This window comes from Erwinia magellanica (assembly GCF_039023495.1).
GTDB lineage: Bacteria > Pseudomonadota > Gammaproteobacteria > Enterobacterales > Enterobacteriaceae > Erwinia.
Genome location: NZ_JBCHVC010000001.1, coordinates 1 through 115,343, shown reverse-complemented (window position 1 = coordinate 115,343; position 115,343 = coordinate 1). Strand labels below are relative to the sequence as shown.

Here is a 115,343-nt window from a genome sequence, read left to right as displayed (position 1 = left end):
CGTGTTGCGTCAGGTTATGCCGCTGGGCGAACCGCCGGGAGAGCAGAGCCAGGCGGGACGGGGCGATCAACGCTACTTTCGCATTGAGGTCAGCTATGCAACACCGCATCAGGTGGGAAATATTGTGCTGCTGATCCCGGAAGATCAGGCGCCTCCGGCGCTGATTGAACTATGGCAGGATGGACAATAAGTGGTCATAAAAAAGCCTCTTCGTTATGAAGAGGCTTTTTTTTCAGCGTTTGCTTTTACGCGCTTACTTGTCCAGTGCGTAGGCGATCACATAATCACCGCGATCTGGCGACTGACGCGCGCCGCCAGCAGAGATCAGGATGTACTGCTTACCTGTTTTCGGCGACTTGTAGCTGACGGGTCCGCCCTGGCTGCCGACCGGCAGACGGGCTTTCCATACCTCTTTACCGGTTGCGGTATCGAAAGCACGCAGATAGTAGTCCTGCGTACCCGCGATAAACACCAGCCCACCCTGCGTTGCCAGTGAACCACCCAGTGATGGCATGCCAACTGGCATCTGCGCGTGCATCTTAATACCAAACGGACCGGTATCCTGCACGGTGCCCAGCGGAACCTGCCACACCAGCTTCTGCGTTTTCAGGTTAATTGCTGAAAGCGTGCCAAATGGCGGTTTCTGGCAGGGAATGCCCAGCGGGGACATAAAGCGGTTCTTGTTCACAGCATAAGGCGTGCCTTTCAACGGCACAGCGCCCATACCGGTGTTGATTGCTTCACCACCATTGCTGCCACGATCGATAGCATCCGTGTTAGCCGGGATCATCTGTACCCAGAGGCCCAGACGCATGTCGTTCACAAAGATCAGATCGTTGTTAGGGTCAGTAGAGAGGCTGCCCCAGTTCATTCCACCCAGTGAACCAGGGAAGCTCAGCGACTTATCTGTGCCCGGCACGGTGTAGAGTCCGTCATAGCGCATTGATTTGAACGCGATGCGACACACCAGCTGATCAAACGGCGTGGCGCCCCACATGTCAGACTCTTTCAGCGTTTCCGCACCAATCTGCGGCATGCCCACGGATTTAGGCTGAGTAGCAGGATACTCTTCACCGGGGATAGTCCCTTTTTTAACCGGAACTTCTTTGACTTCCGTCAGCGGCTTGCCGGTCATACGATCCAGTACATAGATCTGACCCGCTTTGGTGCCAAAGACCACGGCAGGTTTGGTGCCGCCATCTTTTTGTGGGAAATCGATCAGGCTTGGCTGCATGGGGATATCAAAGTCCCACAGATCGTTATGAACGGTCTGATAAACCCATTTCTCTTTACCTGTTGTGGCATCAAGCGCCAGGATAGAAGCACCATATTTGTGATCAAGCGGTGTCCGGTTAGCTCCCCACAGGTCTACTGATGAGCTACCCATTGGCATGAATACCGTGTTCATCGCCGGGTCATAGGACATAGGCGCCCAGGAGTTCGGCGTACTGCGGGTGTAATGCTCACCTGCTTTCAACTTGTAGTTGGGGTCTTCATTACCGGCATCGAATGCCCAGCGCACTTCGCCGGTGATGACATCAAAACCACGCAGCACGCCGCCCGGCATATCAGTCTGAACGTTATCTGCAACACGGCCCCCTACCACAACGGTAGTTCCCGCTAAGGTTGGCGCAGAGGTCAGCTGATATTTAGGATCCTGAGCATCGCCCAGACCCGCTTTCAGATCGACCACGCCTTTGTTGCCAAAGCTCTGGCACAGTTCGCCATTGTCTGCGTTAACGGCTATCAGACGCGCATCAATAGTATTCATCAACAGGCGACGCTGACAGGTATCACCGGCGGGCAGTGACACTGCGGTCACTGGCGTTGAATCAGGTGCGGTAGGCTGCGTCAGCGGTTTAGTTGCGTCGAAATAAGCCAGTCCCCGGCAGCGGTTCCACACTTCCGCCTGGGCATTTATTTCACGCTTCCAGATTTCTTTACCGGTATCGGCATTGACCGCTATGACATTGTTATGCGGTGTACAGAGGTAAAGCACATCTCCGATTTGCAACGGCGTCTGCTGATCTTCAGCCCCATTGCCGGTAGGGCTGTCCGGGATATCGCCAGTATGGAAAGTCCAGGCTACTTTCAGATCTTTCACGTTGTCGCGGGTAATTTGATCCAGGGCGACAAAGCGGCTGCCGCCAGGAGTATTACCGTAGTTGTCCCAGTTTTTCTGCTCAGAGGCTTTATCAACCGGCTTCAGCGGCAGCTCCTCGCCGTTTGCCACTACCGGATGCGGCTGGAACATGCCCACCAGGGTAGCGACCATGCCCACAGCTAATGCGGCAGAGAGTGCCCAGGCAGGTTTAGCCGCAGAGGGCTTGCCTTCGCGCTTACGCAGCGCAGGCAGCGTGATCAGTGCCAGCAGCAGCAGGCCGGCAAGCGTCATCAGACGCGATACCAGCGGCCAGAAATCCACGCCAACCTCCTGCACCGCCCAGATCGCCGAGCCAATAAACACCAGGGCAAAAATCAGGACGGCTGAGGATTTACGGCGGAAGAACTGAATAGCGGAAAGCACGGTAAAGAGACCGGCAATAACGAAATACCAGCTACCGCCCAGTGAAACCAGTTTTCCACCAGCAATCACAAAGAAAAGGCCGGTTGCCAGTAAGATTAACCCCAGCACGACGCACCAGAGGCTCAACCCTTTCGAGGGTCGGGCATTCATTTGAGACATGGTAAAAATACTCCTGACTGAATAGGGCTTCAGCACAATCTTCACTCTGGTTCTCTATCGCTTTTGCCAGGGTTGGCCGGAAACGGAGGGAGAGGAAAATTATCTTTAGACACTAAATTCATTAACAATTCGCTACGGGCTAGCCCCGTCTACTGTCCGCCAAAGCCACGGCTGCCGCGCCATACGGCGGTTTAACAGCTCTGGTTAACCAAAAAATTGTACCACGTGGTTCATAATTAAATAAACAGAAAGTTAACAACACTTATTTTTTCGCCCTGTTTGCAAAAAACGTTCAGCGCTATAAAAACGATAAGAAATTATTACTTAAGAAAATTATTTATTTTTATTAATAGAGGAAAAGCAATAACGGCTAAGAGTGCAGGGTTTTATTTACAGTAAAAGAGCGGACTTTCCAGTAGAAATAAGACAATTAAACAGGAGGTAACTTAATAAGAATAGTGCCGGGCAGCTAAAAAGAAAGAGACGATGGAAGATTAATTGCAGGCGAGAAAATATCAGCACTCATAACGTTTCAGATAAGGGCACAAATTCTATTCGTTTTTTTGAAATCAGGCCATGACCCGCAGGACAAAAATAGTCCACGGCTCCGCAGGCTTTGAGGATCTGAACCGGCTGCCTGCAATCGGGACATATGGCCTGCTTCGCAAAATCGTGATTGCACTCTGCACAATGGAAATGCGTGGCCATCGACGTCAGGGGCTGGTGACACAAGGGACAGGGTTGGCTCATTTTATTCTCCAGGGTTGAAATCCTGAAACAAAGGGGGCCTTCAGGCCCCCTTACGGATTAACGTTTGTTTTTCTTTAAATGACTCATCAAACGCTTACGTTTGCGCTGCTGGTTTGGTGTCAGCAGGTTACGCTTTCCTTCATAAGGGTTATCCCCTTCTTTGAACTGGATGCGGATTGGCGTTCCCATTACTTCCAGCGAGCGGCGGAAGTAGTTCATCAGGTAGCGCTTGTAGGAATCCGCCAGATCTTTCACCTGGTTACCATGAATAACCACTATCGGTGGGTTATAGCCACCCGCGTGAGCATATTTCAGCTTCACGCGGCGGCCACGCACCAGCGGTGGCTGGTGATCATCGGCTGCCATGTTCATGATACGGGTCAGCAGAGAGGTGCTGACGCGGCGCGTTGAACAGTCATAGGCTTCCGTGACTGACTCAAACAGGTTGCCCACGCCGCTGCCATGCAGGGCAGAGATAAAGTGAATACGGGCAAAGTCGATAAAGCCCAGACGGAAGTCCAGCGTCTCTTTCACTTCGTCACGCACTTCCTGTGACAGGCCATCCCATTTGTTGACCACGATCACCAGCGAACGTCCGCTGTTAAGGATAAAACCAAGCAGGGAGAGATCCTGATCGGAAATCCCTTCATGGGCATCGATAACCAGCATCACCACATTTGCGTCTTCAATCGCCTGCAATGTCTTGATAACGGAGAATTTTTCTACCGTTTCCGTGATTTTGCCGCGCTTACGCACGCCAGCAGTATCGATAAGGATGTATTCGCGACCATCGCGCTCCATCGGGATATAGATACTGTCACGCGTGGTGCCGGGCATGTCATACACCACCACCCGCTCTTCACCAAGAATTCGGTTGGTCAGCGTTGATTTACCCACATTTGGACGGCCTACAATCGCCAGCTTGATCGGCAGATCCAGCGGGTTAAAATCATCTTCCGCTTCGGCGGCTTCCTGCTCACCCTTCTCTGCGGCTTCCAGATCGGCCCAGTAAGCGGCGTTCTCTTCTTCTTCCGTCAGCGGCGCGGCTTCAACAACCTTATCCATATAGGGAAGCAGCACCGTTTCCAGCAGGCTGGTTACGCCACGGCCGTGAGAGGCCGCGATGGCGTGGATATCGCCTAACCCTAATGAATAGAAATCGGCAACGGCAGAGTCAGGATCCATGCCATCGGTTTTATTGGCGACAAGGAAGGTGGGTTTCTGACGCGAACGCAGGTGCTGTGCAATTGCTTTATCGGCTGGCATCAGGCCCGCACGGGCATCAACCATAAACAGCACCACGTCAGCTTCTTCAATCGCTAACAGAGACTGCTCGGCCATGCGCGTTTCCACGCCCTCTTCGTTACCATCGATACCACCGGTATCGATGCAGATAAACTCCTGCCCTTCCACTTCAGCACGACCATACTTACGGTCGCGCGTTAGTCCGGGAAAATCCGCCACCAGCGCATCTCGCGTGTGCGTTAAACGGTTAAACAGGGTGGATTTTCCCACATTGGGACGCCCGACCAGCGCGACCACAGGTACCATATTGAAGCCTCATTACAAAATTAAGCGCCTGATGTGCACAGGCAAAAACGCGATGCACACACTGGCTGAAGGCGTAAGAATACCACGCCCGGAGAAAAACGAAACGGCCCCTGACGAATCAGGAGCCGTTGCAGATAAGTTCAGACTGGAAAAAGTTAGCGTGTGAACGCGTAAACTTCGCCGCCTTTAGCCTGAATTAACAACTTATCGCTGGCCACAACAGGCTCAGTCTGGAAGCCGGAGCTGTCCACTTCCTGCTGGGCAACAAAGCGTCCGTCGTCTGTGTTGAGCCAGTGCAGATAACCTTCGCCATCGCCCACGACCAGGTAGCCATTATAGAGCACTGGTGAAGTCAGATTGCGATGCAGCAGATCGCTCTGACGCCACACTGTTACGCCGCCCTCGGTGCTCAGCGCGATCACACGGTCATCCTGATCGATCAGGTAGATACGACCACCGTCAACAATCATGTCATGGACGGAGCCGATTTCACGCTTCCACATGATCTGACCTGAACGCAGATCCATCGCCGTCAGGTTGCCGTTATAGGCCAGAGCGTAGACCACCCCGTTGACCACAACTGGCGTGGTATCCACATCGGACAGGCGATCGATTTCTGTTGCGCCGCTTGGCTGAGAAATACGCTGCTGCCAGATAATCTGACCCTGATTCATCATTACCGCGCTTACGCGTCCGTTGTCACCACCCACAATAGCCGCGCCGAAAGCAGCGGTAGGGGCAGATTCACCACGCAGAGAGAGCGCCGGCACATCCAGGTTAACGGACCACTTCACTGCACCGCTGGTTTGATCCAGCCCCTGTAGCATGCCGTTGCTGGTATGAACCAGCACCAGGCCGTCGCTGACCACCGGACGGGAAAGTACTTCTCCGGCCGCTTTGGTCTGCCAGGCAATGGAACCGTCGCTGCTGTTCAGCGCATAAACCTGCGCACGTTCGCTGCCCAGGTAAACATGCCCACCATCAACGGTTACGCCGCCAGAAATCAACGCCGGACGGTTGCTGGAGAAGAAGCCGGTTTTTTCGGAAAGATCGACTTTCCACTGCTCTTTACCGTCGCCCGCGTCGAGTGCTTTCACGATACCATGGCGATCGGCCGCATAGACGGTATTCTCTGCCCAGGCCGGATGCAGGTTGGAGTAGTAATCACCTACGCCATCCCCTACTGAAGTGCTCCAGACTTTTTCCGGGGTAAACTGATTTTCAACTTTAGGTAACGGCGACATTTTGACCACGTCTTCTTCACCGCTGAACCATGAACATCCGCTGAGTAGTGTGACTGAAATCAGTCCCGGCAGAAGTATCTTACGCAATTCCATGAAATCCCTCTTGAGCCTGTTGAGGCAAATTTATACCGCGGGGGTGCTTAACCGGGTAAATTATTCATTTTCATCTGTAGCATCTCTTTCAGCGCCGGAGACGCGTCAGAGGCAATGCCTTTACTCCAGGCATCACGCGCGCCTTTGGCATCACCCTTGCTGAGCAGGGCTTCACCGCGTACGTCGGCTACGATCGCCGTCCAGCCGTCACCTTTGATCTGGTCGAGCGTTTTTACCGCGTCATCCGGTTTTTTCTGCTCAAGCTGAATACGCGCCAGACGCAGATTTAATACCGCCTGGAGATTCGCGTCCTGAGTAGCTTTCAGACCGCTTTGCAGCTGGCTGGCGGCTTTATCCAGCTGGTTGCCATCAACATAGCGTTTAGCCAGATCCAGAGAGGCAAGCGCACCGTAAGTATTGCTGTTTTCGCTGGCAAATTTGGCGGCGGCATCCAGCGTTTCAGGCTTGCTGGTATCAAGTGCGCTGGAGATCTGCTGATAGGTCGCAGAGGCCTGACGGCTGCTGCCATCTTCATGGCTGCTCCAATAGCGCCAGCCAGCCAGAGCACCAATGCCGATAATCACGCCTATAACCAATGCTTTACCGTTTTGGGCAAAAAAGCCGCGTAACGCATCTACCTGTTCGTTTTCATTGCTATAAACTTCCACGCAAACCTTCTCCTTTAAAACGCGACTGGCCTACTTCAGCATTGCTGCAAGCGTTGCGGCAGCATCACGCTGTGCCAGCGTTTGTTGCTCGCCATTACGTAAATCTTTAATCGTCACTTCGCCTTTAGCCACTTCATCTTCACCCAGCATCAGGGCCACACGGGCGCCCCATTTATCTGCACGGGCAAACTGCTTCTTGAAGTTGCCGCCGCCAAAGTTGCTCATCAGCTTCAGTGACGGATCCGCATCACGAATTTGCTCAGCCAGCAGCATGGCGGCAGACTGCACGCCCTGCCCTGAAGCGATAACATAGACATCGACAATGCGCGTCGGTTCAAATTCCGGATTAACGGCCTGAACCAGCAGCACCAGGCGTTCAAGCCCCATCGCAAAACCAACCGCTGGCGTGGCACGCCCGCCAAGCTGTTCTACCAGACCGTCATAACGCCCACCGCCACATACGGTTCCCTGGGAACCCAGACTGGAGGTGACCCATTCAAAGACAGTGCGGTTGTAGTAGTCCAGGCCGCGCACCAGACGCTGATTTACGGTGTAGGCAATTCCTGCCGCATCCAGCAGCTGGCAAAGGCCAGCAAAGTGTTCACGCGACTCCTCATCCAGGTAATCGCTCAATTCAGGCGCTGAGTTAAGCAGCGTCTGAATATCGGGATTTTTACTGTCGAGTACCCGCAGTGGATTGGTGTACATGCGCCGTTTGCAGTCTTCATCCAGCACATCCTGATGCTGCTCCAGGAAGGCGATCAACGCTTCACGGTATGCTGCACGTGCTTCCAGCGATCCAATAGAGTTCAGTTCCAGATTAACGTGCTCTGCGATGCCCAACGCTTTCCACCAGCGAGCCGTCATCATGATCAGCTCTGCATCAACGTCCGGCCCCTCCAGGCCAAAGACCTCCACGCCCATCTGGTGGAACTGGCGATAGCGCCCTTTTTGTGGACGCTCATAGCGGAACATGGGGCCAACATACCAGAGACGCTGTTCCTGATTGTACAGCAGACCGTGTTCGATACCCGCACGCACGCAGCCTGCGGTGCCTTCCGGACGCAGCGTCAGGCTTTCACCGTTGCGGTCCTCAAAGGTATACATCTCTTTCTCAACCACGTCGGTGACTTCACCGATAGCGCGTTTGAATAACGGGGTCTGCTCTACAATCGGCAGGCGGATTTCGCTGTAACCGTAGCCAGCCAGCACCTGCTTGAGGATCTGCTCAATGCGTTGCCATACAACGGTTTCCGCAGGAAGGTAATCATTCATGCCGCGGATAGCCTGGATATTTTTAGCCACTTTATTCTCTTCTTAACTCAGGGGCGGAATAAGTGAGGAAGCGGGCAACATAATTCCGTCGCCCTGCTTGCTACATCCGCCCAAAATAGCGATTTATTTTTCTAAATGCTGGATAGCAATGCGGCGGCTTTCGTCCATCATCGCCGCTTTCGCACGGATTCGGGCCTCCAGCTGGTCGATCATGTCGTCGTTATCCAGACGTTCACGCAGACGAACACCATCTTCATAGAATCCACTTTTCTTGTTGCTGCCGGTAACACCCAGCGTGGAAACCAGCGCTTCGCCCGGCCCGTTCACCACGCAGCCAATGATGGAGATATCCATTGGCGTAACAATGTCTTCGAGCCGCTGCTCAAGCGCATTCACCGTACCAATGACGTCAAACTCCTGGCGCGAACAGGTTGGGCAGGCAATAAAGTTGATACCGCGTGAACGGATACGCAGCGATTTCAGAATATCGAAACCAACCTTAACCTCTTCCACCGGATCTGCCGCCAGCGAGATGCGCAGCGTGTCGCCGATCCCTTCAGAAAGCAGCAGTCCCAGGCCGATCGCGGATTTTACCGATCCCGCACGTGCGCCACCGGCTTCGGTGATGCCCAGGTGCAGAGGCTGATCGATCTCTTTAGCCAGCAGACGATAGGACTCTACGGCAAGGAAAACGTCGGAGGCTTTAACGCTGACCTTAAACTGATCGAAGTTAAGACGATCGAGATGATCGACATGACGCATCGCGGATTCAAGCAGAGCCTGAGGCGTAGGTTCGCCAAATTTTTCCTGCAAATCTTTTTCCAGCGATCCGGCATTTACGCCGATACGGATAGGAATGTTGTAATGCCTTGCGCAATCCACCACCTGGCGGATACGCTCTTCATTGCCGATGTTGCCGGGGTTGATGCGCAGGCAGTCAACGCCATATTCGGCCACTTTCAGGGCAATGCGGTAGTCAAAATGGATATCGGCCACCAGCGGGACGTTAACCTGCTGTTTAATGAGACGAAAAGCCTCTGCGGCGTCCATAGTAGGAACGGACACGCGAACGATATCGACACCGACACGCTCAAGCGCTTTGATTTGATTAACCGTCGCCGCAACATCAGTAGTGCGCGTGTTGGTCATTGACTGAACGGCGATCGGGGCTCCGTCGCCTACCGGCACCTTACCGACGTAAATACGGGTAGATTTGCGACGGGTAATGGGGGCCTGGTTATGCATATTCTCTCTCCACAATTCTTCGCGACCAGAAAGAGGCGTTATTGCGCACCGACTGACAGGCGAGCTACCTGATTAGTCCGGATGAAACGACTCAGATCAACCGGCTGTCCCTGATACTCGATATGGACAGCACCCGGAGCACCAATTTTCAGGCGATAAGGGGCGGTACCAGCCAGGCTGAGTTTACCACCACTACGCTGCATTCCGCTGAACAGTTTTTTGCCGGTGGCATCACTGACTTCCAGCCAGCAATCTTTATCAAAGTTCATCACCAGCGCGTTAGCATCGGCTGCGGGCGCACTTACGCCTGCTGACCCGGTTGGCATCTGGCTGTTAGCCATATTGTCTACCGGCGCCTGAGAAGGCGAAACGGCAACGGGCTGATTGTTAGTTGCAGCGTTACTGGCTGGAGCCTGAGACGCAGCTGGTGCAGATGCGGATGGAGCCGCAGTTTCAACAGGCGTCTGGGCTGAGGTATCAGCAGGCGCGCTTTGTGCGGCCGTGTTGCTGGCCGACATAGCGTCGTTGCTGCTGCTGTTATCACCCAGCGGGATCGACTGGCTGTTATCGCCGCTGCCTGTTGAATTTTGATCGGCCATGGAGACCAGATCGTCCTGCGCGGCCTTGTGATTCTGCCACCACCAGGCGCCGGTCAACCCAACCACCACAAACAGAACCAGCCAGGTGAAAATCATCAGCCAGCCATCGCGCTTTTTACGGCGTTTGCCCAGCGAAAAGCTCTGCATCGGCGCCACTTTTGCGGCACGAACAGGGGCCTGCTTCTCCATCATCGGCAGCAGTTCCTCTTCAGGAACATGAACCAGACGGGCATAAGAACGGATATAACCCCGCAGGAAAGTCGATGCCAGATCGGCTGGTGACTTGTCCTCTTCAATATCGCGGACGGTGGAAAGTTTCAGGCAGAGGCGTTCAGCAACGTTCTGCTGTGTCAGTCCCATTTGCTCACGGGCACCGCGCAGGCGCTCGCCTGTTGAATTTACTGCTGATTTATCTTGAGTGGCTTCAGTATTCATTAGCTAAATAGTGCAGGTGCTGTATCGATTGTGGAAAATTTCGCGCCAGTTGCTCTCCCGCAAGCTTTACGCCTTCAGGGTGCTGCGCCAGCGCGGCGAAGCGAATCTCTAACCACAAACTTTCTGCCGAAGCAGCAAAGTTGTGTTGATAAGTATCTAGCAGAAGACGCGCTACCTCCTGCTCATGCTTTCCAAATCGCCTTTCGGCTTCTGCCAGCAGTGCTCTGCCCCTGGCCTCAGCGTGTTGTGTCGCTTCGACCAGCGCGGCCCGTGCCTTATCCTGTTCTCCGGCCAGCAGATAACAGTATCCGGCATTTTCCCTTGCGTCGGCGCGAGCGCCGATTTCAGGCAATTCAGCTGCTTTGCTGAACTGCTGCTGAGCCGCATCATACTGCCCTAAAAGACAGAGAAACGCACCGTAATTATTGAATACATCACGGTTTTGTCCCGCCAGCCGCAGTGCTTTTTGATAACGGCCGCCAGCTTCAGTCCAGTCTCCTGAACGCTGGTAATAACGAGCCATCGCCAGCTGTACCCGATAATCTTTTGGTGCCAGCTCCTCCGCCTGCTGCAAATTACGCCGGGCGGCGGGCAGGTTATCAAGTAACAGATAATCAAGCCCCAGCTGAAGCCGGGTCTGAACCCGTGCATTACGTTGCGGCACAGCCACGCAGCCTGCCAGCAGCAGCACGGCCAGCCAGCATGGGAATCCTTTACCCATATTACCTCCTGATAAGTACTCAGCGTTATGGTACGCCTTTCACATCAGGGCTGACAGCGCCAGTGATAGCAGAAGCTCAGGTTTCAGAGCGCTTTCACAGAAATGGCTTCACCCGCCATTTTTTTGCGCAGCGTACGCTTGGTACGGTCAATCACCTCGCCGGCAAGCTGTCCGCAGGCGGCATCAATGTCGTCACCACGCGTCTTACGCACAATAGTGGTAAAACCGTAATCCATCAACACTTTAGAAAAGCGATCGATGCGGCTGTTGGAACTGCGGCCATAAGGTGCGCCCGGGAAGGGGTTCCAGGGGATCAGGTTGATTTTACATGGCGTGTTTTTCAGCAGCGCGGCCAACTCATGGGCGTTATCCGTGCTGTCGTTAACGTGATCGAGCATGACATACTCAATCGTTACGCGGCCCTGATTAGCATTAGATTTGGCAATATAACGACTCACTGCGCCTAAGAAGGTCTCAATATTATATTTCTTATTGATCGGCACAATTTCGTCACGAATGGCGTCATTGGGCGCATGCAGGGAGATAGCCAGCGCGACATCAATCATATCACCGAGTTTATCCAGCGCAGGCACCACGCCTGAAGTGGAAAGCGTCACGCGTCGTTTTGATAAACCAAAGCCGAAATCATCCAGCATGATTTCCATCGCGGGCACTACGTTATTCAGGTTAAGCAGCGGTTCACCCATACCCATCATGACCACATTGGTAATGGGACGCTGGCCGGTGATTTTAGAGGCACCAATGATTTTAGCCGCCCGCCAGACCTGTCCGATAATTTCGGAAACACGCAGGTTACGGTTAAAGCCCTGCTGTGCGGTGGAGCAGAACTTGCACTCCAGTGCGCAGCCTACCTGGGAGGAAACGCACAGGGTGGCACGATCTTTTTCGGGAATATAGACCGTTTCAACCTGCTGCCCGCCTACGGTGATTGCCCATTTGATGGTGCCATCGGCAGAACGCTGCTCTTCTGCAACTTCAGGAGCGCGGATTTCGGCCAGCTCTTTCAGCTTGCCACGGAAAACTTTGTTGATGTCCGTCATTTCATCAAAATCATCACAGCAGTAATGATAGATCCACTTCATCACCTGATCGGCACGGAACGGCTTCTCGCCCAGACTGGCGAAAAACTCGCGCATTTGCTGGCGGTTCAGATCGAGCAGGTTGATTTTTTCTTTTTTTGGCGTGGCAACAACAACGGATGCGGACGACGGGCTAACAATAGATTCAGACATAATTTTCTCTGGCCTCGTTATTACACGTTATGGCTCTGGGGAATGGGAAGTAGATAAAACGCCCCTGCTGAGCAAGCTCAGGTCAGGGGCGCATTATCATACAAGCGTGTGGCTACAGGTTAAAGTGCGTCACGGAAATAAATTGTAAACGCCCTGCGCTTCACGTCAGGTAATTATTCTCTTAGCGAGTGCGTGGGCACACTTCGCCTTCGCCGAAGAAATAGGCGATTTCGCGCGCAGCAGACTCAGCAGAGTCAGAACCGTGGGTTGCGTTTTCAGTGAAGCTGTCTGCGTAATCTGCACGCAGAGTGCCTGCCAGAGCGTTAGCCGGGTTAGTGGCGCCCATCAGGTCACGGTGACGCTGAACAGCGTTTTCGCCTTCCAGCACAGAGACCACAACCGGGCCAGAAGTCATGAACTCTACCAGACCGTCGAAGAACGGCTTGCCCTGGTGTTCAGCGTAGAAACCTTCAGCCTGCTCTTTGCTCAGGTGCAGCATTTTGCTGCCGACAATTTTGAAGCCAGCGCTTTCAAAACGGTTGAAGATGGCACCAATAACGTTTTTTGCCACCGCGTTCGGTTTTACGATAGAAAAAGTACGTTCGATAGTCATATGGACCCCTGTTTGATGTCGAGTTTGACCGGTGAAAAGGCTCTCCGGCCTGGAAAATGGCGCCGATTATAGGGGGCATCGCCGCCCTTGCCTACCGGATATTCAACAATTTAGTAAAAAACGCGATCTTAAAATCCACAACTTTGCAGTGGTTTAGTAAATTCTTACCTGTTACTGCAACCCGCCACTGGATTCAGGCTGAAAGATTACCTGGCTTGCTGCCCTGCGGATAGCCCGCCTGGTGATCTTTCAGAACTGTGCCGTAATATTATGCTGTTTTGCGGTGGATTTGCGCTGATATTTGCGTAGTGCCTTCAACTTCTTAAGGAATAACAACCGGCCACTCCGGAACCCCTTGTGATGGCGCATAAGATGGTTAACACTGACGGTCATCTCTTACATTCCTTAAAGCGAGGCCGTCATGTCATCCTCCTTCTTTGTCACCGTCGGGTGGCTTGCTGAACACCTTACTGACCCGGATCTGCAAATTTTAGATGCGCGCATGCTGCCGCCGGGACAGGAAAGCGTGAGAAATATTCAGGCTGAGTATCTGGCTAAGCATCTGCCGGGCGCGCCGTTCTTTGATATTGAAGCGCTGTCGGATCACACCAGCCTTTATCCTCATATGTTACCCAGGGCCGAATCCTTTGCCGTAGCGATGCGGGAGCTTGGCGTAAGCAGCGACAAACACCTTGTGGTTTACGATGAAGGAAATCTCTTCTCGGCCCCCCGAGCCTGGTGGATGCTGCGCGAGTTTGGCGTGGCTAAGGTTTCGATTCTGGCGGGCGGCCTTAAAGGTTGGGAAGAAGCGGGACTTACGCTGGATAGCGGTGCTGTTGAGCTTCCGGAAGGGGAATTTGAAGCCCGCTTTGACCAGAAGGTGGTGAAGCGGCTGACGGACGTACTGTTGATCAGCCATGAGGGCGGTGCGCAGATTGTGGATGCCAGAGCGGCAAACCGCTTCCGGGGTGAAGTGGATGAGCCTCGTCCGGGTCTGCATCGTGGCCGCATTCCAGGGAGTCTTAACGTCCCGTGGAATTCGCTGGTAGAAAACGGAGAGCTTAAGCCGGCCTCCGCTCTCAGAGAGATTTTCAGCCAGCAAGGCGTTGACCTGACGCAGCCGATTGTCACCAGTTGCGGTTCAGGCGTCACGGCTGTGGTGGTGATCCTGGCGCTGAATTCCCTGGGCGTTGAAAACGTCAAGCTCTATGACGGCTCCTGGGGTGAATGGGGAAGCCGTGATGACCTGCCCATCGCCACTGGCTGAGCAGGCAGCAAAGAAAAAGGCGTCTCCTTGCAGGATACGCCTTGCTAAGTACGGCTGCGATTCGCCTTTCCCGGATTAACGCTACTCCCGGCCAGCTCACTTTCTACTGGCCGCCACTGAATTACTCAGTTAGTCAGTTACTCAGTTACTCAGTTACTCAGTTAGTCAGTTACTCAGTTACTCAGTTACTCAGTTACTCAGTTACTCAGCTACTCAGCTACTCAGCTACTCAGCTACTCAGCTATTCAGCTACTCAGCTACTCAGCTACTCAGCTATTCAGCTATTCAGCTACTCAGCTACTCAGCTACTCAGCTACTCAGCTACTCAGGCAGAGAGTGTGCCAGCACTGATGGGCTATGAAGGGATATTTTTTACCTTGAATTCCCGCAGAAAACTTCCCCATTTACGCTCATAAAACGGCGTAATGTGTGCGGTAAAAAAGTGGCTGATGCCTTTCTCATTCTCTACCACTTCGCAAATATCAACCGGCTCATCTTCTAACAAAGTATCTGTTGCCACGCTGCCTGCCGCCTGAATAATCGTCTCTATATTACTCTCGGCTTCAATGCCTATCAGCAGGTTCGGCTTCTCTTCAGAAGACTCTTTAATATGGGCAACATAGGCTCTGCGTACCTGCTTGTATTTGGCAAACAGCTGGGTCAGGGAGTCGATCATCTGTGCTGGCGGTTCAGCAATTTCTGACAACAGCAGTGAGGTTCCGCCCTCCAGCACAGTTTGCTGGCTCAGGGCATTAGCGCCCTCCCCTAACAGACTGGTGATTTCCCGCGGAGAGAACTCTTTGCCAGCGGGCAGTTTCGGGTTGAGAAACAACGTCTCTCCCATCGTCATTTCAAACAGCGTGCGCACCGGCATCACCAGAAACGGCTGTTCCTCTGTCACCGCCTGTTCCAGCGCCTCTACAGAGGTGAAAAAGGGAATGATGCTGGTGCCGTCATCTTTTTCCCAGTGCTGGAGGTCAACCGGAGTCTCTGCTGTCACCTGCGCCTGGTCCGGGCTTTCACCCGGCACCCAGACGCTGGCATCCATAAGCAGAGTGAAAAACTCAGGCCGGTGGGCGGGTTCGGTTGCCGCCAGTTTAAGCACCTCTTCAAGGCGCTGATTGGATCCGTTCATTTATTCGTTCCGCTTATCACGCGGGCGGGAATGCCCCGCCTCTGAAGGCAGCTCAGCGCTGCCTCAAATTGTTTGCTGCCATTCTGAGAGCAGCCAGAAGCTGCTCGTCTCTTCTCTGCCGCTTAAAGCCGCCAGGGCGGCCTCTATTTCAGCAGCAGATCCGCCACGGTACGCACGCCCAGCCCCGTTGCACCAGCAGACCACTGGTCAACGGCGCCTTTACGGTAGGTTGCGGAACAGTCGATATGCAGCCAGCCTTTCTGATAATTTTTCACAAAATGTGACAAAAACGCTGCCGCTGAGCTGGCACCAGCCGTGTGGGCAGGTGCAGCGATATTATTCAGATCGGCAAAGTTAGAAGGCAGATAGCTGCGATGGAACTCCGCCAGCGGCAGGCGCCAGAATGGCTCATTTTCACTCTCGGCACTGCTCAGCAACGACCGGGCAAGCTCATCATCAAAGCTGAACAGGGCGTGATAGTCATTGCCCAGCGCGGTTTTAGCCGCACCGGTCAGGGTGGCAGCATCAATCAGCAGTTCAGGATTTTGTTCACTGGCATCAATCAGGCCATCGGCCAGCACCAGTCGCCCTTCTGCATCGGTGTTCATCACTTCAACGGTTTTGCCATTGCGATAGTCGATGATATCTCCCAGGCGGAACGCATTGCCGCTGACCATGTTGTCGGCACAGCAAAGGTATAGCTTGACCCGTTTGGTTAAACCACGGTTGATAGCTAACGCCAGCGAGCCTGCCAGTGTAGCTGCGCCACCCATGTCAGACTTCATGGAATCCATGGAGCCGCTGGGCTTCAGGCTGTAGCCGCCGGTATCAAAAGTAATGCCCTTACCTACCAAACAGGCAAAAACAGGCGCATTTTCATCCCCTGTAGGGTTGAAATCGAGCGCCAGCAGCGCCGGGCTACGGGTTGATCCCCGGCCTACCGTGTGCAGTCCCATATAGCCTTGTTGACGCAGGTCATCCCCTTTGGTGATGCGATAGCTCACCGCCTCACCACCCGCTTCACTCAGCAAATCTACGGCTCGCTGCGCCAGCTGCGAAGGGCTGAGATCTTCCGCTGGCAGATTGATGGTATCGCGCACCCAGTTGATGATTTTCATCCGGCGATCAAATTCCGCGCGATCGCTCTCATTCAGTGCGGCCCACTCAACGGTACGCTCTCCTTTCGGGCTGCGATAGCCCTGCCAGAAGGCCCAGCTTTTCTCTAAATCCCACTCGCCTTCGAGCGCAACGTGACGAATGCCCTGGGCATCAATTTTGCGTGCTGCACGCTGAATGGTAATGAGGGGATCGCTGCCGGTGAGATGAATAGTCATCCCGCTGTCGTTACTGGTCAGGGTCGCTTTTTCGCCCCAGCGTGCGTCTGCCGCTGCCGTTGACAGTGTTATTTTCATTGGTGTGGTTGTCATCGCATGGCTCCTTACAGGGTTCAATGATTTTCCGTCCTTAAAACGGTCGGACACTACAATAAACCTTTATTGGCTTTCGTCTAACTCAGACTTTGAGAAAACATGGAAAAACGGGCTGAATCAACATTCAGCCCGTTGGGGTTCTTTTACAAAGTATTAAAATCAGCCGTGAACAGCAAGATTATGGCTGTCTCGTCCGGAGGATTTGAACGCCAGCCACTCGGGGGAAAGCGCCCGCAGGCGGCCTGTCGACTTCTGCACCAGCTGAATGGCGTAGTCGATCTCCTCCTCCGTGGTGAATCGTCCCAGGGAGAAACGCAGCGAGCTGTGTGCCAGTTCGTCGTTGATACCCAAAGCGCGTAACACGTAAGAAGGCTCCAGACTGGCTGAAGTACAGGCAGATCCTGAAGAGAGCGCCAGATCCTTAAGGGCCATGATCAGCGATTCGCCGTCCACAAAACTAAAGCTGACGTTGAGGATATTTGGCGCGCCAGCAGCCAGATCGCCATTGAGACTGACTTCTTCTATAGCTGAGAGACCCTGCCAGAGTTTGAGGCGAAGTTCACCCAGACGGGCCATTTCACTCTGCATCTCTTCTTTCGCAATACGAAACGCTTCGCCCATCCCCACAATCTGATGCACAGGCAGCGTACCGGATCGCATTCCGCGCTCATGTCCGCCACCGTGGATCTGCGCTTCCAGCCGGATACGTGGTTTACGCCGCACGTATAATCCGCCGATCCCTTTTGGGCCATAGAGCTTGTGCGCGGAGAAAGAGAGGAGATCGACCGGGATCGTGCTGACATCCAGCGGCAACTTACCAACGCTTTGGGTAGCATCAGAGTGAAAAAGGATCCCCCGCGACTGGCAAAGCTCAGCGATTCTGGCCAGATTCTGCACCACACCGGTTTCATTATTCACCTGCATAACAGAGACCAGAATGGTTTCTTCGCGCATCGCGGCCTGGAGCTTTTGCAGATCGATCACGCCGTTGCTTTCCGGCGCAAGATAAGTTACTTCAAACCCTTCGCGTTCAAGTTGAATGCAGGTGTCCAGCACCGCTTTATGCTCGGTCTGGCTGGTGATGATGTGGTTGCCCTTCTCACGCAGGCTGTGCGCTACCCCTTTGATAGCGAGGTTATCCGATTCGGTTGCGCCAGAGGTAAAGACAATTTCACGTGGATCGGCACCAATCAGATCGGCGACCTGATTACGGGCCACATCCACCGCCTCTTCAGCCTGCCAGCCAAAACGGTGAGAACGGGAAGCGGGATTTCCGAAGGTGCCGTCCAGGGTCAGGCACGCCATCATTTTGGTGGCAACACGAGGATCGACAGGGGTTGTGGCGGCATAATCGAAGTAAATCGGTACTTTCATTGCGCTTGAACTCCATACATCAGGGCAAAATGTAAGTCATTCACTGCGTACCGATGATAAAGTTATTCCGCCGCCACGGGCGGTGACTGTCGCCTGAGCCAGCAGGCTACAGGTGACAGGTTCGCCTCAGGCGACAATCAGGCACGCAGATTGACGTTAATGGTTTCATGCACGCGGCCAGTAGAGACGCGCGCTTTTTCAGTGTTGTTCTGACGATCGGCCACATCCAGAATATCCTGGTTGTTGACCAGCTCGGCAAGGGTGATGTTGTTAAGGAAATCGCTAATGCGCTCGCTCAGGTCACGCCAGAGCACATGAGTCAGGCAACGTTCGCCGCCCTGACATCCCTCTTTACCCTGACATTTGGTCGCATCAACGGATTCATCAACGGCAGTGATCACCGCGCCGACAGCAATGGCATCCGATGCTTTACCCAACAGGTAACCACCGCCCGGACCACGAACGCTGGCCACCAGACCGTTTTTACGCAAACGAGAGAAGAGCTGCTCCAGATAAGAGAGGGAGATACCCTGACGCTCTGAAATATCAGCTAATGGCACTGGCCCCTGGTGAGAGTGCAGCGCAACATCAAGCATAGCAGTAACGGCATAACGGCCTTTGGATGTCAGTCTCATGGCGTAAACGACCTCAGTTGTACCCTGGTGGGGTGTTAACAAAATATGGAGGCAAGTCTGACATTCCCGAGTAAATTGGTCAAGTATTTAACCTAGTAAAACACTCAAGTATTTAACCAAGTGTTTTACTCAACTATTCACTCACTTTTCACTGACTATTGAAGACGTTACTTGTTGCTGCCAGGCTTTTCCAGAGAAGAAAGCATGCCCCGCAGGATATTCAGTTCATCCCGCTCCGGGCGCGCCCTGGTATAAAGACGGCGCATTTTGCTCATCACCTGGCCCGGACTGCCTTCACGAATAAAGCCGCTGTTCACCATCATTTTTTCCATGTGCTGATAGAAGCGTTCCAGATCGTCCACCAGCGGATAGGGTGACTCTTCATACTCGGGCTGCGCGGTTTCCTGCGATTGCAGAAATGCCATCCGCACCTCATAGGCGATGATCTGCACAGCCATCGCCAGATTCAGCGAGCTGTATTCCGGGTTAGCAGCAATAGCTACATGATAATGGCACTTTTGCAGCTCTTCGTTGGTCAGGCCAACACGCTCGCGGCCAAACACCAGCGCAACTGGCGCCTGCTGCCCTTCCTCTACGCTCTTGATACCGCATTCACGCGGGTCGAGCATGGGCCAGGGCAGCGAACGGGAGCGGGCACTGGTTCCCACCACCAGACTACAGCCGCTCAGGGCTTCGTCGAGCGTGTCCACGATATGCGCTTCGCCAATCACATCGCTGGCGCCAGCAGCCAGCGCTATTGCCTGAGAGTCAGGCTTCACAAGAGGGTTAACCAGATAAAGGTTGGTCAGGCCCATGGTTTTCATCGCGCGTGCGACGGAGCCCATGTTGCCGGTGTGAGAAGTTTCCACCAGCACAATACGAATGTTCTGCAGCATAGGAATTCATGTCTGTGAGATAATTTGAGGATGCTATCATATTTTCAGGACATTTTACGATCTCCCTGCTATAATCCGCGCCGTTTTCCCGTTCTTTAACATCCAGTGAGAGATAACGATGCATCCAATGCTCAACATTGCCGTGCGCGCTGCGCGCAAGGCCGGAAATTTAATTACCAAGAATTATGAAACCCCGGACGCTGTCGAAGCGAGCCAGAAAGGCACCAACGACTTCGTTACCAATGTTGACCGCGACGCCGAACGCCAGATTATTGAGGTGATTCGCAAGTCCTATCCGAAACACACCATTATTACTGAAGAGAGTGGTGAGTTAGCCGGTGAAGACCCGGATGTACAATGGGTTATCGATCCACTGGATGGCACCACCAACTTCATCAAACGTCTTCCTCACTTCTCCGTCTCCATCGCCGTGCGCATTAAAGGCCGCACTGAAGTCGCCGTGGTTTACGATCCAATGCGCAATGAGCTGTTCAGCGCGGTTCGTGGCCAGGGCACGCAGCTTAACGGTTATCGCCTGCGCGGCAGCACCGCACGCGATCTGGACGGCACCATTCTGGCGACCGGCTTCCCGTTCAAACTGAAGCAGCACGCCACACCTTACATCAACATCGTAGGTAAGCTGTTTACGCAATGTGCAGATTTCCGCCGTACCGGTTCAGCTGCGCTGGATCTGGCTTACGTAGCTGCGGGCCGCGTTGATGGCTATTTTGAAATTGGCCTGAAGCCGTGGGATTTTGCTGCTGGCGAACTGCTGGTTCGTGAAGCTGGCGGTCTGGTGACGGACTTTGTTGGTGCCCACGGTTACCTGACCTCTGGCAACATCGTTGCCGGTAACCCACGCGTGGTGAAAGCGATGCTGGCTTCCATGCGTGAAGAGTTGAGCGAAGCGCTGAAGCGCTAAACCTCCCCTGCGGCCGAAGCGATTCGGCGTGCGCAGCAGAGTCTGCGCACAGGAGAGGGGCTGTTGTCTGCTGGGCGAAGCGATTCGTCCGTTGCTCTCCATATGGCCGCACTATTTTACCGGGAGCGGTGTTGTTCGCTCCGGTTACTCCCTCCCTGTTACTGCCCTGCCTTTCTGCTACCTCTGTTTCCCATAAAATTTATTATAAGAACATCGGTCTGATACCGCCGGAGATCGCCGGTTGCGCACTCAGCCATAGCATCATGCCAGTCGCCACCAGCATTACGCCTCCAGCCAGAGATAATCCTGACCAGCCCACTTTTTGCCAGCCCGCAGGCGGCGTCCCCCGGCTCAGCTTCAGCGCCAGCGCTCTGGAAACCTGAACCAACAGCGCCATAGCCGATACGGTCAGCGCCGTACCTGTAGCCATCGCCAGCGCCGACAGAATGCCCCAGCCGTAGACGCCAATCACCTTTGAAAACAGCAGCATCATGATCGCGCCTGAACAGGGGCGAAGCCCCATCGACAGCACCACCATGGCTTTGGTTTTTGCCGTAACCGCTTTATCCAGCGTCTGACTGTCGGGCACATGCTGATGCCCACAGCCACAGCTTTCGCTGTGCTGATGGGTCGGCATGATGCGCTGGAACCTGACTGGCGGTGAGGGGCGCAGCGCCTGCCAGATAGTGCGCAAGGCGCGCCAGCAGAGCCACAAACCCAGCCCCACCACCAGCAAATAGCTCGCCTTTTCCAGCCAGAAACTGCTGAGATGCAGCTGACGTGATGAAAGCCCCAGCACAACCAGCATCAGGGTGACCAGTAGAATAGCCACCAGCCCCTGAACCAGCGCGGCCGCAAGGGTCAGTTGCAGGCTGGTTTTTACTTTTGTCGGATGCGTGGCCAGAAAGGTCGCTATCACTACTTTCCCATGCCCTGGCCCCAGCGCGTGCAATATGCCGTAGAGCAGGCTGAAGCCCAGCAGCGTCAGCCCCGCCTGCTGTGGCTGGCTGGCGACCTGCTGAAGCAGGGCCGTCATTTGCTGATGCAGCGTTTTCTGCCACAGCACGCTTTGCAACAGGATCTGCGGCCAGTGCTGCCAGACGGCAAACCCCGCCGCACTAAACGCCAGCACCATTACAAACAGCGGCCAGGCCTGTAGCCAGCTTCGTCTGGCGAGAGAGGGAGAAAAGTTTACCGACATGTCAGGGTTACCGTCTGCGCGAACTGCCTTCCCAGATCCATATCCTCTGGCGGCGCGTCAGCTTTATCTAACGAGAGCGCATACGCCTGCATGGAGGAATCGGGCTTCGGCGTTTTTAAAGTGAACTGGCAGCGGTTAGCCAGTTCAGGCGGCATATGCAAAGATTTTTCAGAGTCGTAATACATATCAACAAAGTAGGTTGGGTCAAAAGTCGAAAACGTATAGCGCTTTCCCATCAGAGGCTGCGGCTCGGCCAGCGGCAGGATAAAGTCCAGCACCGCCTGATGCCCCTGACGGGAAAGGTGATATTCCGGCGGCAAATTATCAAATTTTACCGGTTTCCCCTGGTGCCAGAACTCGCTGAAGTAATGCTGCCCCAGCACGTTGGCCATCACTTCCGCAGCCAGCTTTTTCCATATCACGGAATCAGGCTTTGCCTGACCAGCGTCGTAAAGCAGATCGGCAGAGGTTATCTCATCCATCACCCAGTGCATTTTCAGGCCAGTGAGGCGATCTTCCTTATGCACCAGCGTCACTTGCATATCAATAAAGCTGTGCGGATGGCCCCAGGCGAAGGGCATCAGCCCCAGTGACAACAGCGCTGCCGCCAGCTTAACTGAAAGGTTATAACGTAACAATTTAACGTCCTTCTCCTGATAAGGCAAAAATTCTGTGATCTGGCTGGAAAGCTATAAAAAAAACTGGCTGCTTTTCTCTGACAGCCGGTCAGGCAGGCTATGCTAAGCGATGTCACTTTTTACTGGGATCGCAGATGATGAGCTTACCCTCACCCGAGCCTTCTGCCCTTTCCAGTCCGCAACGTCATTGCCATTTGCTTTTACTGCTTTATCTCCCTGAGCTCACCGTCACCCTGGAGTCAATCTCAGAGATTAATCGGGTCGATCGGTCAGTCACCCGGCAAGATATAGCGGAGGTGGAAGCAGAAATCCAGCGCTATCACCGGCTTGCCCTGCAACAGGAAGCTGGAGGAGCCTACCGGATAAGCGGTGCGGAACTGGATCAGCGGCTGTGTCTGTTTCACTGGCTGCGCCGGGCGCTGCGGCTTGCCCCTGAATTTGTGCAGTCACATTTTGCCCCGCAGGTAAAGCTTCAGCTCAGAAAGAAACAGATAGAGAAAGTGCTTTACGACGAGCATAACCTGCTGGCGCTGGTGCAACACTGCTCGCAGCGGCTTTCACGCAAATTTACCGAACGGGATTGCTATTTCCTGCAACTTTTTATGCAACATTCGCTCTGCCGTCAGACCAGCACCACATTCAGTGAAGCTCAGCTTGCGTGGCTCTCCGCCCGCCTTGAGCATCAGGTTGCCGAAGAAGTTGTGCACCACTGGCAAAAGCGCGGTAAAACGCCTCCGCACAGCAGCGAGACTGGCCTGTTAGCCTTGCTGTTCAGCCAGATGCATGTACCCAGCGCCAGCGAGGCCCATCATGAGTATGAGCAGCAGCTGTTAGAAGCTGTCCGCCAGATGATTGAACGTTTTCAGGCTCTTTCCGGCATGCGCTTCAGCGACGATCGGGGACTGAGCGATCAGCTTTATACCCATCTTTCTCAGGCGCTGGAACGGGCGCTGTTTGGTGTGGGGATCGATCAAAGCCTGACTGAAGAAGTTACCCGCCTCTATCCCCGGCTGTTGCGAACAACCCAGGCTGCGGTAGCAGGGTTTGAACAACAGTACGCGCTCACTTTCTCTCAGGAGGAGATGGGGCTAATCGCCATTATTTTTGGCGCCTGGCTGATGCAGGAGAGCGCTTTGCAGGAGAAGCAGGTGCTGCTGTTAACCGGCAAAGACCCTGAGCTGGAGCGGGAAGTGGAACAGCAGCTCCGGGAGCTGACGTTGCTGCCGCTGAACATCAAATATCTGGACGTGACGGAATTTCAGCGCAACAGTGCGCCAAAAGGAACGGCACTGGTGATCACCCCTTATGCCACGCCTCTGCCGCTGTATTCCCCGCCGTTGATCCATGCAGAACTTCCGCTACAGGCACATCAGCAGCAGCGCATCCGGCTGCTGCTGGAGTCCTGACAGGATCAGGCCGCTTTGGGCCGCATAAACAGGGCTGGCACCACTATCAGTGCCATCACCCAAAATACGTTCCCTTGCAGATGCTGGAACAGCACGCCAACGACCATGGTCATCACCGCTATTCCGCCCCCCATCGCCAGCGCGGAGTAAACTGCCTGCAAGCGGATCACTTCGCCGCCTTCACGGGCTGCGATAAAGCGCATGGCCGCCAGATGACAAACGGTGAAGCTGCCGCAGTGCAGGATTTGCGCCACAATCAGCCAGGGTAAGGCGGTGGTAGAAGCCATCAGGCTCCAGCGCACCAGGGCGCACACGCCTGAAAGCAGCAGCAGATCCCGCGCGCCCCAGCGGCGGAAAAGGCGGTTACTGGAGGCGAATACCACGATTTCCGCCACCACGCCCAGTGACCAGAGATAACCGACCACGCTGGCCGAATAGCCCGCCTCCTGCCAGTAGATAGCACTGAAGCCATAGTAGGCCGCATGCGCGCCCTGCATCAGCGTCACGCAGAGCAGGAACCGCCAGACCGCGTTCTCTTGCAGCATTCGTCGCCACTCTCTCCAGCCCGCCCGCTCAACTTGTTTGACACCCCCCAGCGGCATCACCGAAGGCCGTAACAGCATGCCGCCCGTCATGGCGACGATGCCGGCACAGAGCATCACCAGAATAGCCTGCGTGGAGAAAGCGCTGACCAGGACGCCCGTTAACGCCGAGCTGATAACAAAGGCCAGCGACCCCCACAGCCGCACCGGCCCGTAGGGCATTCCTATCTGTTTTTGCCAGGTGGCGGCCAGCGCATCGCTCAGGGGAACCAGAGGAGAGAAGAAGAGGTTAAAGCCGACCATCACCAGCAGCAGCCAGATCCAGAAAGCGCTTATCCAGAAGCTGAGCGCAAAAAACAGCGTCAGCATCGCCAGCAGGCGCAGCGCGGTGATCAGTTGGGCAGGATGGGTAACGCGGGAGGCAATCAACAGGCTGCCAAGGAAACGGGCAATCATGCCACAGCCCAGCAGCAGGCCAATCTTTTCCGGCTCAAGGCCGCTGCCTTTCAGCCAGACGCCCCAGAAAGGGAGCCAGACGCCGTAAGCAAAAAAATAGGTAAAGTAGCCCAGACCGAGCCAGTATGCTGAACGAATCGCCATGTTCCCTCCGGTTTTGAGCGCTACTTTCTCAGAGGTCAGGCTTAAGATCAATTAACGGGGCCAGAGGCCCCGTTAATGTCGCTTACAACTGCCGGAACATTACGCGTTGTTATGCGTAGACCGGGAAGCGCGCACAGATTTCCAGAACCTGCTTCTTAACCCGTTCCTGGGTGCCTTCATCGCCGATATTGTCAAGAATGTCGCTGATCCAGCCAGCTAATTCACGGACTTCTGCTTCCTTGAAGCCACGACGGGTCACGGCAGGCGAACCAATACGGATACCTGAAGTCACAAACGGGCTTTTGGGATCGTTTGGCACACTGTTTTTGTTCACGGTAATGTTAGCGCGACCCAGAGCGGCATCCGCTTCTTTACCGGTCAGGTTTTTATCAACCAGATCCAGCAGGAAAAGGTGGTTATGGGTGCCGCCAGAAACCACGTTGTAGCCGCGCTCCAGGAACACTTCCACCATCGCTTTAGCGTTTTTCGCCACCTGCTGCTGATAAACCTTGAACTCAGGCTCCATCGCTTCTTTCAGCGCTACCGCTTTACCGGCAATCACATGCATCAGCGGGCCGCCCTGGCCGCCGGGGAACACGGCAGAGTTCAGCTTTTTATAGAGATCTTCATCACCGCCTTTTGCCAGGATCAGGCCGCCACGCGGACCCGCCAGGGTTTTATGGGTAGTGGTGGTCACGATATGGGCATGAGGAACCGGGTTTGGATAGACGTCAGCGGCGATAAGGCCAGCCACGTGCGCCATATCCACAAACAGCCAGGCCCCGATGCTGTCTGCAATTTCGCGCATTTTTGCCCAGTCACAGATGCCGGAGTAGGCGGAGAAACCACCAATAATCATTTTAGGCTTGTGTTTCTGAGCCTGTGCAGCGAGATCTTCGTAATCGATTTTGCCGGTTTCGTCGATGCCGTAAGGCACCACGTTATAGAGCTTACCGGAGAGGTTTACCGGAGAGCCGTGGGTCAGGTGACCGCCATGTGCCAGGTTCATCCCCAGAATGGTGTCGCCCGGCTGTAGCAGCGCGGTGTAAACAGCGAAGTTAGCCTGAGAGCCGGAGTGCGGCTGAACGTTAGCGTAATCAGCGCCAAACAGCTCTTTTGCACGGTCAATCGCCAGTTGCTCAACGATATCGACATATTCACAGCCGCCGTAGTAGCGCTTGCCCGGATAGCCTTCGGCATATTTGTTGGTCAGCTGAGAACCCTGCGCCTGCATGACACGTGGACTGGTGTAGTTTTCTGAAGCAATCAGTTCAATGTGCTCTTCCTGACGCACTTTTTCCTGCTCCATTGCCTGCCATAACTCGGCATCATAGTCGGCAATATTCATATCACGCTTTAGCATCCGCATCTCCTGACTGGCTAACCAAATATTCGGTATTGAACGGCCCGTGTGGGCGAAGGCCATCAGTGTAAACTGTTTTACCTGCTGAAGGGTAGCCACAAAGCGTGTTTTATACGCAAACGATTGGCCTGCCGTCTGGCAAGGGTTTTATACGGTTTTTGCAACCCTTTACAGCGGGAATTTTCATCATCTCCAACCTGTGGATTTTTCATCTTTGCGGCACCGATCGCAGCGTTAAATCTCCCTGCTAACTAAAGGTGCATTTACAATGCATGTTAAAGAGCTATAAGATGTATTTAAAATGCAACTTTATAAACCCCGCAGGGAGTCACCTATGTTAGACGCTAAAACTATCGCCATCGTTAAATCCACTATTCCGGCGCTGCTGGCCACAGGTCCCAGCCTGACTGCCCATTTTTACGATCGCATGTTCAGCCATAACCCGGAGCTGAAAGATATTTTTAATATGAGCAACCAGCGTAACGGCAACCAGCGTGAAGCGCTGTTTAATGCCATCTGCGCCTATGCCAGCAATATTGAAAATCTTGCGGTTCTGTTACCGGCAGTAGAGAAAATAGCGCAAAAGCACACCAGCTTTGCCATTCAGCCCGATCAGTATCAGATAGTGGGCAGGCATCTGCTGGCCACGCTGGATGAGATGTTAAGCCCAGGGGAAGAGGTGCTGAACGCCTGGGGCGAGGCGTATGGCGTGCTGGCAAATGTGTTTATCCAGCGCGAAGCGCAGCTTTATCAGCAAGCGGAGAACCAAACAGGGGGTTGGCGGACACCACGGACGTTTCGCATCAGCGAAATCACTGTGGAGAGTGAAGTCATCAAAAGCTTTATTCTCAGCCCGGCAGATGGCAAGCCGGTAGCGGATTATCAGCCAGGGCAGTATCTCGGCGTCTGGCTGCGTAACAAAACGTTCGCTAATCAGGAGATCCGCCAGTACTCCCTGACCCGCGCGCCGAATGGTCGTGACTATCGTATTGCCGTACGTCATGAGCCGGGTGGTACCGTTTCTGGCTGGCTGCATCAGCATGCCCGGCTGGGTGATGAGCTTCAGCTGGCGGTGCCGGCAGGAGATTTCTTTATGGATATCGCTCCAGAGACGCCGGTTACGCTGATTTCCGCTGGCGTTGGCCAGACGCCGATGCTGGCAATGCTGGATGTGCTCGCCTCCCGCCAGCACCCTTCCCGCGTGCAGTGGTTCCATGCGGCCGACAACGGCAAGCGGCACGCATTCCGGGAGGAAGTAGCCAGCACGGCGCAGCGGCTACCGCAGTTTTCGCAGCATATCTGGTATCGCGCGCCCCTTGAGCAGGATAGCGGCAGGTATGACAGTGAAGGCATTATGGATTTACTGCCGATAGAGAGCCAGCTGAGCGATACGGCCTGTCACTACTATCTCTGCGGGCCAGTGGTCTTTATGCAGCATATTGCGCAGCAGCTGACTACGCTGGGCACAGACTCTTCCCGCATCCACTATGAAGTTTTTGGCCCCCACAAAGTTCTGTAAAGCCCAAAAACGACATCGCCGCCCTGAAAAGGACGGCGATGGCTGGCATTAAGCAGAAGAGGCGAAGATCAGATTGCCTCTTCGTCTTCCTCACCGGTACGAATACGCACCACGCGCGCCACATCAAAGACGAAGATTTTACCGTCGCCGATTTTACCGGTCTGCGCGGTTCTCATAATGGCTTCCACGCAGGTATCCACGATATCGTCAGCAATCACCAGCTCAATCTTCACCTTCGGCAGAAAATCGACCATATACTCAGCGCCGCGATAGAGTTCGGTATGGCCCTTCTGACGGCCAAAACCTTTCACTTCGGTCACGGTCATTCCGGTGATCCCAACTTCAGCCAGCGCTTCACGCACGTCGTCGAGTTTGAATGGTTTGATAATCGCATCAATTTTTTTCATGGCAGACCCTTTTCATTCTCTCCGCGGCCGGAGAGTAATCTAATCAGTATACGTTCAGCGGACAGCTACCGCTGCGCGGTCTGTCTCTTTTTCAGCGTGTTAAGCTAACATATCTCAGCCGTGATGCGGCACAGAAAAAACTACTCTTTGAAATCAGAGGCATCCAGCTCGTGTCGCGACAGCAGCTTATAGAATTCCGTGCGGTTACGTCCGGCAAGGCGTGCGGCATGCGTTACGTTGCCTTTGGTCATCTGTAGCAGCTTTCTTAAATAATTGAGTTCGAACTGATTTCTGGCCTCGGCAAAGGTCGGCAACGCGGTACTTTCCCCCACCAGCGCCTGCTCTACCAGCGCTTCGCCAATTACCGGGGCTGAGGTCAGCGCAACGCACTGTTCAATCACGTTAACCAGCTGACGAACGTTACCCGGCCAGCTGGCAGCCACCAGCCGCTTCATGGCGTCGGTGGAAAAACTGCGCACAAAAGGTTTATGCCGTTCTGCCGCCTGCTTCAGCAGATGATTTGCCAGCAGAGGAATATCCTCTGCCCGCTCATGCAATGCCGGAATTTTCAGATTCACAACGTTGAGGCGGTAAAAGAGATCTTCGCGGAACTCTTTTTTCTCCATCGCTTTTGGCAGATCGCGATGCGTGGCTGACAGTATACGCACGTTGATATCCTGATCGTGGTTGCTGCCCAGCGGCCTCACTTTGCGCTCCTGAAGCACCCGCAACAGTTTTACCTGCAACGCCTGTGGCATATCGCCGATTTCGTCAAGAAACAGAGTGCCCCCTTCCGCCGCCTGGAACAGTCCTTCACGGCTGCTCACCGCGCCGGTGAAGGCACCTTTGGCATGGCCGAAAAGTTCTGACTCAAGCAGCTGCTCCGGCAACGCCCCACAGTTAATGGCGATAAAGGCGTGGCCAGCGCGCGGGCTGGCGGCGTGAATAGCCTGCGCGAGAATTTCCTTGCCGGTGCCGCTCTGCCCGTTGATCAGGACGCTGACATCCGACTGCGCCACCATTCTTGCCTGTTCCAGTAAACGCAGCATTACCGGACTGCGGGTGACAATATTCTCCCGCCAGGCATCATCGCTGGCCGGCGCGCGGTGCGCCAGCGCCTGATCGATAGCGCTGTAGAGCGCATCGCGGTCAACAGGTTTGGTCAGGAAGCTGAAAACGCCCTGCTGGGTAGCGGATACCGCTTCCGGAATGGAGCCGTGTGCGGTGAGAATAATCACCGGCATACCGGGCTGCTGTTTCTGCACTTCACCGAAGAGAGCCAGGCCGTTCATCTCATCCATGCGCAGATCGCTTATCACCAGATCGATTTTTTCACGCTGCAACAGACGCAGCGCTTCAGGCCCGCTGGCTGCCGTCTGTACCGTGAAGCCTTCACTGGTCAGGCGCATACCCAGCAGTTTCAACAGGCTGGGATCGTCGTCTACCAGCAGTAAATTGGCTGATTTTTTGATCATGGCTGGGCCGCATCCTCTGAGGTTGATACCGGGGGCGTGGTTTCTGTTCCGTCGCTTTTCTCTGTATGGCTGTTATCAGAGCTATCGGGTGAGCGTCTGGAAGAGAGCTGTCGTTCGATATCGGTTAAGGATTCCAGCTTACGCCGGGTCACATTGAGTTCAGCATTCAGTTGGACCTGCTGCCGCCGCAGAGCGTCCAGCTCTGCATCACTGGTTTGTTGCAGATGATGATACCGGGTTCGCTCTTCGGAAAGTTGCAGCAGCCCCATCTGGTCTTCACGCCAGAGCTGGATCAGCGGTCTGACGGAGGAAGGAAAACTGGCGCTAAACTCATCCAGACGCAGCATAAATTGTCTTCTTTCCACCGGCGTAACGTTGCCATTGGCTAATAGCACCCCCTGCTTAAAGGCACTTTGCCAGTTGTTGGCGGGCCAGCGGCGGGCTTCTGCACGCGCTTCTGTTGGGGAAAGGCGCACGGCGCAGTCCATGCTCCGCAGCCAGTAAAGCGAGTTGGAGATCGCTCTGCTTGTGTCGATCTCCCAGATACGTTCACAATCAACCAGCTGGAAATCGACAATTTTGATTTCTGGCTCCGCCAGCGGTTTTCCGTTAACGGTCAGGGCCGATTCGGGAGGTTTGCTGCTACAGGCTGCCAGCAACAGCGCCAGCAAAGTAACGGCTGCGGAAAAAGCGCGCTTTCTCATTATTATGCATTCCCGACAATGGCGTTGAGTTCAATACGAAAACAGACATCAGCCTGGTCAGTCGTTATCAGCTGTAAATCGCCCTGCAAACGATGAATACAGTCTCTGGCGATACTGAGGCCCAGCCCACTGCCCTTCACCGCCCCTTTGCGCTGCTGATTCCCCTGGAAAAAAGGCTCAAAAATCATTTTCTTTTCACTTTCCGGGATCGGGCTGCCGGTATTTGCGACTTCAATCAATACCTTCCGGCCCTGCTGCTGAGTGCGGATCCAGATAGTACCGGAATCCCCGCCGTAGTGTATCGCATTCGAATAAAGATTATCGATGGCGCGGGTCAGCAGCGTGGCGTCAGCCCGGCAGGCCGTTACCGGCAGGGTAACCTCGGTTTGCATCATTTTGGCCCTGGCCGTCAGGCTGTGTGAGCTGACGATGCTGCTGATAAGTGGCTCCAGCTGTACCTCGCCCATCGCCACGGGCGCTTCAGAAAGTTTGCGGTTGTAGTCCAGCAGCTGTTCAATCAGCCGTTGCAGATGGCGGCTGCTCTGATCCAGAATGGTGACCACCTCCAGCTGATCGGGCGTCAGGGCGCCGACCACCTCATCCGCCAGCAGCGCTGTGCCTTCACGCATACTGGCGAGCGGCGTTTTCAGTTCATGAGAGATGTGCCGCAAAAATTCATGCCGCTGCGACTCCAGCCAGGCCAGCCGTTCACTGAGCCAGAGGATGCGCTGTCCCAGCGAACGCAGTTCGCGCGGGCCTTTAGAGGCAAGATTATGACTGAGCGGCCTGCCCTCACCCAGACGGTTGATCATCCTCTCTACGGCTTTGACCGGGCCAATGATCATGCGGGTGAACAGCAGTACCAGCCCCAGGCTGAGCAGAAACAGGATCAGCGCCTGCCAGCCAAAATACTGGCCGCGTTCAGCAATTTCCCGTTGCAGCTGCAAACCACGAGAGAACACCACTTCGCGCGTTGACTGAACCAGTTGAGCATTCGCTTCAGAGAAGGTTTCCAGAGCGGTAGCAGAAGCTTTAACCGGATTACTGTTATCGCAGCTAATTTTACCCAACAGGTTCAGCGAGCGATGCAGGGTATCGGAAATCCGGCTGTCGGGCAGGACCGATGCCTGCGCATCCAGCATCTGAGCATATTTTGTGCGTTGGGTTTGATAGAGGTTGGCGAGCATTGGATCGTCCAGCACGCAATATTGCCGGTAGCTGCGCTCCAGCTCCAGCGCTGTTCTCGCCATCGCCTCGCTGCGGCGGACGTCAGTCAGGGTGGTGCGATTGGTATCCGCCGCCCTTTCACTCAGCGCCGAAAGGCTTTCCCAGGCCTGCCAGGCCAGTACCAGCAGGGGCAGCAAAACCAGCAGAAACGCCATCAGTACCAGCTGACGCAGGGAACGGGGGAACAAACGCCATTTTTTCACAGGAGTCTCTCAGTTAACGCACTAAGGCGAAGTTACTCTGTATTCTCTTTTCCGTAGAATACTTTGCCCAATTTTATCAGAGGTCTGCCCATGGTTTTACGATGCTTGTTGCTGTCACGCAGTGAATAAACGCATCCGCAATACTCCTGCTGATAAAACTGTTCACGCTTACTGATCTCAATCATACGTGATGCGCCGCCCTGCTTGCGCCAGTTGTAATCCCAGTAAACCATACCCGGATAGTGGCTGGCAGCCCGCGCGCCACAATCGTTGATTTGCTGCATATCTTTCCAGCGGGAGATCCCCAGAGAGCTGCTGATCACGCTGAAGCCATTCTCTGCCGCATAGAGTGCGGTGCGTTCAAAGCGCATATCGAAACACATCGTGCAACGTATCCCACGCTCCGGCTCCCACTCCATCCCTTTCGCCCTGGCGAACCAGTTGTCCGTATCATAATCCGCATCAATAAAAGGGATCCCCTGCTTGTCAGCAAAGCGGATGTTCTCCTCTTTGCGGATGAGATACTCCTTGTGAGGATGAATATTCGGATTGTAGAAAAAAATGGTGTAATCGATACCTGAAGCCTGGATAGCCTCCATGACTTCACCGGAACAGGGAGCACAGCAGGAATGGAGCAAAAGCTTATCGGCCCCCTGCGGTAGTTCAAGCTTTGCGCGTTTAAATGCAGGATTTGTCATAGAAATACGTTTATATAGGGCGAAGTTTTTTAGTGTAGCACCGATTAATTAGTGCTCCAAAAGAGAAGGTGGCGGGGAATTGTTCCACTCTGGACGGGCAAGCGCTGCCTGAAGCCGTATCAGGTGGGGAGTGGAAGAGGCAAACAAAAACGGCAGATTCAGAGAATCTGCCGTTCGGGCTGTGAGGATAGTCATCATCACAGAAAATAGGTGGTGCCTAACTCAACGTTGCGTCCGAAGTTTGATAACGTCACAAAGTGAACGATTATCGGTCTGGTGGACGGCAGGCACCGTATTGTGCGTCATTCTGGATGTTATGAAGCGCTTGACCGCTTTCGCAGGGCTGTCGTAACCAGGTGAATGAGCCACTGCACAGATAATAGCAACAAGCGTGCCAACTTAGTATTTTATTTTTAAGTTGTTGATAATTAATCTGAATTTATTACCATAACTTGGATAGTCTGAGAAGCCGGACCTGTTGGTCAAAAGAAACTGTCGCCAATCAGAAACACGCTTAAGACTATTCGCAGACACCCAATAAAAACAACAGGTTATATGTCTCCTTTTGGAGACAGACACTTACCCCCTCTGTCGCAATAAAGCAACACCGGCGGCACAAAGCATAAGGGCAACCAGATGGTTGCCCTTGAGAGGATTTAGCCGAGTTGCTTACGCGCATTGCGGAAAATGCGCATCCATGGGCTGTCTTCGCCCCACTCTTCCGGATGCCATGAGTTGCTCACAGTACGGAATACGCGCTCCGGGTGCGGCATCATGATAGTGACGCGGCCGCTTTCGTTGGTGACCGCCGTGATCCCGTTAGGTGATCCGTTAGGGTTCGCCGGGTACTGCTGAGTCACCTTGCCGAGGTTATCCACAAAGCGCAACGCCACCAGGCCTTTATGCTCCAGGGAAGCCAGGTGCGCCCCATCACGCACTTCCACAAAGCCTTCGCCATGAGAGACGGCGATTGGCATACGCGAGCCTGCCATGCCGTCCAGCATCAGGGAGGGACTGGCGGCCACTTCGACCAGGCTGAAACGTGCTTCAAAGCGCTCGGACTGGTTGCGCACAAAGCGCGGCCAGGCTTCGCTGCCCGGAATAAGTTCGCGCAGGTTAGACATCATCTGGCAGCCATTACAGACGCCCAGCGCCAGCGTTTGCGGGCGATGGAAGAAGGTTTCAAACTCATCACGCACGCGGGAGTTGAAGAGAATAGACTTCGCCCAGCCTTCGCCTGCGCCCAGTACGTCCCCGTAGGAGAAGCCGCCACAGGCTACCAGCGTCTGGAACTCTTCCAGTCCACGGCGTCCCGCCAGCAGGTCGCTCATATGCACGTCCACCGCATCGTAGCCAGCGCGATGGAAAGCGGCGGCCATTTCAATGTGGGAGTTAACGCCCTGCTCGCGCAGAACAGCCACTTTCGGACGCACGCCGGTAGCGATATAAGGCGCGGCGACGTCCTCTTCCGGTCTGAAGGTCAGCGCAACGTTGAGGCCCGGATCGAGATCGTTCTTTTTGGCGTCATGTTCCTGATCGGCACACGCCGGGTTGTCGCGCAGACGCTGCATCTGCCAGGTGGTTTCAGCCCACCAGGTACGCAGCGTCGTGCGGCTTTCACTGTAGAGAGCAGACTCACCAGAAGTAATGACGAAGCGGTCGCCAGGCAGGGCTTTGCCCAGCAAGTGCACGCAGTCGCCCAGGCCATGTTCGGCAAATACCTGCTCAACCTGAGCACGCTCGGCAGCAGCAACCTGGATCACGGCTCCCAACTCTTCGTTGAACAGCGCAGCCAGCGCATCGCTGCCCAGAGAAGCGATATCCACCTCAATGCCGCAGTGCCCGGTAAAGGCCATCTCGGCCAGCGTAACCAGCAGGCCGCCGTCGGAACGGTCGTGATAAGCCAGCAGTTTGCCAGCAGCCACCAGCGCCTGCATGGCGTTAAAGAAGCCAGCCAGCTGCTCTGCATCGCGGACGTCGGCAGGCTTATCCCCCAGCTGACGATAAACCTGAGAGAGCGCGGTTGCGCCCAGCGCATTCCTGCCCTGCCCAAGATCGATCAGCAACAGGGCATTCTCCTGCTGCGGCTGAAGCTGAGGCGTTACGGTACGGCGAACATCTTCCACACGGGCGAAGGCGGTGATCACCAGCGACAGGGGAGAAGTCATCTCACGCTGTTCAGTGCCGTGCTGCCAGCGGGTTTTCATCGACATGGAGTCTTTGCCCACCGGGATAGTGATGCCCAGCGCCGGACAAAGTTCTTCACCCACGGCCTTCACCGCTTCATAGAGTCCGGCATCCTCACCTGGGTGGCCAGCTGCCGCCATCCAGTTTGCCGAAAGCTTGATGCGCTTAAGCGAACCAATCTGCGTGGCGGCAATGTTAGTCAGCGCCTCGCCTACGGCCAGACGGCCTGAAGCAGCGAAGTCCAGCAGCGCAACAGGCGCGCGCTCGCCCAGCGCCATCGCTTCACCGTAGTAGCTGTCCAGGCTGGCGGTGGTCACCGCGCAGTTGGCCACCGGGATCTGCCATGGCCCTACCATCTGGTCACGGGCAACCATGCCGGTAACGGAACGGTCGCCAATGGTGATGAGGAATGTTTTTTCAGCAACCGCAGGCAAGTGCAGCACGCGCTTCACCGCATCGGCGACAGTGATCCCTTCGCGTGCCAGCGGCTGCCCCTGCACCTTCAGCGTGCTGACGTCGCGAGTCATTTTCGGGGTTTTCCCCAGCAGGACATCCAGCGGCATATCAATAGGTTTGTTATCGAAATGGCTGTCGGAGAGCGACAGATGCAGCTCTTCCGTGGCTTCTCCGATCACCGCATAAGGTGCGCGCTCACGTTTGCAGAGGGCATCAAACAGTGCAAGCTTCTCGGGTGCCACCGCCATCACGTAACGTTCCTGAGACTCGTTACACCAGACTTCCAGCGGGCTCATGCCTGGCTCATCATTCAGAATATCGCGCAGATTGAAGCGGCCACCGCGTTCGCCATCACTCACCAGCTCCGGCATGGCGTTGGAAAGCCCGCCTGCACCAACGTCATGGATAAAGAGGATCGGGTTGTCCTGACCCAGCTCCCAGCAGCGGTCAATCACTTCCTGGCAGCGGCGTTCCATCTCCGGGTTGTCGCGCTGTACGGAGGCAAAATCGAGATCGGCATCAGACTGGCCAGAAGCCATAGAGGAGGCCGCTCCGCCGCCCAGGCCGATATTCATCGCCGGGCCACCCAGGACAATAAGTTTGGCCCCCACGGTGATTTCGCCTTTCTGCACGTGGTCAGCACGGATGTTGCCAATGCCGCCCGCCAGCATAATGGGCTTGTGGTAGCCGCGCAGCTCAACACCGTTGTGGCTGTTCACCTGCTCTTCATAGGTACGGAAATAGCCGTTCAGGGCCGGACGGCCAAATTCGTTGTTGAACGCCGCGCCGCCCAGCGGGCCTTCGGTCATGATATCCAGCGCCGTAACAATGCGCTCTGGTTTACCGAAATCTTCTTCCCACGGCTGTTCAAAGCCCGGAATACGCAGGTTAGAGACCGAGAAGCCCACCAGGCCCGCTTTAGGTTTAGCGCCACGGCCCGTTGCGCCTTCGTCACGGATCTCCCCGCCGGAACCGGTTGCGGCTCCCGGCCAGGGTGAAATGGCCGTCGGGTGGTTATGCGTTTCCACCTTCATCAGGATATGCGTCTCTTCCTGGTGGAAATCGTACTGGCCCCGTTCTGCATCCGCATAGAAGCGCCCCACCTGCGAGCCTTCCATCACCGCTGCGTTGTCTTTATAAGCAGAGAGCACGTGATCGGGGGTTTTCTCGAAGGTGTTTTTGATCATTTTGAACAGCGATTTAGGCTGTTGCTCGCCATCAATAATCCAGTCGGCGTTAAAAATTTTGTGACGGCAGTGCTCGGAGTTTGCCTGGGCAAACATGTAAAGCTCAATATCGTTCGGGTTGCGCCCAAGTTTCTCAAAAGCGGCCAGCAGATAGTCGATTTCATCGTCGGCCAGCGCCAGGCCCAGTTTACGGTTGGCCTTGTCCAGCGCCTCGCGCCCTTCACCCAGTACATCGACGCTTTGCAGCGGCGAAGGCTGGTGATGAGCAAACAGCTGCTCTGCCTGACTCAGTTCACTGAGCACCACTTCCATCATTCTGTCATGCAGCAGAGAAGCCAGCTGGCCCCACTGGGCTTCACTCAACTGAGGAGCCTGCACATAGAACGCCAGACCGCGCTCCAGACGAAGTACCTGAGGCAGATCGCAGTTGTGGGCAATATCCGTCGCTTTAGAAGACCACGGAGAAATGGTGCCAGGACGCGGTGTAACCAGAATCAGACGGCCTTCCGGCGTATGTTCGGCGAGAGAGGGGCCATATTTCAGCAGGCGCTGTAAACGGGCTTTTTCATCAGCGGACAGCGGCGCGCTGACATCGGCAAAATGGACGTACTCGGCGTAAATGTCACTCACCGGCAGGTGAGCATCCTGAAAGCGGGCCAGCAGTTTAGTAATACGAAATGCCGACAGAGCGGGCGAACCACGCAGAATTTCCATCATCAAAATCTCTCGTCAGAGCGTCGGGCGACGCTACTTTTGGCGCAACAGGGAAAGCGGGCGCTATTATAGAGAATCCGCACCCGTTACGAAACCGTTTGCGTGGAATTTCTCGCACCAGGGAATTGGCTGAATTTCACACAATATCGGATGAATTCAGTTGCAGAGGTGCACCGAGTTGCGCAAAATGCCCCACGCTCAGGATCCATTATAGAGATCAAATACTGCCGTTACAGACAGAACCTGAGAGCGACCGAGAGATAACTATTTGAAACGCCTAAAATTTAATTATCTGTTTATCGGGCTGGTCACCCTGTTGCTTGCGCTGGCATTATGGCCATCAATCCCCTGGTATGGGGGGCAACAGGACCAGACAGAACAGATAAAATCACGGGGAGTGCTGCGTGTCAGCACCTTAAATAACCCGCTGACTTACTACACCGTCAATAAAGCCCCGGCCGGAATGGATTACGAGCTGGCGAAACGCTTCGCCGATTATCTGGGTGTAAAGCTGCAAATCACCGTCCGGCAAAACCTCAGCGAACTGTTTGACGATCTTGAAGATGATAAAGCGGACATTCTGGCGGCGGGACTGATTTATAACAACGATCGCTTGTCTCACTTCCGCACAGGCCCGACTTACTATTCCGTTTCCCAGCAGCTGGTTTACCGGATGGGCAAGCCACGGCCAAAGAACCTCGGTGACATCCATGGCCGGCTGACGGTTGCCTCTGACTCTGCCTATCTTTCCACGCTTCGCGGCATCAAGCAGAACCAGTATCCGGATCTCGACTGGGCTATCTCTACCGATCAGAGTCCCAGCGCCCTGCTGGAAGCTGTGGCGGATGGCAAGCTCGATTACACCGTTGGCGATTCTGTGTCGATTGCTCTGTTGCAGCGCATTCATCCTCAGCTGGCAGTGGCTTTTGATATCACGGATGAAGAGCCGATTACCTGGTATATGCAGCGCGACCGGGATGACAGCCTGAATGCCGCCCTGCTGGACTACTTCAACCAGATGGGCGAAGAAGGCGCGATGGCCAGGCTGGATGAGAAGTATCTCGGCCATGTGGGTACGTTTGATTATGTTGATACGCGGACTTTCCTGCGGGCCATTGATGGCACGCTGCCCGATATTCGTCCGCTGTTTGAAAAATACGCTACCGACATCGACTGGCGTCTGCTGGCCGCCATCTCCTATCAGGAGTCTCACTGGAATCCTCAGGCCACCTCTCCTACCGGCGTACGCGGCATGATGATGCTGACCCGCAACACGGCTGAAAGCCTGGATGTCAGCGACAGAACCGACCCGGAACAGAGTATTCGGGGCGGCAGCGAATACCTGATGCGCATGATGGAAAAAGTGCCGCAAACCATTCCGGAAGATGAGCGGATCTGGTTTGCCCTTGCCGCTTACAATATGGGTTACGCCCATATGCTTGATGTGCGAAAGCTGACGGAAAAACAAAAAGGCAATCCGGACAGTTGGGCTGATGTTAAGCTGCGGCTACCGATGCTGAGCCAGAAGCGCTATTACAGCCAGACTAATTACGGCTATGCGCGAGGCCAGGAAGCCTACAATTATGTGGAAAATATTCGTCTCTATCAGATGAGCCTGGTCGGCTATTTGCAGGATCAGGAGCGCAAGCTGGCACAACGGGCGGCGTATGAAGCGGAAATGGGCGATGGCTATCCGGTTGTGGAGCCGAAGATAGCCCTCAATTAACCGGGCGGCGATCTGCCTGAGCTTAAAGGGCTGCTTACAGGCCGCTCATTGACGGCAGCGGTTTGTAAGCCTCGCTACTTTCTCTCTGAGAGCAGCAGTTGTTTATAAATACCTGTAAGGGCAAACCAGCCTGGGACAGCTGTTTACAAACCTTTGCTGCGGGGAATGGCCGGAAGACGGCTTTCACCGCTGGCGCTACAGCCCGCCATCCACCGGCGCCTGCCGCTGTTTTCGCAGCGCCTTCTTCTCTGCGCGACGATGGCGGAAGAAATCGCTCAGCATACCCGCACACTCTTCTGCCAGAACACCCTGTTCGATTTTTATCTGATGATTCATGCCCGGATGGCCCAGCACATCTATCAGCGACCCAGCCGCCCCGGTCTTTTCATCACGCGCGCCAAACACCAGACGGCCAATCCGGCTGTGGATCATCGCCCCGGCACACATCACGCAAGGCTCCAGCGTCACGTATAAGGTCGTATCCAGCAGACGATAGTTTTGCAGCACTTTCCCCCCCTGCCGTAACGCCATAATTTCTGCATGGGCGGTAGGATCGTGATGACCAATAGGCCGGTTCCAGCCCTCGCCTATCACTCTGTTGCCCTGAACCAGCACGGCCCCGACGGGGACTTCCCCCTCTTCCCAGGCACGACGCGCAAGCTGCAACGCATGATGCATCCAGACTTCATCACTTACTCTTTCGCTCACCTGAGTCTCCTGCCAAAAATCGCGGCACAGTATACCCTGTTACTCAAGCTGTTGCAGTTCACCCTGCGGCGTGACGCGCCAGCGATGCTGACAGAAAAACAGCAGCGGGTTGTCCTGCTTGCTGTCGCTGTAGCCGCTGTAGAGCTGTAACGGCGTACCGATTTGCTCTTCCAGCCTTGCCACTTTCTCATGCCCCAGGCAGCGCATGGAGAGAACACGCCCACCAAAGCCACGGCTCATCTGGCTGGCGATCAGTTTTACCTTGGGCAAAAAAGCGGAGTCGAAATAGACCTGCTGCACCAGCGGCTGCGGTGAGCCGGTAATCAGCCAGACGTCGGCATCGGAACTGTTGAGATATTCCGTCAGACGCTGTTGCACCACCGGAAATGCCGTGACCCGTTGACGGAACCACAGCGCAAAGGCATTCTCACGCGCCGTCAGGCTCTTTTCGCTGTGCCCAAAAGTGATTGACCACAAAAGCAGGCTCATCGGCCAGCGAGCCGCACGCCCTTTAATCAGCAGTCCGGCGCCAATAACGGGCAGCAACGGCACCACCAGCAGCAGGTTGAGCGGCTGGCGCCAAAGCAGATAGCGCATAAAGGTGCCGAACATATCCTGTTGATGCAGCGTGCCATCTAAATCAAAAAATACTACGCGTCGTTCCTGACCGGTTATCAAACATGACTCCTCAGGGTGGTTGATCCCCTTAATCGGCTTTTAAAAACTACAGGCGAAATGCTCTCGGCCCGGAAGATGATTACCTTAGCAGAGATATGATTGAGCAGCAGCGGTTACCTGCCCAGTTCGCCTGCTTATCGGGTAAGTGTAGACAAGCGGGATAAGGATCCGCAGCACTAAACAGAGAGTTAAGCTAATTTTAATCATGGCATGCGATACAACGGACGATAAACTGACAGTCAGGTCTCCAGCAAGCTATGATCAGACCCGATCAATCAGGCTGATAAATCAGAGGAATAACGATGAGTTCACTGCTGCGCATTCGCCAGCTCTATCCGGGACTGGCGATGAATGAACGCCGACTGGCCGATTATCTTCTTTCACAGCCCGATCACGCCCGTCACCTCAGTTCACAAAAGCTGGCTGAGGAGTCTGGTGTCAGCCAGTCAAGCGTAGTGAAATTTGCCCAAAAGCTCGGCTACAAAGGCTTTCCCGCCTTAAAGCTGGCGCTGAGTGAGTCGCTGGCAGATAAAGATGCCATCACCGTTCATAACCTGATCCTGAGCGACGATCCGCTCAAGATGGTGGGGGAAAAGTTGCTGACCGAGAAGCAGTCCGCTATCCGCGCCACGCTGGATATCAACAGTGAAGAGATGCTGGTGGAGACGCTGCGCCTGCTCCGTTCAGCAAACCGCATCGTGCTGGTGGGCATCGGCGCTTCGGGACTGGTGGCGAAAGATTTCTCCTGGAAGCTGATGAAAATAGGCATCAATGCGGTGGCCGAGCAGGATATGCATGCCCTGCTGGCCAGCGTGCAGGCGCTGAATCCGGGCGACCTGCTACTGGCTATCTCCTATACCGGCGAACGCCGGGAGATAAACCTGGCTGCACAGGAAGCGCAACGCGCCGGAGCTAACGTACTGGCTTTCACCGGCTTTACGCCCAATACCCTACAGCAGTGCGCCACCCATTGCCTCTACACGGTGGCAGAAGAGCAGATGACCCGCAGCGCCGCCATCTCCTCTACCACCGCGCAGCTGACGCTGACCGACCTGCTGTTTATGGCGCTTATCCAACGCGATCCCGAACGCGCTTCCAGCCATATCCGGCACAGCGAAGCGCTGGTTAAAAAGCTGGTCTGACGGAGTGAGGCGCGTATAATACCCGCGCACTTTATCCTGATACTGATTGAGAGAGTTATGGCGCTGCTTATCACTAAGAAATGCATCAATTGCGATATGTGTGAGCCTGAGTGTCCCAATCAGGCTATCTCAATGGGTGAGGCGATTTATGAGATTGATGCCAGCCGGTGCACTGAATGCGTGGGTCATTACGATACCCCCACCTGCCAGCAGGTTTGCCCTATTGTGAACACGATTGTGACCGATCCGGCTCACCGTGAAAGTAACGATGCACTGTGGGAGAAGTTCGTGATTTTGCATCACGGGGCATAATGGGGAACAGCCGGGCGGCGCGGGGCCACCCGGCGAGACGAACAGCGCTCGCTACCGCTTCAGACAAACAGGCCACTTATGCTGAAAAATACAAGAGTCTTCTGTCATGGATCCCCGGACGGTAATCGGGTTCTGCTCAGCTTTCAATAATCACCGTGGCGCAGGCGTAATGACGCTCATCCGCCAGCGTGACGTGAACGTGAACCACGCCCAGTTTTTTCGCCACTTCCTCTGCCTGCATGAAAAACCGTAATCCGGGCTTGCCCAGCGCATCGTTGTAGACTTCAAACTGATTAAACGCCAGACCACCGCGAATACCGGTGCCAAAGGCTTTTGCCGCCGCTTCCTTCACGGCAAAACGCTTGGCGAGAAAACGCACCGGTTGCTGGTGAGCCTGATACTGCGCCCACTCATTTTCGCTGAGCACACGTTTTGCCAGCCTGTCGCCGGAGCGGGAGATCACCCCTTCGATGCGGGAAATTTCCACAATATCGGTGCCAAGCCCCAGAATAGCCATTAGCGGCGCGCTTCCCGCATCAGCGCCTTCATCTCTTTAACGGCATCCGCCAGACCACTCATTACCGCCCGGCCAATAATGGCATGGCCGATGTTCAGCTCGTGCATCTGTGGCAGCGCCGCAATCGGCTGCACGTTATGGTAGGTCAGGCCATGTCCGGCATTGACCTTCAATCCTTTGCCAGCGGCATAGGCAGCCGCATCCCTGATGCGCGCAAACTCTGCCTGACGCTCCCGCCCTTCTTCCGCTTCAGCATAGGCACCGGTGTGAATTTCAATATAAGGCGCGCCGGAAGCCATTGCCGCATCAATCTGACGATGGTCAGCATCAATAAACAGGGAAACCTGAATGCCAGCCTCAGCCAGACGCGTGACCGCATAGGTGACTTTCTCCAGCTGGCCGGCAACATCCAGCCCACCTTCAGTGGTCACCTCTTCACGTTTCTCGGGAACCAGACAGCAGAAGTGCGGCTTGATCTCGCAGGCAATATCGACCATTTCATCGGTCACGGCCATTTCAAGATTCATGCGGGTCTGGATAGTCTGACGCAGAATGCGCACATCGCGGTCGGTGATATGGCGACGATCTTCGCGCAAATGCACGGTAATACCATCGGCACCCGCCTGCTCTGCAACAAAGGCCGCCTGTACCGGGTCGGGATAGTTGGTACCCCGCGCGTTACGCACGGTCGCCACGTGATCGATATTGACGCCTAACAACAGTTCAGCCATGACAATCCTCGGAAATTTGCAAACAGTGAACACAGTGTACAACGTCCAGGACGCTGACCGGAATGCCCTACTCTTCCCCGGACTGCACGCCTGCACGTTTTTTCGGCACAAACTGACGGAACAGCTCCTGGCTCTTGAGCGGTTTTCCGCCAAGATAGGGCTTAAGGGCGATGCGGGTAAAGCGCTTCGCTGCGCGCAACGTATCGCTGTCGGGGAAGCTTCGCTCTTCTAATGCCCGCATATGGCGGCCGGTAAAAGTATTGTTACTCTTCACCAGGCTGGCGATAAATCCTTTCTCTTCCCGATAGGTATAGGTCATCTCATCAGAGACTTCTTCTCCGCTGCCCGCACAGTGCAGAAAATCCACGCCGTATCCCAGATGACCCAGCATTGCCAGCTCAAAGCGCCTGAGCGCCGGTTCCGGCGAGGCGGTGACGGCAGCCAGCTCCTGCAAGCAGTAGAGATAATCGAAGAAGAGGTCGGTGAAGGCGGTTTCCTGCTCCAGCACACGTGACAGCAGTTCGTTCACGTAGAGGCCGCAGTAGAGGGTAATACCAGAGAGAGGAAGTGCCAGCGAGATGGGTTCAGCGCCACGGAGCGTTTTGACTTCGCCCCGCCCGCCCCAGCGTACCAGCAGCGGCGTAAAGGGCTGTAGCGCACCTTTCAGGCTGGAGCGCTTGCCCCGGGCGCCTTTTGCCAGCACCCGGATACGACCATAATTCTCAGAAAAAATATCGAGCAGCAGGCTGGACTCGCTGTAAGGGCGTCCATGCAGGACGAATGCGCGCTGCCAGCCTTCCATCAGGATCAGAGGTCGTCGGTATAGCCCAGGCTTCGCAGAGCACGCTCATCATCTGCCCAGCCAGACTTCACTTTAACCCACAGTTCAAGATGCACTTTCATCTCGAACATCTCTTCCATATCTTTACGGGCTTCAATACCGATAGTTTTGATCTTGGCGCCTTTGTTGCCAATAACCATTTTTTTCTGGCCTTCACGCTCAACCAGAATCAGGCCATGAATGTCATAACCGCCGCGCGCGTTAGTCACAAACTGTTCAATCTCCACCGTAACGGAGTAAGGCAGCTCCGCGCCCAGGAAACGCATCAGCTTTTCGCGGATGATCTCCGACGCCATAAAGCGCTGTGAGCGATCGGTAATGTGATCTTCCGGGAAGTGATGCACTGCTTCCGGCAGACGCTTACGCACGATGCTGGCGATGGTATCCACATTTTTGCCGCTTTCAGCGGAGATCGGCACCACATCCATAAAGTCCATCTGCTGGCTGAGGAACTGCATATGCGGCAGCAAAATGCTTTTGTCGGTGATGTTGTCGACCTTGTTGATCGCCAGCAGAACCGGCACTTTATTATCTTTCAGCTTGTTGACCACCATTTCGTCATCGGCGGTCCAGCGGGTACCTTCAACCACAAAAATCACCAGCTCAACATCGCCGATAGAGCTGCTGGCTGCACGGTTCATCAGGCGGTTAATCGCCCTTTTTTCTTCCATGTGCAGACCGGGGGTATCCACGTAAATTGCCTGATAAGGCCCTTCAGTATGGATGCCCATAATACGGTGACGTGTGGTTTGTGGCTTACGTGAGGTAATAGAGATCTTCTGGCCCAGGAGCTGGTTCAGTAAGGTCGATTTCCCGACGTTTGGGCGGCCTACAATAGCAATGAAGCCGCAATGGGGGGTTTGTTCGCTCATTCAAGTCCTAGCTTAATCAGCGCCTGTTCGGCGGCTGCCTGCTCAGCTTTACGACGGCTGGAGCCGGTTCCTACAACCGGGTCCGCCATGCCGCTTACCTGGCAGTGAATAGTAAATTCCTGGTCATGCGCTTCGCCACGCACCTGCACCACCAGATAGGAGGGCAGCGGCAGATGGCGACCCTGCAAATACTCCTGCAGACGCGTTTTTGGATCTTTCTGTTTGTCGCCGGGGCTAATCTGCTCCAGTCGGCTGGCGTACCAGTCGAGGATCAGTTTTTCTACCGTCTGAATATCGCTATCCAGGAAGACGCCGCCAATCAGCGCTTCTACAGTATCGGCGAGGATAGATTCACGGCGGAAACCGCCGCTTTTCAGCTCACCAGGCCCAAGACGCAGGCATTCGCCCAGGTCGAACTCACGGGCCATTTCAGCCAGCGTATTGCCTCGCACCAGCGTGGCACGCATGCGGCTCATATCCCCTTCATCAACACGAGGAAAACGGTGATAGAGCGCGTTAGCAATGACGTAGCTGAGGATCGAGTCGCCCAGAAATTCCAGTCTTTCGTTATGTTTACTGCTGGCGCTACGGTGAGTAAGCGCCTGCTGCAACAGTTCCTGATGGGTAAAAGTGTAGCCCAACTTTCGCTGAAGCCTGTTTATTACGATGGGGTTCATGTGTTACCAATATCTGAATGCGTCAAGTGTTCTGCACACGGAACAGGGCTGGCCAGGCCAACACGAAACTGTTTCGTGTGCAGTGGCTGCCCCGCAGGACAACCACCCATTTTACTGCCGGTACCCAGAGGTACCCTTAGTGAATACCACCAATGCGGCTAAGACGAACGCCGGTTGGCCACTGCCCTTCCTGCTTATCAAAGCTCATCCAGATGGCTGTGGCTTTACCTACCAGGTTTCTCTCTGGCACAAAGCCCCAGTAACGACTGTCTGCGCTGTTGTCGCGGTTGTCGCCCATCATGAAGTACATGCCTTCTGGTACTACCCAGCTTGACTGAGGCTGACCAGGCTGCTGGTAATAAGAGCTTGCCTGACTTTGCGCCTGCGTCACCAGCAGAATACGGTGAGTCACCTCACCCAGCGTTTCGTTGCGGGTAGCCAGACGCAGCCCTCCGCGCATTGAATCGCCCTGCGGCATCTCATAGAACCCGTTGCCCACTTCGTTACCATCAAACCCGCTGAAGGTCTGAATGAAGTCGCTTGGCTGCACGTCGGAATAGGTTACCGGCACCGCTTTATCACAATTCTGCTCTGCACAGGCCGGATTGATGGTCACGGTTTTGCTTTGCGGATCGTAACTCACATGGTCACCCGGCAGGCCTACAACCCGCTTGATGTAGTCCAGGCTCGGATCTTTAGGATATTTAAAAACAGCAATATCGCCACGTGCAGGATGCCCGGTTGGGATCAGCGTCGTCTGAGTGATGGGGTCTTTGATTCCATAGGCAAATTTCTCTACCAGAATGAAATCCCCGATCAGCAGCGTCGGCATCATCGATCCAGAAGGGATCTGGAAAGGCTCATAGATAAATGAACGCACCACAAAGACCAGCAGCAGAACGGGGAAAACTGACGCTGCCGTCTCCACCCAGCCTGGCTGTTTGGCGGCTTTATTCTGTTCCCCGGCGCTGCCCGCGGCTGCTGCGGCGGCGGCCTGTTTAGCTTTACGGGCCGGAGCCCACTTAAATTTATCAAAGCACCAGATAATGCCGGTGATCAGGGTCGCTATCGCCAAAATCAGGGCGAACATATTAGCCATTCCAGTTCCCTCGTAGCCCTGGGGCTTTATTTACTGTCTTTACCGACATGGAGAATGGCAAGGAACGCTTCCTGCGGGAGTTCAACGTTACCCACCTGCTTCATACGTTTCTTACCGTCTTTCTGCTTCTGCAACAGTTTTTTCTTACGGCTGACGTCACCGCCGTAGCATTTCGCCAGCACGTTTTTACGCAGCTGTTTCACGGTAGAACGGGCGATAATGTGGTTACCAATGGCGGCCTGAATCGCAATGTCGAACTGCTGACGCGGGATCAGATCTTTCATCTTCTCTACCAGGTCACGGCCACGATACTGCGCATTGTCATGGTGGGTAATCAGCGCCAGCGCATCAACGCGCTCGCCGTTGATTAACACGTCCACACGCACCATGTTGGAAGCCTGGAAGCGTTTGAAGTTGTAATCCAGCGAGGCGTAACCGCGCGACGTGGATTTCAACCGGTCAAAGAAGTCCAGTACCACTTCAGCCATGGGAATTTCGTAGGTCAGAGCAACCTGGTTGCCGTGATAGACCATGTTGGTCTGCACGCCACGCTTCTCGATACACAAGGTGATGACGTTACCCAGGAACTCCTGCGGCATCAGCATGTGACATTCGGCAATTGGCTCACGCAGCTCTTCAATATTATTCAGCGGTGGAAGCTTGCCCGGGCTGTCTACATAGACGGTTTCACCGTCGGTAGTCGCCACTTCATAGACAACCGTCGGTGCAGTGGTGATCAGGTCCAGATCGTATTCACGCTCCAGACGCTCCTGAATGATCTCCATGTGCAGCAGGCCCAGGAAGCCACAACGGAAGCCGAAGCCCAGCGCCGTGGAGCTTTCTGGCTCATAGAACAGGGAGGCGTCGTTCAGGCTCAGCTTGCCCAGCGCATCGCGGAAGGCTTCATAGTCGTCAGAGCTGATAGGGAACAAACCGGCATAAACCTGTGGCTTCACTTTCTTGAAGCCAGGCAGCGCTTTAGAGGCAGGATTACGCGACAGCGTCAGAGTATCCCCTACCGGCGCGCCCAGAATGTCTTTAATTGCGCAGACCAGCCAGCCTACTTCACCGCAGTTCAGCGCATCACGATCGACGCGTTTCGGCGTAAAGATGCCCAGACGGTCGGCGTTATACACCTGGCCGGTGCTCATGACTTTGACCTTGTCGCCTTTACGCAGCGTACCGTTCTTAACACGGATCAGCGAGACAACGCCCAGGTAGTTATCAAACCAGGAGTCGATAATCAATGCTTGCAGAGGGCCTTCCGGGTCGCCTTGCGGCGGCGGAATATCACGGACAAGGCGTTCAAGCACGTCCGGTACGCCCACGCCCGTTTTGGCAGAGCAGCGCACGGCATCCGTGGCATCAATCCCGACGATATCTTCAATTTCCTGCGCCACACGATCCGGATCGGCCGCTGGCAGATCGATCTTGTTCAGTACCGGTACAACTTCCAGATCCATTTCCATCGCGGTATAGCAGTTTGCCAGCGTCTGGGCTTCAACGCCCTGCCCGGCATCCACAACCAGCAACGCACCTTCACAAGCCGCCAGCGAGCGGGAGACTTCATAGGAGAAGTCAACATGGCCTGGGGTATCGATAAAATTGAGCTGGTAAGTTTCACCGTCCGGCGCGTGGTAAGCGAGGGTGACGCTCTGCGCCTTAATGGTAATGCCACGCTCACGTTCCAGATCCATCGAGTCCAGAACCTGCGCAGCCATTTCACGTTCGGTCAGGCCACCGCAAATTTGAATCAAACGGTCTGAGAGCGTAGATTTACCGTGGTCGATATGCGCGATGACAGAAAAGTTTCTTATATGCTTCATTTATATGAATATTTTCGCTTAAACGTTCGGTTTAATTCTCGCGGTGGACACAGCTATCAACACAGAGTGCAATGTACCCGCCATCAATGAGCACGCATCTTACACTGTTAGCCCCCTGCACGAAAGAATTCACATACATAGCAGGGCATCAAATTCGTAACTATGCCTGTTAATTTACCTGGAGATTGTCTCTGTTCTCTGCCCGCAACCACCACGCAAGAGAGTTACTGCGCGCAACGCTGCAAAGCGCGCCTGGCGTGTTGAAAAGGGATTCAGAGAGAGATAACTGCCGCTGAGGCGGCAGTAAAAGGGATTCAGCGGTCTGTTTCAACGCGCAGCGCGTCCGGGGGCAAAGCAACACTCAGGATGACAGGCTGGAAAGAGGCAGATTTCCCCAGATAAGAGGACAAACCTTTCGCCACGATGAAACCGCCAACGCCCCCTAATAAGGCGCCAGCAACAGAGGCCATGTCGCTGTGGAACAGTGCCTGAAACAGGCCGGCAAGCAGGAACAGCCCCACCAGCGGCGTCATATAAACCAGCAACGCTGAACTGAGCAGGCTTTTTTCCGCTATCCCCAGTTCAATACGCTGACCAGCGGCAAGCGGCTCCGCGCTGGCGACTTTCATCACGTGCGCATTCTTGGGTCCCAGCTTATTCAGCATATGGCTGCCACACCCTTTTCGGGCTGAACAGCTGCTGCATGAGGTTTTCATTTCCGAGTGCAGCGTAGCCACGCCGTTCTGCCACGAGACAACCGTAGCCCATTCTCTCATCATGGTGTCGATCCTAAAGTGACCGCATCTGCGATACGTTTAGCGGTTGAGGGTGGCAGTTCGCCGACCACCGTTATTTCCGCATTATTACGTATTTCAGTCTGCACCGTACGACGTCCGGTGCGCATTAGCTGAGAGGCGCTGTTTTTATCTGCCGCGCTGACGTTGATTGAGAAACTGAACAGGCCATCAGAATAGAGCCGTGACTCGACGGGTTTATTTAACGACGGGATCTGACGGCGGCTCTGCGTCACCTCTTTCATCCCCATCGGCACCCAGCCAGCTTTCCAGTTAAGGGTCGCTTTCCCACTGGCAGGCACGGAAAGAGAGGGAGGAAGCGTCGCCTTTTCCAGACCCTGCATCATACTGCGCACGCCTTCATCCACGGCAAAGCTGATAACCCGATACTGCTCCAGCGTTTCACCGTCGCGATCCAGTAAGTCTACCCGCAGAGGCAATTTAGTTTCGCTATCCAGCCAGACAATATAGCTGTAGCGCGTTCCGTCTCGCGCCACGATACGGATCACTTCGCACATCTGGTCTGCAATGCGGGCGCGCCCTACCGGCACAAAATCGTAGTTTTCCGCCAGTTTGCGGAAGTCGGCATACACCAGCGAAGGAAGAGAGTCGACAATATGGTCGCCAGCCAGAGTAAAAGGCTCAAGACCCGGTTCGAAGTAGCTGATTTCGCCGCCACGCTGGATGATCTCACGGCGCGGGCCATCCATCTGCAACAGCTGAGCAAACACTTTGTTGTTCAGAACGGCATGACGATAGCGCAGGGATTCGATTCCCAGCCTTGAGACATTGATATAGGCGAATTCATAACTGAGAGACTGGCTGGCCTGCTCCATCTGTTGCAAGAGCGCCCCAGGGGTAGTTGCTTCCGCTGGGGCGACACTGGAGTACATCAGGCTGCCAGCCATTAGGCTGACGGCACACCAAAGTTGCTTCATTACTGCTGCTGAATTCCTAACGACTGGTTACCCGGAACCTGAACGGCAGCCTGCTGAGCGGGCGCCTGTTCAAACTGGAGCTGGTTAGAGTGCAGGCGGCGCTGCAATTCATAATCCTGCAACATAGCGTTGACCCGACGGCGCGAATCCTGCACCTGCTGCGAAGCGCTGCTGTTGGTATTGGTGTTGGCGCTCTCCGAAGGCACCCCCAGGCTGACAGGAGAAGCCTGACCCATCATCGGCAGCGTATTGAACACTGGCGAATCGGACTCACTCTGACCTGGTTGTGGTTGGTTATAGTGCTGGACGCCAACAATGACCGCCAGAGAAACACAGGCGGCGACACCGATCTGAGTGAGTTGCGCAGCCCACGGACGGGCTTTATGCCAGAACGGCATAGACGCATAACGCTCTGGTTTCGGTTGCGCTTCAGGGATCAGCGTCGTGGTTTTGTTGACCGGCTCAAGTTCGATGGCGGCGGCAACGCGTGCAGCAATATCGAAATGCATAACCTGACCAACATCTCCACGCAGGGTATCGCGGATCAGGTGATAGCTTTCCCAGTTTTTCTGCAGCATCGCGTCTTTAGACAATGCGGATAAAACTTCATTATCTAAAGTCTCGCCATCCATTAAAGCGGAAAGTTGTTCTTTCTGCATGCCTCAGTACCCTTCCTGTTTACGCTATAACTAGCGTTGGATAAGCGGTTGAATTTTATTGTCAATAGCTTCTCGTGCACGGAAAATACGGGAACGTACTGTACCTACCGGACACTCCATGATGACCGCTATCTCTTCATAGCTCAGGCCATCCAACTCCCTGAGCGTGATCGCCATACGGAGATCTTCAGGCAGCGTCTCAATGGTGCGAAAAACTATTTGTTTCAATTCTTCAGACAACATTAAGTTCTCTGGGTTCGATATTTCTTTCAGTGCACCCGCACTTTCAAAGTTTTCAGCATCGATCGCATCCACATCGCTGGCCGGTGGACGGCGTCCCTGAGCAACCAAATAATTTTTAGCCGTGTTGACGGCTATCCTGTAGAGCCAGGTATAAAAGGCGCTGTCGCCGCGGAAAGATTCCAGCGCACGATACGCTTTTATAAATGATTCCTGCACTACATCAGGTACATCTCCTGAGGGCACATAGCGGGAAACCAGACTCGCCACCTTATGCTGGTAGCGCACCACCAGTAGGTTAAATGACTTCTGATCCCCTTTCTGTACTCGCTCAACGAGAACCTGGTCCGTTAGCTGCTCGCTCATCCGAGGTAATGTCTCCCCAAAGCTTTTTCCACGCGTTTATGAACTACCCGCAATAACTTCAATTCGAGCAAGCATGCGCTTTGAGTGGTCATCATGAGTAAAGTTCCGTTGCGCCGTTATATTTGTGATGTTTTATCGGGACGGACAACCAGCGATCATTTTTATGATTTCTGACTGGTTAAAGCAGCCACTGCTTCCTTTGCTCTTCAGCCTGTTGGCTTAAGAACCCCGTTTACGCCGCAGAGTAACGCAAGAAGGCCGGTTTTTCACCTTTAAATCACGGTAATTCAATCCTGTTCGCATTATTTAATCAGGGTCGTGTGAAGAGATCGGAATTGCCTCAGGCAGGCAACAGCAAATTCAGTTTCAGGTCACCCTCTGTTTGTTGACAACGGAAAAGGCTTCATCTCTTTTGCAGCTGAGTGTATGCTCAGCAAACAACCTGTTTAGTAAATTAAACATCATGCCCCTTTCTTCTGATTACAGCTGTGACGTTCTTATCATCGGCAGCGGTGCCGCCGGGTTAACCCTTGCCCTGCGGCTGGCTGAGAAACACCAGGTGACGGTTTTGAGCAAAGGCCCGGTAAGCGAAGGGTCTACCCTCTATGCTCAGGGCGGGATTGCTGCCGTTTTTGATGAAACAGACAGCATTGAGTCGCACGTTGAAGATACCCTGATTGCTGGCGGCGGCCTGTGTGACCGGGAGGCGGTTTCCTTTATCGCCAGCAATGCGCGTCATTGTGTGCAATGGCTGATTGATAACGGCATGTTGTTTGATAGGGAAAACCCTGAAGCGATTGACGGCCGCTATCATCTCACCCGCGAAGGAGGCCACAGCCACCGGCGGATCCTGCACAGCGCTGACGCCACAGGACGGGCGGTTGAAACCACGCTGGTCAGCCAGGCATTAAGCCATCCCAACATTCAGATCATTGAGCGCAGCAATGCGGTCGATTTGATCGTTTCCGATAAGATCGGCTTGCCCGGCGAACGCCGCGTGGTCGGTGCCTATATCTGGAACCGTAAACGGGAGAAAGTTGAAACCTGCCGCGCCCGCTCTGTGGTGCTGGCGACTGGCGGTGCGGCTAAGGTTTATCAATACACCACCAATCCGGATGTCGCTTCCGGCGATGGCATAGCGATGGCATGGCGCGCAGGGTGTCGGGTAGCCAATCTGGAATTCAATCAGTTCCATCCCACCTGCCTGTTCCATCCTGAAGCGAGGAACTTCCTGTTAACGGAAGCGCTGCGTGGCGAAGGTGCCCTGCTCAGGCGGCCAGATGGCAGTCGCTTTATGCCAGATTTCGATCCACGGGCAGAACTGGCTCCGCGTGATATCGTCGCCCGCGCCATCGACCATGAGATGAAGCGGCTGGGCGCGGACTGCATGTATCTGGATATCAGCCATAAGCCGGCTGAATTTATTCAGGCTCACTTCCCGATGATCGATGAAAAATTACGCACGCTGGACTTCGATCTGACCAAAGAGCCAATCCCGATTGTGCCTGCCGCCCACTATACCTGCGGCGGTGTGGTGGTTGATCGGCAGGGTCGCACCGACATCGCGGGGCTGTATGCTATCGGAGAAGTCAGCTATACCGGTCTGCATGGCGCAAATCGCCTGGCTTCTAACTCTCTGTTGGAGTGCCTGGTGTATGGCTGGTCAGCAGCAGAAGATATTCATCGCCATCTGCAACAGGCGATCATGCCGGAGCAGTTACCAGAATGGGATGAGAGTCGCGTAGATGATTCCGATGAGCGAGTGGTGATCCAGCATAACTGGCACGAGCTGCGCCTGCTGATGTGGGATTATGTGGGTATTGTGCGTACTAACAAGCGTCTGGAGCGGGCGCTGCGGCGTATCACTATGCTTCAGCAGGAGATTGACGATTATTACGCTAACTTCCGCATCTCCAATAATTTGCTGGAATTACGCAATCTGGTGCAGGTTGCAGAGCTGATTGTTCGCTGCGCGATGGCGAGAAAAGAGAGTCGCGGGCTGCATTTCACCCTCGACTATCCCGACATGTTGCCGGAAGCAAAACCGACTCTGCTCTGCCCGGACTAACGGAACAGATAAAAATCACGGGTCAGGCTGCAATGCGCTTCAGAGTAGTTGTGGTCAGGCCCACGTATCGTCATGCGATCGGTAAACAGCTCCCCTGGCGCAGGTGAAAGAGCCAGCAACACGCGGTTGGGCGGGCGCATCTCAGTATCGGAGATATCCGTGCGGCAATGAAGATGCCAGCCCCGCTGCTCTGCCAGTTCCACCAGCTTATCCCCCGCTGCCGCTGGCAGCACCACGCAGAAAAAACCTTCTTCGGTAATCAAGGCTTCGGCACAGGTCAGCAATACTTCATGTGTTAAATCCGTGGTATAACGGGCGGAAGCACGTTCAGGGCTGGCACAGTCGACGCCGGGGGTAAAATAGGGTGGATTACTGACAATCAGGGAATAACGCTGCTCTGTGGTTTTCGACCAGTGCAGAATATCATCCTGCCAGATATGAATGCGTTCAGCCCAGGGGGAAGCGGCCGCATTTTCGCGCGCCTGGTTTGCAGCCTGCTCATCCAGCTCAACGGCATCGACCTGCACCTCCTGTCCGGTGCGCTGCGCCAGCATCAGGGCTATTAAGCCGCTGCCGGTGCCAATATCCAGCACCCGCTGTGCACCTGCTACCGGCGCCCAGGCACCCAGCAGAACGCCATCCGTTCCCACCTTCATCGCACAACGATCGTGGGCAACAAAAAATTGCTTGAAGGTAAACCCGTTGGCACGCAGAACCGCTTTCTGTTGAGACATTTGACTGACCTGAAGTGGAAACGGCGCTAGCATAGGACAATAAACAGGTAAGGAAAAGTCATTAAGACCACACAAACAGATGAAGATCGTGTTCAATCTGTCTATAATCAGCGCCCCAAACTGAGGTAGACCATGACTGTAACCACTTTTTCCGAACTCGAACTTGATGAAAGCCTGCTGAAAGCTTTGCAGGAAAAGGGCTATACGCGCCCTACGGCTATCCAGGCCGCTGCGATCCCGCCTGCACTGGAGGGTCGTGACGTTCTGGGTTCGGCACCAACCGGTACAGGCAAAACGGCGGCTTATCTGCTGCCCGTGCTTCAGCATCTGCTCGATTTCCCGCGTAAAAAATCAGGCCCGCCCCGCATTCTGATTGTCACCCCGACCCGTGAACTGGCGATGCAGGTTGCTGACCAGGCGCGTGAGCTGGCGAAATATACCCATCTGGATATCGCGACGATAACCGGTGGTGTGGCGTACATGAACCACGCGGAAGTGTTCAGCGAAAATCAGGACATAGTCGTTGCGACTACGGGCCGTCTGCTGCAATACATCAAAGAAGAGAACTTTGACTGCCGCGCGGTAGAGACGTTAATCCTCGATGAAGCGGACCGTATGCTGGACATGGGTTTCGCACAGGATATCGAAACCATCGCAGCCGAGACGCGCTGGCGTAACCAGACGTTGCTGTTCTCTGCCACGCTGGAAGGCGATGCGATTAAAGATTTCTCCGAGCGTCTGCTGAATGAGCCAGAAGAGATTGAAGCGGACCCGGCCCGTCGTGAACGCAAAAAGATTCAGCAGTGGTACTACCGTGCTGATGATATCAAGCATAAAACGGCGCTGCTTATTCATATGCTGAAGCAGCCAGAGGTGACCCGTTCCGTGGTGTTTGTGCGTAAACGTGAGCGAGTGCACGAGCTGTGCGGCTGGCTGCGTGAAGCGGGCATCAACACCAGCTATCTGGAAGGCGAACTGGAGCAGTTCAAGCGTAACGAAGCGATCAAACGCGTTGTTGATGGCCGTGTGAACGTGCTGGTTGCGACCGATGTGGCCGCCCGTGGCATCGACATCGAAGATGTCAGCCACGTATTTAACTTTGATATGCCGCGTACCTCAGACACCTACCTGCACCGTATTGGCCGTACCGGCCGCGCTGGTAAAAAAGGTATCGCCATTTCTCTGGTAGAAGCGCATGACAACGTATTGCTGGGTAAAGTTACCCGCTATATTAAAGAGCCGCTGAAATCACGCACCATTGATGAGCTGCGCCCTACCACGCGCCCGCCAAGCGAAAAGCTGAACGGAAAGCCTTCTAAAAAGGTGTTGGCGAAGCGCCAGGAGAAGAAAGAGAGCGAGCAGAAAGAGAGCAAGCCGCGCGCGAAGGAGCGTCATCGCGATACCAAAAATATTGGTAAGCGCCGCAAGCCGGTGGCAGCGAAAACGGACAGTGCTGAATAAACACACCGCGCTACAAAAAACCGCCTCAAGGAGGCGGTTTTTTTATGGTCTGAATCGGGGGAAACGCGCGGTTGCTCTGCTACTTCCGCCGGAACCCCTTTTTTTAGCCGATCAGGTCATCAGGACAATGATGAAGCGAGCTATTTAAGCTTTATTTTCATCAACCTGACAGGGGCAGGCAGATGGTGTTGTTTTCACCACCCGCTCCCCTTTCGCCTCTGTGACGCGCCTTTTAACGGCTTTAATTAAAGGCTTTCAGTAAAGGTGCGGGCAATGACGTCGCGCTGCTGCTCTGGCGTCAATGAATTGAAACGCACCGCGTAACCAGAAACGCGGATAGTCAGCTGCGGATACTTTTCCGGGTGCTCTACAGCATCCTGTAACGTTTCACGACGCAGTACGTTAACGTTAAGATGCTGGCCGCCTTCCACGCGCACTTCTGGTTTAACTTCCAAGGGAATTTCACGATATTCGATCTTACCCAGCTCACTGACTGGCACGATCTGATCTTCGCTGTAGCCTGCTTTAGCGCATAAGCAGCGGGCTTCCGCTTTTTCATCATCTAACAGCCAGAATGAGTTCAGCAATGCGTGATTGGATGCTTGGGTAATCTGAATTCCGATAATCATAATTATTGCCTCCAGGCAGTAACGGCTGACCAAAGCCAGCGGGTAAGAAAGGGGGTGCGCCTGACCTATCCGATCTGTATAGCAGCACCGTTATGCGGCTTCTTTGACCAAAATCAATATTTCACTGCCCCCTGTACGGCTACTAAAATCAACTAATTGATTTAGCTTAGTTTTAGGCGATCTACGCTTTCATATTTATTTGTAAATTTTCAACAATATTTTAAGTTTTCCCCGCTGCGGATCCACGTTAAGCTAATCAGCAATCTATTAAGGAGGCGACCATGGCCAAGACACTGACCTGGCACGACGTGCTGGCAGAGGAAAAAGAGAAACCCTATTTCATTGAAACGCTGGCTAAAGTAGCTCAGGCACGCGCATCAGGGAAAACGGTCTATCCCCCTCAAAAGGATGTATTCAATGCATTTCGCCTGACGGAACTGGGCGACGTCAAGGTGGTGATTTTGGGGCAGGACCCTTATCACGGTCCTCATCAGGCGCATGGTCTGGCCTTTTCCGTATTGCCCGGCGTAGCGGTACCGCCTTCGCTGGTCAATATGTATAAAGAGCTGGTAACGGATATTCCCGGCTTTCAGCGCCCAACGCATGGTTTCCTGGAGAGCTGGGCCCGTCAGGGAGTAATGCTGCTGAATACGGTATTAACCGTTGAAGCGGGCAAAGCGCATTCTCATGCCCAATTTGGTTGGGAAACCTTTACCGACACGGTGATCTCGGCCATTAATGAACATCGCGAGGGCGTGGTATTTTTGCTGTGGGGTTCTCACGCACAGAAGAAAGGCAGCATTATTGACCGCCAGCGCCATCATGTTTTGCAGGCGCCTCATCCCTCTCCTCTCTCCGCTCACCGCGGATTTTTTGGTAGCGCCCACTTCTCGCAGGCCAATGAATGGCTTGTGAAGCAGGGAGAGAAGCCGATTGACTGGCAGCCGGTTCTGCCGGAATAACGCCATAAAAAAAAGCACCCGAGGGTGCTTTTTTCATTATTGCAGCCGATCAGGCTTTGGCTTTAGCCACGGCAACCATTGCCGGACGAAGCAGACGACCATTGAGCGTGTAGCCACGCTGCATGATCATCAGAACGTGGTTTGGAGCCACATCCTCAGATTCCATCATAGACATTGCCTGATGCAGTTCCGGGTTGAAAGGCACGTTCACATCGCCAATCACTTCCACACCGAATTTACGCACTGCGTCCAGCAAAGATTTCAGGGTTAACTCGATCCCTTCCACCATTGAGGTAAGCTCCGGGTTGGCTTTATCAGCCACTTCCAGCGCACGTTCCAGGCTGTCGATCACTGGAAGCAGCTCGTTGGCGAATTTTTCCAGTGCAAATTTATGCGCTTTTTCCACGTCCAGTTCGGCGCGACGACGGATGTTTTCAATCTCCGCCTGAGCACGGATTTGCGCTTCACGCACGCCACCCTGAGACTGCGCCAGCTGCACTTCCAGCTCGGCAATGCGGTCATCGCGAGGATCTACCGCTTCAGCTGCCTCTGCGTCCTGGGTTTGCGCCTGCTCCATCTCAATCTCGTCTGAGACTTGCTCGTTTGGGGTGTTCTGTTCTTTACTACTCATGAATTTCTCCGCGTTTTTGCACATTCATCTCGCTGGTTCGCTTATTATGGGGATCAGAACTGCGGTTTCAAGGGAACCGATCACATTGTCTGAGGTAGTTTACCTCATGAGGAACGCCAGCATCATGAACAAACATTTCAATTGCATCGGGATTGTGGGGCATCCGCGTCATCCGACAGCGCTGACGACGCACGAGATGCTTTACCGCTGGCTGACGACAAAAGGCTATGAGGTCATCATTGAGCAACAGATCGCCCGCGAGCTGAATCTGAACGATGTGGAAACCGGAACCCTGGCGGAAATTGGTCAGCGGGCTGACCTGGCGGTAGTGGTTGGCGGAGACGGCAATATGCTGGGCGCGGCACGCGTGCTTGCCCGTTACGACATCAAAGTAATCGGGATAAACCGCGGTAATCTCGGCTTCCTGACCGATCTGGACCCCGATAATGCCCAGCAGCAGTTAGCTGATGTGCTGGAAGGAAAATATATTACAGAGAGCCGCTTTTTGCTGGAAGCGCAGGTCTGCCGCCAGGGGCGCGAACCGCGGATTGGCACAGCTATTAACGAAGTCGTTCTGCATCCCGGCAAAGTTGCCCATATGATTGAGTTTGAGGTCTATATTGATGAGACTTTCGCTTTCTCGCAGCGCTCTGATGGCCTGATTATCTCTACGCCAACCGGTTCAACAGCCTATTCCCTCTCCGCTGGCGGCCCTATTTTAACGCCCTCGCTGGATGCCATAGCTATTGTTCCCATGTTCCCACATACGCTCTCGGCCCGCCCGTTAGTGATTAACAGCAGCAGCACTATTCGCCTGCGCTTTTCCCATATGCGCAGCGACCTGGAGGTGAGCTGTGACAGTCAGATCGCTCTGCCTATTCAGGAAGGTGAAGACGTATTAATCCGGCGTAATGAAGATCATCTCAATTTAATCCATCCCCAAAATTACAATTATTTTAATACTTTAAGCTCAAAGTTAGCCTGGTCGAAAAAATTGTTTTAAAAAGCGGTGCCAGCTACTTTACTGGTTATAATTCCAGTATATACTGTATGAAAAACCATATCTGTGTTTTCATACAGGAACGCCAATTATGCTCGCACAACTGACCATCAGTAACTTTGCGATTGTTCGTGAACTTGAAATCGATTTTCAGCGTGGCATGACCGCAATCACCGGCGAAACCGGTGCCGGTAAATCCATTGCTATTGATGCGCTCGGCTTATGCCTTGGCGGTCGTGCGGAAGCAGATATGGTGCGTCAGGGTGCAGCCCGCGCGGATATTTGCGCCCGTTTTTCCCTTAAAGATACCCCTTCTGCCTTTGAGTGGCTGGTAGAGAATCAGCTGGACGAAGGGAGTGAGTGCCTGCTGCGCCGCGTCATCAGCAGCGACGGACGTTCCCGTGGTTTTATTAACGGCACTGCCGTTCCCCTTTCGCAACTGCGCGATCTCGGCCAGCGTCTTATCCAGATCCATGGTCAGCATGCGCACCAGCTTCTGCTTAAGCCTGAGCATCAGAAAACACTGCTCGACGGCTATGCCGGTGAAACCGAGTTGATGCAGAAAATGGCAGAGAGCTACCGTCAATGGCATCAAAGCTGCCGCATACTGGCTCAGCATCAGCAGGCTTCTCAGGAGCGTGAGGCGCGTCGTGAGCTGCTGCAATATCAGCTGAAAGAACTCAATGAATTTGCCCCGGTAGCAGGTGAATATGAAGCCATCGACGAAGAGTACAAACGTCTGGCTAACAGCGGCCAGCTGCTTTCCACCAGCCAGCAGGCACTGATGCTGCTGGCTGACGGTGAAGAGAAGACCCTGCTGAATCAGCTCTATACCGCGCAACAGTTGCTGAACGAATTGCTCTCTATGGATGACAAGCTGAGCGGCGTATCCACCATGCTGGATGAAGCCTCAATTCAGATCAGTGAAGCGAGTGACGAGCTGCGTCACTACTGTGAACGTCTGGATCTTGACCCTAACCGGTTGTACGAGCTGGAGCAGCGCCTTTCGCGTCAGATTGCGCTCGCCCGCAAGCATCATATCTCACCGGAGGAGCTGCCGCTCTTCCACCAGCAGCTGCTGGAAGAGCAAAGCCTGCTGGATCAGCAGGAGAGCGATCAGGAAGAGCTTTCTCAGACCGTGGCGCACCACCATCGTACCGCTATGATCTGTGCAGAGCAGCTGCATCAGCGCCGGGTTCATTTTGCTGAAGAGCTGAGCCGGTTAATTGGGGAGAGTATGCATACGCTCTCCATGCCGCACGGGCGACTGGGCATAGAAGTGCAGTTCAATGCCGATCATCTTACCGCTGAAGGCGCAGACCGTATTGATTTCCGCGTTACCACTAACCCAGGCCAGCCGCTGCAACCGCTCTCTAAAGTGGCATCTGGTGGTGAGCTTTCGCGTATTGCTCTGGCCATTCAGGTGATTACCGCCCGTAAGATGGATACACCAGCGCTGATTTTTGATGAAGTGGATGTAGGGATCAGCGGACCAACAGCGGCAGTGGTAGGCAAGATGTTGCGTCAGTTAGGGGAGTCCACGCAGGTGATGTGTGTCACCCATCTGCCGCAGGTAGCCGGCTGTGGCCACCAACATTTTTATGTCAGCAAAGAGACCGATGGCGAGATGACAGAAACCCATATGCAGCCGCTGGACAAACGCGCCCGTTTGCAGGAACTCGCCCGTCTGCTTGGCGGTAGCGAGGTTACCCGCAACACGCTGGCAAACGCAAAGGAGCTTTTAGCAGCCTGATTGCCGCACTTTTTTGGCCTGCTGTGGTCATATCCTTGCTTCGTAGAGGTTTCAAACTGCGGAAAGGTTTATTATCATCGTCTTCTTACGCTGTCATCGTAGCGAGTGTTCGATGCAGCCAGATTGTTGGCCCGAAAAGGAATAAAGATACTTATGCGCTGTAAAACGCTGACTGCTGCGGCGGTGGTTCTTCTGATGATGACCGCTGGATGTTCCACTCTGGAGCGAGTGGTTTACCGGCCAGACATCAACCAGGGCAACTACCTGGTTGCGAATGATGTTTCTAAAATTCATACCGGCATGACGCAACAGCAGGTGGCATACACCCTGGGCACGCCGATGATGCGCGATCCGTTTGGTAGCAACGTCTGGTATTACGTTTTCCGCCAGGAGCCAGGCCATGAGCCGGTGACCCAGCAGACGCTGACGCTGACCTTTGACGGCAAGGGTACGCTGACTAACATTGATAACAAACCAACGCTGACCGGCAAGAAATAGCGGTTTACCCGGTTTGATGATGAAATGGTAAGGCGCTGAGGCGCCTTATTTTTTTGCTGCGCGTTCGGCACGCAGGCGGCGAAGCTCTTTTGGGTCAGCCAGCAGCGGCCGGTAAATTTCAATCCGGTCACCACTCTGCACTTCATCCCCCAGCTTTACCGGACGACTGAATATCCCAACCTTGTTTTTAGCGAGATCGATATCGCTACGGAGTTCAAGTAATCCTGAAGCCTTAATCGCCTCTTCAACGGTAGAGCCTTCCTCTACATTTACCGTGTAGAGATACTGTTTTTCAGGCAGTGCATAAACCACTTCAACAGCGATATCAGGCACTGTAGACCTCTTTCGCGCGTTTGGTAAACGCCTGCACCATGCTGCTTGCCAGCTCTTTAAAGATGCGTCCGAACGCCATCTCAACCAGCATATTGGTAAACTCGAACTCCAGGTTCAGCTCTACTTTGCAGGCATCTTCGCTCAATGGCGTGAATTGCCAGCCACCCGTCAGCTTACGAAACGGCCCATCGACCAGCTGCATATGAATGCTCTGGTTATCGGTCAGCGTGTTGCGCGTAACGAAAGTTTTGCTGATCCCGGCTTTTGAAACATCAACCGATGCCGTCATCTGTTGCTCTGTGGCATCCAGAACACGGCTACCGGTACACCCTGGGAGAAACTCCGGATAGGCATCGACATCGTTTACCAACCGGAACATTTGCTCAGCGCTATAGGGCACCAGCGCAGAACGACTAATCTGAGACATAACGTTTCCTGTTAATCTTCAATTTACCAATAATACCATCGGCGCCAGGTAAACAAAAATCCTCAGCCGCCAGCGTTCTGCTAAAATAGCGCTTTTCCCCGTCTCGTTTGTTACAGGGGATGCCTTCAATCACTGCTTCATGTAAACTAAGTGGCACTATGACTAAGAAAAAAGCACATAAACCCGGTTCCGCTACCATTGCCATGAACAAACGGGCTCGCCATGAATACTTCGTTGAAGAAGAGTTCGAAGCGGGACTGTCGCTCCAGGGATGGGAAGTCAAATCACTCCGCGCCGGCAAGGCCAACATCAGCGAAAGCTATATTATGCTGCGTGATGGCGAAGCTTTCCTGTTCGGAGCTACCTTCCAGCCGCTGATTGGCGCCTCTTCCCATGTGGTCTGCGACCCTACCCGCACCCGCAAGCTGTTGCTGAAGGAGCGTGAGCTGGCCTCGCTGTTTGGCAAAGCTAACCGCGACGGTTACACCATTGTTCCCCTGTCGATGTACTGGAAAAATGCCTGGGCTAAGCTGAAAATCGGCGTGGCTAAAGGTAAGAAAGAGCACGACAAGCGCGATAACATCAAAGATCGCGAGTGGCAGACAGACAAAGCACGTATTATGAAACATGCCAATCGCTAAGCCTTTGGCGTAGACGACAATTTCTGTTATACTGCTTCACAGTACCTGGGGCTGATTCTGGATTCGACAGGATTTGCGAAGCCCAAGGAGCATGCCGAGGGGCGGTTTGCCTCGTTAAAAGCCGCAAAAAAATAGTTGCAAACGACGAAAACTACGCACTAGCAGCTTAATAACCTGCTCAGAGCCCTCTCTCCCTAGCCTCCGCTCTTAGGACGGGGATCAAGAGAGGTCAAACACAAAAGAGATCGTGTGGATGTCCTGCCTGGGGCTGAAGCATTAAATCCAATCAGGCTAGTTTGTCAGTAGCGTGTCCGTTCGCAGCTGACCGGCGAATGTAAAGACTGGACTAAGCATGTAGTGCCGACGGTGTAGTAATTCTGGACGCGGGTTCAACTCCCGCCAGCTCCACCACATTATGTACCGGATACGTCCGGGTAAGTCCTGAAAGCCCGCTTGGAACCAGCCTCGCGGGCTTTTTTACGTCTGTAGTAGTCCGTAGAGATCCAGCCAAATCCGATGACTATTGGTACATGTTTAGGTACACGGTAAGATATGAGCCACTAACGTGTACCAATTATGGATTGAAATCAGTTATGGCGCGGATAACACGCCCACTCACCAATAATGAAATTTTTAAAGCTAAGCCACGTGATAAAGACTTCACATTGCATGATGGTGAAGGCTTGTTCTTGCTTGTTAAAACCTCAGGTAAGAAGCTCTGGCGCTTCCGATACCAACGTCCTGTCAGTAGCAGCCGAACTAATCTCAGCCTCGGCTCATACCCTGCCCTACGCTAGCAGCAGCGCGCCAACTCCGCGATCAGCATCTAACCTTACTCGCGCAGGATATCGATCCTCAGCAACTGCAAGAACAAGCATCAGAGCAGCGCCAAATTGAGCTAGATAGCATTTTCTCCACAGTAGCTGCCAACTGGTTTCAGATTAAAAACAGAAGCGTCACGGAGGATTATGCGAAAGATATTTGGCGTTCCTTGGATAAAGACGTGTTTCCGGCAATTGGCAACATGCCTGTTCAGGAGATTAAAGCGAGGACGATTGTTGAAGCATTGGAACCAATCAAAGCGCGTGGTGCGCTAGAGACGGTTCGCCGATTAGTACAGCGTGTTAACGAAATAATGATTTATGCTGTTAATACAGGCCTAATTAATGCCAACCCTGCTTCAGGTGTAGGAATGGCCTTTGAGAAACCCAAAAAGCAAAACATGCCCACGCTGCGGCCTGAGGAGTTGCCAAAGTTGATGCGCTCTTTGGCGATGTCAAATCTTTCTGTACCGACTCGCTGCCTGATTGAATGGCAGCTCCTGACGCTCATTCGCCCTTCAGAGGCTTCTGGTGCACGATGGGCCGAGATCGATCTCGATGCAAAGCTCTGGACCATTCCTGCAGAAAGGATGAAGGCCAAACGAGAGCATATTGTTCCATTATCAACTCAGGCAATAGGTATTCTTGAGATAATGAAGCCTATAAGTGCCCACAGAGAGTATGTTTTCCCAAGCAGAAATGATCCAAAGCAACCTATGAACAGCCAAACTGCAAATGCTGCTTTAAAAAGGATTGGGTACGGTGGTAAGTTAGTTGCCCATGGTTTACGTTCTATAGCCAGCACTTGCATGAACGAAGCTGAGTTTAATCCAGACGTAATTGAAGCAGCTCTGGCTCACATAGAAGCCAACGAAGTGCGGAGAGCATACAATCGCTCAACCTATCTTGAGCACAGGATTCAACTAATGGAATGGTGGGGTTCAGAATGTTTAAAGTTTAAGTTTACGTAATTAATTATTATTTAGTTAAAAAAATATTTTCATCAATTGATTAGTATACTAGGAGTGAATATGGATTTTACTTTCTTTAAGCCTGCTCTTAAATATAATGCCTCACTCACGATTTTATCGGTAGTCATTTTATATCTTTTGAAACCATTGTTTGAAAATATTGAGTTCATTTCTAAAAATCCAATTGTCACATTAGTTTTTTTTCTAATAGCAATTAATGCATTAGTTCTTGCTTTGTTCTACACTAGTAAACAAAAAAATGCTCAACCCACTCCTGCACCAGCGGTTATTCAGGATAATGAGATCATTGGAAACAAAGCTAAAAATATAAATATTACATCAGATGGTAATGTAATAGGTAACAAAGTTAATAACAATGAAGCAGACGGTGATTTCAACGTTGGACAAGGCTTTAAGAATGGAGAAAAATAACCAAACTCAAATCAGTGGGAATGAAATAAAAGACAATAGTGCTGGTAGAGATTTCAATATTGGAACAAACATAAGTTTCAATGAAATTAAAACTAAAAGCAATGCTCTTAACAATCTCCTGATCAGATCAAGGCAGTTATGTGAAACAGATCAAGAATATTGTTACATGCTTGAAGAACTAGAAGGATACCTTAACCCTAGACCTGGTAGAAAAATCATAGGGCTAGAAGGTAAATTGAAAGAAGGTAATAGGCTTGATTTACTTGAAGATGCAACATACCTTGAAAATAAATTTGCTCGAAGAGTTACAAGACATCAGTTTTCTATTTCGGAAGAAGTAATCTATTACCATTGTCTGAGTAAAATCAACTCATCTTTTTCACATAATGTAAAACCACTGTTTAAAAACACAGTAAGTGCTGCTATAATAGATAGAGTCATTTATGACAAAATAGTTGAACCGCTTTATGAGGAAGTGTGTGAGGTTAGTACAGCTATTTCAATTGAGTTAATTAGAGGAATGATTTTCTTTTTAACTGGTAAATGTCACTTACGGTGGGTTGGCTAATGATAATCTATCATCCATTCAAAGATGCAAATCATTGTTCATATAGAATAATTAGTTTGCTATATAAAAATAAAAATAAAATAAACGATGACGTTATTAAATTCATGGATTTCTACTACTTATTCCCGCAACAACTTAAAAATATTCTAGGGTGGCCGAGATCCAACTCTAAAACAGCAAAAAAAATAAAACTCATTGAAACCTCTTATGAATTTATTGAGAATCCTCGGCGTGTTTTCTTTGAATTAAATGTAATTAGAAAAAACACCCTAGCACACTTATTCTCTAAGGGGATTATATCATTTTCAGAAGATTTTTTAATCCTGCATGAAAATAAAATACCCCAATCGCTCATTAATACTTTAAAAAACGACACTTTTCGAACCAGTTTTGAATTCTCGGTAATAAGTGATGAGTTATCGAAATTACCAGTTAAAGGAAAAAATGGTCTTAAGGCAAAAACTAATTTAATGGAATATCGCTATGATGAATAATTATTCATATCTAAGAATCAATAGATTGGTAATTACTAAAGGCGGACAACCGCTTTACGACGAACTTTTTCATGATGGAGTTAACATCATTAGAGGTGAGCATTCCGTTGGTAAATCAACCATTCTTGATATGATTTTCTACATCTTAGGTGGAGAGTTAAAAAAAGATGATTGGAAATATCCTGCTGATGAATGCTCGAATGTAAACGCTGAGATTACCATTAACGGAAGAATTTTCACTCTAACTAGGCCTATTGATGCTTCAGGCGGTGTTCCCCATATAAAAATATATGATGGTAAATATCAGGATGCGATGAAGGATGCTGACGGCTGGTGTGATTATGGCTCACGGCGGACTAGCGATAAGTTGAGCTTTTCAGAAATGATGTTCGAACTTTTTAACTGGGGGCAATATAAGTCTGATGATTATCAAAATTTAACAATGCATCAAATCATGAGGCTTATCTACCTTAGTCAATCGTCTGACTCTAACAGAATTTTCCGTAAGGAATCTAGCAGATCTGATAACGAAAATACTAGAACCGCAATCGCAGAATTTCTCTTTGGCTTAGATGATTTAGAAACACATTCTTATCGGCAAAATTTATTGAAATTCGAACGAGATTATGAAAATAGCGGTGCTGAGTTGAGAGCTTACTTTGACCTATTGGGTAATGATGCGGACCTCACTGTTGATAAAATAAATGAAGCGCTTCAAGAAAAAAACATTGAACTAAAGGAAATCGAAAGTAAGAAATCTGAACTACTAGAATCAACTGACCTGCCGGATAATAGTGAAAAATACAACCTCACTATAGAGCGGAATACCACAATAGAAAGAATTCAGTACTTAACAAATAAAATATCCATAACTAACAATGAGTTAGGTTCTACAAAAATTGAAATACAAGATTGCATTTTATTTGGGAAGAGCTTAACTCATAGAATGAAATCGTTAAACGAATCGAAGGATACCTACAAAGAACTTGGTAAAGTCTCTTTCGAATTTTGTCCATGCTGTTTGACTCCAGTAACTGAGAACCCTGAAATTAACTCAGGGTGTGCTCTGTGCAAATCAACAGAAGAAACAACCTCCCTTGAAGATAAGTATATTGAGTCATTAAATGAACTTCAATATCAATTACGTCAGAATAGCAAAATCATAATTTCACTCGCAGAAAAATCCGAATATCTCGAAGATTTTCTTCTGGAGATGAAAAAAGAATTACAATTACTTGAAAATCGCTTATTTGAAATAAGTTTAGTATCAAATTCTCGTGAGCTAGCTATAACATCTATAATTGAAGAAAGAACTAAAAAACTTATCGAGATAAGTTCATTGCAGGATAAGATAGATCCCGCATCTAAGGTTGACGATTTGAAGAAAAAGCGCGAACACCTTATATCTCAGATAGCAAACTGTCGAACAAATATAGAAATGCTCGAAGCAAAAAATGCAAAAAGAAGAGAGTATGTTTATGCAGGTCTTTCTGCACTATCTACTCAAATCCTAGAAGGGGACTCTGGTAATGAAGAAAAATTCAAAACTGCCACCCACCTTTCATCTGAAATAGATTTTGCCAAAGATCGCTGGTTACTTAATGAACGAGTGAATTATTCTGACAGTTCAAACGTTGTGAAAAAGTCTGCCTTACATCTAGCATTCTTGCTATTTTCCATCCAAGACAAATTTTGCAGATACCCACGTTTTTCCATTATGGACTTTGAGTGCGGGGATATAAATGAAGGGCGTAGCCATAACTTACAGAAGCTAATAACTTCAAGCCTTGAGGGGATGAGTGGCTATCAACTTATTATGACAACATCCAAGATAGAACCGTCTCTTAATAATGAAATATATGGTGTAGGTCGTTATTACGATAAAAATGACTATATAATTAAAAGCTGACATTATTTTCTAACAACGCCCTGTACCGTCTAGAGCAGCAGGGCGTTACTTCAACGCTAATCATTCGCTGAAAAACTTTTAGCAAATCTCCAGCCATTTTTTTTATTCTACGCATGGAGCTTCAACCAAATAAATTAATATTTTAAAGCTAGCGCGCAATGTTTCCCCCGCCTCGCCTGCCCGATTTGTATGTCGGTTTTAATGCAGTTGCATTGCGAGGTAACTGCTGCCACAGACCCGAATAATACGTCAGGGGAATAGCAGCTTTAGAAGTGACGCAATTAACGCTGGAATGACTCGTTTCCGTCACAGCGGGTGGCGTTTTCTAACCCCTCTACTGGCCCTTTCAGAAGCCCGCCACGCTCCCGAACATAGCCGCACTGACCACCGATACTCCCGAGAATACGTGCAGCGCAGCAACGCGTTCAGGCCGCGAAATTAAACAGAATTAAATAAGTACTTTACCGCTAGCGCGCAATGCTACCCCCGCCTCGCCTGCCCGCTTTGTGCATCGTTTTTTATGCAGCTGCATGAACCATGTAAAGCCGGGCCGGGCGTGGGCTGAGATGATGTCTGTAGCCCCGCATTCTGCATGCAAATCCATGCACCTTATGCATGCATCGCTGTTTACAAACCGGCTGGCCAGAAAAGGGCGTTGAAAGGACATAATGCGGACACAAAAAAGCCGCTGTTTTCAGCGGCCGTGGTGGTTAATGCAGGGTGCGGAAGGATGAACCGTAGCGCCCGATAGTCTGGCGTTCTTTCACCGGCTCCGGAGTTACTGCGGGGGCCGGTTCGGGCTGCGGCGGCGAGGTGATCACCTTCGTGATGCTTTCGCTGGTTTTAAATGAGCACGAGCAGTCGAGATTAGTGCACTGGTGATAGCGTTCCTTAACCTGTTCGGACATATAGCGGCTTGATTTGGCATGCGCCGGGCTTTTGCAGTACGGACAGTGCATCATTTGGCATTGCCCTCTTTCAGGCGTTCGCGTTTTTCCTTCAGCGTTTCCATCAGTTTTTGCCTGCCCATGGGACTCTGATACAGCTTCATATCGACGCCGGTCAGGGCCGGACGCCACAGGCCGATATTTTCCAGCACCGGCGCTTCCGTCAGCACCTTCTCAGGCAGTGCCGCCGCCGCACGGGTCAGCGCATTACCAATCAGCTCCGACACAACCTGCATATCGCTGCGCGTGTCGTCGTCACGGGGATTGACCTTCTCACGCTGAAGGCGCAGGCGGATGGCCCACAGCAGCGACGGGCTGACGTTGCGCAGCGCCGACTGCCATGTTGCATCGGCAAACTCATTAAAGGCTGCCCGGTGTGAATTGATGTACGACAGGCCGGTATGACAACCGTCAATCATCGCAAACTGCTTATCAATCTCCAGCTCTTCAATCAGCCCGGTAAACTCGTCGGCCAGTTCACGGCTGGCAATGCGCTGGCTGTGTTCCGCCTTCAGCTCGTCGGTCAGGTTGCCGCGCAGGGTGCGAAAGCGCATGCGCCAGTTCGTTTCGGCTTCCTTTCCTGCCTCAATGGCCGCTTCACGCTCTTTGGTACAGCGGGTAATGTCGGCGCAGATGGCATTGTACTCTTTCATCTTCTCAAGGTGTGCGCTTCGGGCCTGCTCAACGGCTGCCAGGGTGCCGCTCTTTTCCGGGGTGCTCATAGCTTTTCTCTCTCTGTAAAGGTTGTCGCTATTCTGTCGTTCACCACCGGACAAATCATTTCATTGCTGCCTGCCTGTCGCTCAGCAAACACGGCTGTATTCTGACCGCACCCCCCTGTTGAGCTTTTAGTTTTATATAAAACTGTTCACTACTCTTCACCCTTGAAAAAAAGATAATAAATACAGTAAGTAAAGGGGTGAACACTTGATAAAGAACTGTTCACCGGGTATTCACCACTGTTCACCCGCTTTTAGAACAGCCTTTTTCTGGCAAGCCTTCCTGAATGTTATTTCCGGTTAATTATTCAGTATTAATAGCTATAGCTTTTCGATATTAACATTTTGTTACTCTGCTCACCTATATTCACCTATATTGCCCTATATTCAACACAAGCTCATTTTTCATACTATTTTTACCAACCTCTCAGCGGACAGGGGCTTGTTTACACGGGCAAAAATATTCTCAAAATAGGGGGTTACCAGCACAACACGACCGGAACCGGCCAGCGCCGCCCGGATATAAAACGAGGTAACACCATGCTCTCTACCGCTTCACCATCCGCCCCGGCCACGCCGACCGTTAACGACCTTCAGTACCCTCGCGACCGCTTTATGCGCCTGCCGGAGGTTATCAACACCTGCGGCCTGTCCCGCTCGACCATTTACGACTTAATCTGCCGCGAGCAGTTTCCGTCACAGATTTCGCTCGGCGGCAAGAACGTCGCCTGGCTGGCGTCGGAGATTGACGACTGGATGCAGGCCCGCATCGCGCAGCGCGCCGGAGGTGCGGCATGATTAAGCTTAACTTTGGCACCCGCAGCTATCCGCTGAGCCGGGAAGAGGCCGTGTACGTGGCTGAAAGCCTTCTCTCCGCCATCAGCGGCAAATCTGCCACACTGCCCGCGTTCAGCAGTAGTCGCCACGGCCATATTTCCGTGCTCACCGAAAAACCGAAGCCCGCAAAGGGAAGCAAGGGCGGGCAAAGCGGGAACTTCCGATCAAATCCGCCGCAATCCGATCACGTCCTGACCGATTGCTGAGGAAAAAGGCCCGATGTGTGAAAAAAGGCTTTTTTCTGGCGAGCCACCGGTATACAGTTTCTCCGCTGCCGCAAAATCGGCAGCCGGGCGTGGAAACCCGAGCAAAACAAAGGCGACACGACACGCGCCATGCGTGTTTTTTTACGTCGTAGCCTCAGTGCGCCAATTTTTAGCGCAGCGGTTCTTGTGCCGTTGTGCCTTTAAGATAATGGTGGCTCAGGCGGGGCAGCCTCCGGGCTGGCCGGTTTCCTTTGTTGCCGGTATTTCCACCCCCGTCTGGGCTACCACCCATAAGCGTGGAAACTTCGGTGGTAGCTGTAACCAGCTAACAAAGGAGTCTGCCACTATGGCCGCAACCCTCATTTCTGCACGCATGCAGTTCACCTTTCTTTTTGCCGCCGTGCGCCGCGCCGATACCGCTGCCCGTCCCTGCATGCTGCACACCACCGCCGAAACTGAATCCGCCGCCCGCCGACTGCTGGCCCGCGATTACGTGCTGTCCTTTGCCGGTCGCCTGCCGCTCTGTGAGGTGGCCGCATGAATGCCCTGTCCGCCCGACTCAATAACCACGCAAGCTATCCCATTCCGCACGCCGATTTCCTGCGCCTTCAGCATGCCCACAACGTCGGCGTGACCGTGCTCGATATGCTGAACGTTATTGAATGCTCCGGTAACCGCCACAGCGGCCCGGATGGCGATGCGCTGGCGTCCGTGGTGGCGCTGCTCACCGACCAGCTGGGCAAAGTGGTCAGCACCTGTGAATCCGTCATGCTCACCGATATGGAGGTCTCCCGTGACAACTAACTATTCCTGTAATCAGTCCTGCCTGCCCGTTGAGGTGCGCACCGCCGTTTACCGCCGCGCCGTTGCTCAGGGCTATCTTTCCGCCTGTGAGCACTACGGCCTTGACGTGTCCGCCTCGCTGGACGAGGTGCAGATGACCATTGCGCTGGAGCTGGAAGGCTATTACGTACGGAAATACGGCCCGGAAAACGGCATGGACATGGCCTGTACCATGCTCAGCGAAATGGTGCAGCCCGACGTGCTGGTCGCCGCGTCGCGACTGACGCGCATGGGTGAAACCATGATGGATGAACTGCTGTGTGGCCGCCTGGCCGCCTCAAAAGCCACGCTGCATTAAGGAGGCCGCATGAAACATATCGTCACCGACACCGTGAGCGCCGCCGCCGGTCACTGGCCTCAGCTATTGCCCGAGCTGGGCATCAGCATTAACGCCGCCGGTCAGCACTCGCCGTGCCCCGTCTGCGGCGGCAAAGACCGCTTCCGCTTTGACAATCAGGCCGGGCGCGGCACGTGGGTCTGCAACCAGTGCGGCGCGGGCGACGGGCTGGCGCTGGTTGAAAAGGCGCTGGACGTGAATACAAAGGAGGCCGCATGCCGGGTGGCCGGGCTGATTGGTACGCTGCCGGTTAAGCAGGTTCAGACGTCCACAGATAAAACCGACGAGGAAAAGGCGCGGGTGCGTATTAATGCCGCGAAGGAAGCCGGACGACTGGTCAGCACCGCGCAGACGGCCACCGGTAACGCCTACCTGACCGGCAAGGGGCTGGCTGACGTCAGCACCCTGACGCTGACCACGACCAGACGTATCAGCGACACCACCTACCAGCCCGGCGACCTGCTTGTACCGCTGACGGACTTTTCCGGCGACACGGTTAACGCCCAGCTGATTAACGCTGACGGCACCAAACGCACGCTGGCGGGCGGTCAGGTGAAAGAGGCTTTCCACCGCCTGGGCGAACCCCGCGACACGCTCTGGCTGACCGAAGGTTACGCCACCGGCCTGACCGTACACCGTCTTACCGGACAGGCAGTTTACGTTGCCTTAAGTGCCAACAACCTGCCCGCGCTGGCGGAGCGCCTGCACGCGGAATACCCGGAGGCGCTCGTAATGATTGCTGCCGACAATGACGAGAACGGCACCGGCCAGCTGCGCGCCGAAGCGGCGGCGAAGCGCTGCAACGGTAAACCGGCTCTGCCGCCCGTCACAGGCGACTGGAACGACGTCTTTCAGGCAGAGGGCGAAATGACCACTCAGGCGATGCTGACCGCGCTCACGCAGCCGAAAGCGCTCAGCCCGTTTGAGTCGGTCAGCGAGGCCGACCTGAAGGCCATGAGCGCCAGCCAGAAGGCGGAGCTGCTGGCCGCGCACTATCTCAATACGCTGGCCGTGCCGGTTGTGGGTGAAGACCTGTGCCGCTATGAGGGCGGTGCGTGGCAGGTGCTGCCGTACCGGGTACTGAGTCGCGAGATTGCCGCGCTGTTTCAGAAGGTGCGCGCGCCATTTTCCGCCACCGGTATCGGCGGCATCGTGGACACGCTCAAGCTCATGGTGCCGCAGATGGGCGCACCGGCCCGGCGGCTGATTGGTTTCCGTAACGGCATGTTTGACACCGCGACCGGCACCTTTGGCCCGCATAAAAAAGAGCACTGGCTCAGAACCATCAACAGCGTCGACTACACCACGCCGAAAGCGGGTGAGAATCTGGCCGACGATGCCCCGCACTTCTGGCAGTGGTTAACGCGGGCAGCCGGACACAATCACGATAAGCAGGAGCGCATCCTCGCGGCGTTATTTATGGTGCTGGCAAACCGCTATGACTGGCAGATGTTCCTCGAAGTGACCGGTCCAGGCGGAAGCGGGAAAAGCGTATTAGCCTCGATAGCCACGCTGCTTGCTGGCCGGGATAACACCACGTCCGCTACCATTGATACATTGGAATCATCGCGTGAACGTGCAAGCGTGGTGGGATTTTCGCTGATTATTCTGCCCGATCAGGAGAAATGGAGCGGCGACGGCGCGGGCATCAAGGCGATTACCGGCGGCGATGCGGTAGCCATCGATCCCAAATATCGCGACGCCTATTCAACCCATATTCCGGCAGTGATTCTGGCGGTGAACAATAACCCAATGCGTTTCAGCGATCGCAGCGGCGGCGTATCGCGTCGCCGGGTAATCCTGACGTTCCCGGAAGTGATACCGGCGAAAGAGCGCGACCCGCAGCTGTTGGATAAAATCAGCGCCGAGCTGGTCGTGATTGTGCGTCATCTGATGCAGCGCTTCGTGTCGCCTGATGAAGCCCGCGAGCTGTTACAGGCGCAGCAGTCATCCGGCGAAGCGCTGGAGATAAAGCGACAGGCCGATCCGCTGGTCGATTTCTGTGGCTACCTAATGCCGTTGAGCACGCCGAACGGGCTGTTTATAGGTAACGCCAATATTCGCCCGATAAACCCAAAGCGCTATCTCTATCATGCGTATCTGTCATTTATGGAATCGCGTGGACATCAGCACCCGCTCAGCCTGACAGCCTTCGGCCAAGCGGTGCCACAGACGCTGAAAGAGTATGAGCGCGTGTTGCTCAAGCGACGAACGAATAACGGCATACAAACCAACCTGACGTTACATGAGGACAGCGAGGCAGATTGGCTACCGGCATGTAGCGTCTGATAACATCTTTTCACAGAAACCGGCTTAGGCCGGTTTTTTTAATATGCGATGCAATTATTAATACCTGTTAAAGTCAGTTATGAATAGATAGCTAATAATTATATTTAAGGTAAAAAAAACGCAAGCACACTCACTTTCACCCCCCAAGAAGGCATTTAAAATGCAAAAAAACAACAATTAAAAATTAACATAGTCAATTAACCCCCAGCCTAGATAAAAGGTAATTTTCAATTAGACCACAATATGCTTTCAGTTGTCCTTGCGAATTAACAGTCATTAATTCACCTAACAATCGCCTTAATTCAGCTTTAGTACGGCGCTTTCCTGTTTTACACGAAAGCTTAGTTCGCAAAAAATCAAAAACTAGCGATCTATTTTGTACAAGCCGCGCATTATTAAGATTTAATATCGCATCGATCTGTCTTGAAAACTCATCATCTGTTGAGTGTATTTTACCCTGCCCACCATATATGATAATTTCATTAATTCTGTCTTGTGGTCGGCTAGGATTATATTTAAGAGTTTGACTTCCTTTTCGACTGTCACAGGTCTGATTAACAAACTTCTCTCCCTCTCCTCCCTTGCAACAGCCTAAGAGATTAGAATAATCAAGCTGAAGCGCTGAGTTGCCAGCCTGACATGCCCAATGTTCTACTTTCATATCATCAAAGGTTATTCTCGTCATACAGTAAGCGCAAAGGTGCCCTTGTTCTTTCAACAAAGATAATCTGACCGAATTCTTTACTGGCGTAAAATTCTGCCCATCATATTTTCCACCAGCAGCGCGATAATTGGTTAGTAAACGAGGTTCAGCCTCTTTTTCTATCCCTCTCATTTCTCATCCCACCCTTGAATATCAATGTCAAGTTTAGCACTAATAAGCTCAGGAATTTCCCCATTAAGTTCTATTTCCATTTTAGAAATACTCGATTTTGCCTCTTCAATTTTTCCGTCAGATATGAGCATAAAAATTCGATCAATTTTTTCCTGAACTTCGGGTGAGCGATCTAAGTTTGGACTATCAGTTTTCATGATCTCATTGAGAACCTGATTTGATGTCAAACCATATGACTGCTTTGGAGAAGAACAGGTAAATTTATTATTATCATCTTTACCGAGCATAAATATTTGGTCATGCGCCACCTCACTGATAATTTGAGGTGAGTGGGTAGAGACTATAAACTGGCAGTTAGGAAAAACAGCATTGAGTTTTTTCAAAACACTCCGTTGCCATTCTGGATGAAGGTGTAAATCAACTTCATCAATCAGAATAATCCCGGCTGTAAGTAGAGGGCTTTGGGATAATGGATTTAGAACCATCATTCGCCTACAAATATCAAGAACAAGTGCGAGCAATGACTTTTCGCCCTGGGAAAGTTGAAGAACATTAATTTTTCTATTATTCTTTTCAACTGAAATATGAAGCGAAGGCTTTAGTTCAACTTTCAGGTTTTTGAAATCTTCCATAAACAATGACACAGTATTATTTATTATTTCTAGCGCTTTTCTTGCTCCACTACTTTCTTCTTTACTCTGACCAGACTTGATGTTATTAATTAATTCATTTAGGGAATTACGAGAGTCTTCGTCTGATAAAGCTAACTTTTCCAATGTAGCAAGCACCGAAGGGGAAACTTGAGCATTATTTACATTGTCGTGCTTAACTAAATCATCAAGGCGTTTATACCAACGAAAAAATCCTTTAAAATCAGCTTTACCTGCAAGAGAACCAGTATATCCATCAAAACGATTATAAACATCTGTAGAAGATATTTCATCAAATTCAACCACATCTCTTGAATTTATATCTGTGGCTCGCATCACACCATAATATGCTAAAATTGGAAGTTCGAAACGCTCATCTTTTTCGCAAGCTAATTTGTATAAGTGTCCCAATCGAGTGAAATCAGCATAAAAACTTTTTTTATTAACAATACTTCCATCTTCCACTTCGCACAATTCGAGACTGGAGATATAATCTTTTTTAAGTTTAACATTTGCTATAACTGAGCTATAGCCATCATCATTCCCAATGGTAATATCCACCTTATCAATATCTCTTCCCCTCCCGCCTTTATGAACAATGCGTTGTATAAGCCAACCAAGACTGAGTGAGATAGCATCTAATACAGTGGTTTTACCCGCCCCGTTATTTCCCACCAATACTTGAATTTTATTTTTCTCAAGATTTAGGTTAAGGCGATCTACAATTCTGAAATTAAGGATGGATAATTGAGATAGTTTTAAACTCTGTTGGCGAAACTGTTTTAAAGCCAATTCAAGATGTTCATTTGCTTTATCCAAATCCTGCTTTAAAAACTTCCCGCTACTATAGTTTAAATACAACTCATAAGAAGCATTAATATCTCCCTTTCGAGATTTTATAGCAAGCTTATTGAATTTTTTATTTTCTATAGGTTCCATCTTTCTTCCTTAGTTTGAGTAGTTCTAAGACCGTCTCTTGAGAATATTTCTTGGACATTCGGAGTCTGAACTCAGGTTCAATATAAATAGCAAATGATAACAAACCTTGAAGATAATAAGTCATCTCAGGTTCAAGTAAGCCTAATGTATACTTATGAATTAGAGATGAAATAAATCTTTTGCGCTCGCGGCCTACTGACAATGTGCCTTGTGTAGTTAGTGTTATTCCAGTTATATGCCGATTGTGGGCTCGAGAAGTGTAGATAGTTTTACGTTCGTTTAAAGTTATTCTATTAGCATAGTGTTTATTTAGAAATGTTCTCACTTCATCGGGTAATGTGAATAAAGCATTTTTATGGCGAGTTGAAAATGTGAGATCATCGGCATAACGTGAGTACACTATCTCACGTTGCTCACAAAGACTGCTAAATGTCTCATCAAAGAGATACATAATTATGTTTGATATGAGCGGTGAGCTAGGAGCCCCAACACTCAAAGAAAGCCTACCGGACTGACTTTTAGCTTTATTCCAAAACAAACCTTTTGTGAGTAATCTTTTCTCAGCGACAGATAAATTGTACCCACTCCATTTACATGCCATAAAAAGCAAATCGGGGGTAATGCTGTTAAAGAAATCTGAGAAATCTAATTTGAGAATATAAGGGTTATCAGAATGCATTTCCGCATTATGTTTAATTCCATAACCTTTTTTATAGGCTAAAGCACTTTCATGAATTAGAAAATGGGCTTCTAAAACCTTAATTAGCTCATGTTGAAAAGTCTTAAGCTCACTTGATGGATGCGCAATAATTCTCTCTCCACCATTACGCTTAGGGATGCTGTAAACCTTATAACGGTTAGGCGCGTTGTATAGGAAGCTATCGATTTGCCTGCGATTACGTGGCTGAATTTCGGTCAGTTTCGCATAGAGGTTAAGGCGCACCCTAAATCCTTTGATAGTTATAGACAGATAAAATTGTGGCAAACTGAGTGATCAGTTTGCCACTGCCCTTTACTAAAGGATGCGGTAGTTGTTCTCCGCAGCCGCGAACACTTGGAGCGGCTGCGGAGAACAACTACCGCAACCACGATACTTTACAATAAGTTAGAGTCTGGCTAATCGCCCGACTAGACGTAAACGCCTGAACGCTAAAGGACCCTTAGAGTTTACTTTATTGGATACTTCACATCAATGCCCATACCATTTTGCATCTCTGTCAACGAAGCGAATTTACTGGTCTTTACCACTTGTGAATAGATAGCGTGTAATTCCTAGAGCTCCCTCGTTTGGCGCAGAGCGGATTATTACCAGCATAAAGTCACCTCATGCCTGCTGGCTTCGATCGTTTTTGCCATCTCAGCACTAGTGATCACCCTTAGTGAATACTAGTGCACAACTCACCTCAAACCATTCACCACCTAACTAAATGAATTTACTAAAAAAATTCAAAGGTGAACAGTGTGAACACTTTTCCCATAAATCATTTTATTTTGGATTTAGCGTTGGGCATTCGTTATCCTTGCCATATCGTTACGGGATGTGAGATCCAATAATTGTTACACGTTTAGGTACACGCATTAAAGTTGAATTTGAGAAAAATGCTTAATTTCAAAAGCTTGCGAAACTTGTTCAGATTCCGCCAGCCCACCAAATTCTTGGTCGATTGGTTACCAGACCCATTCGATGAAGTCCTGAAAGCCCACACGGTGAAAGCCTTGTGGGCTTTTTTGTGTCTGTGATCTTCCGGAACCAAGCAGCCAAAGCTGGTGATTATGGTATTCGGCAAAATGTATTCTGAGTATGTATTCCAATTCACACAAGATAGGCTGATGGCATGGACGAGCCGCCCTGCCCTCCTCATCAACACTGAAATCCTACGCTAAAAACCATTGATAAAGATTTGACGCTGCATGATGGCGACGGACTTTTTATGGTGGTGAAAACTACCGGAAAGAAGCTCTGGCGCTTTCGCTATCAGCGGCCAGCGACAAAGCAGCGCACTAAGAATGGCTAGCTGCTTCCCCTACCAGTCACTGGCTTTCTGCCCGACCAGCAAAAATGGAGCGGCGACGGCGCGGGCATTAAGGCTATAACCGGCGGCGACGCCGTGGCGATTGACCCGAAGTACCGTGACGCCTACTCAACCCATATCCCGGCGGTAATACTGGCGGTAAACAATAACCCGATGCGCTTCAACGACCGCTGCGGCGGCGTTTCCCGTCGCCGGGTAATCCTGCCCTTCCCGGAAATCGTCGCGGCCAGTGAACGCGACCCGCAGCTGAAAGAGAAAATTCAGGGAGAACTGGCCGTTATCGTGCGCCAGCTGATGCAGCGGTTCTGTCAGCCACAGGATGCCCGTGCCTTGTTTCAGTCACAGCAGAATTCCGGTGAAGCGATGCGCATCAAGCGCGACTCGGATCTGATGGTGGACTTCTGTGGCTACCTGTTCACCACTCCGGAGCCAAACGCGCTCTATATGGGGAACGCCAGCATCCGGCCCGCACCGCGCCGTTATCTCTATCATACGTACCTGTGCTACATGGAGGCCAACAACTACAAGAACCCGCTGAGCATGAAAATATTTGGTCTGGCACTTGAAGGGACTTTTCGGGAGTCCGGGCTGAACGACCTGAAGCGGCGAACCAAGCTGGGATTCAGATCAGCCTAAATCTGACGAAGGAAAACAACCCTGACTGGCTGTCAATGTGAGATGATCCGGCAGCCATCTGAACCATACGGAACCGACGAAATCCGGTATTTTTACGCTCATTATAGACCCATGGTGAAGAGTCCAACCTATTCTACACTCATGCTTAACCACCTAATAACTTGAAATTAAAGATATTAAATGAAAGAAGTAGAGTCTGAAGAATTTTTCATAAGATCTTCTTTTTAGGGGCAACTCTCTTTTTGCTCACTCAACTTTTTTGAAGTACTATCTTCCGCGTCATCTAACGCCTCCATGCTGCTGAAGGGCAAGCTGCAAAGTGCTCGCCCGCCTTATTCTTCCGAAATTGCTGATTAATATTGGGAGTATTTTTTCCGTAAATGCCAAAAGAGGCCGTAGCACACCTCACGATATGTTTATCTGTAAGCTGCATATCAACCCAGACTAATAATTTACTCCTTGCTGCCGATACCTTTATTTCTTAATCAATATATGAAGGATTATATATGTACTTCGTACGCTCTTTAATGCGCCCACTTTTTTGCCTGTCTCTCTTGCCGTTTTCTTTCGTTCAGGCTGCTGATCATCCTGCATTGACAGGTGGTGCCACTAACCCCTTATCTGTAAGCAGAATCCACGATCGTGTGAATTTCATGGTGTCGTTAAACTTCAATAACGGGAAAACAGCTCAACAATGGCGGTCTGTTGATTGTAAACAGGGCAAGGCACAGCTTCTGTACAAGGATTTATTGAATGAGGAAGGCTTTACCACAGCTCGCTTTTATGGCAATAGCTACCTCCGTTATGCACCTGCACAAGATGATAAGCAGATGACGAAAGAGGATATCCGTACGGTTTGCCAGCTACCAATAAAAGATGCACGGTGGGAAAGGTTATCAGCCATATCTGAATTCGGCATTACGGATCTGGTCGATGTTAATAGCATTCAGCGCATTGGCGACATTTTATCGGTACGTATGGGATATGACTTTGCAGATATCATCTGGGAACCGCCTTACGACGCGCCGCTTGAATTGAAAATTGAGCACTACTTATACAACTGTAAAACCCATCAGGGTGAGGCTGCCGCTGTAATGAACTTTGACAGCGAGGGTCGCGTTACCGACTCACTTATTACTGCTGATATTGTTCGTCGCAAGAGTAGCTTCAAAATTAACACCCAAATGGCACAACGCTTCGAGCAGTTCTGCCAGTTACCAGCAGGCAAAACGTTTACAGCACAAGGGCACTTTGTACCCGCCGTGAATAAACCAGCATCAACATTGATGGGGCCATCGATGCCCGATCTGAGTAATAATAATCCGCAGTGGCTGAATAAATTCCCTCTTAATGCTGCAATTGAGCGCCAGGCGCAGTCATTGATTAAACCCTGGGCGCTTCCGCGCTTTAAACAGGTTCGCTATACCGAAGTAAGCGCGCTTGGTAAGGTCAACGTGCAGTTGGATGCACAACCAAATGGTTATGTACGCAAGCTCGAAGATTATGGTATCTGGACGGTACAACGTTTGACGCTGGCTAATCAGCTACAGCTTAAGTTCACCATGTCCATCAGCAGTGGCTCTTCATTGCTCAACAAGTTGCAGACGGATCTGCGTTTTCCGTTAGTGACAGGTCAACGTTATGAGGCGCAATGGGATTCTATAGATTCCGATAAGAAAGTTACTGCCTCAACAATACGCTGTAACGTAACGGCAAAGGGAGACGCAAATAGCATTGCTCCTGAGTTTAGTGGCAAATATCTATTAGTTGAGTGCAAGGAAACTCCTGAAGGGCAAGTGGGTAGCAGTAACAAACTAGCCTGGCTGCAAGATCTCAATGTCTTCGTGCCGGTAGCTATGCAGGTAGGTGATAAACCAGAAAGCCTGGTGAAACTGGAAAATGTCAGTGTGATCCGTTAATCCGCATACAGGCACACCGCTTTATACTGTGTGCCTGTCATGACCTCATACCCGATGACCAAATGACAAAATTAGTCATGTCATTATGAGCTGAGCAATTACGAAATTCTGCTTATAGCTCGTAGCGGACTATGATCAGATCACATTTTCAATTTTTTGACCGTACTTTTCGACAACCTTACCGGAATTCAGTTATGCAGAGTGGTACTGTACATCTTATCACTGAATGCAGTTTCCTTATTTAGTTCGCCTAAACCCCGTATCCTTTTCCGATCCATCTGGCGTTAAGCAAGTTTGGGGCTAAAAACATATAAAACGATAGAGGCAAAACCAGTTCCTCATCTACCTGAAAAGCGCCTTAATGAACGCGATTGGTATACGTTAAGGTATACCAATAAAAGTTGAATTCACTTCAATTATTTAAAAAGAATGAATTATAGTAATAATTCAAATTCCACCAACAGATGATGGTCACCATACCCCTTCAACGAAGTCGTGAAAGCCCAATGGTAAAAGCCTTGCAGGCTTTTTATGTCTGTATCAATCTGGCTTATCCCATATAAATCTGGCGATTGCACACTCACAAAAAAACGCATCCTGAGCGCCCCCCCTAACTGTAAAGCCATGCTATTACGCTAAGCCGTTTGCCCATCCTGACACTCCACACTTAAATCCATTAATAATGATTTGATGTCAGACGATGGAGGGAGTTTGCCCTGAAAGGATCTCTACGCGGGCGACAAATGGTCGAGAATAAACGGTACCTTGATAAATTGTTCACGTGGGCAGAAAGTAAATCAGACTATCTTAATCACGGAGCGACCGCGCTCCAGGCTCGAAAAATTGATATGACCCATCACCTCGTGCTTTCGACTGGTACATCGCTTTATCAGCATTATCAAATAACATTTTGGCCGATGTCATTCCGAATCGCGCGAGACTGATGCCAATGGACGCCCTGATCCTTAATTCCCTGTCATTAATAGTAAAGGGCTTTTTCAGGCTATCAATAAGGCGCTGGGCGATGGCAGACGCCGCCTCGCGATGGCTGCATTTTGCGGCAACCACAAATTCATCTCCACCCAGGCGTGCTACCGATTCGCCAGGTCGCATGCAGCGCTGTAGGCGTTTGCTTACATGCTGTAGCAAAAGATCCCCTGCCGCGTGCCCCATTGAATCATTGATCGCCTTGAACCCATTCAGATCGATAAACAGGACGGTCGTGTAGGCAAGATCTTCATCCTGCGCGAGCATGCAGCCAATCTGTTCGTTGATCCATGCCCGATTAGGCAATCCGGTCAAGGTGTCGTGGGTTGCCAGTTTTTCAAGCTGCCGGATCTTTTCCTTGTCACGGGTAATGTCTCGCGAAATTAACACTGCTCCGATGTTGTTGCCCGTGGAAGGATCGCGGACGCCGCAGGCCCTGGTACCAAGCATAATGTAATGGCCGTCGCGATGTTGCTTCCGCACCTCAACAACCTCTGGCTGTACGCCACCATTAAAAAGATTTACAAGTGCATCCGTGGCCAATGCGCGGTCGTCATGATGCAGGAAATCTACCACAGGCTGGCCTATCACCTCATCGGCTGCCCAGCCTATCATCTTGCTATAAGATGGCGAGATCGAAACATACCTGCCGTCTGCATCACAATGAGCGATCAGGTCAGTGCTGTTTTCAATCAACAGACGATATTCCGCCGCCGTGCGCAGTGCCTCCTCAAGGGCTTTACGCTGCCCGGTGATATCAAGAATGAAGCCGCTGTACCGCAAAAGAGAAGGATCAGGTGGAGAGTCCGGCAGACCTGAAACAAGCACACGCCGCGTCGTTCCGTCCAGACAATGGATCGGCACTTCAATGTGAAAAGGTGTCACAAATTCCAGTGCCGCAGTAAGTTGCAGCGCAATCTTCGCATCGTCATCCGCCTGTGCAAGCCTTAGCCATTCACTCAGCGTGACGCCTTTCAGTGCAGGTATCAGACCAGCAGGGCTTTCCTGGCTGGCAATGCAGATGCCCTGGGCGTCAGTAAACCAAACGGCGGAAAGTGTTGATTCAGTTACAGTGTTCATGGTGGTCGGATCCGTTGTTTGCTGACGCTACTGAACAAGCTCAATACGAGGCGTTACAGACCCCATGACCGCCGTCATTACCGCCCACAAACCTGAGGAGCGGTAAGAGGTTCTCAGTTACGCGAGTGTCAGTCATGAACGGTGACTGACATTGCGCCATGTTCAGCCGCCGTTTTTACGGTGCCATTTTTGCCCGCGAAAACGAGCGAAATATGAGCAATACTGGGATTCAAGATTAGCAGTATTTGCCTGACTTTATCGGCTGATTAGCCCACAATCTTTAATGAAACCTGCCAACACAGAGGCTATTTTAATTTGTCTTTGCCGCGCGATTACCCGCTGTTGATATCCTCGGGGATTCGCTTATTGAAGAAGATGCCCTCTGGCGATCCCCTATCCAAAGCTGGTATCACTCTTCACAGTCTGTACGAGGCCCGGAACATCAGAGGGCTGATTTTCCTGTCACTGCTCCCTCTCATATTTTACGGGCGAAATACCGGTATAGCGGCTAAACGCAACGCTGAAGGCACTGGCGGAGCCATAGCCAACGCGCTCAGCCACTTCGGCCACCGCCATACTTTTGCTGAGTAAAAGATTTTTGGCCAACGCCATCCGCCAGGTTAGCAGATAAGCCATCGGCGCTACGCCAACAGTTTCCCGAAAGCGCACAAAGAATGCGGAACGCGAAAGAGCAGCGGCTTTCGCCAGTTCAACCACTGTCCAGTTATGTGCTGGTCTGGCGTGAATGGCACGGATCGCCGCCGCCAGCCGTTCATCGGCCAATCCCCCCATCACGCCAGGGCATGTATTGCAGATCGTGACCGAGCGAAACGCTTCGATGAATAACAGTTCCAGCAATCGCTCTATTACTAAGTGGCGTGCCGGACGCTGAGCACGACATTCATCCATCACCAGTTGCACCAACATCGACAGACGCAATTCACCTCGTACATGAATAAACTGCGGCAGTAACGAGACTATTAATCCGGCATCGGGCGCGCCGAACTGGCAATAGCCAATCAAAGTTTGCACCTCGGCGGGTTGTTCAGGATCGCCTATCCAGAATTCACCAGGCGCGAGCATTTGCGGAGTAGTTTTCGGCATATCTGTTGCCTGAGGTGCAACGCTGGCCAGGTAAAACTCCCACGCCGCAGGGATAAGCACAAAGTCGCCCTGCTCCAGCGTAATCGCCGGGTGCCCTTTAATCTTCAGTTGACTCGCCCCTTCCAGAACCAGGCAGTAGAACGGCTGGCCGGTTTCACCGCGATCCACGCGCCAGCGGCCATTAGCACATACGCGCTTTGTGAAGCCTGCTTGCGGTTGCAGCAAGGACATTATTTCAGCCAGGGGATCGATCATCTGGACTCCTGCTAATGAATGCTGGACTGAGCATGACAGTCAGTCCGGAAGAATCACTATATAGTGTTCACTTACTTCACTACAAGGCAGGAGCGAGATATGAAAACGATTCTTATCACCGGTTGTTCTACAGGCTTTGGTCATGAAACCGCGCTGTACTTTCTTGAGCGTGGCTGGAAAGTCATTGCTACCATGCGCCATCCAGTTGCCGAACTGTTCCCAGATTCAGACAATCTGCGTCTGCTGCCGCTGGATGTCACTGATCCCGACAGCATCAGGCAGGCTGTCGCTGAAGCAGGTGAGATTGATGTGCTGGTGAATAACGCCGGAATTGGTGTGCTGGCGACGCTGGAAGGTACGTCTATGTCGACGGTACGGGACGTGTTTGAAACTAACACGCTGGGCACTATCGCACTGACGCAGGCTGTACTGCCGCAGTTCCGCGCGAAACAAAGCGGCACGATAATCAATATCACTTCCACGGTGACGCTAAAATCTCTGCCATTGCTGGCTGTATACACGGCAAGTAAGGCGGCGGTTAATGCTTTTACGGAATCGCTGGCGCTGGAGTTAGAGCCGTTTAACATCAACGTGCGCCTGGTTCTGCCAGGGCTGGCCCCGACGACGGATTTCGGCAAAAACGCCCTGCCGCGCATGGAAAACACCCAGCTTGAGCCTTATCAGCCGCTGTTGGATAAAGTATTTACCAACATGCAGCAGCCGCAACCCACCACCAAAGCCATTGATGTGGCGGAAGCAATATGGCGTGCCGCCACCGATGCCAGTGCGCCAATGCGCATCCCTGCGGGAGAAGATGCGGTGGCGTTAGCGAGCGAAGACTAATAACGCTGAAGACTAATAACGCTGAAGCCCGGCGGCTGCCCTGGCACATATCAGCGGCACTTTGCCTGAGAGCCGTTTCATCAGGGTGCCCGTGTTAATAATGCTGATATCTGTCACCTCCTGCGCCCGTTACTGATATGAAGCAAACCCACCCCAGGCGGCATTAGAGATACCAGGCCCTTCAACGAAATCCTGACAGCCCACAAGGTGAAAGCCTTGTGGGCTTTTCTGTGTCTGGTATCCTCTATCTCACTCCCTCCGGCTATGTTATTGATACGAAAAAAGGATGAAATAAGGTATAAAGCCGTATGAAAATCCCAAACAGAATCCAACCTCTGGTCGATGATGGCTTAGTCGACGATGTGCTTCAACGGCTGAAAAGCGGTAAAGAAGCAGATGTTTACACCGTTTTATGCGGTGACAAGATCCAGTGTGCCAAAGTGTACAAAGATGCCGCTCAACGCAGCTTCAAGCAGGCCGTGCAGTACCAGGAAGGCCGCAAAGTCCGTAATTCCCGTAATACCCGTGCCATGCAAAAAGGGTCGAAATTCGGTCGCAAGCAGCAGGAAGAGTCCTGGCATAATGCTGAGGTGGACGCTCTGTTCCGTCTGGCTAATGCCGGGGTGCGCGTGCCACAACCTTACATCTGCATAGATGGTGTGTTGCTGATGGAGCTGGTCACCGATGCAGAGGGTGCCGTTGCCCCACGCCTCAGTGATGTAAGCCTTTCGGAAAAAGAAGCGCTTACCGATTTCAATACCATGATCCGCAACATCGTGCGCATGCTCTGCGCCGGGATTGTGCATGGTGATTTGTCGGAGTTTAACGTGTTGCTGGATGCGGAAGGGCCGGTCATTATCGACCTTCCCCAGGCAGTAGACGCCGCTGCAAACAATCATGCCGAATCGATGTTTGAGCGTGATGTAAATAATATCACCGCTTACTACGGGCAGTTCGCCCCGCAACTATTGAAAACGCGTTATGCAAAGGAAATCTGGCTGCTGTACGAAGACGGCAAACTCACGCCAGAAACGCCGCTGACAGGACTCTTTGTCGAAGAAGAGCATGAAGTGGATATGGACTCGCTGATGGATGAAATCATCACGGCTGAAGATGAGTATTATGAACGTCAGCGCGCAAACAGAGAGCGTGATGAGGAGTAAGGCTGGCGTGCCTTTTTTCAGCTTCTTCTCTGTTATGAAGCGGGAAGGTAATTGCCCGGTTTGACGCAGGCTGAACCTGTTCTTTCAACGAGCTGCTAAAATTGTTTTTTCAGCTGAAGGAGCCTGTATGAAAATTTTTCCACTACTTATCGTCACAATGGCCGTAACAGCCTGCTCGTCCAGGCAACCCGCTAAGCCTGAAACGGGTATGGCCAATCCCGCTTCCGTCTACTGTGAGAAACAGGGTGGCAAACTGGACAGCGTTCAAACTAAAGTGGGCACCAGCAGTTACTGTACGCTGCCGAATGGCGAGCGGATAGAAGAATGGGCGTTGTACCGCAAAGCAGTTAAGTAACCTCTCCCGGCAGTCCTCTCTGCCGGGCAGGCAATCACTTTCTTTTAATGCCCTTCTGCCTGCCCAGAGCGTAGTAATTCCCTCTTCTGAATGTCGTTTCCAGCCGTTAATTCATAAGATTTACTTATTTCTGAACAACCTTAAATTATCCTCTCTGCCCGCAGAATTTTACTCTCCTGGCTCCTGCCGCCTCCATTTATCACAAGCAAACGTTTTCCTGGCAGTGAAAAGCCCTGCGGCTCTCCTTTGGCTCTCTCCTGCCGTGCGGCTAAATATTTTGTGATTCATATCACACTTTAATTAAAGTGAAATGAAACAAGGTTTGACAAGTGTGAGCTAACTCTATTTCCTTAAGCGCGGATAGCGGCACACTGCCGCAGCATTCGGCGTGGGTGTTTTATGCTGTGTAAACAGTCACCCTTCTCTCTCCTGTTGACGACTTAACAAGACCATCGCAGTGGTTGCAGAAAATGGTCATTAAGCATGTGGTAATATAATGAAATATAAAATTCTGATGGCTGGCGCCCTGGCTGCGCTTTCTTATAGTGCCTCTTCAACTGCCGCGACCGCATCGCCGGAATACGTTTCCGACTGGTGGCATCAGAGCGTCAACGTGGTGGGAAGCTACCACACCCGTTTCGGACCGCAGTTCAATAACGACGTTTACCTGGAATATGAAGCTTTTGCCAAAAAGGACTGGTTCGACTTCTATGGCTACATAGATGCCACCAACTTTTTCGGCGTGGGCAACTCTAATGCTAACGGTATTTTCGACCACGGCTCCCCGCTGTTTATGGAGATTGAACCGCGCTTCTCCATTGATAAGTTGACGAATACCGACCTGAGCTTCGGGCCGTTCAAAGAGTGGTATTTCGCTAACAACTATATCTATGATATGGGCCGTAACAGCGATAACCGCCAGAACACCTGGTATATGGGCCTGGGCACGGATATCGATACTCATTCCGATATCGGCCTTTCGCTGAACGTTTATGCCAAGTACCAGTGGGAAAACTACGGTGCAGCGAACGAGAACAGCTGGGACGGCTACCGCTTTAAGGTGAAATATTTCGTTCCCATCACCCAGCTCTGGGGCGGTAACCTGGGCTATGTCGGCTTCACCAACTTCGACTGGGGTTCCGACCTGCGTGATGAAGGCGGATCTTCCCGTACCAGCAACTCTATTGCTTCCAGCCATATTCTCTCGCTGGGTTACGATCACTGGCACTACTCGCTGGTGGCTCGTTACTTCCACAACGGTGGACAGTGGGCGGATGGCCAGGAGCTGAACTTCGGCAAGGGACAGTTTGAAGTGAAATCTACCGGCTGGGGTTACTACCTGGTGGTGGGATACAACTTCTGACAGGTTAAAGGCTTTATCAACGCCAGCGGCTTTTACGCGCTGGCGTTGTGCTTTCTCCCTTTCCATCGTGCCATTCCCTCTCCTGCAAAGTATAATTCCCATGGCAATCCTGCCCTGCCAAAGGAATTTTTATGTCTGCAATGCCAGCCGGTGACGGCCTGAAGCTTCGTCCACTTGAACGCGAAGATTTACGTTTTGTCCACCAGCTTGATAATAATGCCAGCGTGATGCGCTACTGGTTTGAAGAACCCTATGAAGCCTTTGTCGAGCTTTCAGACCTGTATGACAAGCATATTCACGATCAGAGCGAACGCCGGTTTGTGGTGGAACATGAGGGAGCCAATGCGGGTCTGGTGGAACTGGTTGAGATCAACCATATTCACCGGCGTGCGGAATTTCAGATTATCATCGCCCCCAGCCATCAGGGTAAAGGGCTGGCAAGCAAGGCGGCGAAGCTGGCGATGGAATATGGCTTCTCGGTGCTCAATCTCTACAAGCTCTATCTGATTGTCGATAAAGAAAATGCGAAGGCGATCCACATTTACACCAAGCTGGGATTCGACATTGAAGGGGAGCTGATCCACGAGTTCTTTATCAATGGCGAATACCGCAACACCATCCGCATGTGTATTTTCCAGCATCAATATCTGGCTATGAACAAGCCGGCCCATACGATGGTGAAACCTACCGCACAATAGTTTGTGGTAATCATGCCAGGCCGCCAGAAGCAAAAGAATGAATGCAGAAGGCGAACTCGTGATGAGAGAACCACAGCCGTCCTGTAGAGGGAAAGCAGCTGTAGTCTGGTGAAGGGAAAACAGAGCAGCCGATTAGGGTTCAAAGCTACAGCGGAGAAACATCCTCTTTCTCCGCTTTAAGTGACGCGGATGCCATGCCCCGCTTTGCCTCAGGCTGACCTTCCAGCATCTTCTGAATGCATTTGCCCCTCCAGGCCATCATGAACAGTCTTTTAGCCTGTCTGTTCTGGAGCGAAGCGCCTCGCTTCCCTGCCTGAAGTCTGCCTCTGCAACAGCGTCGTGGTCGCCCTTCTTTATTGAAACCTGCTTCTTCCGCCAGCAGGATTAACCGCGCGCGCCGACCGGGTTCATAATAGTCTGCACTTTTTCCGGATGGATGTTGTACATGCCGCCGTTAAACGGATCGACAATCAGCCAGCCGGGAATTCCCCCAAGCGGAATATTGCCGAGGATATACCAGAGGTTGGCTCTCTCTTCCAGCGGAATGGTCTGGGGCACATAACCTGCGCGTTCCAGCTGCAATGTGTACTTCTTTTTACCCAAATAAGTACCGTCAGACTTCAGCAACGAAACCGTTTTTGGCGTAAAACCTTCCGCCACGGCTCGTCCCGTCTCATCCTGAACCACAAACCGCACGCCCTGAGGCCAGGTCTGAATCGAGATATCCTGCGACTGATCGCCCACGATTGTCGCGCAACCACTCAATAACCACGCTGAAGCCAGCGCCAGTAACAGCTTTTTCATTAGCCTTCCTGCTTCATCAAATATTCAGAATAGTCTAAGCGGAGTGTGACGGGTTTTCATCTGTTACGCCCGAAAAATACGGGCGTAATAAGACAAATTGTCAGCAGGTTATTGTGAATGGCAGCGTTGCGCGATGGCAGCTATATCCGCAGGCGTTGTCCGGCAGCAGCCGCCTATCAGTTTTGCACCGGCAGCCTGCCAGTCAGCGAGATTATCGCTCAGCTTGCAGGTGGAGGCGTCGCTATGCCAGCTCTTGCTGGCCGCATCATACTGCTCACCGGAATTAGGATAAACCACCAGCGGTTTAGCGGTCAGCCGCGAAAGCGTTTGCAGAGAAGCAGTGACCTGGTCCAGCGCGATGCAGTTCAACCCCAGCGCCACTGCCTGTGGGCAACTCTCCAGCAGGGCGACGACCTCTTTTAAAGGGGTGCCGTCGCTGAGGTGTTCACTGTCACGCAGCGTGAAAGAGAACCAGGCTGGCGTTTCAGGGAATTCAGCCAGCAGGGTCACCAGCGCCTGAATCTCCTGGAAAGAAGGCAGCGTCTCGCAGGCAAGGATATCCGCTCCGGCGTCAATAAGAGTGCGAACGCGTGGGCGGTGGAAATCGATCATCTCCGCCTGCGGTAACGAGTAGTCGCCGCGGTATTCAGACCCGTCGGCAAGGAAGGCGCCATAAGGCCCCACCGAGCCTGCAACCAGCAGATTGCCTGCCTGCGGGGCAACAGAGAGATAGTCACGCCTTGCACGGCTTGCCAGCTCTACGCTTTTGGCAATCAGCGCCAGCGACTCTGCTTCTGTCAGCCCACGTTTTGCAAAGCCCTGCGGCGTAGCCTGATAGCTGGCGGTGATAGCTACCTGCGCCCCGGCGTTGTAGTAGTCATAGTGCACCTGATAAATAAGATCAGGGTTCTCAATCAGCACTTTTGCCGACCAGAGCGAATCGGTCAGATCGCAGCCGCGCGCTTCCAGTTCGGTTGCCATGGCGCCATCCAGGACCAGACCCGCAGCCACCAGCTGCTTTACGGTGTGATTATTCAGGGGCATGTTCGCTCTCCTTTGTCAGCTCACGTTTTTTCACGCTCTGAGTCAGATAATAGGCCGCGTAGCATAAGGCTACAAAAGGCAGGCCGCAGTATAAAGCAATGCGCTGCTCTGCATCGAAAGCCAGGCCGACGCAGGCCAACAGGCAGAGCAGGAAGCCCAGTACCGGCGTTACCGGATACCAGGGAGCGCGATATTTCAGGTCGGACAGTGCTCTTCCCGCCTTGAGATGAGCACGACGGAAAAAGAAGTGGGAAGCACAGATGCTCAGCCAGACCGCCACTACCGCAAAACCGGAGATGGCCGAGAGCGCCACAAAAACGGTATCAGGCGCGATCACGCTGGAAAACAGCGCCAGCAGGCCGCCCAGCATACTCACTGAAATAGCCATTAGCGGGATGCCGCGCGGCGTTAATCTGGCAAAGCAACGGGGCAGAGTCTGCTCATTGGCCAACGACCAGAGCATTCTTCCGGAGGCATAGAGGCCGGAATTGGCCGCTGAAAGGATCGCCGTAAGGATCACGAAATTGAAAATATCCGCAGCGTAAGGAATGCCGAGCTTCTCAAAAACCAGCACAAACGGGCTTTTGACGATCCCGGCCTGATCCATCGGGATCAGGCAGGCCAGGATCAGCACGGTGCCAATAAAGAAGATGATCAGCCGGGCAACGGTGGTGCGGATTGCCAGCGGCAGAACTTTATGGGGATTTTCTGTTTCCCCCGCTGCGATGCCAATCAGCTCGGTGCCGGAAAAGGCAAAGTTGACCGCAACCATGGTCATCAGGATCGGCAGACCACCATGCGGTAACCAGCCGGAGGCGGTCAGATTATGGAAGAATGGCGCGCTGCTGCCATCTTTCAGAGGAATAAATCCGAAGACCGCGCCGCCGCCCAGGATAATGAAGGCCAGGATGGTGACCACTTTGATCACCGAAAACCAGAACTCCCCCTCCGCAAAGAAGCGCGATGACACCACGTTCAGCATAAAGATCAGCGCGCAGAACAGCAGGCACCAGAGCCAGACAGGTGAGTGCGGGAACCAGTACTGCATACAAAATCCTGCCGCCGTCAGGCTGGAGCCAAGCGCCACGGTCCAGGTCAGCCAGTAAAGCCAGGCCACGGTATAACCGGTAGCCGGACTGAGATAGCGTGCAGCATAGACGTGGAAAGCACCCGTTTCAGGCATGGCGACCGAGAGTTCGCCCAGGCTTAGCATCACCAGATAAACCACCAGCGCGCCAATCAGATAGGCCAGCAGCGTCCCCGCTGCACCGGTGGTAGAGATGATATAGCCGGTATTGAAAAACAGGCCGGTGCCAATCACCCCACCTAATGAAAGCATCACCAGATGGCGGGCCTTCATGCTGCGCTTAAACTGCTGCTTTGTATCGGAGGTATCTTGCTGCATCGCTGATTTATCCGTATAGACGTCTAAACTTCCACATGGGGTCAGCGTTATACCGATTCTGCGGGACGAAAGCAACGGTACTCTGTGTGGGGAGAAGGCGTGGAGATGCGTTTTTTCAGCGCGGCCTGCGCTGAAAATTCACAAAAGAGGCGGGATCAGTCAAACATATGCTCAATATAACGCTCAAGCGCGACGCGGGAACTAAAGCCATGGGGAATGCCATAGTGATCCTGACTCTCCCCTGCCAGGTACATCGGGAACTCTACATAATGCTCGCAGGTTTTCATATCAGACGCCGGATGCGCGTAACTGTGGCTTTTCTCTTTCAGCGTGGGATGGATAATTAGTGCCGTGCGTCCCATTCGCGCTTCGCGGTTAACGTAAACATAGTTCTCGCCGCGGCGGTAGCCATAGGCCTTAGGCGTGACCGCATCCATCTCAAATCCTGCTCTCTCCAGTACGCGAGCGACCTCATCAGGGCGTAAATACATGCTAATTCCTCTAAAACGTGACAACCCTGCAACCTTACAACAGCGTGAATGCAGAGCGCTTTCGGATTAATCCATAAACGTCCCGCTTTCCGGTCCGGGTCACTTAAAAGTTCACAGATAGTCTATAGTAAATAGTACGTTTCATTTCTTAGGGAGAGAAAAATGTTTAACAGAACCAAAAAAAATGACGATATCGACATTAACCAGGATGTCTCTCAGTTGGCCGATACCTTAGACGATCTGCTGAAATCTTACGGTAGCAAAACCAAAGATGAAGTGGACGGTGCACGTTCCCGTGCCGAGGCCATGCTTAAAGAAACGCGCGCAAAACTTAATGGTGGTCAGAGTCGTGTTACCCAGGTTGCTAAAGATGCTGGCGACCAGGTAGACACCTTTGTCCGGGACAATCCATGGCATGGCGTAGGTATTGGTGCCGCCGTGGGTATTGTAATAGGTGCGTTAATCGCCACGACCACCGCCTCCCGTCGCTGATTTACCCCAGTCGTCCGTATAATCCCCATGCCTTAAGGTGTGGGGATTTTTTTTGCCTGCGTAAATTTCGGCTATCCCCCGCCCGACAAGGTCTTCCCTGCGCCTTCACCTCCGGAAACGAAAAATCCTCTCTTTTGTGTGGTTGCATTATCAAACCACAATATCTAGTATTTAACCCAACAGCATAACCACTACATATAGTTTTCGGTCGGCACTATCCCTCAGCAAAAAGCGTGCCAGATAAGGCTAAAAACGGCCATAAAGAGGAATACGAATCATGCGCATTATTATTTACACTAAAAACAACTGTGTCCAGTGCAATGCGACAAAGAATGCGATGGATAAGCAAGGTCTGGCGTATCAGCTGATTAACCTGGACCAGCAGCCGGGTGAAACAGAGAAGCTGAAATCTCTGGGCTACCGCCAGCTGCCGGTGGTGATGGCAGCGGAAGATCACTGGAGCGGCTTCCGCCCCGATAAAATTTCTGCGCTGCGCCAGCTTGCCGCAGCAGAGAGCTGAGCCGATGTCCACACTGGTCTATTTTTCCAGCCAGTCTGAAAACACGCATCGCTTTGTCAGCCGTACCGGCCTGCCCGCCCGTCGCATCCCCCTTGACAGGGGGCAGCGTTTGCAACTGGCTGAGCCTTATATCCTGGTGGTGCCAAGCTACGGCGGCGGTAGCAGTCGGGGCGCGGTGCCTGGGCAGGTGATTCAGTTTTTAAATGATGTCAGTAATCGCCAGCTTATCCGGGGCGTGATTGCCGCCGGAAACCGCAATTTTGGCGAAGCTTACTGTCTGGCTGGCAGCATCATCGCGCAAAAATGCCAGGTGCCCTGCCTCTACCGCTTTGAGCTGCTGGGCACCGCCGACGACATCCGTAACGTCTACCAGGGAGTAACCCAATTTTGGCAGCAACAGACAGCACGCTTATAACCCCCAATCCAGCTGCGCTGGATTATCACTCGCTGAACGCGATGCTCAATTTGTATGATGCCGACGGCAACATTCAGTTTGAGAAAGATAAAGAGGCGATACGCCACTATTTTCTTCAGCATGTGCTGCCCAATACCGTGCAGTTCGACTCCGTAAGCGAGCGCCTGCAATACCTGGTATCGGAAGGCTATTACGAAGCAGAGGTGCTCAACGCCTGGCCGTTTGAATTTGTGAACACGCTTTTTGAACAGGCTTACCAACACCGCTTTCGCTTTAAAACCTTTCTGGGGGCGTGGAAGTTTTATACCAGCTATACCCTGAAGACCTTTGATGGCAAACGCTATCTGGAGGGCTTTACCGAGCGGGTCTGCATGGTGGCGCTGACGCTGGCAAAAGGGGATCAGTCGCTGGCGGTCGCCCTGATGGAAGAGATGCTGGCGGGTCGTTTCCAGCCCGCAACACCTACTTTCCTGAACTGTGGAAAACAGCAGCGCGGCGAGCTTGTCTCCTGCTTCCTGCTGAGAATTGAAGACAATATGGAGTCAATTGGCCGTTCGGTGAACTCGGCTCTTCAGCTTTCCAAACGCGGCGGCGGCGTGGCTTTTCTGCTCTCTAACCTGCGTGAAGCGGGTGCGCCCATCAAGCGTATTGAAAATCAGTCATCGGGCGTGATCCCGGTAATGAAAATGCTGGAGGATGCGTTCTCCTATGCCAATCAGCTGGGGGCGCGCCAGGGTGCCGGAGCGGTCTATCTGCATGCGCATCACCCCGATATTCTCCGCTTTCTGGACACCAAGCGTGAAAACGCCGATGAAAAGATCCGCATCAAAACGCTCTCATTAGGCGTGGTGATCCCGGACGTGACCTTTGAGCTGGCCAAACACAATCAGCCTATGGCGCTGTTTTCGCCCTATGACGTTGAACGACTCTATGGCCTGCCCTTTGCCGATATCAGCATCAGCGAAAAATATCAGGAGATGCTGGCAGATGAACGCATCGCCCGCACCTTTATCAATCCACGCGAGTTTTTCCAGACGCTGGCGGAAATCCAGTTTGAATCAGGTTATCCCTACATCATGTTTGAAGACACGGTGAATCGTGCAAACCCGATTCAGGGCCGGATCAACATGAGTAACCTCTGCTCAGAGATCCTACAGGTAAATTCCCCTACCGAATATAATGACGACCTGAGCTACCGCCGCATCGGCAAGGATATCTCCTGCAATCTCGGCTCGCTGAATATTGCGCACACTATGGACTCGCCTGATTTTTCCCGCACGGTAGAAGTGGCAGTACGTGGTCTGACAGCGGTTTCCGATCAAAGCCATATCCATTCGGTGCCCTCCATTGAGTGGGGAAATGCGCAGTCACATGCGATAGGCCTGGGGCAGATGAACCTGCATGGCTATCTGGCGCGTGAGGGAATTCAGTATGGCTCTGAGGCGGCACTGGATTTCACGAATCTCTATTTCTACGCCGTTACTTATCATGCGCTGCGCACTTCCAACCTGATTGCCAGGGAGCGTGGCGAGCGCTTTGCCGGATTTGAAAACTCACGCTATGCCAGCGGCAGCTATTTTGCACAATATATTGAGCAGCGCTGGGAACCCCGCACGCCAGAAGCCGCAGCGCTGTTTGCACGAGCCGGAATTAGGCTGCCGGACCAGCAGGCCTGGCTGCAACTGCGTGACGCGGTGATGAAGTATGGGATTTATAACCAGAACCTACAGGCCATCCCGCCAACAGGCTCTATCTCCTATATCAATCACGCGACTTCCAGCATCCACCCTATCGTCTCACCTGTTGAGATCCGCAAAGAGGGCAAAACGGGCCGCGTCTATTACCCTGCGCCGTTTATGACTAACGACAATAAGGCGTTCTACCGGGATGCCTATGAAATCGGGCCGGAGGCAATTATCGACACCTATGCTGAGGCCACCCGCCATGTCGATCAGGGATTATCGCTCACGCTGTTCTTCCGTGATACCGCCACCACGCGGGATATTAATAAGGCGCAAATCTACGCCTGGAAGAAAGGCATCAAAACGCTTTACTACATTCGCCTGCGCCAGATGGCGCTGACGGGGACTGAAGTTGAAGGCTGCGTTTCCTGCTCGCTGTAACACTACCAGGGGCGAGCTGCGCCCCGAAAGAGAAAATATGAAATTAAAACGTGTGCACGCCATTAACTGGAACCAGATTGAGGATGATAAAGATCTGGAAGTCTGGAACCGCCTTACCGCTAATTTCTGGCTGCCGGAAAAAGTCCCGCTCTCTAATGACATTCCTGCCTGGAACGGCCTGAGTGCTGAAGAGCAGCAGTTGACGATCCGGGTATTCACCGGCCTGACGCTGCTGGACACTATTCAGAACAGCGTGGGTGCGCCCGCGCTGATGGCGGATGCAGTAACGCCGCACGAAGAAGCCGTGATGTCCAATATCAGCTTTATGGAAGCCGTTCACGCGCGCTCCTACAGCTCGATTTTTTCTACGCTGTGCCACACCAGCGATGTGGATGCCGCCTATCTCTGGAGTGAGGAGAACCAGCCGCTTCAGCGCAAAGCGGAGATCGTCCTTAAGCACTACCATCATGACGATCCGCTGAAGAAAAAAATCGCCAGCGTGTTTCTGGAATCTTTCCTGTTCTATTCCGGCTTTTACCTGCCGATGTACTGGTCCAGCCGCGGCAAGCTAACCAATACCGCTGATCTGATCCGTCTGATTATCAAAGATGAAGCGGTTCACGGCTACTATATTGGCTATAAGTTCCAGAAATCGCTGGAAAAACAGAGTGCAGCGCGTAAAGCAGAACTCCAGCAGTTTGCGGTTGATTTACTGCTGGAACTCTATGAAAACGAACTGGACTACACCGAGGCGCTCTATGAGGGCGTAGGCTGGAGTGAAGAGGTGAAAAAATTCCTCCATTACAATGCCAATAAGGCATTAATGAATCTCGGCTATGAAGCCCTGTTCCCGGCTGAAATGATCGATGTTAACCCCGCTATACTTGCCGCTCTTTCGCCTAATGCGGATGAAAACCATGATTTCTTCTCAGGTTCAGGATCGTCCTATGTCATGGGAAAAGCGGTCGAAACCCAGGATGAAGACTGGAACTTTTAGCCCCTGCTGAGTGGCTGCTGACCACAGCCACTTTTTTCTTCTGCCCGCTGCCATTAATTTATTATTAATCAGTCGTTCAACAAAAAAAGTGGCAATCTGATTACGGGTAAAGGCACGCTATTTGACGCTCAATCACCCTCTTTCAGCGCAATATATGGCGTCTGGCAGGCGCACAGAGGGCGAAATATTTACTTTTTTTTCACCCGCCTCAATTCCCCGCAATCCCTTACCCCTACTGGAAATTTTAGAGATGACGGTCTACTTGTTATTTCCTGTTGCGCCCGCTCAGGGTTGTCTCAGGGTGCCAGATGTGCGAGGGTATAGGCCGCTAATATTCCACCAGGGCAAATAAGAAATATAAGAAAATTAACTGCAAACAAGGAATTTAAATATTGCATGGCAATTAAACTTGAAGTTAAAAATTTATATAAAGTATTTGGGGAAAATCCCGATCGCGCTTTTAAGCTGATCGAGAAAGGGATAAGTAAAGAGGCATTACTCGAGAAAACAGGGCTTTCTCTTGGTGTGAAAGATGCCAGTCTGGCCATTGAAGAAGGCGAGATATTTGTGATCATGGGGCTATCCGGTTCAGGGAAATCCACTATGGTTCGCCTTCTCAATCGTCTGATAGAACCTACCAGAGGTCAGGTCATTATTGACGGTGTCGATATTGCAAAAATATCTGACAGTGAGCTTCGTGAAGTGCGCAGAAATAAGATCAGCATGGTATTCCAGTCCTTTGCCTTAATGCCGCATATGACCGTATTAAATAATGCCGCTTTCGGGATGGAATTAGCGGGTATTCCGCTACAGGAGCGTCAGGAAAAAGCGCTGGATGCCCTGCGTCAGGTTGGCCTGGATAATTATGCCCATGCTTATCCGGATGAATTATCTGGCGGCATGCGTCAGCGCGTTGGCTTAGCCCGTGCGCTGGCGATAAATCCGGATATATTATTGATGGATGAAGCTTTCTCAGCACTTGATCCTTTAATCCGCACCGAAATGCAGGATGAACTGGTTAAGCTGCAATCTCGCCACCAGCGCACTATCGTCTTTATTTCCCACGATCTGGATGAGGCGATGCGTATTGGCGATCGGATTGCCATTATGCAGGGCGGTGAAGTGGTGCAGGTGGGTACACCTGATGAAATCCTGAATAACCCGGCCAATGATTATGTGCGCACCTTCTTCCGCGGCGTGGATATCAGCCACGTCTTCAGCGCAAAAGATATTGCCCGTCGTAGCGCTGGCTCGCTGATGCGCAAAACGCCAGGTTTTGGCCCCCGTTCCGCCCTGAAATTATTGCAGGATGATGACCGCGAGTATGGCTATATCCTGGAAAAACAGCGTTTTGTCGGCATTGTTTCCACAGATTCACTGAAAGCCGCGCTGATTTCAGGTGAAGGCCTTGATGGCGCTATCCTTCCCGCGCCCGTAGCGATGCCCGGCGATACCTCGCTGAACGATCTGCTCTCTCACGTGGCGCAGGCGCCCTGTGCCGTTCCCATCGTGGGTGAAGAGAATCAGTACATCGGGATTATCTCTAAAGGCACGTTACTACAGGCATTAGACCGCGAGGGAGGCCAGCAATGAGTGAACAAACTACCGCAACCGATCCATGGGCGTCCGCCAGCCAGCCTGCTGCCGCACCGGCTACCGATGCCGCTCAGGCTGCTGCGCCAGCAACTGGCAGCACTCCGTCTGCGGCAGGCAGCAGCGATCCCTGGTCTACGGCCGCGCCCACCGATGGCGGCGCCTCTTCCCTACCGGCTGATGCTGCGCCATCCGGCGGCGATGCCTGGGGTGGCGCTTCTGGGGGTCATGATGCGGCCGCTGCCAGCGGCAGCGACTGGTTAAACAGCGCACCGACACCGCAGGTTGAACACTTCACTATTCTTGATCCTTTTCACAAAACCCTGATCCCGCTGGACAGCTGGGTGACGACGGGCATCGACTGGGTGGTCACCCATTTTCGTCCGCTGTTTCAGGGCATTCGTGTTCCGGTCGACTACATTCTCAGCGCTTTCCAGCAGCTGCTGTTAGGTATGCCCGCACCGGTGGCGATTATCGTTTTTGCGCTGATCGCCTGGCAGATGTCCAGCCTCGGCATGGGCATCGCCACGCTGGTGTCGCTGATTGCTATTGGCGCAATTGGTGCCTGGTCGCAGGCGATGGTAACGCTGGCGCTGGTTCTGACCGCGCTGCTGTTCTGCATTATTATCGGCTTGCCGCTGGGGATCTGGCTGGCGAGATCTGAGCGGGCAGCAAAGATTATACGCCCGCTACTGGATGCGATGCAGACTACCCCAGCCTTCGTCTACCTGGTGCCGATCGTTATGCTGTTCGGCATTGGTAACGTGCCGGGGGTGGTGGTCACCATCATCTTTGCCCTGCCGCCCATTGTTCGTCTGACCATTCTGGGCATCAAGCAGGTTCCGGCCGATTTGATTGAGGCCAGCGAGTCTTTCGGAGCCAGTCCGCGTCAGATGCTCTTTAAAGTTCAGCTACCGCTGGCGATGCCAACCATTATGGCCGGCGTCAACCAGACGCTGATGCTGGCGCTGTCGATGGTGGTGATTGCTTCGATGATCGCCGTAGGCGGTCTCGGTCAGATGGTGCTGCGCGGGATTGGCCGTCTGGATATGGGGCTGGCTACCGTAGGCGGCGTCGGCATTGTTATCCTGGCCATTATTCTTGACCGCCTGACACAATCCCTTGGCCGTGACAGCCGAAGCCGTGGGCCACGCCGCTGGTACGCTACGGGGCCGCTGGGTCTGTTTACCCGTCCGTTTATTAAGTAAGACCTTTCTGTAGCGAATGGCCTGTCATGCAGGCTGTTCGCTGCCTACGCCAAGAATCACTTAAAATAAGGATACCCCATGCGTAAAGCATTATTAGCCGCCGCATTGACGACTCTGGTTGCCACTCAGGTTTCCGCCGCTGACCTGCCCGGTAAAGGCATTACCGTTAAGCCATTGCAAAGCACCATTTCGGAAGAGACCTTCCAGACCCTGCTGGTCAGCCGTGGCCTGGAGAAGCTGGGTTATACCGTTGAAGAGCCGGGTGAAGTGGATTACAACGTTGCCTATACCTCGGTTGCTTCCGGTGATGCCACCTTTATTGCCACCAACTGGCAACCGCTGCACGATGATATGTATGAAGCCGCTGGTGGTGACAAGAAGTTCTACCGTCAAGGCACCTACGTTCAGGGCGCAGCCCAGGGTTATCTGATCGACAAAAAAACCGCTGAAAAATACCATATTACCCGCATCGATCAGTTGAAAGATCCCAAGATTGCCAAACTCTTTGACACTAATAATGACGGCAAGGCCGATCTGACCGGCTGTACGCCGGGCTGGGGCTGCGAAGCGGTCATCAACCACCAGATCAAAGCTTTTGATTTGAGCAATGCCGTTGAGCACAATCAGGGGAACTACGCCGCCCTGATCGCCGATACCATTACCCGCTTTAAACAAGGTAAGCCGATCCTCTATTACACCTGGACACCTTACTGGGTCAGCGACGTGTTAGTGCCCGGTCGCGATACCGTCTGGTTGCAGGTGCCGTTCTCCTCAATGCCTGGCGAACAAAAAGATATTGATACCAAACTGCCAAACGGTGCGAACTATGGTTTCCCGGTAAACACCATGCATATCGTGGCGAACAAGGCCTGGGCTGAGAAAAATCCTGCTGCGGCAAAACTCTTCTCCGAAATGAAGCTGCCTATTGCTGATATCAATGCGCAAAACTCACGCATGCATCAGGGCCAGTCTTCCGAAGCGGATATCAACGCCCATGTTGATGGCTGGATCAAAGCCCACCAGGCGCAGTTTGACGGCTGGATCAAAGCTGCCACAGCTGCAACTAAGTAAGCCTGAGTGGTGTTGATGCTCACCGCTGTTTAAGCGGTAAGAGTAATTGCATAAGAGGGGACGCTGGCGTCCCCTTTTTTTATTCAGCACATTGTCTGCAATTAACCTGTGAGCAAAATAGTCATTTCAGTTACTATTACGTTAAAATTATTACTACTTTACTGAGCGCTATGAAATCCCCGCAAGCCAGTCTTACCCCTTCCCTTGTTCTTCTGATGTCCGTGGCAACGGGCTTATCTGTGGCCTGCAACTATTATGTACAGCCTTTGCTGGCAACGGTTGCCCACACTTTTCATCTCTCCGTTAACCAGGCTGGCTTTATTGTCACTACCGCTCAGCTGGGCTATGCCGCCGGACTGCTGCTGCTGGTGCCGCTGGGCGATATGCTGGAACGGCGTGGACTGATTGTCGGCATGAGCCTGCTGGCTGCCGGGGGAATGGTGATAACCGCCCTCTCCCCCACGCTACCCATCATGCTGCTGGGCACGGTTCTGACCGGGCTTTTTTCGGTGGTGGCGCAAATCCTGGTGCCTTTAGCCGCCACGCTGGCAGCGCCGGAGAAGAGAGGGAAGGTTGTGGGCACGGTGATGAGCGGCCTGCTGTTGGGGATCCTGCTGGCGCGAACCGTTGCTGGCGGGCTTGCACAAATAGGGGGATGGCGCACCGTCTACTGGGTGGCCAGCGCACTGATGGTCCTGATGGCGCTGGCGCTGTGGCGCGTTCTGCCGCGCTACCAGCAATCCGTCTCCCTCAGTTATGGTCAGCTGCTGAAGTCGATATTCAGTCTCTATGCCACAACGCCCCTTTTACGCACCCGCGCAATAGTCGGCTGCCTTGCCTTTGCCAACTTCAGCGTACTCTGGACCTCTATGGCATTTTTGCTCGCCTCTCCACCTTATGGCTTTTCAGAAGGGATGATTGGCTTACTGGGCCTGGTGGGTGCCGCTGGGGCGCTTGCGGCGCGCCAGGCCGGATCGCTGGCCGATAAAGGTAAGGCCCGCCTCACCACGACCGCTGGTTTACTGATTCTGCTGTTTTCATGGGCCATTACCGCCTTGGGGGATCATTCACTGGTCGCATTAATCATTGGTATCATCCTGCTGGATCTGGCTGTCCAGGGCGTTCATATTACAAATCAGAGCGTTATCTATCGCCAGATGCCGGAAGCGCGTAATCGCCTTACCGCAGGTTATATGACCAGCTACTTTATCGGCGGCGCAATAGGCTCACTGGTTTCCGCCACGGCCTATCAACATGCAGGCTGGCTGGGCGTTTGCGCAGCCGGGGCACTGTTAACCATACTTAATCTGTTGTGCTGGTGGCGAGGCTCACATAATGAGCTGGCTACTCCTTAGCCTGCAAATAGTAAATAGCGTAAATTTCCCGCTTACTGCCCTGTTAAGCGGTTACACACTCTGGTATGGTTAGCTTGCACTTATTCAGATCGGTTATTTTTTCGTATGAAACTATTAAGTCACAGGCAGGAAGACGTTCAGAATGGCTGAGTACATTGATGAACGGGGCAACAGTGATAAAGGTCAGATCTTTGTGGTGAAAAGCCAGACAGGTTTTCTGCCTGTCAGCCCTGTTTCCCACCTGATGAAGACCCTCTCTGGTTTAACTTCGCCGGGCTTGAGTTATCTTAGTACCACTGTCCGCCGTTTGTCACGCCTCTCACCGGCTCTGCTCTGTTTTCCCACTCTGTCGCTTCTTCAGCGGAGCGCGCTGTGTGCTTTTCAGCATGGGCTGGTGACGTATGCAAACTTGTTACAGGATGTGCCGGAAAGCGGCGTGAAAGCTCTCTTTCACGGCTGGTTTTTCCACGGACATCCCACTATAAACACGCCGTCTTTTTGCAGAGTGACAGTGCATGGGAAGTAAGCCTGACGAGTCAGCCTTCTCACTGAAGATCAAAAACAGCAGGAAACAGCGACAGAAGGGTTCAGCGCGCCTTTGGCCCTCCCGCAGGGATTTTGGCCTGTCCGTTATGACCCTTTATCACACCAGCAGTCTCCTTTCAGGCACTGCTGAGCGCCCTGGGTTATGGAGTGACCTGGAAATTACTGATGGTGCCCGTCGGCTTGCGAGTAGGCCCTGCCGCCGGGAATGTGTTACTGATCCTTCACCATCGTTACGATACCAGTTGCAACTTATGAGGTTCCCAGATGGAAAGTTCGTTTACCCCCATTGAACAGATGCTAAATTTCCGTGCTAATCGTCAGAAAGATTTCCCTTTACAGGAAATTATGCTGACCCGTCTCTGTATGCATATGCAGAGCAAACTGCTGGAAAACCGCAACAAGATGCTCAAGGCTCAGGGGATTAACGAGACGTTGTTTATGGCTCTAATTACCCTGGATGCCCAGGAAGATCACAGCATTCAGCCCTCCGAACTCAGCGCAGCGCTGGGTTCTTCCCGGACTAACGCCACCCGTATTGCGGATGAGCTGGAAAAACGCGGCTGGATTGAGCGCCGCGAGAGCGACAACGACCGTCGTTGTCTGCACCTGCACCTGACTGAAAAAGGCCATGAGTTCCTGCGTCAGCTGCTGCCTCCTCAGCACAAATCGTTGCAGTTGTTGTGGTCTTCGCTGAATGCTTCCGAAAAATCACAGCTGGAAGGCATTACCCGCAAATTACTGAACCGCCTCGATCAAATGGATGAAGAGGAAGTGGTCACGACCCTTTCCCGGTAACCTTTTCGGCAATAGCATATTGTGCGACGACCCGCCTGCCAGTAACCGCTATGTTAAACCGCGAATTTTTGACTTATGCCAGCGCTAACGCGCTGGCATTTTAGAATCCGGGAATGACCAGAGTTATTACCCGATGGCATGGATAAGTGGAGAAGAAAATGAGTGCAAACGCGGAGAACGTCAGCCCGCAACCGCCAGCCAATAAAAAGAAAAAACGTAAAATAGCGTTAATTTTTCTGGCTGCGCTGTTCATTCTTATCGGGGTGGCGTATCTGGTCTACTGGTTTATGGTGCTGCGCCATTACCAGGAAACCGATGATGCTTATGTGGCAGGTAACCAGGCGCAGGTCATGGCGCAGGTTGCTGGCAGCGTAAATAAGGTGTGGTTCGATAATACCGATTACGTCAAAAAAGGGGATGTGCTGGTTTCCCTGGATAAAACGGATGCGGAGCAGGCCTTTGAAAAAGCGCAGACGGCGCTGGCCACTACCGTGCGCCAGACGCATCAGCTGATCATCAATGGTCGTCAGTATCAGGCCAGTATCGATCTGCAAAAAACCGCTCTTGAGCAGGCGCAGTCAGATCTTAAGCGCCGTGAGCCGTTAGGCGCCGCCAATCTGATAGGCCGTGAAGACTTGCAGCATGCGCGTGATGCCGTGGCCACCGCTAAAGCGCAGCTTGATGTTGCTATGCAGCAGTTCAATGCTAACCAGGCGATGGTTCTCAACACTTCGCTGGAAAATCAGCCTGCGGTTAAACAGAGCGCGGCAGAGTTACGTGATGCCTGGCTGGCGTTACAGCGCACCGACGTAGTCAGCCCGATTGATGGCTATGTCTCCCGCCGCAGCGTGCAGGTTGGCTCGCAAATTACCTCTACCACGCCACTGCTGGCCGTTGTCCCGGCCCACAATCTGTGGGTGGATGCCAACTTCAAAGAGACCCAGCTGGCAGGCGTCCGCATCGGGCAGCCAGCCACCGTGGTCAGCGATATTTATGGCGACGATGTGGTCTACCACGGCAAAGTGGTTGGCCTGGATATGGGAACAGGCAGCGCCTTCTCACTGCTGCCAGCGCAGAACGCCACGGGCAACTGGATTAAAGTTGTCCAGCGCCTGCCGGTTCGTATTGAGCTGGATGCTGAAGAAGTGGCTAAACATCCGTTGCGTATCGGGCTGTCGACGCTGGTGAACATCGATACCGCCAGTACCGAAGGTGGAGTGCTGGCCACCAGCGTGCGTTCCGCGCCGGCCTATGAAACCAACGCGCTGGCACTGGATTTAGCACCAGCTAATCAGATGATTGCCGATATCATCCGCGCCAATGCAGGCTGAAAAAGCGGGAGGCAGTTGTGGCACAAAAACCGCTTGAGGGAACTCAGCTTGTTCTGATGACCATCGCGCTGTCGCTGGCCACGTTTATGCAGGTGCTGGACTCCACCATCGCTAACGTGGCTATTCCGACTATCGCCGGGAACCTGGGGGCATCAAACTCGCAGGGGACCTGGGTCATTACTTCGTTTGGGGTGGCTAACGCCATTTCGATCCCAATTACCGGCTGGCTGGCGAAACGTGTAGGTGAAGTAAAGCTGTTCCTGTGGTCAACGGCAGCCTTTGCCGTGGCCTCCTGGCTGTGCGGCATGTCCGACAGCCTGACGATGCTGATCTTCTTCCGTGTGGTTCAGGGGGTGGTGGCAGGCCCGCTGATCCCGCTCTCACAGAGTTTACTGCTCAACAATTACCCCCCAGCCAAGCGAAGTATCGCCCTGTCGTTATGGGCGATGACGGTGATCGTTGCGCCTATCTGCGGCCCGATTCTGGGCGGCTGGATCAGCGATAACTATCACTGGGGTTGGATCTTCTTTATCAACGTGCCAATAGGCGTTGTGGTGGTGATGCTGACGCTGCAAACCCTGCGAAACCGGGAGACGGCAACGGTAGTCCGGCCTATTGATACTGTGGGGCTGGTTCTGCTGGTGGTAGGTATTGGTTCGTTGCAGATCATGCTGGACCGGGGTAAAGAGCTGGACTGGTTCAGCTCGCCAGAAATAGTGGTATTGACGGTGCTGGCGGTCATCGCGCTCCTTGTGCTGTTGGTGTGGGAGCTGACGGACGATCATCCAATAGTGGATCTCTCGCTGTTCAAATCGCGTAACTTCACTATTGGCTGCGTGTCGATAAGCCTCGCCTATATGCTCTACTTCGGCTCAATAGTGCTGCTACCGCAACTGTTGCAGGAGGTCTATGGCTACACGGCAACCTGGGCGGGTCTGGCATCGGCCCCGGTGGGAATAATACCGGTGATCCTGTCGCCCATTATTGGCCGGTTCGCGCATAAACTGGATATGCGAAAGCTGGTCACCTTCAGCTTCATTATGTATGCCGTGTGCTTCTACTGGCGAGCCTATACGTTTGAGCCGGGGATGAACTTTGGTGCCTCTGCGTGGCCGCAGTTTATTCAGGGTTTTGCCGTGGCCTGCTTCTTTATGCCGCTGACCACTATCACCCTGTCCGGGCTGCCGCCTGAACGGATGGCGGCGGCTTCCAGTCTCTCCAACTTTACGCGAACGCTGGCGGGTTCTATCGGGACATCGATAACCACCACGCTCTGGACGAACAGAGAATCGATGCACCACAGCTATCTCAGCGAGTCTGTAAACCCTTACAACGTTAACTCGCAGGAGATGTACAGCAAGCTGGAACAGCTCGGTATGACGCACGACCAGGCTTCCGCCTGGATAGCGCAGCAGATTACTAACCAGGGTCTGATTATCTCCGCAAACGAGATTTTCTGGGTCTCTGCGGGCATATTCCTGGTGCTGCTGGTGGTGATCTGGTTTGCCCGTCCACCGTTCAGTTCTGGCGGCGGCGGCGGCGGAGCGCACTGATAGTCAGCCAAAAAAAACGGGCCTTGCGAGGCCCGTTTTTCATATCAGCAACAGCTTAAGCGTTCTGACGCCACCATTCTGCAAGCAGAATGCCGGTAGCCACAGAAACGTTCAGACTTTCCACGTTGCCTGTTCCACCGATGGAGACGCTCAGATCGCCCTGTTGCCAGGTACTGTCTGACAAACCATCGCTTTCCTGGCCCAGCACCAGCACCATCTTAGCGGGCAATGTTGCCTGCGCTAGCGGCGTGCCTTTGTGGCTGGAAGTGGTGACAATGGTGTAGCCCGCTTTACGGAAAGCGTTCAGACCCGCCACAAAGCTTTCGCCACTGATCGCCTGAACATGCTCGGCCCCGCCTTCTGCCGTGCGCACTGCTGCACCGGACTCCAGTAAGGAAGCATCATCCACCAGCACACCTTTCGCGCCGAAGTGCGCACAGCTGCGCATCATGCCGCCCAGGTTGTGCGGATTGCCAATTTGCTCCAGCGCCAATACGCAATCTTTCTCGCCCGCGTTTGCCAGCCACTCACTCACTGGCATACCAGAGCGTTTCTTGATCAGGAAGCAGACGCCACCGTGGTGCTCCGTGCCGGACGCTTTAGCCAGTTCGGCTTCATCCACCACATGATACGCTTTACGGTTAGCCGCCATCCATTTCAGCGCCTCGCGGAAACGTGGGGTCACTTCCTGGACAAACCAGGCACGCACGATGCAGTCCGGGCGGCTCTGGAACAGCGCCTGGCAGGCGTTTTCGCCATACACGCGCGTCTCTTCCTGACGCTGACGACGGATCTGCTCCGGGTCAACATAGCTCTTCCCGCTGATGCCACCGTGATCCGGTTTATTGTCATCGGGCGCTGACGGCGCGCGTGAAACCGTGCGCCATGGTGATTCACCCGGTGCTACGTCGCGATCGCGCCCGCCACGCGGCTTGCTTTCTGTATTGCGTGAAGGACGACGACTGTCATCCTGACGAGGTCCACCTTTACCGGTACGGGGATTAGCCCCGCCTTTGTTACTCTCGTCTTCACTGCGGACATACATCACTTTGACTTTACCGCTTTTACCTTTAAATTCGTCGTTCATTTTCCCTCCACCTGGCTGAGCGCGAAGCGCGCAGAGTACCTGATGTGACGCCGCTTAGCTATTAACTTCCACTAAAAGCGTCTGTTGTGCAGCATCCGGGCAGGATGTCCCGGTTGGCAAGGCTGTCAGTCACCGCCTATTATACCCATCGAACAAATCTCTTTGTTGCCAGCAAGCCGGACACGCATAATTATCAGCTATGACTCAGGAATGCGGTAAGTGAATGCTTACCCTTAATCATCACCGAGGTGAATCAATGAATACGGTTTGTAGTTCATGCCAGGCGACGAATCGCGTTCCGCCAGAGCGCGTGGCTGAAGGCGCAAAATGCGGACGCTGCGGCACTCCTCTTTTTGCCGGCGAAGTGATCAATGCCACCACGGCAACCCTGGATAAATATTTGCAGGACGACCTGCCCGTGGTTGTCGACTTCTGGGCGCCCTGGTGTGGGCCTTGCGTTAACTTCGCACCGGTTTATAAAAATGTGGCGGAAGAGCGCAGCGGCAAGATCCGCTTTTTAAAAGTGAACACCGAAGCGGAGCCGGAGCTTAGCGCCCGTTTTCGCATCCGCAGCATTCCTACAATTATGGTCTTTAAACAGGGCCAGATGGTAGATATGCTTAACGGCGCGATGCCGAAAGCCCCGTTTGAGTCGTGGCTTGACGAAAATCTCTGATTCGTTGCTAAGTGGTCAGGCCTGCCTGACCACTACTGCTCCCGCCCCGTTTCCGCTAGAATAGCGTTTTCCCTGAATTCGCTCCCATGACTGATAACGCTGTCCTGCGCCTGCGCGCTGAACGTCTTGCCCGCGCCACCCGTCCTTTTCTTGCCCGCGGCAACCGCACCGTTCGCTGCCAGCGCTGCCTGCTTCCGCAACGAAATTGCCTGTGCGCCACGCTGCAACCTCAACAGGCCCGCAGCCGTTTCTGCCTGGTGATGTTTGATACCGAGCCGATGAAGCCCAGTAATACGGGACGGCTGATTGCAGATATTCTTCCTGATACGCAGGCGTTTGGCTGGTCACGTACCGAGCCTGATCCAGCGCTGCTGGCAGCGGTAGAGAACCCAGACGTTCAGCCTCTGGTGGTTTTTCCTGAGTCCTACGCCGATGCCGGGCGACCGGTAATAAATCACCCGCCGATGAGCGGCAAACCGCCTCTTTTCATTATGCTGGATGGCACCTGGACTGAGGCGCGCAAGATGTTCCGCAAAAGTCCGTGGCTGGACAGATTACCGGTTATGTCACTGACGCTTCACCGCCCCTCAAATTACCAGCTTCGCGAGGTACACGCGGAAGGCCAGCACTGTACTGCTGAAGTTGCCGCTGAATTACTGTTGCAGGCTGGTGATACCGCCGCCGGCGAGGCGCTGTTCAGCCATTTCGATCTGTTCCGCCAGCGCTATCTGGCCGGTAAACCGCATCATCCGCTGCATCAAAATGCGGCTCAGCACCCGGAATCCTGCCCGTGATCGTTTTATTCTGACGGATGACAACGGGCAGAGTCGGCAGAACAGGTTAGAATCAGGGAATCTTTTCAAGGGAGTCAAGAATGAGCCAGCGCGGATTAGAAGCCCTGTTACGACCTAAATCGATAGCGGTGATTGGTGCCTCCTCCCGCCCGGAGCGTGCGGGTTATCTGATGATGCGTAATCTGCTGGCGGGAGGGTTTAATGGCCCTGTGCTGCCAGTTAATCCCAGATATAAAGCCGTTTGCGGCGTGCTTACCTGGCCCGATATCGCCAGCCTGCCGCTCTCCCCTGATCTTGCTGTTCTCTGTACTCATGCCAGCCGCAACCTTGAACTGCTCCGCCAACTGGGCGAACGGGGCTGCAAGGCCTGCATTATTCTTTCCGCCCCGGCGAGCCAGCTGGAGGCGCTGAAACGGTGCGCCAGCGAATGGCAAATCCGTCTGCTTGGCCCCAACAGTCTGGGTCTGTTGGCCCCCTGGCAGGGGCTTAACGCCAGTTTTTCACCCGTGCCGATCCAGAAAGGCAAGCTGGCGTTTATCTCCCAGTCTGCCGCCGTCTCTAATACCATTCTGGACTGGGCGCAACAGCGCCAGCTGGGCTTCTCCTGGTTTATTGCGCTGGGTGACAGCCTGGATATTGATGCGGACGATCTGCTGGACTTTCTGGCAAGAGACGGCAAAACCAGCGCTATTTTGCTCTACCTTGAGCATTTGAGCGATGCCCGCCGGTTTGTCTCGGCCGCCCGCAGTGCTTCCCGCAATAAGCCTATTCTGGTGATCAAAAGCGGCCGCAGCCAGCAGGCACAGCAACTACTGAAAACCCACGCAGGGCTTGATGCCGCCTGGGATGCGGCAATCCAGCGCGCTGGTTTGCTGCGCGTGCAGGATACCCACGAGCTTTTTTCCGCCGTAGAGACCTTGAGCCACATGCGCCCCTTACGCGGTGAAAGGCTGATGATTATCAGTAACGGTGCGGCTCCTGCGGCACTGGCCCTTGACGCCTTAGAAGCAAGAAACGGCAAGCTGGCGAAGCTGAGTGAGGAATTGCTAACCGATCTGCAAAATCTGTTATCTGATGAGATAAATGCAGGGAATCCGCTGGATTTAAAAGATGATGCCACGCCTGAACGTTATATTCAGGTTGTTTCGCGGCTGCTGGAGAGTACCGATATTGATGCGCTGATGATTATCCACGCCCCAAGCGCTGTGGCGCCCGCCACGTTAACGGCGCAGCGGCTGATTGAGACAATCCTGAAGCATCCCCGCGCAAAGCAGCTTACGCTGCTGACCAACTGGTGCGGCGAGTTCTCCTCACCCGAGGCACGCAGGTTGTTCAGTGATGCCGGTATTCCAACCTATCGAACGCCTGAGGGCACGGTCACCGCCTTTATGCATATGGTGGAATATCGCCGTAACCAGAAGCAGCTTCGCGAAACCCCCGCTTTGCCCGCCAATCTTACGGCCAATACCGCCGAGGCGCATCAGTTGATCCGCGCCGCGCTGGACGAAGGGGCTTCCACGCTGGATACGCATGAAGTTCAGGCTATTTTGCAAGCCTATGGTCTGAACACGTTGCCAACCTGGATAGCCAGCGACAGTGTGGAAGCGGTGCATATTGCCGGTCAGATTGGCTACCCTGTGGCGCTGAAACTCCGCTCCCCGGATATTCCCCATAAGTCAGAAGTTCAGGGTGTGATGCTCTACCTGCGCACCGCCAGCGAAGTACAGCAGGCAGCGGAAGCCATTATCGACAGGGTAAAACTCGCCTGGCCGCAAGCCAGCATTCATGGGCTACTGGTACAGAGCATGGCTAATCGCGCCGGTGCTCAGGAGTTACGGATTGTTGTCGAGCAGGACCCGGTTTTCGGCCCGATGATCATGTTAGGCGAAGGGGGAATCGAGTGGCAGGCCGACAAACAGGCCGTCGTGGCTCTGCCTCCTCTTAATATGACGCTGGCTCGCTATCTGGTGATTCAGGCGATTAAAAGCGGCAAAATCCGCAGCCGTAGTGCGCTTCAGCCGCTTGATATTGCCGGCATCAGTCAGGTGCTGGTGCAGGTTTCTAACCTTATTGTTGATTGCCCGGAAATTGTCCGGCTGGATATTCATCCGCTGCTTGCCGCAGGCAGTGAATTTTCACTGCTCGATGTCACAATGCAGCTGGCTGATTTTAAGGGTGACCCGGAAGCGCGGCTGGCCATTCGTCCCTACCCTCATGCGCTGGAAGAGCAGGTAGTCTTAAAGAATGGCGACTCCTGCCTGTTTCGCCCTATCCTGCCGGAAGATGAACCTTTGCTCAGAGAGTTTATCGCTCGGGTCACTAAAGAAGATCTCTATTATCGCTACTTCAGTGAGATCAACGAGTTCACTCATGACGATTTGGCTAACATGACGCAAATCGACTACGATCGGGAGATGGCAATTGTTGCGGTACGTAAATATCACGGCAAAGATGAGATCATCGGCGTGACGCGCGCAATTTCAGATGCTGATAATATTGATGCCGAATTTTCCGTGCTGGTGCGTTCGGATCTTAAGGGTCTGGGCCTTGGCCGACGGTTATTAGAGAAAATGATTGTTTATACCCGGCAGCATGGTTTGCAGCAGTTAAATGGCATTACCATGCCGGGAAATCAGGGGATGATAGCCTTAGCGCGTAAGCTTGGCTTTGCCGTAGATGTGCAGATTGAAGAGGGTATTGTGGGACTTTCGCTCACATTTTGCGCCTCCTGATAATGTCTGGAAACGTAAAACTAAAACCATCGCGGCCAACTAATGGTAATATTCGCGGTTATAGTGATGATTTTATGGCAAAAGGCCATTCTATGAACAGAGAAGATACGCACTGTGATGTTGTCTAAATTTAAACGTAATAAACACCAACAGCACCTTGCGGACCTGCCAAAACTGGCTCAGTCGGAGGCTGATTTCAGCACGTTGTATTCAGCGGCTGATTTTCGCCAGACTCTGCTGGAAAAAATCGCTGGTGCCACCAGGCGCATCTGTATTGTGGCGCTATACCTTGAGAACGATGATGGTGGGCGCAGCATTCTTGAAGCGCTGTATGAAGCTAAGCGCCTTCGGCCTGAACTGGATGTCCGCGTACTGGTTGACTGGCATCGTGCACAGCGTGGCCGCATTGGCGCCGCACGCACCGCTACCAATGCAGACTGGTACTGCGAGCTGGCCGACAATCACCCCGATATCAAAATTTCTGTTTATGGCGTGCCGGTCAACACGCGTGAAGCGCTGGGTGTTCTGCACCTGAAAGGTTCGATCATTGATGATCTGCTCTTCTACACCGGTGCCAGCCTGAACGATGTCTATCTTCATCAGCACGATAAATACCGTTACGATCGCTATCATCTCATTACCAATCCTGCGCTCGCAGATACCATGTTCAACTGGATAGAGACCAATCTGATCCAGGCTGAAGCCGTTCACCGGCTCGATCAGCATGAACGTCCCAAAAGCCCGGAAATCAAATATGAAACGCGCCAGTTCCGTCAGGATCTGCGCGGGTTTGATTATCAGTTTAAGGGCAACGCCAGTAACGAGCAGTTAGCGGTCACGCCGCTGGTGGGATTGGGTAAACGTAGCCTGCTGAATAAGACCATCTTTCATCTGATGCCCTGTGCCGAGCAGAAGCTGACGCTATGCACACCCTATTTCAATATGCCGGCCATTCTGGTACGTAACATCATCTGGCTGCTGCGGCAGGGAAGAGAAGTTGAGATTATCGTCGGTGATAAAACAGCTAATGATTTTTATATTCCGGAAGATCAGCCGTTTAAAATTATCGGCGCGCTGCCCTATCTGTATGAAATTAATCTTCGCCGTTTCCTGAGCCGCTTGCAGTACTACGTGACCAACGGTCAGCTGACCGTGCGCCTGTGGAAAGAGGGTGAAAATAGTTACCATCTCAAAGGGATGTGGGTTGATGATGAGTGGATGCTGATTACCGGCAATAACCTCAACCCACGCGCATGGCGGCTGGATCTGGAAAATGCCATTTTAATCCACGATCCTCTGCATCAGCTTACTGCACAAAGCAGCCGCGAGCTGGAGCTGATTCGTCAGAATACCACGGTCGTGCAGCATTACCGCGATCTGGAAAGCATTGCCGATTATCCGCTGAAAGTGCGCAAGCTGATCCGCCGCCTGCGCAGGATCCGCATAGACAGATTGATTAGCCGGATCCTTTAAGTTCGCCTCTTTCAGGCCCTGTCAGCGACGGGGCCTTTTTACAGGAAGCTTTATGCGCAAACTACTGCTGTTGTCAGTTCTCTGCTGTACCGGCTGCACGCACATGGCTCAGGACAGCTGGAGTGGCACAGATAAAGCGCAGCACTTCTTCTCTTCCGCTTTTCTCACCGCAGCCGGAAACGCTTACGGTGAAAAGCAGCACTGGAGCCAGGGCCAAAGCGCCAGTTTTGGCCTGATGTTTGCCATCAGCCTGGGCGCAGCGAAAGAACTTTATGACAGTCGTCAGGGCGGAACAGGTTGGAGCTGGAAGGATTTTAGCTGGGATATAGCCGGTGCAGCCACCGGCTATACACTATGGAACATCACCCGCTGAGAGTGATGCCGTTTTCTTCTTCATGTTGTGCCCATCAGTCGCGACCTGGTGCCGCTTCCTTTCTTTTGCAGTAACAGACGCTGTCTGATGAGCAACAGTCGCCGCTTATAACCTGATGCCCTTTCCTCTCCTGTGCAGCAGCAGTGAGACCAGGAAAGCAACCGCGCCCATAGCAGAGACATACCAGAAGAAGGTAGTTTCACTGCCCGCCGCCTTCAGCGACAGCGCCACGTACTCCGCCGATCCGCCAAATACCGCATTAGCCACCGCATAAGATAATCCCACGCCCAGCGCGCGCACTTCAGGCGGGAACATTTCAGCCTTCAGGATCCCACTGATTGAGGTATAGAAACTGGTGATCAGCAGGGAAATCATCACCAGCATAAAGGCAAGCCAGGGACTGTTAACGCTTTGCAGCATCGTCAGCACCGGGACGGTACAGATTGCTGCCAGTCCGCCAAAGATCAGCATTGAGCTTCGACGGCCAATTTTATCGGACAAGGCGCCAATAAAAGGCTGTATCAACATAAAGATAAACAGTGCAGCGGTCATTATGGCGCTTGCTGTCCTGGTATCCATGCCCGAGGTATTCACCAGATATTTCTGCATATAGGTAGTAAAGGTGTAGAAACTCAGCGAACCGCCAGCGGTGAACCCAAGAACCATGATAAAAGCACGGCGATTTTTCCACAGACCTCTCAGAGAACCGGCATCTTTATGTTTACGCGTTTTGCTGTCTGAAGTTTCATTCAGTGAGCGGCGCAGAAAAAGCGCCACAACTGCCAGCACGGCACCCAGCGCAAACGGAATGCGCCAGCCCCAGCTACGAAGCTCTTCATCACTGAGAATTTGCTGCAACACGACGACAGTAAGAAGAGCCAGCAGCTGCCCCCCGATCAAGGTAACGTACTGGAAAGAAGCGTAAAATCCTTTTTTTCCCTCAACCGCGACTTCACTCATATAGGTTGCGCTGGTGCCATACTCCCCACCGACTGAAAGTCCCTGGAAAAGGCGGGCCAGCAGTAAAAGCGCGGGCGCCCAGACCCCAATTGTTGCGTAGCCCGGCAGGCAGGCAATGACCAGCGATCCAAAGCACATCATGCAAACCGATATCAGCATCGATTTCTTACGGCCATGTTTATCGCCGATGTAGCCAAACAGCCAGCCGCCAATCGGACGCATCAGAAAGCCCGCAGCAAAGACGCCAGCCGTTTGCAGCAGTTGCGTTGTGGGATTACCGCTGGGGAAAAAGACGTGGGCAAAATAGAGGGAGCAGAACGAATAGACATAAAAATCAAACCATTCCACCAGGTTCCCCGATGAAGCGCCAACAATTGCCCCGATCCTTTGACGCGTGCTGAGAGCATCTTTCACCGCGTCAGGCTGCTGTTGTGATGTGGCATCTGCCATATAATTAACCTCTTTTTTATCCCTTGCTAATAATTAGCGACAGAAGTGAAACAACAACCAGCAGTAAACCTTACTGGCAGACGGTTAACGACTTGTTTTTCGTGTTGTTGTTACAAAACTGTGAAGTAGATTGGATTACAAAGGAAGAATTTACAGAAACAAAAAAGGCCCCGTGCGTCAGCGCGGGGCCTTTTTGTTTATTCTTCTGCACCGGCGGGGATCGCGCCGCGCCTGCCGGAC

At 52.7% G+C, this 115,343-nt stretch carries 106 protein-coding genes, 1 other RNA gene and 3 pseudogenes (1 of these 110 running past the window's edge); 53 read left to right on the top strand and 57 right to left on the bottom strand.

What is annotated here, in order from left to right:
* Positions 1–190: the 3' portion of a protealysin inhibitor emfourin gene (locus tag AAH450_RS00555; RefSeq protein WP_342908440.1), read on the top strand. The gene continues 143 nt to the left of window position 1, outside the view; 190 of the gene's 333 nt are visible here — the last part of the coding sequence; its start codon lies beyond the left edge, outside the window; the stop codon is at positions 188–190.
* Between the two features lie 63 nt (positions 191–253).
* On the opposite strand, the gene AAH450_RS00550 is transcribed toward AAH450_RS00555, so the two are convergent.
* The 11 genes from AAH450_RS00550 to ndk form a co-directional block, all read right to left on the bottom strand.
* On the bottom strand, positions 254–2,686 hold the full coding sequence (locus AAH450_RS00550; RefSeq protein WP_342908439.1) for a glucose/quinate/shikimate family membrane-bound PQQ-dependent dehydrogenase: 2,433 nt from the start codon (positions 2,684–2,686) through the stop codon (positions 254–256).
* Positions 2,687–3,208: 522 nt separating this feature from the next.
* On the bottom strand, positions 3,209–3,436 hold the full coding sequence (locus AAH450_RS00545; RefSeq protein WP_318791054.1) for a zinc ribbon domain-containing protein: 228 nt from the start codon (positions 3,434–3,436) through the stop codon (positions 3,209–3,211).
* A gap of 57 nt (positions 3,437–3,493) precedes the next feature.
* The gene (der, locus tag AAH450_RS00540; protein WP_318791053.1) at positions 3,494–4,987 is read right to left on the bottom strand and encodes a ribosome biogenesis GTPase Der; all 1,494 of its coding nucleotides are present in this window, start codon (positions 4,985–4,987) and stop codon (positions 3,494–3,496) included.
* 155 nt (positions 4,988–5,142) lie between these two features.
* Positions 5,143–6,324, bottom strand: a complete 1,182-nt coding sequence (gene bamB / locus AAH450_RS00535; RefSeq protein ID WP_342908438.1) for an outer membrane protein assembly factor BamB — start codon at positions 6,322–6,324, stop codon at positions 5,143–5,145.
* A 47-nt stretch (positions 6,325–6,371) separates the two neighbouring features.
* Positions 6,372–6,992, bottom strand: a complete 621-nt coding sequence (locus AAH450_RS00530) for a YfgM family protein (RefSeq protein ID WP_318791051.1) — start codon at positions 6,990–6,992, stop codon at positions 6,372–6,374.
* A 30-nt stretch (positions 6,993–7,022) separates the two neighbouring features.
* Positions 7,023–8,297, bottom strand: coding sequence for a histidine--tRNA ligase (hisS, locus tag AAH450_RS00525; RefSeq protein WP_342908437.1), 1,275 nt, complete (start codon positions 8,295–8,297; stop codon positions 7,023–7,025).
* 93 nt (positions 8,298–8,390) lie between these two features.
* Positions 8,391–9,512 (bottom strand): flavodoxin-dependent (E)-4-hydroxy-3-methylbut-2-enyl-diphosphate synthase, encoded by a 1,122-nt coding sequence (ispG, locus tag AAH450_RS00520; protein WP_318791049.1) that lies wholly within the window; start codon positions 9,510–9,512, stop codon positions 8,391–8,393.
* A gap of 38 nt (positions 9,513–9,550) precedes the next feature.
* A complete protein-coding gene (rodZ, locus tag AAH450_RS00515) occupies positions 9,551–10,546 on the bottom strand; it encodes a cytoskeleton protein RodZ (protein ID WP_342908436.1) in 996 nt (331 codons plus the stop codon).
* A complete protein-coding gene (gene pilW / locus AAH450_RS00510) occupies positions 10,536–11,267 on the bottom strand; it encodes a type IV pilus biogenesis/stability protein PilW (protein WP_342908435.1) in 732 nt (243 codons plus the stop codon). The genes rodZ and pilW overlap by 11 nt, the downstream gene beginning before the upstream one ends.
* 83 nt (positions 11,268–11,350) lie before the next feature.
* On the bottom strand, positions 11,351–12,520 hold the full coding sequence (gene rlmN, locus AAH450_RS00505) for a dual-specificity RNA methyltransferase RlmN (RefSeq protein WP_342908434.1): 1,170 nt from the start codon (positions 12,518–12,520) through the stop codon (positions 11,351–11,353).
* Positions 12,521–12,701: 181 nt separating this feature from the next.
* Positions 12,702–13,133 carry a nucleoside-diphosphate kinase gene (gene ndk, locus AAH450_RS00500; protein ID WP_013203396.1) on the bottom strand — a complete coding sequence of 144 codons (432 nt, stop codon included), beginning with the start codon at positions 13,131–13,133 and terminating at the stop codon, positions 12,702–12,704.
* Positions 13,134–13,554: 421 nt separating this feature from the next.
* Here ndk and sseA point away from each other — a divergent pair, with 421 nt between their 5' ends.
* The gene (sseA, locus tag AAH450_RS00495; RefSeq protein ID WP_342908433.1) at positions 13,555–14,400 is read left to right on the top strand and encodes a 3-mercaptopyruvate sulfurtransferase; all 846 of its coding nucleotides are present in this window, start codon (positions 13,555–13,557) and stop codon (positions 14,398–14,400) included.
* A 355-nt stretch (positions 14,401–14,755) separates the two neighbouring features.
* Here the strand turns inward: sseA and sseB are convergent, their stop codons facing one another.
* The 5 genes from sseB to trmJ form a co-directional block, all read right to left on the bottom strand.
* A complete protein-coding gene (sseB, locus tag AAH450_RS00490) occupies positions 14,756–15,535 on the bottom strand; it encodes an enhanced serine sensitivity protein SseB (protein ID WP_342908432.1) in 780 nt (259 codons plus the stop codon).
* Between the two features lie 143 nt (positions 15,536–15,678).
* A complete protein-coding gene (gene pepB / locus AAH450_RS00485) occupies positions 15,679–16,962 on the bottom strand; it encodes an aminopeptidase PepB (protein ID WP_342908431.1) in 1,284 nt (427 codons plus the stop codon).
* A gap of 162 nt (positions 16,963–17,124) precedes the next feature.
* Positions 17,125–18,339, bottom strand: coding sequence for an IscS subfamily cysteine desulfurase (locus AAH450_RS00480; protein ID WP_342908430.1), 1,215 nt, complete (start codon positions 18,337–18,339; stop codon positions 17,125–17,127).
* A gap of 137 nt (positions 18,340–18,476) precedes the next feature.
* Positions 18,477–18,974, bottom strand: coding sequence for a Fe-S cluster assembly transcriptional regulator IscR (gene iscR / locus AAH450_RS00475; RefSeq protein ID WP_318791040.1), 498 nt, complete (start codon positions 18,972–18,974; stop codon positions 18,477–18,479).
* Positions 18,975–19,141: 167 nt separating this feature from the next.
* The gene (gene trmJ, locus AAH450_RS00470) at positions 19,142–19,870 is read right to left on the bottom strand and encodes a tRNA (cytosine(32)/uridine(32)-2'-O)-methyltransferase TrmJ (protein ID WP_342908429.1); all 729 of its coding nucleotides are present in this window, start codon (positions 19,868–19,870) and stop codon (positions 19,142–19,144) included.
* A 118-nt stretch (positions 19,871–19,988) separates the two neighbouring features.
* On the opposite strand from trmJ, the gene suhB reads away from it, so the two are divergent.
* Entirely contained in the window at positions 19,989–20,792 is an 804-nt protein-coding gene (suhB, locus tag AAH450_RS00465; protein ID WP_342908428.1) for an inositol-1-monophosphatase, read from the top strand.
* Positions 20,793–20,994: 202 nt separating this feature from the next.
* Here the strand turns inward: suhB and AAH450_RS00460 are convergent, their stop codons facing one another.
* Together AAH450_RS00460 and AAH450_RS00455 are read right to left on the bottom strand one after the other, a co-directional pair.
* Complete coding sequence (locus AAH450_RS00460; RefSeq protein ID WP_342908427.1) at positions 20,995–21,993, bottom strand: nickel/cobalt transporter; 999 nt, start codon at positions 21,991–21,993, stop codon at positions 20,995–20,997.
* Positions 21,984–22,574, bottom strand: a complete 591-nt coding sequence (locus AAH450_RS00455; RefSeq protein ID WP_342909539.1) for a DUF1007 family protein — start codon at positions 22,572–22,574, stop codon at positions 21,984–21,986. The genes AAH450_RS00460 and AAH450_RS00455 overlap by 10 nt, the downstream gene beginning before the upstream one ends.
* 194 nt (positions 22,575–22,768) lie before the next feature.
* Here AAH450_RS00455 and csiE point away from each other — a divergent pair, with 194 nt between their 5' ends.
* Positions 22,769–24,037 carry a stationary phase inducible protein CsiE gene (csiE, locus tag AAH450_RS00450; protein ID WP_463322702.1) on the top strand — a complete coding sequence of 423 codons (1,269 nt, stop codon included), beginning with the start codon at positions 22,769–22,771 and terminating at the stop codon, positions 24,035–24,037.
* 5 nt (positions 24,038–24,042) lie between these two features.
* Here csiE and AAH450_RS00445 read toward each other — a convergent pair whose 3' ends face one another.
* Together AAH450_RS00445 and glyA are read right to left on the bottom strand one after the other, a co-directional pair.
* Positions 24,043–25,179, bottom strand: a complete 1,137-nt coding sequence (locus tag AAH450_RS00445) for a 3-phenylpropionate MFS transporter (protein WP_342908425.1) — start codon at positions 25,177–25,179, stop codon at positions 24,043–24,045.
* 109 nt (positions 25,180–25,288) lie between these two features.
* Positions 25,289–26,542 carry a serine hydroxymethyltransferase gene (gene glyA, locus AAH450_RS00440; RefSeq protein ID WP_318791033.1) on the bottom strand — a complete coding sequence of 418 codons (1,254 nt, stop codon included), beginning with the start codon at positions 26,540–26,542 and terminating at the stop codon, positions 25,289–25,291.
* A gap of 334 nt (positions 26,543–26,876) precedes the next feature.
* Here glyA and hmpA point away from each other — a divergent pair, with 334 nt between their 5' ends.
* Positions 26,877–28,061 (top strand): NO-inducible flavohemoprotein, encoded by a 1,185-nt coding sequence (hmpA, locus tag AAH450_RS00435; protein ID WP_342908424.1) that lies wholly within the window; start codon positions 26,877–26,879, stop codon positions 28,059–28,061.
* A 68-nt stretch (positions 28,062–28,129) separates the two neighbouring features.
* Here the strand turns inward: hmpA and glnB are convergent, their stop codons facing one another.
* From glnB to purL, 6 genes are all read right to left on the bottom strand, one after another.
* Entirely contained in the window at positions 28,130–28,468 is a 339-nt protein-coding gene (gene glnB, locus AAH450_RS00430; protein ID WP_013203412.1) for a nitrogen regulatory protein P-II, read from the bottom strand.
* A gap of 140 nt (positions 28,469–28,608) precedes the next feature.
* Positions 28,609–29,943: a two-component system response regulator GlrR gene (glrR, locus tag AAH450_RS00425; RefSeq protein WP_318791031.1), complete on the bottom strand. Its 1,335-nt coding sequence runs from the start codon at positions 29,941–29,943 to the stop codon at positions 28,609–28,611.
* Positions 29,940–30,647, bottom strand: coding sequence for a two-component system QseEF-associated lipoprotein QseG (gene qseG, locus AAH450_RS00420; protein ID WP_342908423.1), 708 nt, complete (start codon positions 30,645–30,647; stop codon positions 29,940–29,942). Before qseG ends, glrR begins: the two co-directional genes overlap by 4 nt.
* A gap of 2 nt (positions 30,648–30,649) precedes the next feature.
* A complete protein-coding gene (locus AAH450_RS00415) occupies positions 30,650–32,077 on the bottom strand; it encodes a sensor histidine kinase (RefSeq protein ID WP_318791029.1) in 1,428 nt (475 codons plus the stop codon).
* 32 nt (positions 32,078–32,109) lie between these two features.
* The gene (locus tag AAH450_RS00410) at positions 32,110–32,775 is read right to left on the bottom strand and encodes an epoxyqueuosine reductase QueH (RefSeq protein WP_342908422.1); all 666 of its coding nucleotides are present in this window, start codon (positions 32,773–32,775) and stop codon (positions 32,110–32,112) included.
* Positions 32,776–33,431: 656 nt separating this feature from the next.
* Entirely contained in the window at positions 33,432–37,322 is a 3,891-nt protein-coding gene (gene purL, locus AAH450_RS00405; RefSeq protein WP_342908421.1) for a phosphoribosylformylglycinamidine synthase, read from the bottom strand.
* Between the two features lie 265 nt (positions 37,323–37,587).
* Between purL and mltF the strand changes: the two genes are divergently transcribed.
* The gene (gene mltF, locus AAH450_RS00400; RefSeq protein WP_342908420.1) at positions 37,588–39,045 is read left to right on the top strand and encodes a membrane-bound lytic murein transglycosylase MltF; all 1,458 of its coding nucleotides are present in this window, start codon (positions 37,588–37,590) and stop codon (positions 39,043–39,045) included.
* A gap of 195 nt (positions 39,046–39,240) precedes the next feature.
* Here mltF and tadA read toward each other — a convergent pair whose 3' ends face one another.
* The gene (tadA, locus tag AAH450_RS00395) at positions 39,241–39,753 is read right to left on the bottom strand and encodes a tRNA adenosine(34) deaminase TadA (protein WP_342908419.1); all 513 of its coding nucleotides are present in this window, start codon (positions 39,751–39,753) and stop codon (positions 39,241–39,243) included.
* Between the two features lie 39 nt (positions 39,754–39,792).
* Positions 39,793–40,431, bottom strand: a complete 639-nt coding sequence (gene yfhb / locus AAH450_RS00390; protein ID WP_342908418.1) for a phosphatidylglycerophosphatase C — start codon at positions 40,429–40,431, stop codon at positions 39,793–39,795.
* A gap of 302 nt (positions 40,432–40,733) precedes the next feature.
* Here yfhb and AAH450_RS00385 point away from each other — a divergent pair, with 302 nt between their 5' ends.
* The gene (locus AAH450_RS00385; protein ID WP_342908417.1) at positions 40,734–41,573 is read left to right on the top strand and encodes a MurR/RpiR family transcriptional regulator; all 840 of its coding nucleotides are present in this window, start codon (positions 40,734–40,736) and stop codon (positions 41,571–41,573) included.
* Positions 41,574–41,630: 57 nt separating this feature from the next.
* Positions 41,631–41,885 (top strand): YfhL family 4Fe-4S dicluster ferredoxin, encoded by a 255-nt coding sequence (locus AAH450_RS00380; protein WP_342908416.1) that lies wholly within the window; start codon positions 41,631–41,633, stop codon positions 41,883–41,885.
* A gap of 136 nt (positions 41,886–42,021) precedes the next feature.
* Here AAH450_RS00380 and acpS read toward each other — a convergent pair whose 3' ends face one another.
* The 11 genes from acpS to rpoE all read right to left on the bottom strand — a co-directional run bounded on the left by acpS (position 42,022) and on the right by rpoE (position 51,445).
* Entirely contained in the window at positions 42,022–42,402 is a 381-nt protein-coding gene (acpS, locus tag AAH450_RS00375) for a holo-ACP synthase (RefSeq protein WP_342908415.1), read from the bottom strand.
* Positions 42,402–43,133, bottom strand: a complete 732-nt coding sequence (pdxJ, locus tag AAH450_RS00370; RefSeq protein WP_342908414.1) for a pyridoxine 5'-phosphate synthase — start codon at positions 43,131–43,133, stop codon at positions 42,402–42,404. The genes acpS and pdxJ overlap by 1 nt, the downstream gene beginning before the upstream one ends.
* A gap of 67 nt (positions 43,134–43,200) precedes the next feature.
* Positions 43,201–43,935, bottom strand: coding sequence for a DNA repair protein RecO (recO, locus tag AAH450_RS00365; protein ID WP_342908413.1), 735 nt, complete (start codon positions 43,933–43,935; stop codon positions 43,201–43,203).
* Positions 43,936–43,940: 5 nt separating this feature from the next.
* Positions 43,941–44,846, bottom strand: a complete 906-nt coding sequence (era, locus tag AAH450_RS00360) for a GTPase Era (protein ID WP_306211235.1) — start codon at positions 44,844–44,846, stop codon at positions 43,941–43,943.
* Positions 44,843–45,523: a ribonuclease III gene (rnc, locus tag AAH450_RS00355; RefSeq protein WP_306211233.1), complete on the bottom strand. Its 681-nt coding sequence runs from the start codon at positions 45,521–45,523 to the stop codon at positions 44,843–44,845. Before rnc ends, era begins: the two co-directional genes overlap by 4 nt.
* 136 nt (positions 45,524–45,659) lie before the next feature.
* On the bottom strand, positions 45,660–46,622 hold the full coding sequence (lepB, locus tag AAH450_RS00350) for a signal peptidase I (protein WP_342908412.1): 963 nt from the start codon (positions 46,620–46,622) through the stop codon (positions 45,660–45,662).
* Between the two features lie 26 nt (positions 46,623–46,648).
* Complete coding sequence (gene lepA / locus AAH450_RS00345) at positions 46,649–48,448, bottom strand: translation elongation factor 4 (protein WP_342908411.1); 1,800 nt, start codon at positions 48,446–48,448, stop codon at positions 46,649–46,651.
* A 314-nt stretch (positions 48,449–48,762) separates the two neighbouring features.
* Entirely contained in the window at positions 48,763–49,227 is a 465-nt protein-coding gene (gene rseC, locus AAH450_RS00340) for a SoxR-reducing system protein RseC (RefSeq protein WP_342908410.1), read from the bottom strand.
* Positions 49,224–50,180 carry a sigma-E factor regulatory protein RseB gene (gene rseB / locus AAH450_RS00335; RefSeq protein WP_342908409.1) on the bottom strand — a complete coding sequence of 319 codons (957 nt, stop codon included), beginning with the start codon at positions 50,178–50,180 and terminating at the stop codon, positions 49,224–49,226. The genes rseC and rseB overlap by 4 nt, the downstream gene beginning before the upstream one ends.
* Complete coding sequence (rseA, locus tag AAH450_RS00330; RefSeq protein WP_342908408.1) at positions 50,180–50,839, bottom strand: anti-sigma-E factor RseA; 660 nt, start codon at positions 50,837–50,839, stop codon at positions 50,180–50,182. The genes rseB and rseA overlap by 1 nt, the downstream gene beginning before the upstream one ends.
* Positions 50,840–50,869: 30 nt before the next feature.
* Positions 50,870–51,445, bottom strand: a complete 576-nt coding sequence (rpoE, locus tag AAH450_RS00325) for an RNA polymerase sigma factor RpoE (RefSeq protein ID WP_318791015.1) — start codon at positions 51,443–51,445, stop codon at positions 50,870–50,872.
* Positions 51,446–51,908: 463 nt separating this feature from the next.
* Between rpoE and nadB the strand changes: the two genes are divergently transcribed.
* Positions 51,909–53,513, top strand: a complete 1,605-nt coding sequence (gene nadB, locus AAH450_RS00320) for an L-aspartate oxidase (RefSeq protein ID WP_342908407.1) — start codon at positions 51,909–51,911, stop codon at positions 53,511–53,513.
* Here the strand turns inward: nadB and trmN are convergent.
* A complete protein-coding gene (gene trmN / locus AAH450_RS00315; protein WP_342908406.1) occupies positions 53,510–54,247 on the bottom strand; it encodes a tRNA(1)(Val) (adenine(37)-N(6))-methyltransferase TrmN in 738 nt (245 codons plus the stop codon). The two genes, nadB and trmN, sit on opposite strands and share 4 nt — an antisense overlap.
* Before the next feature lie 132 nt (positions 54,248–54,379).
* Between trmN and srmB the strand changes: the two genes are divergently transcribed.
* Positions 54,380–55,708, top strand: coding sequence for an ATP-dependent RNA helicase SrmB (srmB, locus tag AAH450_RS00310; RefSeq protein WP_318791012.1), 1,329 nt, complete (start codon positions 54,380–54,382; stop codon positions 55,706–55,708).
* 245 nt (positions 55,709–55,953) lie between these two features.
* Here srmB and grcA read toward each other — a convergent pair whose 3' ends face one another.
* Positions 55,954–56,337 carry an autonomous glycyl radical cofactor GrcA gene (grcA, locus tag AAH450_RS00305; RefSeq protein ID WP_342908405.1) on the bottom strand — a complete coding sequence of 128 codons (384 nt, stop codon included), beginning with the start codon at positions 56,335–56,337 and terminating at the stop codon, positions 55,954–55,956.
* 281 nt (positions 56,338–56,618) lie between these two features.
* Between grcA and ung the strand changes: the two genes are divergently transcribed.
* Positions 56,619–57,299 carry a uracil-DNA glycosylase gene (gene ung / locus AAH450_RS00300; RefSeq protein ID WP_342908404.1) on the top strand — a complete coding sequence of 227 codons (681 nt, stop codon included), beginning with the start codon at positions 56,619–56,621 and terminating at the stop codon, positions 57,297–57,299.
* Between the two features lie 49 nt (positions 57,300–57,348).
* On the opposite strand, the gene grpE is transcribed toward ung, so the two are convergent.
* Complete coding sequence (gene grpE, locus AAH450_RS00295; protein WP_342908403.1) at positions 57,349–57,930, bottom strand: nucleotide exchange factor GrpE; 582 nt, start codon at positions 57,928–57,930, stop codon at positions 57,349–57,351.
* A gap of 124 nt (positions 57,931–58,054) precedes the next feature.
* On the opposite strand from grpE, the gene nadK reads away from it, so the two are divergent.
* From nadK to bamE, 3 genes are all read left to right on the top strand, one after another.
* Positions 58,055–58,933: an NAD(+) kinase gene (gene nadK / locus AAH450_RS00290; RefSeq protein WP_342908402.1), complete on the top strand. Its 879-nt coding sequence runs from the start codon at positions 58,055–58,057 to the stop codon at positions 58,931–58,933.
* 88 nt (positions 58,934–59,021) lie between these two features.
* The gene (recN, locus tag AAH450_RS00285) at positions 59,022–60,683 is read left to right on the top strand and encodes a DNA repair protein RecN (protein ID WP_342908401.1); all 1,662 of its coding nucleotides are present in this window, start codon (positions 59,022–59,024) and stop codon (positions 60,681–60,683) included.
* 153 nt (positions 60,684–60,836) lie between these two features.
* Positions 60,837–61,181: an outer membrane protein assembly factor BamE gene (bamE, locus tag AAH450_RS00280; RefSeq protein ID WP_318791007.1), complete on the top strand. Its 345-nt coding sequence runs from the start codon at positions 60,837–60,839 to the stop codon at positions 61,179–61,181.
* 45 nt (positions 61,182–61,226) lie between these two features.
* On the opposite strand, the gene AAH450_RS00275 is transcribed toward bamE, so the two are convergent.
* On the bottom strand, positions 61,227–61,514 hold the full coding sequence (locus AAH450_RS00275; RefSeq protein WP_318791006.1) for an RnfH family protein: 288 nt from the start codon (positions 61,512–61,514) through the stop codon (positions 61,227–61,229).
* Positions 61,507–61,941, bottom strand: coding sequence for a type II toxin-antitoxin system RatA family toxin (locus AAH450_RS00270; protein WP_306211207.1), 435 nt, complete (start codon positions 61,939–61,941; stop codon positions 61,507–61,509). Before AAH450_RS00270 ends, AAH450_RS00275 begins: the two co-directional genes overlap by 8 nt.
* Before the next feature lie 158 nt (positions 61,942–62,099).
* Between AAH450_RS00270 and smpB the strand changes: the two genes are divergently transcribed.
* The 7 genes and pseudogenes from smpB (at position 62,100) to AAH450_RS00235 (ending at position 67,777) form a co-directional block, all read left to right on the top strand.
* Positions 62,100–62,582, top strand: a complete 483-nt coding sequence (smpB, locus tag AAH450_RS00265) for an SsrA-binding protein SmpB (protein ID WP_318791004.1) — start codon at positions 62,100–62,102, stop codon at positions 62,580–62,582.
* A 47-nt stretch (positions 62,583–62,629) separates the two neighbouring features.
* Positions 62,630–62,993, top strand: a transfer-messenger RNA (tmRNA) gene (ssrA, locus tag AAH450_RS00260).
* 182 nt (positions 62,994–63,175) lie between these two features.
* A pseudogene (locus AAH450_RS00255) lies at positions 63,176–64,374 on the top strand (integrase domain-containing protein).
* 60 nt (positions 64,375–64,434) lie between these two features.
* A complete protein-coding gene (locus tag AAH450_RS00250) occupies positions 64,435–64,806 on the top strand; it encodes a hypothetical protein (protein ID WP_342908400.1) in 372 nt (123 codons plus the stop codon).
* Positions 64,793–65,374, top strand: coding sequence for an ABC-three component system protein (locus AAH450_RS00245; RefSeq protein WP_342908399.1), 582 nt, complete (start codon positions 64,793–64,795; stop codon positions 65,372–65,374). Before AAH450_RS00250 ends, AAH450_RS00245 begins: the two co-directional genes overlap by 14 nt.
* Positions 65,374–65,868 (top strand): ABC-three component system middle component 5, encoded by a 495-nt coding sequence (locus tag AAH450_RS00240; RefSeq protein ID WP_342908398.1) that lies wholly within the window; start codon positions 65,374–65,376, stop codon positions 65,866–65,868. Before AAH450_RS00245 ends, AAH450_RS00240 begins: the two co-directional genes overlap by 1 nt.
* A complete protein-coding gene (locus AAH450_RS00235) occupies positions 65,858–67,777 on the top strand; it encodes an AAA family ATPase (protein WP_342908397.1) in 1,920 nt (639 codons plus the stop codon). Before AAH450_RS00240 ends, AAH450_RS00235 begins: the two co-directional genes overlap by 11 nt.
* Positions 67,778–68,487: 710 nt before the next feature.
* Here the strand turns inward: AAH450_RS00235 and AAH450_RS00230 are convergent.
* Both AAH450_RS00230 and AAH450_RS00225 read right to left on the bottom strand, forming a co-directional pair.
* Positions 68,488–68,739: an ogr/Delta-like zinc finger family protein gene (locus tag AAH450_RS00230; RefSeq protein ID WP_342908396.1), complete on the bottom strand. Its 252-nt coding sequence runs from the start codon at positions 68,737–68,739 to the stop codon at positions 68,488–68,490.
* Positions 68,736–69,446 carry a hypothetical protein gene (locus AAH450_RS00225; protein ID WP_342908395.1) on the bottom strand — a complete coding sequence of 237 codons (711 nt, stop codon included), beginning with the start codon at positions 69,444–69,446 and terminating at the stop codon, positions 68,736–68,738. The genes AAH450_RS00230 and AAH450_RS00225 overlap by 4 nt, the downstream gene beginning before the upstream one ends.
* 537 nt (positions 69,447–69,983) lie before the next feature.
* Between AAH450_RS00225 and AAH450_RS00220 the strand changes: the two genes are divergently transcribed.
* Genes AAH450_RS00220 through AAH450_RS00190 form a run of 6 tightly spaced genes read left to right on the top strand, consistent with a single transcriptional unit; the run spans position 69,984 to position 73,955 of the window.
* Positions 69,984–70,241 carry a helix-turn-helix transcriptional regulator gene (locus AAH450_RS00220; protein WP_342908394.1) on the top strand — a complete coding sequence of 86 codons (258 nt, stop codon included), beginning with the start codon at positions 69,984–69,986 and terminating at the stop codon, positions 70,239–70,241.
* The gene (locus AAH450_RS00215; protein WP_342908393.1) at positions 70,238–70,486 is read left to right on the top strand and encodes a hypothetical protein; all 249 of its coding nucleotides are present in this window, start codon (positions 70,238–70,240) and stop codon (positions 70,484–70,486) included. Before AAH450_RS00220 ends, AAH450_RS00215 begins: the two co-directional genes overlap by 4 nt.
* 13 nt (positions 70,487–70,499) lie before the next feature.
* Positions 70,500–71,027, top strand: a complete 528-nt coding sequence (locus AAH450_RS21070; RefSeq protein ID WP_463322690.1) for a host cell division inhibitor Icd-like protein — start codon at positions 70,500–70,502, stop codon at positions 71,025–71,027.
* On the top strand, positions 71,024–71,290 hold the full coding sequence (locus AAH450_RS00200) for a hypothetical protein (RefSeq protein WP_342908392.1): 267 nt from the start codon (positions 71,024–71,026) through the stop codon (positions 71,288–71,290). The genes AAH450_RS21070 and AAH450_RS00200 overlap by 4 nt, the downstream gene beginning before the upstream one ends.
* Positions 71,280–71,627: a DUF5375 family protein gene (locus tag AAH450_RS00195; protein ID WP_342908391.1), complete on the top strand. Its 348-nt coding sequence runs from the start codon at positions 71,280–71,282 to the stop codon at positions 71,625–71,627. Before AAH450_RS00200 ends, AAH450_RS00195 begins: the two co-directional genes overlap by 11 nt.
* A 9-nt stretch (positions 71,628–71,636) precedes the next feature.
* Positions 71,637–73,955 carry a primase-helicase zinc-binding domain-containing protein gene (locus AAH450_RS00190; protein WP_342908390.1) on the top strand — a complete coding sequence of 773 codons (2,319 nt, stop codon included), beginning with the start codon at positions 71,637–71,639 and terminating at the stop codon, positions 73,953–73,955.
* A gap of 193 nt (positions 73,956–74,148) precedes the next feature.
* Here AAH450_RS00190 and AAH450_RS00185 read toward each other — a convergent pair whose 3' ends face one another.
* The 3 genes from AAH450_RS00185 to AAH450_RS00175 are packed head-to-tail and all read right to left on the bottom strand — an operon-like array spanning position 74,149 to position 77,322.
* Complete coding sequence (locus AAH450_RS00185; RefSeq protein WP_342908389.1) at positions 74,149–74,790, bottom strand: retron system putative HNH endonuclease; 642 nt, start codon at positions 74,788–74,790, stop codon at positions 74,149–74,151.
* Positions 74,787–76,379, bottom strand: a complete 1,593-nt coding sequence (locus AAH450_RS00180; RefSeq protein WP_342908388.1) for an AAA family ATPase — start codon at positions 76,377–76,379, stop codon at positions 74,787–74,789. The genes AAH450_RS00185 and AAH450_RS00180 overlap by 4 nt, the downstream gene beginning before the upstream one ends.
* A complete protein-coding gene (locus AAH450_RS00175; protein ID WP_342908387.1) occupies positions 76,360–77,322 on the bottom strand; it encodes a retron St85 family RNA-directed DNA polymerase in 963 nt (320 codons plus the stop codon). Before AAH450_RS00175 ends, AAH450_RS00180 begins: the two co-directional genes overlap by 20 nt.
* Positions 77,323–78,209: 887 nt before the next feature.
* Here AAH450_RS00175 and AAH450_RS00170 point away from each other — a divergent pair.
* The 3 genes and pseudogenes from AAH450_RS00170 to AAH450_RS00160 all read left to right on the top strand — a co-directional run.
* A pseudogene (locus AAH450_RS00170) lies at positions 78,210–78,391 on the top strand (integrase arm-type DNA-binding domain-containing protein); the annotation flags it as partial.
* Between the two features lie 18 nt (positions 78,392–78,409).
* Positions 78,410–79,089: pseudogene (locus AAH450_RS00165) on the top strand (primase-like DNA-binding domain-containing protein); the annotation flags it as partial.
* Between the two features lie 465 nt (positions 79,090–79,554).
* The gene (locus AAH450_RS00160) at positions 79,555–80,967 is read left to right on the top strand and encodes a hypothetical protein (protein ID WP_342908386.1); all 1,413 of its coding nucleotides are present in this window, start codon (positions 79,555–79,557) and stop codon (positions 80,965–80,967) included.
* Positions 80,968–81,774: 807 nt separating this feature from the next.
* On the opposite strand, the gene AAH450_RS00155 is transcribed toward AAH450_RS00160, so the two are convergent.
* Both AAH450_RS00155 and AAH450_RS00150 read right to left on the bottom strand, forming a co-directional pair.
* Positions 81,775–83,034: a diguanylate cyclase domain-containing protein gene (locus AAH450_RS00155; protein ID WP_342908385.1), complete on the bottom strand. Its 1,260-nt coding sequence runs from the start codon at positions 83,032–83,034 to the stop codon at positions 81,775–81,777.
* Positions 83,035–83,496: 462 nt separating this feature from the next.
* Positions 83,497–84,393, bottom strand: a complete 897-nt coding sequence (locus AAH450_RS00150) for an AraC family transcriptional regulator (protein WP_342908384.1) — start codon at positions 84,391–84,393, stop codon at positions 83,497–83,499.
* A gap of 99 nt (positions 84,394–84,492) precedes the next feature.
* Here AAH450_RS00150 and AAH450_RS00145 point away from each other — a divergent pair, with 99 nt between their 5' ends.
* From AAH450_RS00145 to speG, 5 genes are all read left to right on the top strand, one after another.
* Positions 84,493–85,236, top strand: coding sequence for an SDR family oxidoreductase (locus AAH450_RS00145; RefSeq protein WP_342908383.1), 744 nt, complete (start codon positions 84,493–84,495; stop codon positions 85,234–85,236).
* A gap of 308 nt (positions 85,237–85,544) precedes the next feature.
* The gene (locus tag AAH450_RS00140; RefSeq protein ID WP_342908382.1) at positions 85,545–86,399 is read left to right on the top strand and encodes a PA4780 family RIO1-like protein kinase; all 855 of its coding nucleotides are present in this window, start codon (positions 85,545–85,547) and stop codon (positions 86,397–86,399) included.
* Positions 86,400–86,526: 127 nt separating this feature from the next.
* Positions 86,527–86,754, top strand: a complete 228-nt coding sequence (locus AAH450_RS00135; protein ID WP_463322689.1) for a putative hemolysin — start codon at positions 86,527–86,529, stop codon at positions 86,752–86,754.
* Positions 86,755–87,250: 496 nt separating this feature from the next.
* Positions 87,251–88,117 (top strand): nucleoside-specific channel-forming protein Tsx, encoded by an 867-nt coding sequence (locus AAH450_RS00130; protein ID WP_342908381.1) that lies wholly within the window; start codon positions 87,251–87,253, stop codon positions 88,115–88,117.
* Between the two features lie 140 nt (positions 88,118–88,257).
* Complete coding sequence (speG, locus tag AAH450_RS00125) at positions 88,258–88,815, top strand: spermidine N1-acetyltransferase (RefSeq protein ID WP_342909536.1); 558 nt, start codon at positions 88,258–88,260, stop codon at positions 88,813–88,815.
* Positions 88,816–89,199: 384 nt separating this feature from the next.
* On the opposite strand, the gene AAH450_RS00120 is transcribed toward speG, so the two are convergent.
* The 4 genes from AAH450_RS00120 to AAH450_RS00105 form a co-directional block, all read right to left on the bottom strand.
* On the bottom strand, positions 89,200–89,619 hold the full coding sequence (locus AAH450_RS00120; protein ID WP_306211194.1) for a hypothetical protein: 420 nt from the start codon (positions 89,617–89,619) through the stop codon (positions 89,200–89,202).
* A 108-nt stretch (positions 89,620–89,727) separates the two neighbouring features.
* Positions 89,728–90,663, bottom strand: a complete 936-nt coding sequence (mmuM, locus tag AAH450_RS00115) for a homocysteine S-methyltransferase (RefSeq protein WP_463322688.1) — start codon at positions 90,661–90,663, stop codon at positions 89,728–89,730.
* Entirely contained in the window at positions 90,650–92,068 is a 1,419-nt protein-coding gene (gene mmuP / locus AAH450_RS00110; RefSeq protein WP_342908380.1) for an S-methylmethionine permease, read from the bottom strand. The genes mmuM and mmuP overlap by 14 nt, the downstream gene beginning before the upstream one ends.
* A gap of 155 nt (positions 92,069–92,223) precedes the next feature.
* Positions 92,224–92,559 carry a DUF2002 family protein gene (locus tag AAH450_RS00105; protein WP_342908379.1) on the bottom strand — a complete coding sequence of 112 codons (336 nt, stop codon included), beginning with the start codon at positions 92,557–92,559 and terminating at the stop codon, positions 92,224–92,226.
* A 162-nt stretch (positions 92,560–92,721) separates the two neighbouring features.
* On the opposite strand from AAH450_RS00105, the gene AAH450_RS00100 reads away from it, so the two are divergent.
* The 13 genes from AAH450_RS00100 (at position 92,722) to emrB (ending at position 106,558) form a co-directional block, all read left to right on the top strand.
* The gene (locus AAH450_RS00100; protein ID WP_342908378.1) at positions 92,722–93,051 is read left to right on the top strand and encodes a DUF883 family protein; all 330 of its coding nucleotides are present in this window, start codon (positions 92,722–92,724) and stop codon (positions 93,049–93,051) included.
* A 277-nt stretch (positions 93,052–93,328) separates the two neighbouring features.
* Positions 93,329–93,571 (top strand): glutaredoxin-like protein NrdH, encoded by a 243-nt coding sequence (gene nrdH, locus AAH450_RS00095; protein WP_342908377.1) that lies wholly within the window; start codon positions 93,329–93,331, stop codon positions 93,569–93,571.
* 4 nt (positions 93,572–93,575) lie between these two features.
* Positions 93,576–93,986 (top strand): class Ib ribonucleoside-diphosphate reductase assembly flavoprotein NrdI, encoded by a 411-nt coding sequence (nrdI, locus tag AAH450_RS00090; RefSeq protein ID WP_342908376.1) that lies wholly within the window; start codon positions 93,576–93,578, stop codon positions 93,984–93,986.
* A 17-nt stretch (positions 93,987–94,003) separates the two neighbouring features.
* Positions 94,004–96,109, top strand: coding sequence for a class 1b ribonucleoside-diphosphate reductase subunit alpha (gene nrdE, locus AAH450_RS00085; protein WP_342909534.1), 2,106 nt, complete (start codon positions 94,004–94,006; stop codon positions 96,107–96,109).
* Between the two features lie 37 nt (positions 96,110–96,146).
* On the top strand, positions 96,147–97,106 hold the full coding sequence (gene nrdF, locus AAH450_RS00080) for a class 1b ribonucleoside-diphosphate reductase subunit beta (RefSeq protein ID WP_342908375.1): 960 nt from the start codon (positions 96,147–96,149) through the stop codon (positions 97,104–97,106).
* 396 nt (positions 97,107–97,502) lie between these two features.
* A complete protein-coding gene (gene proV / locus AAH450_RS00075; RefSeq protein ID WP_342908374.1) occupies positions 97,503–98,699 on the top strand; it encodes a glycine betaine/L-proline ABC transporter ATP-binding protein ProV in 1,197 nt (398 codons plus the stop codon).
* Positions 98,696–99,907, top strand: a complete 1,212-nt coding sequence (gene proW, locus AAH450_RS00070; RefSeq protein ID WP_342908373.1) for a glycine betaine/L-proline ABC transporter permease ProW — start codon at positions 98,696–98,698, stop codon at positions 99,905–99,907. The genes proV and proW overlap by 4 nt, the downstream gene beginning before the upstream one ends.
* A gap of 78 nt (positions 99,908–99,985) precedes the next feature.
* Entirely contained in the window at positions 99,986–100,978 is a 993-nt protein-coding gene (proX, locus tag AAH450_RS00065; protein WP_342908372.1) for a glycine betaine/L-proline ABC transporter substrate-binding protein ProX, read from the top strand.
* A 170-nt stretch (positions 100,979–101,148) separates the two neighbouring features.
* A complete protein-coding gene (locus tag AAH450_RS00060) occupies positions 101,149–102,333 on the top strand; it encodes an MFS transporter (protein ID WP_342908371.1) in 1,185 nt (394 codons plus the stop codon).
* A 142-nt stretch (positions 102,334–102,475) separates the two neighbouring features.
* Entirely contained in the window at positions 102,476–102,859 is a 384-nt protein-coding gene (locus tag AAH450_RS00055; protein ID WP_342908370.1) for a hypothetical protein, read from the top strand.
* Between the two features lie 284 nt (positions 102,860–103,143).
* Positions 103,144–103,674, top strand: a complete 531-nt coding sequence (gene mprA / locus AAH450_RS00050) for a transcriptional repressor MprA (RefSeq protein ID WP_342908369.1) — start codon at positions 103,144–103,146, stop codon at positions 103,672–103,674.
* A 158-nt stretch (positions 103,675–103,832) separates the two neighbouring features.
* Complete coding sequence (emrA, locus tag AAH450_RS00045; RefSeq protein WP_342908368.1) at positions 103,833–105,005, top strand: multidrug efflux MFS transporter periplasmic adaptor subunit EmrA; 1,173 nt, start codon at positions 103,833–103,835, stop codon at positions 105,003–105,005.
* 17 nt (positions 105,006–105,022) lie between these two features.
* Positions 105,023–106,558 carry a multidrug efflux MFS transporter permease subunit EmrB gene (gene emrB / locus AAH450_RS00040; RefSeq protein ID WP_463322687.1) on the top strand — a complete coding sequence of 512 codons (1,536 nt, stop codon included), beginning with the start codon at positions 105,023–105,025 and terminating at the stop codon, positions 106,556–106,558.
* 55 nt (positions 106,559–106,613) lie between these two features.
* Here the strand turns inward: emrB and AAH450_RS00035 are convergent, their stop codons facing one another.
* A complete protein-coding gene (locus AAH450_RS00035; RefSeq protein ID WP_342908367.1) occupies positions 106,614–107,645 on the bottom strand; it encodes a tRNA/rRNA methyltransferase in 1,032 nt (343 codons plus the stop codon).
* Positions 107,646–107,901: 256 nt separating this feature from the next.
* Here AAH450_RS00035 and trxC point away from each other — a divergent pair, with 256 nt between their 5' ends.
* The 5 genes from trxC (at position 107,902) to AAH450_RS00010 (ending at position 113,693) form a co-directional block, all read left to right on the top strand.
* The gene (trxC, locus tag AAH450_RS00030; protein ID WP_318790965.1) at positions 107,902–108,321 is read left to right on the top strand and encodes a thioredoxin TrxC; all 420 of its coding nucleotides are present in this window, start codon (positions 107,902–107,904) and stop codon (positions 108,319–108,321) included.
* 86 nt (positions 108,322–108,407) lie between these two features.
* Positions 108,408–109,115, top strand: a complete 708-nt coding sequence (locus tag AAH450_RS00025; RefSeq protein ID WP_342908366.1) for a tRNA-uridine aminocarboxypropyltransferase — start codon at positions 108,408–108,410, stop codon at positions 109,113–109,115.
* Positions 109,116–109,195: 80 nt separating this feature from the next.
* Positions 109,196–111,847: a bifunctional acetate--CoA ligase family protein/GNAT family N-acetyltransferase gene (locus tag AAH450_RS00020; RefSeq protein WP_342908365.1), complete on the top strand. Its 2,652-nt coding sequence runs from the start codon at positions 109,196–109,198 to the stop codon at positions 111,845–111,847.
* A gap of 117 nt (positions 111,848–111,964) precedes the next feature.
* Entirely contained in the window at positions 111,965–113,320 is a 1,356-nt protein-coding gene (gene pssA / locus AAH450_RS00015; protein ID WP_342908364.1) for a CDP-diacylglycerol--serine O-phosphatidyltransferase, read from the top strand.
* A 52-nt stretch (positions 113,321–113,372) separates the two neighbouring features.
* The gene (locus AAH450_RS00010; protein WP_342908363.1) at positions 113,373–113,693 is read left to right on the top strand and encodes a YfiM family lipoprotein; all 321 of its coding nucleotides are present in this window, start codon (positions 113,373–113,375) and stop codon (positions 113,691–113,693) included.
* Between the two features lie 105 nt (positions 113,694–113,798).
* Here the strand turns inward: AAH450_RS00010 and AAH450_RS00005 are convergent, their stop codons facing one another.
* On the bottom strand, positions 113,799–115,103 hold the full coding sequence (locus tag AAH450_RS00005) for an MFS transporter (RefSeq protein WP_342908362.1): 1,305 nt from the start codon (positions 115,101–115,103) through the stop codon (positions 113,799–113,801).
* Between the last annotated feature and the right edge of the window lie 240 nt (positions 115,104–115,343).

Bases quoted from the DNA above. Each gene is read 5' to 3' on its own strand.
- AAH450_RS00550 (WP_342908439.1), bottom strand. From the start codon at position 2,686: ATGTCTCAAATGAATGCCCGACCCTCGAAAGGGTTGAGCCTCTGGTGC.
- AAH450_RS00545 (WP_318791054.1), bottom strand. From the start codon at position 3,436: ATGAGCCAACCCTGTCCCTTGTGTCACCAGCCCCTGACGTCGATGGCC.
- der (WP_318791053.1), bottom strand. From the start codon at position 4,987: ATGGTACCTGTGGTCGCGCTGGTCGGGCGTCCCAATGTGGGAAAATCC.
- bamB (WP_342908438.1), bottom strand. From the start codon at position 6,324: ATGGAATTGCGTAAGATACTTCTGCCGGGACTGATTTCAGTCACACTA.
- ispG (WP_318791049.1), bottom strand. From the start codon at position 9,512: ATGCATAACCAGGCCCCCATTACCCGTCGCAAATCTACCCGTATTTAC.
- rodZ (WP_342908436.1), bottom strand. From the start codon at position 10,546: ATGAATACTGAAGCCACTCAAGATAAATCAGCAGTAAATTCAACAGGC.
- pilW (WP_342908435.1), bottom strand. From the start codon at position 11,267: ATGGGTAAAGGATTCCCATGCTGGCTGGCCGTGCTGCTGCTGGCAGGC.
- rlmN (WP_342908434.1), bottom strand. From the start codon at position 12,520: ATGTCTGAATCTATTGTTAGCCCGTCGTCCGCATCCGTTGTTGTTGCC.
- ndk (WP_013203396.1), bottom strand. From the start codon at position 13,133: ATGACTATCGAACGTACTTTTTCTATCGTAAAACCGAACGCGGTGGCA.
- sseA (WP_342908433.1), top strand. From the start codon at position 13,555: ATGTCATCCTCCTTCTTTGTCACCGTCGGGTGGCTTGCTGAACACCTT.
- sseB (WP_342908432.1), bottom strand. From the start codon at position 15,535: ATGAACGGATCCAATCAGCGCCTTGAAGAGGTGCTTAAACTGGCGGCA.
- pepB (WP_342908431.1), bottom strand. From the start codon at position 16,962: ATGACAACCACACCAATGAAAATAACACTGTCAACGGCAGCGGCAGAC.
- AAH450_RS00480 (WP_342908430.1), bottom strand. From the start codon at position 18,339: ATGAAAGTACCGATTTACTTCGATTATGCCGCCACAACCCCTGTCGAT.
- iscR (WP_318791040.1), bottom strand. From the start codon at position 18,974: ATGAGACTGACATCCAAAGGCCGTTATGCCGTTACTGCTATGCTTGAT.
- trmJ (WP_342908429.1), bottom strand. From the start codon at position 19,870: ATGCTGCAGAACATTCGTATTGTGCTGGTGGAAACTTCTCACACCGGC.
- suhB (WP_342908428.1), top strand. From the start codon at position 19,989: ATGCATCCAATGCTCAACATTGCCGTGCGCGCTGCGCGCAAGGCCGGA.
- AAH450_RS00460 (WP_342908427.1), bottom strand. From the start codon at position 21,993: ATGTCGGTAAACTTTTCTCCCTCTCTCGCCAGACGAAGCTGGCTACAG.
- AAH450_RS00455 (WP_342909539.1), bottom strand. From the start codon at position 22,574: ATGCCCTTCGCCTGGGGCCATCCGCACAGCTTTATTGATATGCAAGTG.
- csiE (WP_463322702.1), top strand. From the start codon at position 22,769: ATGAGCTTACCCTCACCCGAGCCTTCTGCCCTTTCCAGTCCGCAACGT.
- AAH450_RS00445 (WP_342908425.1), bottom strand. From the start codon at position 25,179: ATGGCGATTCGTTCAGCATACTGGCTCGGTCTGGGCTACTTTACCTAT.
- glyA (WP_318791033.1), bottom strand. From the start codon at position 26,542: ATGCTAAAGCGTGATATGAATATTGCCGACTATGATGCCGAGTTATGG.
- hmpA (WP_342908424.1), top strand. From the start codon at position 26,877: ATGTTAGACGCTAAAACTATCGCCATCGTTAAATCCACTATTCCGGCG.
- glnB (WP_013203412.1), bottom strand. From the start codon at position 28,468: ATGAAAAAAATTGATGCGATTATCAAACCATTCAAACTCGACGACGTG.
- glrR (WP_318791031.1), bottom strand. From the start codon at position 29,943: ATGATCAAAAAATCAGCCAATTTACTGCTGGTAGACGACGATCCCAGC.
- qseG (WP_342908423.1), bottom strand. From the start codon at position 30,647: ATGAGAAAGCGCGCTTTTTCCGCAGCCGTTACTTTGCTGGCGCTGTTG.
- AAH450_RS00410 (WP_342908422.1), bottom strand. From the start codon at position 32,775: ATGACAAATCCTGCATTTAAACGCGCAAAGCTTGAACTACCGCAGGGG.
- purL (WP_342908421.1), bottom strand. From the start codon at position 37,322: ATGATGGAAATTCTGCGTGGTTCGCCCGCTCTGTCGGCATTTCGTATT.
- AAH450_RS00385 (WP_342908417.1), top strand. From the start codon at position 40,734: ATGAGTTCACTGCTGCGCATTCGCCAGCTCTATCCGGGACTGGCGATG.
- AAH450_RS00380 (WP_342908416.1), top strand. From the start codon at position 41,631: ATGGCGCTGCTTATCACTAAGAAATGCATCAATTGCGATATGTGTGAG.
- acpS (WP_342908415.1), bottom strand. From the start codon at position 42,402: ATGGCTATTCTGGGGCTTGGCACCGATATTGTGGAAATTTCCCGCATC.
- pdxJ (WP_342908414.1), bottom strand. From the start codon at position 43,133: ATGGCTGAACTGTTGTTAGGCGTCAATATCGATCACGTGGCGACCGTG.
- recO (WP_342908413.1), bottom strand. From the start codon at position 43,935: ATGGAAGGCTGGCAGCGCGCATTCGTCCTGCATGGACGCCCTTACAGC.
- era (WP_306211235.1), bottom strand. From the start codon at position 44,846: ATGAGCGAACAAACCCCCCATTGCGGCTTCATTGCTATTGTAGGCCGC.
- rnc (WP_306211233.1), bottom strand. From the start codon at position 45,523: ATGAACCCCATCGTAATAAACAGGCTTCAGCGAAAGTTGGGCTACACT.
- lepB (WP_342908412.1), bottom strand. From the start codon at position 46,622: ATGGCTAATATGTTCGCCCTGATTTTGGCGATAGCGACCCTGATCACC.
- lepA (WP_342908411.1), bottom strand. From the start codon at position 48,448: ATGAAGCATATAAGAAACTTTTCTGTCATCGCGCATATCGACCACGGT.
- rseC (WP_342908410.1), bottom strand. From the start codon at position 49,227: ATGATGAGAGAATGGGCTACGGTTGTCTCGTGGCAGAACGGCGTGGCT.
- rseB (WP_342908409.1), bottom strand. From the start codon at position 50,180: ATGAAGCAACTTTGGTGTGCCGTCAGCCTAATGGCTGGCAGCCTGATG.
- rseA (WP_342908408.1), bottom strand. From the start codon at position 50,839: ATGCAGAAAGAACAACTTTCCGCTTTAATGGATGGCGAGACTTTAGAT.
- rpoE (WP_318791015.1), bottom strand. From the start codon at position 51,445: ATGAGCGAGCAGCTAACGGACCAGGTTCTCGTTGAGCGAGTACAGAAA.
- nadB (WP_342908407.1), top strand. From the start codon at position 51,909: ATGCCCCTTTCTTCTGATTACAGCTGTGACGTTCTTATCATCGGCAGC.
- trmN (WP_342908406.1), bottom strand. From the start codon at position 54,247: ATGTCTCAACAGAAAGCGGTTCTGCGTGCCAACGGGTTTACCTTCAAG.
- srmB (WP_318791012.1), top strand. From the start codon at position 54,380: ATGACTGTAACCACTTTTTCCGAACTCGAACTTGATGAAAGCCTGCTG.
- grcA (WP_342908405.1), bottom strand. From the start codon at position 56,337: ATGATTATCGGAATTCAGATTACCCAAGCATCCAATCACGCATTGCTG.
- ung (WP_342908404.1), top strand. From the start codon at position 56,619: ATGGCCAAGACACTGACCTGGCACGACGTGCTGGCAGAGGAAAAAGAG.
- grpE (WP_342908403.1), bottom strand. From the start codon at position 57,930: ATGAGTAGTAAAGAACAGAACACCCCAAACGAGCAAGTCTCAGACGAG.
- nadK (WP_342908402.1), top strand. From the start codon at position 58,055: ATGAACAAACATTTCAATTGCATCGGGATTGTGGGGCATCCGCGTCAT.
- recN (WP_342908401.1), top strand. From the start codon at position 59,022: ATGCTCGCACAACTGACCATCAGTAACTTTGCGATTGTTCGTGAACTT.
- bamE (WP_318791007.1), top strand. From the start codon at position 60,837: ATGCGCTGTAAAACGCTGACTGCTGCGGCGGTGGTTCTTCTGATGATG.
- AAH450_RS00270 (WP_306211207.1), bottom strand. From the start codon at position 61,941: ATGTCTCAGATTAGTCGTTCTGCGCTGGTGCCCTATAGCGCTGAGCAA.
- smpB (WP_318791004.1), top strand. From the start codon at position 62,100: ATGACTAAGAAAAAAGCACATAAACCCGGTTCCGCTACCATTGCCATG.
- AAH450_RS00250 (WP_342908400.1), top strand. From the start codon at position 64,435: ATGGATTTTACTTTCTTTAAGCCTGCTCTTAAATATAATGCCTCACTC.
- AAH450_RS00245 (WP_342908399.1), top strand. From the start codon at position 64,793: ATGGAGAAAAATAACCAAACTCAAATCAGTGGGAATGAAATAAAAGAC.
- AAH450_RS00240 (WP_342908398.1), top strand. From the start codon at position 65,374: ATGATAATCTATCATCCATTCAAAGATGCAAATCATTGTTCATATAGA.
- AAH450_RS00235 (WP_342908397.1), top strand. From the start codon at position 65,858: ATGATGAATAATTATTCATATCTAAGAATCAATAGATTGGTAATTACT.
- AAH450_RS00230 (WP_342908396.1), bottom strand. From the start codon at position 68,739: ATGATGCACTGTCCGTACTGCAAAAGCCCGGCGCATGCCAAATCAAGC.
- AAH450_RS00225 (WP_342908395.1), bottom strand. From the start codon at position 69,446: ATGAGCACCCCGGAAAAGAGCGGCACCCTGGCAGCCGTTGAGCAGGCC.
- AAH450_RS00220 (WP_342908394.1), top strand. From the start codon at position 69,984: ATGCTCTCTACCGCTTCACCATCCGCCCCGGCCACGCCGACCGTTAAC.
- AAH450_RS00215 (WP_342908393.1), top strand. From the start codon at position 70,238: ATGATTAAGCTTAACTTTGGCACCCGCAGCTATCCGCTGAGCCGGGAA.
- AAH450_RS21070 (WP_463322690.1), top strand. From the start codon at position 70,500: ATGTGTGAAAAAAGGCTTTTTTCTGGCGAGCCACCGGTATACAGTTTC.
- AAH450_RS00200 (WP_342908392.1), top strand. From the start codon at position 71,024: ATGAATGCCCTGTCCGCCCGACTCAATAACCACGCAAGCTATCCCATT.
- AAH450_RS00190 (WP_342908390.1), top strand. From the start codon at position 71,637: ATGAAACATATCGTCACCGACACCGTGAGCGCCGCCGCCGGTCACTGG.
- AAH450_RS00185 (WP_342908389.1), bottom strand. From the start codon at position 74,790: ATGAGAGGGATAGAAAAAGAGGCTGAACCTCGTTTACTAACCAATTAT.
- AAH450_RS00180 (WP_342908388.1), bottom strand. From the start codon at position 76,379: ATGGAACCTATAGAAAATAAAAAATTCAATAAGCTTGCTATAAAATCT.
- AAH450_RS00160 (WP_342908386.1), top strand. From the start codon at position 79,555: ATGTACTTCGTACGCTCTTTAATGCGCCCACTTTTTTGCCTGTCTCTC.
- AAH450_RS00155 (WP_342908385.1), bottom strand. From the start codon at position 83,034: ATGAACACTGTAACTGAATCAACACTTTCCGCCGTTTGGTTTACTGAC.
- AAH450_RS00150 (WP_342908384.1), bottom strand. From the start codon at position 84,393: ATGATCGATCCCCTGGCTGAAATAATGTCCTTGCTGCAACCGCAAGCA.
- AAH450_RS00145 (WP_342908383.1), top strand. From the start codon at position 84,493: ATGAAAACGATTCTTATCACCGGTTGTTCTACAGGCTTTGGTCATGAA.
- AAH450_RS00140 (WP_342908382.1), top strand. From the start codon at position 85,545: ATGAAAATCCCAAACAGAATCCAACCTCTGGTCGATGATGGCTTAGTC.
- AAH450_RS00135 (WP_463322689.1), top strand. From the start codon at position 86,527: ATGAAAATTTTTCCACTACTTATCGTCACAATGGCCGTAACAGCCTGC.
- AAH450_RS00130 (WP_342908381.1), top strand. From the start codon at position 87,251: ATGAAATATAAAATTCTGATGGCTGGCGCCCTGGCTGCGCTTTCTTAT.
- speG (WP_342909536.1), top strand. From the start codon at position 88,258: ATGCCAGCCGGTGACGGCCTGAAGCTTCGTCCACTTGAACGCGAAGAT.
- AAH450_RS00120 (WP_306211194.1), bottom strand. From the start codon at position 89,619: ATGAAAAAGCTGTTACTGGCGCTGGCTTCAGCGTGGTTATTGAGTGGT.
- mmuM (WP_463322688.1), bottom strand. From the start codon at position 90,663: ATGCCCCTGAATAATCACACCGTAAAGCAGCTGGTGGCTGCGGGTCTG.
- mmuP (WP_342908380.1), bottom strand. From the start codon at position 92,068: ATGCAGCAAGATACCTCCGATACAAAGCAGCAGTTTAAGCGCAGCATG.
- AAH450_RS00105 (WP_342908379.1), bottom strand. From the start codon at position 92,559: ATGTATTTACGCCCTGATGAGGTCGCTCGCGTACTGGAGAGAGCAGGA.
- AAH450_RS00100 (WP_342908378.1), top strand. From the start codon at position 92,722: ATGTTTAACAGAACCAAAAAAAATGACGATATCGACATTAACCAGGAT.
- nrdH (WP_342908377.1), top strand. From the start codon at position 93,329: ATGCGCATTATTATTTACACTAAAAACAACTGTGTCCAGTGCAATGCG.
- nrdI (WP_342908376.1), top strand. From the start codon at position 93,576: ATGTCCACACTGGTCTATTTTTCCAGCCAGTCTGAAAACACGCATCGC.
- nrdF (WP_342908375.1), top strand. From the start codon at position 96,147: ATGAAATTAAAACGTGTGCACGCCATTAACTGGAACCAGATTGAGGAT.
- proV (WP_342908374.1), top strand. From the start codon at position 97,503: ATGGCAATTAAACTTGAAGTTAAAAATTTATATAAAGTATTTGGGGAA.
- proW (WP_342908373.1), top strand. From the start codon at position 98,696: ATGAGTGAACAAACTACCGCAACCGATCCATGGGCGTCCGCCAGCCAG.
- proX (WP_342908372.1), top strand. From the start codon at position 99,986: ATGCGTAAAGCATTATTAGCCGCCGCATTGACGACTCTGGTTGCCACT.
- AAH450_RS00060 (WP_342908371.1), top strand. From the start codon at position 101,149: ATGAAATCCCCGCAAGCCAGTCTTACCCCTTCCCTTGTTCTTCTGATG.
- AAH450_RS00055 (WP_342908370.1), top strand. From the start codon at position 102,476: ATGGCTGAGTACATTGATGAACGGGGCAACAGTGATAAAGGTCAGATC.
- mprA (WP_342908369.1), top strand. From the start codon at position 103,144: ATGGAAAGTTCGTTTACCCCCATTGAACAGATGCTAAATTTCCGTGCT.
- emrA (WP_342908368.1), top strand. From the start codon at position 103,833: ATGAGTGCAAACGCGGAGAACGTCAGCCCGCAACCGCCAGCCAATAAA.
- AAH450_RS00035 (WP_342908367.1), bottom strand. From the start codon at position 107,645: ATGAACGACGAATTTAAAGGTAAAAGCGGTAAAGTCAAAGTGATGTAT.
- trxC (WP_318790965.1), top strand. From the start codon at position 107,902: ATGAATACGGTTTGTAGTTCATGCCAGGCGACGAATCGCGTTCCGCCA.
- AAH450_RS00025 (WP_342908366.1), top strand. From the start codon at position 108,408: ATGACTGATAACGCTGTCCTGCGCCTGCGCGCTGAACGTCTTGCCCGC.
- AAH450_RS00020 (WP_342908365.1), top strand. From the start codon at position 109,196: ATGAGCCAGCGCGGATTAGAAGCCCTGTTACGACCTAAATCGATAGCG.
- pssA (WP_342908364.1), top strand. From the start codon at position 111,965: ATGTTGTCTAAATTTAAACGTAATAAACACCAACAGCACCTTGCGGAC.
- AAH450_RS00010 (WP_342908363.1), top strand. From the start codon at position 113,373: ATGCGCAAACTACTGCTGTTGTCAGTTCTCTGCTGTACCGGCTGCACG.
- AAH450_RS00005 (WP_342908362.1), bottom strand. From the start codon at position 115,103: ATGGCAGATGCCACATCACAACAGCAGCCTGACGCGGTGAAAGATGCT.